This is a genomic window from Xanthobacter nonsaccharivorans, from assembly GCF_043194755.2.
Lineage (GTDB): Bacteria > Pseudomonadota > Alphaproteobacteria > Rhizobiales > Xanthobacteraceae > Xanthobacter > Xanthobacter autotrophicus_G.
On sequence record NZ_CM195526.1, the window covers coordinates 5274293 to 5385705 of the forward strand.

A 111413-nucleotide genomic window follows, 5' to 3' on the forward strand; every position below is an offset into this window, starting at 1 on the left:
CGCCGGCCGGGATCGGGCGTTTCTTCCGCGACGTCGCCGCAGGCCTCGAAGCCGTAGCAGGAGAACAGGCCCACCAGCGCCGCCGTGAGGAACGCCGGGAGATAGGAGCCGGCCCCTTCCACGCCGAAGGTGTCGAACACCACGCCCCAGGGCTGCTCGCGGTGGAACAGCAGCAGATAGATGCCCACCACGAGCGCCCCCAGGAGCTCGCAGACGAAGCCGAACATGGCGACCTTGGCGAGCAGCTTGGTGCCCATGAGGTTCAGCGCCGTGGATACCGCGACGAGCACCAGGGCGATGGCGGTGCTGACCGCCGGCGTGACCTCGAAGCCCAGCAGGAGCGCCAGGAAGGGACCCGCGCCCACGGCGACGCCGGCGATGGTGGCGAACAGGGCCCAGGCGTAGATCCAGCCGGCCATCCATGCCCAGCGCCGGCCGACGAGCCGGCGCGCCCACGGATAGAGGCCGCCGGAAATGGGAAATTCGGACACCACCTCGCCGAAGATGAGGGCGACCAGGAACTGGCCGAAGCCGGCAATGAAATAGGCCCACAGCATCGGCGGGCCGCCGGCGGCAAGGCCGAACGCGAACACGGAATACACGCCCACGACGGGCGAGAGATAGGTGAAGCCGAGCGCGAAATTCTCCCACAACGACATGGTCCGGTCGAAGTTGGAGGTGTAGCCCAGGGCGCGAAGCTGTCGCTCGTCCTCGGACAAGCTGGATTTGGTGGCGGTGCTGTCGTGACTCACGGTTTTTCCCCTCTTTGCTTTTGACCGTATCGTCGGATGATGCCCGGACCTCGGCGGGCTTGCGGGCGCGAAGGTGCAGGCTCTTCCCGGCGGGCCGATGCGGAACTTCTCAGCCTCGGTCCACCGGATGCTTGGAAGCGCAAGGCCTATGCCATGCTGGACATCTCCTTTGTTTCAGTATTTTGACTTGGATTTTGGGTTTGCGTGATGCGCAGATGCAGCGCGGATACTGCATCTGCGCATCGCGTTTATGTGAATTACCTCAGGAAAGGTTCATCCAGACCGATTTGGTCTGGGTATATTGGCTGAAAGCCTCGAGGCACTTGTCGCGGCCGTTCCCGGAGCGCTTGAACCCGCCCCAGGGCGTGGCGGCGTCGTAGTCGAAATAGGTGTTGATCCAGACCATGCCGGCGGCGACCGCGCGGGCGAAGCGATGGGCCGTCCTGACGTCCCGCGTCCAGATGGAGGCGGCCAGCCCGTAGTCCGTGTCGTTGGCCACGGCGATGGCATGTTCCACGTTCCTGACCGCGATCACCGTGGTCACGGGTCCGAAGATCTCCTCCCGGGCGATGGTCATGGCGTTGTCCACCTGGGTGAACAGGGTGGGCTCCACATAGCAGCCCGCTCCGAGATGGCCGGGCACCTCGCCGCCGAAGGCCAGCGCCGCGCCCTCACGGCGTCCCGTCTCGATGAAGTCGAGCACCCGGCGCTGGTGGCCGCCATCCACCAGCGGCCCCATGCTGGTCGCCGGGTCGAGCGGGTCTCCGGGGGCGTACATGGCCTGCGTCTGCGCGGTGAATTTCTCCACGAACGCGTCGTGGATGGCCTCTTCCACCAGCAGGCGCGAGCCGGCGGCGCACACCTCGCCCTGGTTGGCATAGCTGCCGATCACGGCGTTGCGGACCGCGGCGTCGAGGTCGCAGTCGGCGAGGATCACCTGCGGGGACTTGCCGCCGCACTCGAGGGTCACATGCTTCAGGTTGGAGCGGCCCGCATATTCCATGATGAGCCCGCCCACCGCGCCCGAGCCGGTGAAGCCGATCTTGTCCACGTCCGCGTGCAGGGCGAGGGCCTTGCCGACCTCCTCGCCGAAGCCGGTGACCACGTTGAGCACGCCGTCCGGTCCGCCGGCATCGCAGAACAGGCGCGCGAGCCGCAGGGCCGAGAGGGAGCTCTGCTCGGCGGGCTTCAGGACCACGCTGTTGCCGGAGGCGAGGGCGGGCCCCAGCTTCCAGCAGGCCATCATCAGCGGGTAGTTCCACGGCACGATGAGGCCGACCACCCCGAGGGGCTCGTGCACCACGAAATGGAAGGCGTCCTGCGCCGTGCTGGTCACCGCGCCCTCGATCTTGTCGATGGCCTCGGCGGAAAAGCGCAGGTTGGCGACGGCGCAGGGAATGTCGAAGCCGATGAGGCCGCCCACCGGCTTGCCCATCTCCAGGCAATCGAGCAGCGCGAGTTCGCCGGCATGGGCCTCGACGAGGCCGGCGAAGCGCTGCATCACCTCCATCCGCTTGCGCGGCGCCATGCGCGACCAGGCGCCGGAGCGGAACGCGCGCCGGGCGGCCGCCACGGCCTGGTCCACATCGGCCCGGGAGCCGCGCGCCACCTCGGCCAGGGGGGTGCCGGTGGCGGGATTGATGGTGGGGAAGACGGCGCCGTCGGCGGCGGCGCGATAGGCGCCGTCGATGAACATGCGGGTCTCGGGGGAGAGGCGCGCGGCGCGGGCGCGCCAGTCCGCGGCGGACCAGGCCTCGACGGGTTCGGGTTGCGGTTGGCTCACGGCGTGGCGTCCTGTCGGCGGGGGCGGGCGGGAGACGGAACGGGAGGGGCGTCCCCGGCGGGGACGCCCCGTCGCGGCCTACGGAAAGTGGTCCATGTAGCGGTTCAGATCCCAGTCGGTGACTTCCTTGAGGAAGCGCTGCCAGTCGTCCCGCTTCAGCTTGTCGTAAAGCTCGTGCAGGCGCCCGGGCATGGCCGCGAGGATGAGGTCGTCGGCCTTCAGGGCCTCCAGCGCGTCGAACAGGTTCAGGGGGATGGAGGGGATCTTCTCCGTTCCGGCCTTCATGACCTCCACCACGTTCCGGCCCTCGGGCGCGCCGGGGTCGATCCTGTTCTCGATGCCGTCGTCCATGGCCTTCAGCAGCGCCCCGCAGAACAGGTGCTGGTTGACCATGGCGTCCACCGCGCGGAACTCGAACCGGTCCGGCGCCGAGATGCGGATGGCGCAGGAGCGGTTCTGCAGGCCCCAATTGGCGCCGACGGGGGCCCACAGGCCGATGTCGGCGAACCGCCGGTAGGAGTTGACGGTGGTGGCGCCGAGCGCGGTGAGGGCGCCGATGTGCTTCAGCGCGCCGCCGAGGACATGGTGGCCGAGCTCGGTGGGCAGCCAGCCGCCCCCGGTGTTCTCGAAGGCGTTCACGCCGCCCCTGGTGTAGGTGAACACCTCGTCCATGCCGGGCAGCTCGCCCTTGACCAGGTGCAGCACCTGCTTCTCGCCGCCGGTCCAGACCGAGCAATTGTGGTGGCAGCCGTTGGCGGGCACGCCCATCATGGGCTTCGCCATGAAGCAGGCGACGAGGCCGTTCTGGCGCGCCACCTCGGCGCAGATCTGGCGGTAGGTGGTGAGCCGGTCGCAGGTGGCGAGGGCGTCGTCGAAGGCGAAGTTGAGCTCGAGCAGGCCGGGGGCGTCCTCCACGTCGCCCTGGATCATGTCGAGGCCCATGGCCTGGCCGTATTCGTAGACCTTCTGCCAGATGTGGCGGACGGACTCGAACTGGTCGATGTGATAGGCGCTGGCCTTGGTGACGCCCTCGTAGGGGCGCTTGGCGTCGCCGGTGGGGCGCAGCCAGAGCATCTCCGGCTCCATGCCCACCCGCAGGTGCAGGCCGTCATGCTTCAGGCGGAATTCGCGGTCGAAGCGCTTGAGGTTGCCGCGGGTATCGCATTCGTAATAGGCGCCGGGGGACCTGGGGTCCTCGATCCCGTAGAAGAGGGTGCAGAACACCCGCGCCACCTTCTTGTCCCAGGGCAGCTGGCAGAAGGTCTCCGGATCGGGGAGGGCGACGCACTCGCCGTCATTGGCGGAGAAGCCGATGAGGGAGCCGGTGATGTCCACCGTGAGGTTGGCGACGCCGCCGATCCAGGTCTGGATGCCCTTCCTGGCATTCTGCTCCCAGTGGCGCGCCGGCACGGCCTTGCCCAGGACGCGGCCGGTGATGGTCACGTACTGGTAGTAGATGTATTCGACGCCGAGGCTGTCGATCTTCTGGCGAACGCGGGCGACGCGTTCCTGTCGAAAGGGATCGGCCAGCTCCCGGCCGAGGTCGGAGTCCTGGAAATGCTTCACGTCTTTCCCCTCTGATTGTGCTGTTGTTGGAGGTGAATTCAGCCTTCGAGATAGCGCGCCACCTCCTGGGCGCTGACGGCCCGCGCGAGGCTCTGGTCCTCCACCTCGCAGATCCTGGCGAAGTGGCTGACGAAGCGGTCGCCGAACAGGCGCCGGGCATGGGCGCTGCCCGTGAGGCGGGCGGCGGCCTCGGCGAGGGTGCGCGGCAGGCGGATCGCGCCTTCGGGAATGTCGTCGGGGCCGTTGTCGGGGGTGGGCTCCGGCGCCTCGAGCCTCTCCTCGATGCCGTCCAGACCCGCGCCCAGCATGAGCGCGAGGGCGAGATAGGGGTTGCAGTCGGTGCCCGGCAGGCGGAATTCGAGGCGCGCCGCGTCGGATGCCGAGGGCACGGAGCGCACGGCGGTGGTGAAGGTGAATTCCGCCCAGCTCACCGATTTCGGCGCCCACGAGCCGGGGGCAAAGCGGCGATAGGCGTTCACCGTGTGGGCGCACAGGGCGAAGGCCTCCGGCACGGTGCGCGTCATGCCGGCGATGAAGGCGCGCGCCGCGGGGCTGGTGATGCCGGAGGGGTCGCAGAACAGGTTGCGCCCGCTCGCCTTGTCCCACAGCGACAGATGGATGTGCCCGCCGATGCCGGGGAAGCCGGCGCCGAGGAACGGCATGAAGCTCGCGGTCTTGCCGTTCTGCCGCGCATAGGCGCGGGTGGCGAGGCGGAAGAAGGCGGCGTCGTCCGCCGCCCGCATCGGGGGAACGGCGCCGAGCGTCGCCTCGAAGCAGCCGGGGCCCAGCTCGCCTGCCACCGCGAACACGGCGATGTCGCTGGCGCGCAGGATCGCCTCCAGCCCGTCCACGAAATCCGCATGGCTGGCGGCGGTCTGGCCCGACCAGCATTTGTTGTCCGGCGCAAAGGAACGCAGGGTGGAGAAGCCGGAGCCGCGCAGGCTCTCCGCGGTCTCCTCCAGCATCACGACCTCGAACTCGAAGGCGGCCTTCACTTCGAGGCCGAGCGCGGCGGCGCGCTCCACCTGCCCGCGCAGCACGGCGCGGGGCATCAGCTCCCGGGAGGGGCCGTTCAGCTCCATGAGCAGGGCCGCCGCCCCCGCCTCGAACGGGTAGCGACGCAGCGAGGAGGCGTCGATGGCCACCTCCTCGGTGAGATAGGGACCGCTGCCGAACAGGGTGTCGGCGGAATCCCAAAGGGCGATCACATTGGCGAAGCGCGGCTCGCGGGCCCAGGCGAGGAAAGAATCGCGCGGCAGCCGCCGTTCGCGGAAGGCGCCGGAATGATCGAACTGGCCCACGTGGACCACCTCGATGTCTTCCTCGTCCAGCACGCGGGCAAGATGCTCCGTTCCCATGAGGTGCTCCCACTGGGTTGAAAGGGGTTGCGATCAGGTGCGGCGGCGCCCGGCCGCCGGATCAGGCGTCGAGGTAGGCGCGATGCCGGAGCGCGCGGCCCGGCGGCAGGGCGATGGTGAGCACGGCCACCGGCCGCCCGGCCCGCCGATAGCCCACGGCGACCCCGCGCGTGACCGCATCCGGCGTGTCGAGAGCGCCTTCGAGCATCTCCATCTCGTCGGCGATGGCCGGCAGCCCGAAGGACTGCAGGCGGATGGCGTGCTGGTCGCTCCAGAAGGACGGCAGGGGGCGGAACGGCGCCTCGGGCGGGGCCTCGCCGTTCAGCGTCGCGACCACCGTCTCCGCCGCGCGCCGCGCGGTCTGGCCCGGCACGCACCAGTGCTCGATGCGGCGCGGTTCCGCGTCGTAGAGCGGGTTGGGAAACCGCGCCACGTCACCGATGCCGAAGAGATCGCCGCGGCCTTGCACGCGCATGTGGTTGTCGCACAGAAGCCCATTGGAGAGGTCGAGGCCCTGGCCTGCCAGCCAGTCCACATTGGCCACGGAGCCGATGGCCTCCACCAGCAGGTCGGCGGCGAGCTCCCTGCCGTCGGTGAGGGCGACGCCCGTGAGCGTTCCCTCGGCATCGCACAGGAGGCCGGACACGCCGACGCCGGTGCGGAAGCTCACGCCGCGGGCCGTATGCACGCGCTGCAGGGCGGCACCCACGGCCGCGCCCACGGCCCGCGCCATGGGCGCGCCCAGCGGCTCAACCACGGTGACCTTGCAGCCGAGCCGTGCGGCGGTGGCGGCCGCCTCGCAGCCGATGAAGCCACCGCCGACCACCACCACGGCGCGGTCGGGCGTCAGCGCCCGCCGCAGGGCGGCGGCGTCCTCCAGCGTGCGCAGGACGAAGCGCTGGCCATCGCCGCCCGGGAACGGAAGGCGGCGCGGCGTCAGGCCGGTCGCCACCATCAGCGCGTCGTAGGCCAGGTCGCTGCCGTCGGCGAGCCGCACGGTGCGCGCGGCGAGGTCCGCCGCGACGGCGGGAATGCCCAGCCGCCAGTCGGCCGCCGCCACCTCCGGCTTCAGGCGGAAGGCGGTCTTGGCGAGGGCGTCGGGGATGCCGCCGAGTTCCTCCAGCACCTCCTTGGAGAGGGGCGGGCGGTTGTAGGGCGGATGCGGCTCCGCGCCGACGATGGTGATGACCCCGGGGGCGACGCCGAGGCCCGTGAGCGCCTCGGCCGCGCGCAATCCGCCGAGCGACGCCCCGATGATGACGATCCGGGCAGACATCGTCATCCCTCGAGGGTGATGGCTTGCTCGGGACAGACGTCGGCGGCGTCCTCGGCCTGACGGCGCAGGCCTTCGTCGATGCTCTCCACCCACCGGAGGGTGCCGTCCGCATCGAAGGAGAAGACGTCCGGGGCCGCGATCACGCACTGGCCGTGGTACTGGCACTTCTTCATGTCCACGCACACGCGCATGGTTATTCCCCTGTCTGCTGGAAGGAATGTTGTTTTTGCTTCAGGCTTCAGGGTCGAAGGCGATCGGCAGGACGATCGCGCCCGTGTTGCCGCTGTCGGGCAGCCACCGCGCCTCACCCCCGAGGCGCGGATTGCGGATCCGCCGGGCGAGGATGGCCAGCGCCTCGGTCATGTCGCCGCGGGCGATGAAGTGGCCGAGGCAGTGATGCGCGCCGCCGCCGAAGCCGAAATGCGGCTTGCGCTCGGCGGTGATGTCGAAGCCCGCATCCGGGAAGGCGCGCGGATCGGAGCAGGCGGACTGGCTGAAGAGATGCAGCGTCGTGCCCGTCGCGATGTCCAGTCCCTGGTAGGTGAAGTCGGTCACCGCCTCGCGCGTCACCCAGGTGATGGTGGGGCGCACGCGCATGACTTCCTCGACGGCGGCGCGGCCGAGATCGGGGCGCTCGGCCAGCAGGGCCCATTGGTCGGGGTGCTGGAGGAACATGTCCATGGCGAGGCTGAGCTGGTTCCGGGTGGTGTCGATGCCGCCGAAGATGGCGAGCACCACCATGTCGGTCAGCTCCTGGTCGCTGAGGGCCTCCTGGCTCTCGCGGTTGGTCTTCACCAGCAGGCTCAGGAAGTCGGTGCCGCCCTCCCGGGCGCGGCGCTCGGCGATCAGCTGCTCGGCATAGTCGAACAGTCTCTGGGTGGCGGCGTCGATGCTCGGAATGTCCTGCTTGAAGGTGACGCCGAGGGCGAGGCCCATGTCCGCGGCGATGTCGGCGAGCTCGCGCCATTTCTCATGGGGCAGGCCGAGCAGCGTGCAGATGACGCGGGTGGCGTAGGGCTCGGCGAAATCCGCCATGAACTCGCAGCGGCCGGTCTTGGCGAAGGCGTCGATGAGTTCGTTGGCGAGCGCCGCGAAGGCCGGCTGCAGGCTGGTGACGAGCTTGGGCGAGAAGGCCGGGTTGGCGAGGCGGCGCAGGCGGGCGTGGTCCGCGCCTTCCTGGCTCAGCAGCATGCGGCTCCACCAGTCCGCGAACTTGCCGGTGGCATCGTTCAGCGCCGGCCACGCGTAGCTGCCCTGGCGCAGGCGCGGGTCGCGCATGAGCTTCTGCACGTCGTCATAGCGCAGCACGGCAAGGCCGTAGGGCGTGCGCGCGCACCAGCTCTGCTCGCGCGCGTCGGTCACGCTTTTGGAGCGGATGGAGAAGGCCGGGTCCTTCAGATCGAGATAGGGAAGCGTATCGGCCCGCATGGCCAGAGTCACAGTCATGTCCCGCTCCGTGCTTTTTGTTGAACACAGAACGGCAACAAGCGTGCCAAACCTATGGTCCGTACTCAGGTATTTGAAAGTATTGGAATTTTTTAATCCGGCCCGGACGCGCAGATGGCCGTCTGCTGCGTGATGTCATCGGAAGGCGATGCGTCGCCGCAGCAATGGCGATGCGCGTGCATTGCAGCATTCGCGCGCAGGTGCTTCCGTATTTATTTGCCCGCGCGCATGTCGAGCCGGTCGCTGAACAGATGAAGCGGAGCGGCAGGCAGGATTGATCCCGTGCTCCACGTTGGCGGAACGGACGGGGAAGGATGCGCCTGGCGCCTGGCAAGTGCGCTGCGCCCGGCAGCGCGGCGGACGGAGGACCTTCCGGGACCGGTCAGTCGCAGAGCGCCTCGGTGAAGACGGGGGACTTCGAGGCGATCTCGAACACCCGCTCGATATGGCGGTCGAGCAAGGCGCAAGCCCGCTCGGCATCGCGATCGAGGGTCGCGTCGAGAATTTCCTGGTGGTCCGTCGCCACCTGTGGCGGCAGGCGGGCGCTACGGAAATAAAGCCGGCGATAGCGATCCGCCTGATCGTAGAGGACGCTCTGGAACTTGGAGAGCCAGCGCGACCCCGCGCCCTCGATGAGGGCCCGGTGGAAAGCCCGATGGCGCTCCTCCCACCGCGCGAGAGCCTCGTCGTCGGAGGTCGCCAGGGTTTCATCGAGGCGCTTCAGCTTGTGATAGGCGCCCACGACCCGCGCCTCGTAGTCGTCGTCCATCCGCTCGATGGCGCGCCGCAGCGCCGTGCACTCCACCAGCTTGCGCTGGTCGGTGACGTCCCGCAGCTCGCTCAGGCTCAGGCGGGGGATGCTGAAGCCCTTGTTCTCCTCGCTCTCCACGAAGCCGTCCGCCGCAAGGCGCGACAGGGCCTCGCGCAAGGGGGTCGGGCCGATGCCGTAGCGCGACTTGAGCGCATCGATCCGCAGCTTGCTGCCCGCAGCCAGGGTGCCGACGAGAATGTCGTGGTGAAGCAGGCTGTAGGCCTGCTGCGACAGCGTGGGGGTGTCGGGACTGCTGGTTTCGGGTCTTGCCATCAACGGGGTCCTGGAATGCCGCAAATTCGGGCGAATATGCACCTGAGCCGATAAAAATCAATAACTAATATAAAACTGAAAATCATCGATAAAACATCTTTACATCGATCAAGGAGTGGCTCTAGCTTCAGCCGTGCCTGGAGCGCACCAGCGCCCCCAACAACCGGCCCGAGGCAAGAGCCCTGTCATGTCTGGAAACGTCCCCCCCGCCTACGAAGACATCTATGTGGACCTGATCGGCTTCGTCCCGCCCCGCATTCAGCATCGGCTGCGGGTGGAGCGGGAGTGCGATCCCGAGCTCCTGGATCTGGTGGAGACCCTGCGCACGCGCGCCATGTACCCCGAGTCCATGGAGACCAAGGTGTCCCAGCTGATCCTGTTCGGCATCCTGCTGTCGCACGTCGCCCCGGCGGCCGAATACCATGCCCGGGGCGCCATCAGGGCCGGCGCCACCAAGCGCGAGCTCCACGACGTGGCCGCGCTCGCCTTCCTGTTCCGCGGCCTGCCCGCCTTCAACCTCGCGGGTGAACTGATCAACAAGATCTACGACGCGCCCGTCGCCGCCGAATAGGCGCGCCGCGCGCCGGCCGCCCCGTCGGCGGAGCGGCATTCGGGCGAACGGATGAGCCGCGCCCGCCCGGTCGGGCGCTGGCGTGCCCCGGCGCGCGCCCGTACCAATCAAAACGAGGCGAAAGCCCGCCAAGGAGGAACGCCAATGAGAGTCTGGAGCCGTCTGGCTGCCCTGTTCGCCGCATTTTGCCTGCTCGCCGCTCCCGCGTGCGCCCAGACGGTGAAGGTCGGCCTGCTGATGATCGGCAACCCGCTGGTGGTGGGTATCGAAAAGGGCTTCTTCAAGGAATACGGGGTGGATGTGGAGCCGGTCTACTTCCGCTCGGGGGCCGAGCAGATCCCGGCCCTTTCCACCGGCACCGTCGACGTCATCCTGAGCTCCGCCACCGCGTCCCTGTTCAACGCGATCGCCTCGGGCGTCGATATGAAGATCGTCGCCGACTACATCTCCCTGGTGCCGGGCACCGCGCCGCACGGGCTGCTGGTGCGCAAGGAGCTGATGGACAGTGGCAAGGTGAAGAGCGTGGCGGACCTCAAGGGACGCTCCATCGGCGTCACCGCGGTGGGTGTCTACACGCACCAGGCGGCCGTGCGCATCCTGAAGTCCGCAGGGCTCACCGAGAAGGACGTCCGGCTGGTCAACATGCCGTATCCCGACATGGTGGCGGCGCTCGCCAACGGCGCCATCGACGCCGCCAATATGACCGAGCCCTTCGTCACCCAGGCCCAGGAGATGGGCGTTGCCCGCCTGCTCCTCAACCATACGGAGGCGTTCCCGAACCTCCAGCTCGGCGTGACCATCTACGGGCCTCGCCTGGCCACCCGGGACCGCGACCTCGGCGAGCGCTTCATGCGCGGCCTGGTGAAGTCCATGCAGTACATGCGGGGCATCCTCACCGATCCGGCGCGCATCGTCGAGGTTGCCGCGATCATGCAGAAGAGCCTGCCGATCAAGGACCCGAAGATGTACGAGCGCATGAGCTGGCAGCTCACCACGGACGGCCAGAAGGTGAATGTTCCAAGCCTCCAGGAACAGCTCGATTTCTACGCCGCGCAGAAGCTGATCCCCAAGATGCCGAACCTTGCGGCTGTGACCGACACCAGCTTCCTGGAGCGCGCCTATGCCCGCTGAGGCCACCCGGGTGATCCCCATCGATGCCGCCGCGCGGACGGCCGCGCCGGCGACGGCCCCCAAGGTCTCCCTCCGCGATGTCTGCCGGACATTCTCCGTCAACCGGCAGGTCTTCCATGCGCTGGCGGACATCAATCTGGAGATCCGCGCCGGCGAGTTCCTCTGCCTCGTGGGTCCGAGCGGATGCGGCAAGTCCACCCTGCTGCGCATGCTGGGAGGGCTGGACGAGCCCTCCTCCGGAACCGTGGAGGTGCGGGTCGAGGATCCGAAGCGTCCCACCAGCGCCATCGTGTTCCAGCAGGAATCGGTCTTTCCCTGGCTCACCGTGGAGCGCAACGCCACCTATGCCCTGCGCATGCTGGGCCTGTGGAACGGCGCCGAGAGCCAGCGGCGCGTGGATTATTTCCTCGACCGCTGCGGGCTGTCGAAATTCCGCGGCTTCTACCCGCACCAGCTTTCCGGCGGCATGAAGCAGAGGCTCTCGATCGTGCGCGCCTTCTCCGCCCACCCCGAGCTGCTGCTCATGGACGAGCCGTTCGCCGCCCTGGACGAGCAGAACAAGCTGCTGCTCCAGCAGGAGGTCGAGCGCCTGTGGGAGGACAACAAGATCTCCGTCCTGTTCATCACCCACAGCCTCGACGAGGCCATCCTGCTGGGAGACCGGGTCGCGGTGATGTCGGCGGCCCCCGGCCGGATCAAGGAAACGATCGACATTCCCTTCGAGCGTCCGCGCAACCTTCTCACCCTCAAGAGCACCCCCGAGTTCGGCCAGCTCTACGGCCGGCTGTGGGACCTTCTGGGCGAAGAAGTCATGGCCGCGCGCAAAGACCGGTAGGGCACGCAGATGAAGTATCAATCCTGGATATCTCCCGTCATCGTGCTCGTGGTCTGGCAGGCGGTGGCCAGCCTCGGCCTCGTGGAGACACGCTTCTTCCCGGCGCCGTCCGCCATCTTCGCCAAGTTCGCAGAGATGGTGATGACCGAGCAGTTCTGGCTCGACCTGCGCGTCTCCGTCGTCCGCCTCATGGTCGGCTTCGTGATCGGCGCGGTGCCGGGCGCGGCGGTGGGCCTGCTCATGGGCCTGTCGCCTCTGGCCGAGCGGGTCATCTCGCCGCTCATCAGCATGCTCTACCCGCTGCCAAAGATCGCGCTTCTGCCGCTGATCATGCTGATCTTCGGCCTCAGCGAGGCCTCGAAATACGCCATCGTCGCCATCGGCGTCTTCTTCATCATGGCGATCAACACCTATGGCGGCGTCCAGAACATCAACAAGATCTACTTCGAGGTGGCCAAGAACCTGAAGGTTCCCGGCTGGAAGGTCTATCTCACCGTGGCGCTGCCCGGCGCCCTGCCGGGCATCTTCACCGGGCTGCGGCTCGCCACCGGCGTGGCGCTGATCCTGCTCGTGTCCGCAGAGTTCGTCGGCGCGACGGAAGGGCTCGGCTTCCGCATCTGGTGGTCCTGGACCGTGTTCTGGGTGGAGCAGATGTACGTGGGGCTGGTCATCATCGCCCTGCTCGGCTTCACCTTCGCCAGCCTGGTGGGGCTGTGCGAGCGCACCTTCCTGCCCTGGCGGCGCGGCGGGGGCAACTAGCCATGGCGCTCGTCTTCACCGGCTCCTACCTGATCCCGGCCCCGCGCGAGCGGGTCTGGGAGGGCCTGAATGATCCCGACGTGCTGGCGCGCAGCATTCCGGGCTGCACCGCCCTGACGGCGACGGGGCCCGACACCTTCGCGGCCACGGTGGTCGCCCGCATCGGCGTGATCTCCGCCACCTTCAGGGGGGACCTGCACCGGGCCGAGGCCGAGCCGCCCTCCCGCTATGTGCTCAACGGGCGCGCCAATGGCGGCCTCGCCGGCTTTGCCCGCGGCGGCGCGGAAATCCTGCTCGCCGTCGGTGAGGAGCCGGACAGCACGGTCCTCACCTATCGGGCTGAGGCGGATATCGGCGGCAAGGTCGCCATGGTCGGCGGGCGGCTGATCCAGTCGGTGGCGAAGTCGCTCGCCGACGATTTCTTCGGCGCCTTCGCGCGGGAGCTGGGCGGCAACGCCCATCCCCTCGCCCCGCCGCCCCGGCCCGCCCCGGTCGCCCCGGCGGAGACCCGCGCGCCGTCGCCCGTGGCCGCGCCCGCCGCCGCATCCGCGCATCACGGGGAAACGCTCGTTCCCGTCCGGGTGGTGACGGCGTTTCTCACCGGCATCGCCGTGGGCATCGCTGCCACGGGCGCCGCGACCGTGGCCCTGGGCCTGGTGCGCTGAGATGGCCCGCGCCACCGCCTGCGGACCCGGCCGGCCATGAAGCCCGCGCCGTTCGTCCTTCACCGCCCGGCCGACCTCGCCGAGGCCCTTGAGCTTCTCGCGATGCTCGGGGTCGAGGCCAAGGTGCTGGCCGGTGGGCAGAGCCTGCTGCCCACCATGAACATGCGCCTCGCCGCACCGGGCGCGCTGGTGGACCTTGGCCGCATCGCCGCCCTCAAGGGGATCGATGTGCTGCCGGATCATGTGCGCATCGGCGCGGCCACGACCTATGCCGCCTTCCTCGCCGATCCGGCGTCCATCCATCTGCCGCTGCTGCGACTGGCCCTGCCGAATGTCGCCAATGCCGCGGTTCGCAACCGCGGCACGCTGGGCGGGAGCCTGTGCCACGCCGATCCTTCTGCGGAGACGGCCGGGGCCCTGCTGGCCCTCGACGCGCGCCTGGAACTCGCGTCGCGGGATACGGTCCGGCAGGTTCCGGTGGCGGAGTTCCTGCGCGGGGTGTTCCAGACCGCGCTGCGTCCCGGCGAGATTCTGCAGGCCATCCTCGTGCCCCGGCCGGCGCCCGCCTGGTCGTGGTTCGACGAGCACGTGCGGCGGCGCGGAGATTTCGCCATCGCCGGCCTCGCCGCGGCCGGCACCTCCGCGGGCGGCGGTGTGGCCGGGCTCCGGCTGGCGTTCATCGGCCTCGGCGATCGCGCGCTCCTGGCCGAGGACACCATGGCGTGCCTCGCGGACGTCCCGCTCGACGCGGCGGGCATCGCCCGCGCCTTGGCAGGCCTGCCGGCGGAGCTTGCGGCCCGCGGCGCCGGCGCCGACGCGTATCGCCTGGCCCTGGCCCAGGATCTGCTGGCGCGCGCCCTCGTGGCGGCGGGAGAGGCTGTTCGGGAGGATCACCCATGAATGCCCACGGCCGTGCCTTGGACCCCCACCCGGTAGACGCGGACGGCGCCACCGAGGTCGACATCACCGTCAAGGTCAATGGCGAATGGGTGCGCCAGCGGGTGGAGGCGCGGCTGTCCCTCGCCGACTTCCTGCGCCAGGGCTGCGGCGCCACCGATGTCCACGTGGGCTGCGAGCAGGGCAAATGCGGCGCCTGCACGGTGCTGCTGGATGGGCTGGCCGTGCGCGGCTGCCTCACCCTCGCCGCCCAGGCGGACGGCGCGGCGGTGGAGACGGTGGCGGGACTGACCCAGGTCGGTCGGCTGGCCGCCTTGCAGGATGCCTTCCTCGCCCGCAATGCCCTGCAATGCGGCTTCTGCACGCCCGGCATGCTGGTGGCCGCTATGACCCTGCTGGAGGCGGGGCCCTGTCCTGATCGGGCCGGGATCCGTGAGGCCATTTCCGGCCATTACTGCCGCTGCACGGGCTATGAGGCGATCGTCGACGCCATTGCCGCCGCCGGGGAGGGCAACCCATGACCGCCCATCCGTCCCACGGCCCGGCCGTGATCGGTCGTTCCCTGCCGCGGCGCGAGGCCCGGCGCCTCCTGGAGGGGCGCGGCCGCTACCTCGACGACGTCGCCCGTCCCGGCCTGCTTCATGCCGCCTTCGTGCGCAGCCCCCACGCCCATGCCCGCATCCTCGGCATCGACGGGCTCTCCGCCCGCCTGATCCCCGGAGTGGTGGCGGTGCTGACCGCGGAGGAGGTGGACCGGGTGTGCGCTCCCTGGTCCGGTGTCCTGGAGCGCCCTCCGGGCATGCGCTCGCCCCTCCAGCGCCCCCTGGCGAGGGATCGGGTGACCTACCAGGGCGAGCCGGTTGTGGTGGTGGTGGCCACCAGCCGGGCCCTTGCGGAGGACGGCTGCGACGCCGTCGAGATCGCCTACGAGCCGCTTCCGGCCGTGACCGATCTCGCCGCAGCCTGCGAGACGGGAGCGCCGTGCGTCCATCCCGAGCATCCGGACAACATCGCGTTCCGCGGCGTGACGGCAGCCGGCGACGCCATCGCGGCGTTTGCCGCCGAGGGCCTCATCGTCGTGGAGGAGACCCTCCATTTTCCCGGCGTCACCGCCGTGTCCATGGAGACCCGGGGCGTTCTCGCCGACTACGACGCCGCCATGAAGCGGCTCGACGTCACCTGGTCGGTCCAGGCCCCGTTCCAGATGCGGGACGTGGTGGCGAGGTGCTTCGGCCTTGCCGAATGCGACGTCAACGTGGTCGTGCCCGACGTGGGCGGCGCCTTCGGCCTCAAGCTGCATGTCTTCCCCGACGAGATGGCGGTGGTTGCCGCGTCGGTGCTTCTCGCCCGGCCGGTGAAGTTCGTGGCCGACCGGCTGGAATCGTTCATGAGCGACACGCAGGCCCGGCGGCAGATCGTGCACGGGCGCCTGGCCGTCGATGCCCAGGGGCGGATCCGGGCGATGGCGGTGGATATCCACGCCGGGATCGGTGCCTACTCGGTCTATCCGCGAACCAGCTTCCTGGAGCCCAACCAGGTCAGCCGCCTGTGCGGCGGGCCCTATCTCGTGCCGAATTACCGCGCCGTCGCCACCTGCATGTTCCTCAACACGCCCCCGAGCGGGCAGCTGCGTGGGGTCGGCCATCCGATCGCCTGCGCCCTCACCGAAGCGCTCATGGACAAGGCAGCCCTGGTCCTCGGCCTCGATCCCTTCGAGATCCGCGCCCTGAACCTGGTGCCCGCAGATGCCTTTCCCCACCAGTCGCACGGGGGCTTCCGCTTTGAACGCCTGGGCCAGCAGGCGGCGCTGGAGACGATCCGGCAGGTCACGGCCGAAGCGCGCGCGCAGGTGGTGGCGCATCGCGGCTCCGGCGGACGCAAGCGGCTCGGCCTCGGCATCGCGCTGTTTGTCGAGCTCACTTCCCCCGGCGTCGGCTATTACGGCCTTGGCGGCGCCCATATCTCGTCCCGCGAGACCGCAACGCTGCGCCTCGAGCCCGATGGGGGTGTCACGGTTCAGGTGGGCATCACCGACCAGGGGCAGGGTCTCGAGACCGTGATCGCCCAGGTGGTGGCCGACGGGGTCGGCGTGGACGTGGAGCGCGTGCGGGTGCTGCACGGCGGCACGTCGGGCGCGCCCTTTGGCGGCGGCGCCTGGGCCTCGCGCGGCGCCTCGCTCGGCGGGGAGGCGGCTTGGCGTGCCGCGCGCGCCCTGCGGCAGCGCATCCTGGCCGTGGCCGCGGCGGCGCTGGATCGGCCGGACGGGACCCATGCCCTCTCCATCGTCCATGGCCTCGTCGTCGACGGGGATGGCGAGGCGCTCGCGAGCCTCGCCGATCTCGCCCGCCGGGTTCACTACCGCCCCGACACCCTGCCCGGCCACGCGCTGGAAAGCCTGACCGCCACCGAGACCTATCTGCACGAGGACTTTCCCTACACCTTCACCAATGGCGCCCACGCCGCCCTCGTGGAGGTGGACGAGGTCACGGGGGAAGTCCGCCTTGCCGGTTTCTGGGTGGTGGCCGATTGCGGCACCGTGCTCAATCCGCTGCTGGCCGACGAGCAGGTGCGCGGCGCGGCGGTGATGGGCATCGGCGGCGCCCTGTGGGAGGAGTGCCTCTACAGCCCCTCGGGCGATCTCGCGACCGCCACCATGGCGGACTACTTCACGCCCATGGCCGTGGAGCTGCCGGACATCGTGGTGGTGCACATGTCCACCCCCACCGCGCAGAGCCAGCTCGGCGCCAAGGGCGCGGGGGAATCCGGCATCGCCGGCGCCCAGGCGGCCATCCTCAACGGCGTGAACGCGGCCCTCGCGGAGAGCGGCGCGCGCCTCGACACCTTTCCGCTCACCGCCGAACGCATCTGGCGCGCCCTGCACGGGCGCCCGGCGCAGGCCCGACCCGTACCGGGCACCGAACCCGTCTGAGACGTCACGTGAGGAACCAGAGCATGACCAGTGCCGCTTCGAGCGTCGCGGCCGCCCGCGCAGGCGCAACGCCGCGACGCCACCCGCATTTCATCGCCGGCCGTTTCGTGCCGGAGGGACGGACCGAATTCGAGAACATCAATCCCGCCACCGGTGCCGTGGTGGGCCTCGTGCCCGAAGCGGACAGCGCGCTGGTGGACGCGGCGGTCCGCGCCGCGCGCGCGGCCCTCGACGGGCCGTGGGGCCGCACCAGCGAACAGGAGCGCGCCGCGATCCTGCGCAAGGTGGCGGACGGCATCCTCGCTCGCTTCGACGCGTTCCTCGAGGCGGAGATTCTCGACACCGGCAAGCCGCGCAGCCTCGCCTCGCACATCGACATTCCGCGCGGGGCCGCGAACTTCAACGTGTTCGCGGACCAGGTGCTCACCTTGTCCACGGAAGCCTTCCGCACCGCCACGCCGGACGGCGCCGGGGCGCTCAACTACGCCATTCGCGTGCCGCGCGGGGTCATCGCCGTGGTGTGCCCGTGGAATCTGCCGCTGCTGCTGATGACGTGGAAGGTCGCTCCCGCCCTCGCCTGCGGCAACACCGTGGTGGTGAAGCCCTCGGAGGAGACCCCCGCCACCGCGACCCTGCTCGGGGAGGTGATGAACGCGGCGGGCGTGCCGCCGGGCGTCTACAACGTGGTCCACGGCCGCGGCGAGGACAGCGCCGGGGAGTACCTCACCCGCCATCCCCTGGTGAACGGCATCACCTTCACCGGGGAAACGCGGACCGGCGAGGCGATCATGCGCGCCGCCGCCACCGGCGTGCGGCCGGTCTCCCTGGAGCTGGGCGGCAAGAACGCGGCGATCGTGTTCGCCGACTGCGACATGGACAAGGCCGTGGAGGGGGTGACCCGCGCGGTGTTCGCCAATTGCGGTCAGGTGTGCCTCGGAACCGAGCGGGTCTATGTGGAGCGGCCGATCTTCGCCGCCTTCACGGAGCGGCTGCGGCTGGCGGCGCAGGCGCTGCGCCCCGGCAACCCGTTTGAGGCCACCACCACCCTCGGCCCGCTGATCAGCCTGGCCCACCGGGACAAGGTGCTGCGTTACTACGCCCAGGCCCGCGCGGAGGGCGCCGAGGTGGTTGCCGGCGGCGGCATTCCGGACCTTCCCGCGCCCTATGACGGCGGCGCCTTCATCCAGCCGACCATCTGGACCGGCCTGAGCGAGCATTCGCCGGTGATGCGCGAGGAAATCTTCGGGCCGTGCTGCACCCTCGTGCCCTTCGACGACGAGGATGCGGTGCTCGCCGCGGCCAACGACAATCCATATGGCCTCGCCGCCTCCATCTGGACGCGCGACCTTGCGCGCGCCCACCGGGTCGCCGCGCGGATCGAGGTCGGGCTCTGCTGGGTCAATTCGTGGTTCCTGCGCGACCTGCGCACGCCGTTCGGCGGGTCGAAGCAATCGGGAATCGGCCGGGAAGGCGGCGTCCATTCCATGGAATTCTACACCGACCTGCGCAACGTCTGCATCAAGCTGTAAGGGGCCTGCCGCCATGTTGACCGAAGAAGAACGCACGCGCGCCGTCGCGGGCCTGCTGGAGAGCCACCGGACCAAGGTCCAGGGCCTGCGCCCTTCCGAAATGTTTCCGCACATCGAGATCGCCGACAGCTACGCCATTTCCTCGGCGGTGGCGCAGGCCCGCATCGCCGCCGGCGCGCGGATCATCGGCCACAAGATCGGCCTCACCTCCAAGGCCATGCAGGCCTCCTCGAAGATCGACGAGCCAGACTACGGCTACATGTTCGACGACCAGGTGCTCTCGGATGGGGCCAAGGTGCGCTTCGAGGACTTCTGCGTGCCGCGGGTCGAGCCCGAGCTGACCTTCGTGCTCAAGGAGCCGCTCAAGGGTCCGAACGTCGGCCTCGTCGACGTGCTGCGCGCCACCGAGTGGGTGGTGCCTTCCATCGAGATCATCGATGCCCGCGTGCGGGAGCCGCGCCAGATCTTCGATACCGTGGCCGACAACGGTGCGGCGGCGGGCCTCGTCCTCGGCGGCCGGCCGGTGCGGCCGGCGGATGTCGACCTTCGCTGGGTGGGGGCCATCTTCTATCGCAACAGCGAGATCGAGGAGACCGGCCTTGCCGCCGGCGTGCTGGGCCATCCGGCCATGGCGGTGGCGTGGCTCGCCAACAAGCTCGCCCCCTTCGGCGTGACGCTGGAGCCCGGCCACATGCTGCTGTCCGGCAGCTTCACGCGCCCGGTGTGGGCCAGGAAGGGCGACACGCTGCACGCCGATTTCGGCCCGCTCGGCTCCGTCGCCGTCCAGTTCGTATGAGGCGCGCATGAACGCTCCCGAAAACCGCTTCAAGTCCCGGCTCCTGGCCCGCGAGGTTCTGCACGGGCTGTGGATGACGCTGGCAAGCCCCGTGGCGGCCGAGGCCCTGTCCCTGCTCGGGCACGACTGGCTGATGTTCGACACCGAGCATACGCCGCTGGACCTCGCCGGGGTGCAGCCGCTGCTCCAGGCTGCGGCCGCAGGCGGCGCCGCCACGGTGGTCCGGCCGGCATGGAACGATCCGGTCCTGATCAAGCGCCTCCTCGACATGGGGGCGCAGACGCTGCTGGTGCCGTTCGTGCAGACCCCGGAGGAGGCGCGCGCGGCCGTGGCCGCCACGCGCTATCCCCCCGAGGGCGTGCGCGGGGTCGCCGGCCTCACCCGGGCCAGCCGCTTCGGCCTCGCCACGGATTATTTCCGCGTGGCGAACCGCGAGATGTGCGTCCTGGTGCAGATCGAGACGGGCGCGGCCCTCGCGCGGCTGGAGGAGATCGCCGCGGTGGAGGGGGTTGACGGGGTCTTCCTCGGTCCCTCGGATCTCGCTGCTTCGCTCGGGCATCTGGGGCAGCCGGGGCACCCCGAGGTCCAGGCCGCGCTCGAGGACGCCGCCCGCCGCATCCTCGCCACCGGCAAGGCGCCGGGGATCCTCGCCACCACCGCCGTCGATGCCCGCCGCTATCTGGGGTGGGGCTATCGGTTCGTCGCCACCGGCGTCGACCTCAGCCTTCTGCTCAAGAGCGCCCAGCGCCTGCTTGAGGAGGTGGCGGCGGAGACCTGAGGCCGGTGGGCCGCGGTGACAGCCGCGGCCCGTCGCTCCCCGAGCATCGGGCCGACAGGCACGCCTCGGCAAAGCCCGCGTGGGCCCGACGGTCCCCAATTCCGGAGATGGCGGCCCGCACGGCTTGGAACCTGACGCCCCCGCACGCTTGCGGGTCGGCCCGGTGCCGCGCTCCATACGCGCGAGAAGCCGCGCATCCCCATTCGCGCCCGCGCGCGGAAGGCGCTGAACGCCGCACCTCTCAGGCATTTCCCTGGCACGGTTGCGGGGGGAGGTCGCGTGCGCAGGCCAGGGATGGGGCCCGCCACGTGTCGACGGCCCCTTTCCAAAGCCGTGCTGGAGTTGTATCTGTTGATTTCACAGCTTGTTAGCCGGACGCGCCCGGCGCTCCTACCGAGGTCGACCCGTTCGTGAAACGTCCGCCCAGGTGGATCGGCCGGCTCACCAAGCCGGTGCTCATCGCTTGCGTCATCGGCGTCTTCTCAGCTTTCGGCCTCGCCGACCGGATCGCCGGCTTCAGCGCCAATCTCGGCGAGAAGGACCGCATGGTGCGCTGGTCCGCGGTCTTGTCCGGCGCGACGCACGACGCCATTCCGGTGACGCTGATCGACATCGACCCGTCCACCATGGCCGCGCTCGGCCATCCCCAGACCACGCCGCGGGAGGTTCTGGCCGGGCTGCTCGCCCTCGCCGCCGCCAAGCATGCGGGCGGCATCTTCCTCGACATGGATACCTCCCGGCCCGGATCCCCCGCGGGTGACGCGGCGCTGGCCGGCTTCCTCGCCGCCTATCCGCCGGATGCGCCACCCCTCGCCCTCGCCCGCCGCCTGGGCGCCTTAGACCAGGCCGGCGCCAGCGTCGACGCGCTGGCCGAGCAGCCCTCCCTCCTCGATGCGACCGTGCGCGGCAAGCCGAACGTGATCTGGGCGGCGAGCGTGAGCCGCATCGACGAGGACCGGGTGGTGCGGCGCTGGCAGCTGAGCCACACCTCCTGCTCGCCCGGCGCGGGCGCGACCCTGCCCTCGCCCCAGCTCTTTGCCGCCGCGGTGGCGGGCGCGCACCCCCGGCCGCTCTCCGACATCCAGGCCTTCGCGGACAGCCGGACGCAGGCGGTGTGCACGCCCGGCACGGCCGCCGCGGCACCGGCCTGGCCGCGCAATCCCGACCAGAGCGCCGCCATCGCCTTCCTGATCCCGGACGGGCCGGACCTCGCCGCCCCGCAATTCATCGCGCGCGATGGCCGGCAGGTGCCGCTGTTCCGCCGGGTGCCGGCGCGCGCGCTGATGACGGCATCCGGCGCCGTGGTATCGCCCCAAGCGGTGGCGGACGACCTGCTGCGCGGCCGCTTCGTCATCATCGGCGCCAGCCATGCCGAGAGCATGGACGGGCACCTGACGCCCATCGGCTTCCTGCCGGGCGCGCTCATCGTCGCCAATGCGGTGGCCACCGCCCCCGCGGTGCTGTCTGGCCAGCCCGTCGGGCCAATCGGCGCCACCCTGATCGCGCTGACGCTTCTCGGGGCGCTGGTGGCGATCACCTCCCGGCTGCGCCCGCTGGCGGCAGGTCTCGTCGTCGCCGTCGCGGTGCTGGGCGCGCTGATGGTGCTCGGCCGCATCTTCGCTCCCTCCACCGCCAGTGACATCGTGCTGGCAGCGTTCGGCATGGTCGCCTTCCTCTCGACCGCCGAGGGCATCCATGCCATCGGCAAGGACTGGCGCGCGCGGGGCTGGCGGGCGCTGCTGAAGCCGGAGAAGCCGCCGGCCGTGAAACCAACGGAGACCATCACGTGATGCGTGCTGCCCCGCTGCTCACCGGATTGCGCCTCGCGCCGCTGGCCCTGCTCCTCCTCGCGGGCGGCCTGCCGGCCATGGCGCGCGATGCCGACACGCGGACCCCGGCGGGCTATATCGTCGGCATGGAGCTGCCGGCCACCAACCCCGATGTGGCGGCCCATGTGCAGCGCGAGGGGCAGGAGATGCCCGTGCAGATCGGCGGCGCGCTGTTCGATGGCGACAAGGTGGTGGTGCGCGATGCCGGCGCCGTGGTCACCATCGAGACGGTGAACGACCGTCACCTGCGGGTCGATGCGGCGCGCTCCCCGCATCTCGTCACCGGCGCGCTCCCCTCCGGTGGACGCTTCAGCGCCCTTGCCGCCATGATCGGAGAGCTGTTCGAAAGCAAGCCCGCAGCCCGCACGGTCAATCTCATTGGCCGCAACGACGAGACCCTGCGGCTGCAGATGGGCCGCAGCGTGCCCCAGCGTGTGGTGCCGGGAACCCGCCTTTGGCTGGGCTGGCAGGGCGGCGAGGCGCCCTTCACCGTCGAGATCCGCACGCCCGGCAAGGGTGGTGTCCTGCTCTCCGCCGTGCCGGCGACCGGACGTTCCGCCACCCTGGCGCTGCCGCCCGAGGCCTCGGGCCCGCTGGTGCTGGCGGTCCGCGACGGCGCGGGCGAGGAGGTGCAGGTGGAGTTGCTGGTGAACGCCGAGGCGCCGCCCGTCCCCGCCTGGGTCAGCGAGGGCGCGCCGACGCCCGCCTTCGGACAGGTGGCGGGCGCGCTCTGGCTTCTGGAGCGCAATCCGGCGGAGTGGGACCTGCAGGCCGCGGCGCTTGCGGCTGAAGCCGGGCATTACGCGGCCGCCGAGGAACTGCTCCGTCGCCTCGCCGAAGGCCGGAAGCCGAGGCGATGAAACGGGCGCCCCGCGCCACGCTGGCGCTGCTCGTCGCCCTCGGCTGCAGCGTTGCGGCCGAGGCCGCCGCGGCGAAGACCCTGGCGCTCCTCGTCGGCGTCTCCGGCTATCCGGCCCTGCCGGCCGACAAGCAGTTGAAGGCCCCGGCCAACGACGTGCGCCGCATGCTGCTTGCGCTGAAGGCGCGCGGCGTCGCGCCGGAGGAAATCACGGTGCTGGCCGATGGCGTCGAAGGCACCGCCGGCTCGCCTACCCGTGCGGCCATCCTTGCCGGTCTCGAGCGCCTGGCCGACACCGCGCAGAAAGGCGACCTCGTCATCTTCTATGCCTCGGGCCACGGCACCCGCCAACCCTCGCGCACCACCTTGAAGGTGGATGGGCTCGACCAGGTGTTCCTGCCCCGTGACGCCACGCCACCCAAGCCCGGCGCGAACTCCGGGGAGGCGCGCAACCGGTTCGAGAACGTCATTGCCGGGCCGGATTTCGGCGCGCGGCTCGACGCCATCCGCAGCCGCGGCGTGGACGTGTGGTTCATTCTGGACAGCTGCTTCTCCGGCTCCGCCTCGCGCGCCGTGGGCGACGGCGTCCATGACAAGAAGATCGAACTGGAAGACATCGGCCTATCCACCTCCGGCGCCATGACGCCGGAGAAGACCACGGTGCTCGCCGACCTCACGCCGGCGCTGCCGCCGGGCTCCGGGCGGCTCACCGCCTTCTACGCGTCCCAGCCCAACGAGACGGCCCGGGAGGTGGCACTGCCGCCCGGCGCGCCTCTGGAACGGCGGGTCTGGGGCTCCATCTTCACCACCGCCCTCGCCGACGTGCTGCAGCGCGCCCCCACGCTCAGCTATCGCCAGCTGATGGTGGAGACCGGCCGGGTGCTGCGCGCCGATGCCGCCTTCCAGGCGCGGCAGACGCCGAGCTTCGAGGGCGACGGCATGGATGGCCCGGGGCCCGGCGGCACGGCGGCTGCCACGACCGGCGCGACGTGGCGGGTCGGCTCTGGCATTCTCCATGCCGGGCAGATCGAGGGCATCGAGGCAGGCGCCCTCGTCGCGCTCTATGACAGCGCCGTCCAGCCGGCCGGCAAGCCCTCCGGCCATGCCGTGGTGGAGGAGGTGGAGGCGACCCGCGCCCGCCTCGTGGCGCTCAAGCCGGGCTGCGCGCCGGTCAGCGCCCGCTGCCCCACGGCGCCGGGCGCGGCGGCGCTGGACAAGGCCGCTTATGCGCGGCTGGCGCGACCGGCGCCACAGGCTGCCTTCACCCTCTCGCGCCCACGTCCATGGCCCGGCCCCGGCGCGCCCGACGCGGCGCAGGAGGCGCGGCTGCGCCAGGCGTTCGAGGCGGCCCTCGCGGGACCGCTGAAGGACAGCGCGCAGCTGGACGATGCCGCCCCCGCGCTGGTGGCGTGGATGACCGGGGACGGCCTGCGCTTCATGCCCGACGGCCTCGATCCGGCGGCGGTGGAGGCCGGCCCGCTCGCCGCGATCGCGCCCGGCACGGACACCGACATCGCCGCCACGGCCATCGCCCGCGCGGTGCTGCGCGCGCGCCAGCTGTCACGGCTTCAGGCGCTCGCCGCCGCCAGTGCCGGCCGCGACCTGGACGTCTCCACGGAAATCCGGCGCTTCGGCCTCGACCCGGCGGCGCGGCAATGCGGGTTCAAGGGCCCGGCCACCGCGGTGGCGGAGGATGGGCCGGTCGCGGTGTGCGACAAGGTGCAGGTGGCGGTGGAAAACCGCAGCACCCGCCCGATGTTGGCCGCCATCTTCTTCCTCGACGATGCCTGGAACCTGATGGCGCGCCGCCCCACCTGCCCGGTGGGCCTCACCGTCTCCGACCGGCTGGAGCCGGGGCGGCGGCTGGTCTTCGAGGTGCCCTACCATCCCCGCGCCATCGTGCCGGGGCGGGCGCCCAGCACCACCAACGGGGTGTTCGTTGTCGGCGTTCCGTTCATCGAGGGCGAGACGGACCTGCCGTCGCTCTGCGCCCTCACGGGCTTCAACGACCTCGCCGGGCCGGCGACGCGCGGCGAGGAGGGCGCCGGCCTCGACGACCTCATGGACGGCACGGCGCGCGGCGGGCGGCTGCCGCTGGAAAGCGCCAGCCTGTCCTTCGCATTCTGGCCCGTCAGCCAGCCGGTCAAGCCGTAAGACCGCCTGGCGCCGGCCAGGGGTCGGGGCCGATGGCACACGGGAGAACCGGCGCGAGCCGGTTCAGCGGCCTTGCCGGTGGCTCAGGGCCGGCTTTGTGGGTTAGCCGGCGACGCCGGGCTCGGCTGTGCGATGGACGCCTTGATCCAGTCGATATAGAGCGCGAGGCGGGTGTAGACGCCGGGAAACTCGGCATGGCCGCAGCCGATGCCGAAGCTGACGATGCCCACCTGCACGAGAGGCCCATCGCCCTTCCGGCTCAGGATGGGACCGCCGGAATCACCCTGGCAGGTATCCACCCCGTCCACCGCGGCGCCGGCGCAGAACATCTGCGGCGTCACCACGCCGCCGATCTGCGGGAGCTGCTGCTCCAGCGCCCTGCGCGCCGCCGGCGTCAGGTTGAACACGTAGCTCAGGTCCTCCAGCGCCCGGCGCGCATCGGGCGAGCCCACCAGTGCGGAGGTGAGGACGCGGTTGCACCGGTTGCGGTCCACCGCGGTCAGGCGGGTTTCCATGAGATCGGGCGAGGGGCGCCCGCCCTCGGAGGTGGTGCCCCAGCCGATGATGCGAAGCTCCGCCTGCTCCGGCAGATCCGTGGGCTCGGTCTCCCGCGTCACCACCGTCACCTGCTGCACCTTCGCGCCGCGCTTGGGCGCGCGCTCCAGCTCCACCAGCGCAATGTCGTTGACGTTGGTGCCCGTCACGTATTTCGGATGGGCGATGATGCGCTTGATGGGGATCCAGTCGCGCGCGTCGTCCTCGGCGAGAAGGCTGGTGTTGCCCACGTGGACGAGCAGGTTCTTGGTGCTGCGCAGCCCCTCCACCTTGCCGCCCGCGCCCTCCACGAAGCAATGGGCGGCGGAGAGGATCCAGCGCGAGGTGAGCACGGTGCCCCCGCACACGGGCGAAACGCCCGTGACCTTGCCGTTGGTGGTGGCGACGCGGATGATCGCGGCCTGGAACGGATAGGCGCCGGGCGCCGCCTTCGTGCCGCCGACGATCTTCTCGTTGGTGCCACGCTTCAGCAGCCCGCCCGTCTTCACGGCGATGCCGGCGGCAGTGTAGGGCAGCGCGCGCGGATCGCCGCCCGTGCGGGGCCTGCGGTCCGCTGCCAGCTCGGCCGGGCCGACGCTGTCCGACGCCGGCAGGGTGGCCGGGCGCGCCCCGGCTGCGCCGGTGGCCTGCTGGAGCAGCAGATCGTCGCCCGGCGCGGACGCCTGGACCTGGGGCCCTGTTTGGACCTGGGGCCCTTCTGCCTGCGCGGCGAGGGTGCCGCCCGCGAGGCATGCGGCGAGCGCAAGGAGCCGGAGGCTCGTCCTGGAAGCGAGGGGCCGCAGGCCCTCCCCGGCGGCAAAGGATCGAAACGACTGGAGCTTCATGGGAGCCACTCTGTGAGGAGGGGGGAGGGGAGACTGCAAGGCGAGGGCGCCGGTGCCGGTGCCGGCGCCGAGGGATGCGGGGAAGGAGGATCGGGGCAGATGATGGCAGCCCGGGCGCCCCGCAGGATCCGGCCAGCACCCGGCCGGCCGGGCGGGAGCGGGCCGCCCCATGCTTTGCCACGAAGGCCGCGGAACGGGCGCGCCGCCCCGGAGCATATTCTGCGCGCTCATGGCTTCACCGCCGCGCGGCTGCCTTGCCAGTCCGCGCCCACCAGCGCCTCCAGCAGCTTGCGGTCCTCGCGCGCATTTTCCGTCTCGCTGGCGGGTGGCCGCGGCGCGTTCAGGGCGTCGCGCGCCGCCAGCCGCGCCCGCTCCCCGTCGCCCAGGCCGTGATAGGCGAAGGCCTGCGCGCGCAGGATGCGCGGCACCAGGTCCCGATCGGCTCTCACCCGCAGGCGGGCGCGCTCCAGCAGGGTCGAAAGGGTACGCACCGTGCCGTCGTCCGGCGCGTAATAGGCTTCCAGATTGGCGAGTCCCAGCCGGTCGGAGAGGACCTTCTCCTCGCCGTCCACCATGGCGTTGCTGCGCGCGAGCACGTGGGTCTCATAGGTCTTGCGGGCATCGTCCATGCGGCCGAGGGCGGCATAGAGGCCGGCAAGGTCACGGGCCGGCGCGGCCATCACCCAGCTGTCGCCCTTGCCGGCCGCCACGAGGTGCGCGATGGCGCCCTCGCCGAGACGCAGCGCCAGATCGGTCTCGCCGTCGTCGAAGGCGATGAAGGCGCGCTTCAGGTCGAGCCGCACCTGCGCGGAAAGGCCGATGGCTCCTCCCGCCTCGCGCAGCTTCTGCGCCTCGGCCACCAGCGCGCGGACGAGGCTGCTGTCGGTCTGGTCCAGGGCCATGTCCAGGAGTAGCTCGATACGCCGCGTCTCCTCGCCTGGCCGGGCGGCGACGATCTCATAGGCTTCCCGCGTGAGCCGTGCCGAAAGCGCAGGGTTCGTGGGCGCGACGATGCTGGAGCGCGCGGACAGCAGGTTCACCAGCGCTTCATCGCGCCCCTGCGGCGCGGCGCGGATCTCCCGGATCGCCTCGTCCGCCAGCGCATCGGCGCGGGCGCTGTCGCCCCACCAGACCTCCACGGCATTGACCCAGGCGCCACGCGCCACATCGTGCCGCGGGTCGCTCGCGGGCAGGCGCCGCGCCAGCCGCCCCATGAATTCCAGCGCCGCGGCGTAGCTCGGAAAGACGAAGTCCTCCACTCCGGCATATTCGACGGAAGTGAAGCGCTCGACGGTGTCGAACGCGGCGAGGTCGATGGTCGCGATCTGGCGCTCCACCTCCGCCCACTGGGCCGCGGCGAGGCGCGGCAGATGGCTCCCGGTGGCGATGCGGGCGCTCTCGATCCGCAGCAGCGCGGCGGAAAGGCGCCGCTGCAGCACCTTCGGATCGGCGGCGGACAGCGGCGCGCCAGCCTCGGCGAGGCCCGCCAGCAGCACCTTGCGCTGAAGCGCCATCATGCGGCGGGCAAGGTCCGGCGCACCCGCGCGGAGGGCACGCAGGGCGATATGGCCGCAGGTCTGCGCCAGTTCCGGGTCGTAGCTGGAGCCGTCGATGGCGATCCGGGCGGCGCGGGCGCCCAGCAGGGCCGCGGGCGTCACCTCGCCCATATAGGCGAGATAGTTGGCGATGAGCTCGGCGCTGGCGCGCAGCTGTGGGTCGCCGGCCTGCCGGTGCAGCAGGCGCACCACCAGCAGGTCGCGCGCCGCATCGTAGCGATCGGCGCGCAGCGAGGCGCGGGGCACGTCGGCGAGGAGACGGGCGAGGATCGCGTCTGCTAGAGCGCTGTCACCGCGCGCGACGGCAAGGTCTGCGTTCCGCCGGCAGGCCACCATCTGCTCTGCGGCCAGCCCGGCATGTCCCGTGCAGTCCTCTGGCCGCGCTGGCGGGAGGTCGCGCCGTGCCGCCGCGCCGCGCTCGGCCTCGGCGATGAGCAGGTCGAGCTTGCGCACGTCGTCGGCATCGATATGGCCCTTGCCCGCCAGATCCCCGGCCCGGCGCAGGAACATGAGGGCGAGCTCGGGCCGCTCGTCGCGCAGCAGGCGCTGGCCCATGAGCGCGGCGGCCTTCGCCTCCAATTCCTCCATGTCGGGGGACACAGACCCGGCCCGGCGCGCGCCCCTTGCGGCCGCCAGCACATGCGCCAGCGCATAGATCTGCTCGTCGCGGCCGCGATAGGCGTCAGCCAGGGTGAATTCCGCCAGCACCGTGTCCGGCGCATCCAGCGGCGCGACCAGATAGTTCAGGATCGCCGAATGGGCGTTGCCGTCGATCTCGATGGCGCGATCCTTCACCTCCTGGCCCGCGTATCCCATGAGGTCGTAGAACCGGATCAGCAGGGCCGGGTCGCCGGACTCCTCCAGAGGACTGCGCAGCGCCTCCAGCTGCGCCATGGCTTCGCCGGGCCTGTCCGCGCCCAGCAGCCGGTAGGCGGCGTCCAGCCGGCCGGCGAGATCGGCCCCCTCCGCCGCCTGCGGCGCCGGCTGTGGCGCGCCGGCGGGCGCCGCCGTCTGCGCCATGGCGGGCATGGCGAGGAGGAGGCCCGCGACCAGCGCCGGGGCGAGGCGCAGACGGTGGCTCATCGCCCCTCCCCCACCATGACGAAGGGCGCCCAGATGGCCGGATGCGCGAGGGTCGGGTCCGAGGCATCGGTGATCAGCGCCAGGGTGGCCCGGCGGAACGCTTCCGCCTTGGAAAGCGCGGGATCGGCCCTGAGGGCGGCGAGGGTGCCCGTGGTCAGCCGCGCTGCGGCGTCGTCCCGCACCGGCCAGTGGGACACCAGCAGCGTGCGCGCGCCGGCGTAGAAGAAGGCCCGCGCGAGGCCCGAGAGGCCGTCCGAGCCCGGGGTGCCGTCGCTGCCGGCGGTGTTGCAGGCGGACAGGATCACCCAGTCGGCGGCGAGATGGAGCCGCGCCGCCTCGGAGGCGGTGAGAAGGCCATCGTCGGCCCCCTCCGTCGTCGGCGGCGTGAAGACCAGCGCCGGCTCGGACAGGCCGGGAATATCTCCGGCCAGCAGGCCGTGGGTGGCGAAGGCGAGAACGCGATAACGGGAGAGGTCCGCTGCCAGCACCGCGCTCTTGGTGGCTGCGGGGCCCACCTGCACCGCGTCCGCCGGCGCGCCCAGCGCCTCGGCCAGCCGGCGGAGCTCGCCCTCGGTCTGCGGCAACGGCGAGAGGCCGCGCATCGTCTCCAGATCGATGCGCCCGCCGCGCAGCAGGGTGCCCGCCACGTCTGGTGCGGCGGAGGCGACCTTGGCCGGCGGGCCGCGCCCGCCCAGCAGCGGGGCGCCATAGCCGCGGAACGGCAGCGGCGCCGAGGCGGCCGGCGCGGCCCGCAGCGACCTGAGGCTCGACACGGACGGCAGGGTGACGATGCCCTGCCGCCGGATCAGCCACGCCGTGTCCCTGAGCGCGGCGGGGTCGGTATCCTCGCCCTGCGGCGCCTCGGTCACCAATAGCGCGAACGGCAGGGCATCGAACGGCCGCTCGGCGACGATGAAGACGCGGCGGCGCTGCGCCAGCAGAGGGTCGAGCGGCGCGAGGATCCGGCGGAACAGGTCATGGGCGCCGGCCCGGCTGAAGCCCGCTGGCCCGCTGGTGGCGATGTCGTCTCCCGTCACATCGCTGCCGCCGAAGTCGCGCAAAGCGGAGCGCATCACGGCGACGGCTGCGGGATCAAGGCCGGCGCGCAGCGCCTTCACCTGCGCCACCAGAGCATCCCGCGACACCGCCACGCGGTGCCAGTCGGCCTCCACGCGGGTCACCGCCCAGACGAAGGTCTCGCGGGTCCCGACGAACACCAGCACCAGCGCCTCGTCTTCCTCCAGCAGGGCCTGGGTCGCGGCAATTGAGACCGGCTGCGGCTGGGAAAGCTCGGCATAAGCGGGAAAGCGCGCGGCCATCTCGCGGTCGCTGTCGGCGATACGCGCCTGAAGCGCGTCAACCTCGGCGCGGCGCGCCTCCACATCCCTGTTCGCCCCGGCGCCGCCGCCCGCCATGCCCAGGGCCTTGACGAGCGCGCGGTCCGCCCCCTTCCAGGCGGCGACGAGGTCCTGCCGCTGGCGCACCAGCCGGGCAAGCTCGTCGGAGCCGGCCGAAAAGCGCACGCCGAGCTGCGCAAGGGCCATGCTGGCGGAGGTGAGCATGGCCTTCTGCGCTGCCTGGAAGGCTTCATCCCGCAGCTGCGCGGGTGACAGTTCCTGCGCCGCGAGCGGGCGGAGCAAGCCGAGCGCGCAGGCCCACAGCAGGATGAGGCGGAGCACGAGGCGCATCAGCGGCGCGCCTCCGGGGGCAGCAGGTCGAGGCTGAACTGGCGCACCACGACGGAGCCCGCCGCGCTGTCCTCCGCCTCGAAGGGATTGGCGGCACGCAGGCCGGGCGCGACCAGCGCGGCGCGGCCCAGCAGATCGAGAAAGCCCCGCTGGCCGGAGCCGCCGCGCAGGGCGCCCGCCGCCGCCACGTCCCGCTGGATCAGATGGCACAGGGACGGCGGGATGCCGCCCGCCCGCGGCAGCGCGAAGACGAGGATGCGATGCAGCCCGGTCTGCGATGGGCCGTCCTTGCCCCACGTCGTCAGCGTGGTGCGCACCACCAGGGGCCCGGAGGCGCGGGCCGGCAGGGTGACGATGCAGCCGTTCTGACGCCAGCCGCGCACCGGCACGTCGATGCCCGCCAAAGGATCGAGGAGGAAGATGCCGAGGTCCATGTCGCGCTCGGACCGGTTGGCGATGGTCAGGCGCGCCGTGTCGCAATGGGCGAGGGGCGCCGCCACCCCGCTGTCCACCGAGACGGGGGCCGAGGGGCGCGCGGCCGGCACGCAGCTGCGCCGCGGATCGGCAAGCTGGGCCGGGTCGGTCTCGCGGATCAGCTCGAGGCTGATCTCCACATCGCCCGATGCAGCGCCCGGGCCCATGTCCGCCACGCTGGCGAGACGCACCAGGTTGGCCGCGCGCGCGAACCCCCACACCGCGTTGCGCAGCCGGGCCGGCTCCGCGTCGGCGGGGATGGAGAAGCTGCGGCCATAGGCCTGCGGGTCCTGCACGAGGCGCCCGCCTGCCGGCACCAGCCAGAGCCGCCCGTCCACGAGATGGAGGTTAAGGTCCGCCGGCTGGCCCGACGCCACCAGCTCGACATTGATGGCCGGCGTCCCCTCTCTCGGCTCCAGGGCGCGGGCAACGGCCTGCGCCGCCTCGGGAGGTGCCACATTGGCCACCCGGAAGCGGAAGGCGACGCCGGGGCGCTCCATCTGCGCCCAAAGGCTTCCCCCGGGACCTGCGGCGCTGCCGGGCGGCAGATCGACCAGCGGCACCCGGCTTTCACCGGTGCCCGCGCCGGGCAGGCGGACCCTTCCAAGGGGTCGCGCATCGATGAGCGGACCATCGAACAGGGCGATTTCAGCGCCTTCGTCGAACCCCTGGAGCGCGCCCGCCTCGATCACCAGATCCTCGCCCTCGCGGCGGGTGGCGAAGCGCCGGATTCCGTTCGTCGTGGCGCCGGGCAGGCCGCGGTCGAGGTCGCCCTCGAACACCGGGAGGGGCGCATGGGCGAGCTGGGCCGCCGCCGCCATGTCGAGGGAGATCATGCGGGCGAGGTCGCGGAAGCTCGCCGCCCGCCCACTGTCCAAAGCGCGCAGCAGGTGCCAGCTGAACACGCCGAAGGTCGCCTGCGCCGCCCCGTCCGCGCCGGGCTTTGCGACGAGGCCCGCCGCCGGCGCCGGATAGGCGCGCTCGATGGCCGGGGTCCAGGAATCCACCGCGTAGAAGGCGACCAGCGCCCCCGTCTCTGCCGGCGCCTGCGCACCGGCACCCCGCAAAGTGCCACCGCGCTGCGGAGCGCGGGCGGGCAGGCGCGGCGGGCCGGGAATGGCGGCGCCCGCCGCCATCTGCGGCGTCCCCAGCGCAGCGGCATCGACCCCGCGCGTCACGTCCGCCGAGCGGGTCACTGTCCCGGCGTGGCAGGCATCCACCACGACGAAGACGGTGGTACCCTTCGCCCGGATGCGGTCGAGGGCGGCGCCCAGTTCGTTGTCGATGATGGCGTTGCGGATGGTGCGCGCGGCGGCATCGTAGAGGCCGGCATCCTTCGGCAGCAGCACCTGATCGCGCCCGCCGGCCTCGGGCAGGGCGCCGTCGGCGGGGGCGGCCTCCGGCTGGGTGGTGCCGTGGCCGGAAAAGTGAAACAGCACCATATCGCCAGGGCCAGCCCGCTCCGCGAGGCGGGCGAGCCCGTCCATGATGGCGGCGCGCGTCGGCGCGGCCTCCGGGCGCGGCACGTCCGACGCCTGCGGCAGCCCTTCCGCCAGCACGGTGATGTCGGCGGCGTCGAAGCCGTGGCGGGAGAGGTGGCGCCACAGCTGGATCACGTCATTGCGCGGCCCGGACAGGGCACGGATCTTCGGCTCGTCGTAATCGGCGACGCCCACCAGTAGCGCCAGATTGCGCGCCGCCGCCAACTGCGGAACAAGCAGCCCGAGCGCGAGCATGATCCCGGCCAACAGGCCGCCCGCGCGCCGGCGCGCCATCGGCCGCCGCTGCGAAGCGCAGCGAACCCTGCGCCGTCTCACTGGGCGCCTCGACGATGTGTCCGCCAACCCCCCATGCCCCGGCAGGGCCTCCCCCTGATCGTTGCTACTATAGGCTGTTGAAATATGGCCCGAAAATGACCCCCTCGCCCGGCGGCGGCGCGTCAGGCCCGGCAGGCGGTCAGTTTCCACAGGCCATCCGGCGGCACGAAGCGCCGCCCGTCGCGCTTCCAGGTCCAGAAGGCCTTGGACAGGCCGGGCAGCTGCATCAGCGGCGGCGCCTTGGGCGGTGCCTCGCCCCGCGGGTCCACCCGCTTCAGGTCATCGCCGAAATAATAAACCAGCGACGCGGGGGCCTTGTCCGCATCGCGCCCCTTGCCCTTGCCGCCCGGCGGCACCAGCATGAAGACATGGGCCGCGCTGAAGCCGGGCGGGTCGGCGATGCCGAACTCGGCGGAAAGGCCCTGGCGGTTTTCGGCGAGGCGCACCACCCAGGGCCGGTCGGCGGAGGTATCCGGCTTCAATGGATGGGTGATCTCCCACGAATTGATGACGCCTTCCGATGCGCTCCAGTCGTCGTCGGCGTCGAGCGGCGTGTAGACTGCCTTGTCGAGCGGGCAGTCCAGCGCCGCCGCCGCCGGCGTTGCGGCAAGCACGAGGATGGCGGCACAGGCGGTTCGGATCATGGTTCGACCTCGTTGACATCATGCGCGAGGTTAGCCGAGCCCGCAGGGGCGGCAAGGCGAGACACATACGGATGAGCGGAAACGTCATCGACGGCACGGGAGATCTGGCGGCGCTCCGAGTGGATCGCTACGCCGTGGACCGCCTGGCTTCGCGCGGACTGATCACGGCGGAGGCGCGCGATGACGCCCTCGCCCTGATCGAGCCGCCGCGGCGATGGGGCCTGTGGGCCGGGCGGCTGCTCGGCACGGCGGGCGCCGCGCTCGTGCTCTCCGGCATCATCTATTTCTTCGCCTTCAACTGGAACCGCATCCCGCCGTTGACCCGGCTGGGGGTCATCGCCGCGCTGATCGCCGCCGCCTGCCTCACGGTGGTGGTTCTCGGCTTCGGCCGGCGCGCGTCGGAAACGGCTGCCGCCGCCGCCGTGACGCTGGTGGGCGTGTTCCTGGCGGTGGCGGGCCAGATCTACCAAACCGGCGCGGACGCCTGGACCCTGTTCGCCGCCTGGGCCGGCCTCACCCTGGCCTGGGCCCTGCTGGCAGGATCGGCCGCCACATGGGCGGTCTGGATCGCCGTCGCCGCCGTCACCATCACCACCTGGTGGGACCAGACCCAGCCTGCGGATGCCGCCTTCCACAGCGGCCGCAACCTCAGCCTGATGGCTCTGTTCGGCATCGCGCTGCTCATCCGCGAGATGCTGGCGGCGCGCGGCGTCGCCTGGCCGGCGGCACGCTGGACGCGGTTCATCCTCGGCCTCCCGCTGCTGGCCGCAACGGTCCAGCTGGCGATCATCCTGCTGGAGGAGTTCGGCGGCTTCGGCCCGGCGGAGGGGATGGCGCTCGCCGTCATTCCCCTCTGCCTCGCGGCGATGGCGGTGGTCTACCGCCGCCCGATTCCCGACCTTGCCATGCTGGCGGCCGTGGTCCTCTCCGTCTGCGTCATCGCCGATTTCGCCCTGTTCCGGCTGCTGACCAACGGCAGCAGGAGGGCCGACATCGGCACTTATTTCCTCATGGGCGTCGCCACGCTCGCCCTGTTCGCCGCCGCCGTCGCCTGGCTCCGCGCCACGTCACGGAAGCTGGAGGCGCAGCCATGACGCGCCCCACCATCGACGCCGGAACGCTCCTCGCCGCCTGGACGGCCTCCGGCGCGCTGCCCCGGGGGGCGGAAGCGGCGGTGATCGCGGCCATCCGCGCCGACGCCGCCGAGGAGCGGCCGCCACTGCACCTGAAGATCCTCGCCGCCGTCGGCACCTTCCTCGCGACGGCGTTCTTCCTCGCCTTTCTCGTGGTCGCGAAGCTGATCTCCTTCGACAGCGGCAGTGGCCTCCTTTCCTGGGGGACCGCCTTCATCGCCGCCGGCATCGGCCTGTCGCTGGCGCGGCCGCGCGCCCCGGCGGGCATGGGCCGCGACGTCCTCGCGCAGACCGCCTTCACCGCCCTGGCGCTGGGCAAGGTGATGACCGTCGTCGGCATCATCATCCTGATGGGCGAGAACAAGCCGTGGGTGCCCACCATGGCCATCCTCGCCGTCACCATCCTCACCTATCCGGTGTCCGCCACCTCGCTGGACCGGGTGCTCTCGCCATATGCGGCAGGGGTGGCCGCGGTCATCGAGATCCTTGCGCGCCGCGGCTTTGCCGCCGACCCCAGCCTCGCCATCACGGTGCTCTTCGCCCTTGCGACGGGGATTGCCGGGCTTCTGCTCCTGTCCCATCGCGTGCCGCTGGCGCTGCGGCCCATCGGTACCGCCGCCCTCGCCCTCATGGGCACCATCGTCTGCATCATTGCCGCCGGCCTGGATGCCGGTGCGTGGGCGAACGACCGGTCGATGGACCCGCGCCCGATCGAGGCGGTGCTCACCGTGGCCCTCATCGGCGTGATCGGCTGGGCGGCGGGCGGGCTTGTGCAGCTGGCCCGGCCGCCGCTTCTCGCCGCGGCGGCGGGGGCCGTCCTCCTCGGCTTCGCCGGGGCGCCGGGCATCAGCTTCGCTTTGCTCGTGCTGATCGTCGGCCATGCGCTCCATGACGTGCCGCTGCGCGTGGCGGGCATCTTGGCCCTGCCCGTGTTCCTGGTGCTCTGGTACTACGGGCGGGACATGACCTTCCTGGAGAAGTCGGCCACGCTGGTGGGCAGCGGCCTGCTCCTGCTGGCCGGACAGGCGGTCATCGCCCGGGCTGGCTGGGACCGGGAGGAGACACCGTGAGCAACATGATGCGACGCGTGCTCTTCCTTGTGGCGGGCCTCGCCGTGCTGGCCGTGCTGGGCTGGAGCGTGCGCGACTTCGAGACCCTCCTGGCCTCGGGCGAGGTGGTGCTCCTGCAACTCGCCCCGGCGGACCCGCGCTCGCTGATGCAGGGCGACTACATGCGCCTCGCCTATGCGCTGGAGCGCGAGCGCATCGATCTTGATGCACCGGCTGGGGCCATCATCCTCGCTCTCGACGCCCGCCGCATCGGCAGCTTCCGGCGCAGTGTCGGCGCCCCGGGCCCGGGCGAGGTGGCCTTCAAGGTGGGTCGCAGCACGGCCGGCGACGGCGTCGTCATCGAGCCGCATTCCTTCCTGTTTCAGGAAGGCCACGCGGAGCTTTATGCGCGGGCCCGCTACGGCATCTTCCACGTGGACCGCAACGGTCGCCACCTGCTCATCGGCCTCGCCGACGCGGACGCCCGGAAGATCGAGCCGCGCTGAGGAGCGTGGCGGGAGCCCTGCCGTGACCTGTTGGCCGGGAGCGGCCTATTCCGCCTTCCCGAGAGACCCGCGCACACCGAGCGCCCGCACCGTCCAGACGATGCCGGCGAGGACCACGATGCCGGCCGCGCCCAGCAGCCACACAGGCGCGTCGAGCCAGGGCCGCAGCACGCCGCCCAGCGCCGCCGCCACCACGAGGGTCGTCGCCATCAGATAGACGATGGCCGCATTCCAGGTCTTCGCCCGCCCGGTCGCATCCGGCTCATCGTGGGGATCGAAATAGCGCGGGGCGACAAAGCCGAGATAGGCCAGTTGCTGGATCGCCGCGAGAATGAACAGGGCTGCGGCCACGTCCAGCAGCAGCACCAGCGTCAGCCCGCCCGCTCCGATCAGTACCGAACTTGCAGCGAGCCAGATCTCGCGGGCCCGCTCTGCCGGGTGCGGCGGGGTGCCCACGATGGCCGTATAGGTGGCATCGACCACCGTCGACATGGCCAGCGAGCGCACCACCAGCACGCCACTCAGCACATAGAACAGGCCGAGGGCGCGCAGGAGGCCTTCAAAAACGATGTTCACGGGTGTCCCCCCTCCCAAACGATCACAGGAGCACGGCGGAAAAGGCGGAGACCAGCCAGCCGCCTCCGGCCTTGGGCCGGAAGCACAGGCCCCATGCGGCGGGATCGCGCACGTCCGCCTCGCGCACCGCGCCGACGCGGCCCGAAGGCAGGCGCACGGCCCGCCATCCCTCCGGCAGGTCGTCCATCTCGCCCTGCAAATAGATCAGGCCCGGCTTCAGCGTGCCGATCACCGGCGCGGCCGGCGCCGCCGAGGCATGGACCGGGGTGGCGGCAGGCACATGGAGGCCGCGTGAGCCGTCGTCGATCCGCGCGCCCGCCCTGGCATCCCAGCGCAGGCCCCGATAGGTGCAGAAGGCCCCCTTCAGCAGCGGGTCCCGGCCCCATTCGGGCCGTTCCGTCGCCGCAGCGATGACCTCGAAGGCCTGCGCGGCCGCCCGTGACGTGGGCGCGGTTGCGGCAGCCGGCGGCACGTCACCCTCCAGGACGGCGCCGCCGATGGCCTCCAGCGCCGCGTCCGCATCGGGCCAGGGCCCTTTCGTTTCCACGTCGCGCCGCGCCGCGGGCGTGATGCCGGAGGTGATGACTGCTACCCGCTCGGAAAGCATGGCGGATACCGCCTGCGCATCCCGCCCACGGGCCGCCGCATGCAGCTGCTGGGCCGCGGCGACGAGGTCCGGCGGCGGGGTCACGCCCGCGCCCACCTCCGCCGCAACCGGCCGATTGGCCTGTCCGCCCTCCTGCGCCGCCGCACCGCCGGGGACACAGGCCGCGGCAGCCCAGACAACGCCCGAGGCAACGGCAAGGCCGAGCAGGTGCGGGCGGATCGGGAAGCAGCGCATGGGCTTGGGCTCGGAATGATGGGAGAACGAACCAGATCGCAACCGCCATGCCCAGGAAACTACCGTTCCGTCAAGTCGACGAACGCTCCTGACTTCGTCGGCCCGTCCGAGGCCGATGCGCGCGATCTCATCGACGCGATGACGGTTGAGCCCACCGATGTCCTGGTGGCGAGCGACCTGCTGTCCGGCAGCGTGCTGGCGGGAGAGGCGGCGGGGCTTCCGACCGCGATCCTCGCGACCAACGTCTCCATCTGCCCGCTGCCGGGGCAGCGCGCCTCAAAATTCTAGTAAGTGCTTGAAAAGAATGGCGCTCCCAAGGGGACTCGAACCCCTGTTTTCGCCGTGAGAGGGCGACGTCCTAGACCGCTAGACGATGGGAGCATCTCGCGAGAGGCGGCCTCTATAGCGGTGAACGCGGGGGACTTCAAGCCTCCTTCGTCTTGCTTCTGTGCCCGAAGATGGCGCTGCCCACACGAATGTGCGTCGCCCCCTGGCGGATGGCGGCGGCGAAGTCGGCGCTCATGCCCATGGAAAGGCCCTTGAGGTCGTTGCGCGCGGCGATCTTGGCGAGCAGGGCGAAATGCGGATCCGGCACGTCGGCGGCGGGGGGGATGCACATGAGGCCCGCCACCGCGAGGCCGTAGCGGTCCCGGCATTCGGCGATGAAGGCATCGGCCGCCTCGGGCAGGACGCCGGCCTTCTGCGGCTCGGCCCCCGTGTTCACCTGCACGAACAGCTGCAGCGTGCGCCCGGCGCGGGCCATTTCCTCCGCCAAGGCGGCGGCGATCCTGGGCCGGTCCACCGTGTGGATGGCGTCGAAGAGGGCCACCGCCTCGCGCGCCTTGTTGGACTGCAGCGGGCCGATGAGATGCAGCTCCACTTCCGGATGGGCGGCGCGCAGGGCGGGCCACTTGTCGCGGCTCTCCTGCACCCGGTTCTCGCCGAATACCCGCTGCCCGGCCTCGATCACCGGCGCGATGTCGTCGGCGGGAAAGGTCTTGGAGACCGCGACGAGGGTGACCTCGCCCGGCGCCCGGCCGCAGTCGCGGCAGGCGGTGGCGATGGCGGAGCGGACCTCGTGAAGCCCTTCGACGCTGCTCATGGGTGGGTGCTGCTCCCTTGCGGAACCCGTCGCGGGCCCGGACGACAATATGGCGCGAGGAGATGAACCCATCTCCCCAAGTGATCAAGAAGCGTTTACTAAGGTGAAGCGTAAGCGTGTGGCGTACAGGACGGCGACGTCCCGGGGGAGCGGGCCGAGCGATGGTCGAAGGGAGTAGCCTCGAAGCGCCATCCGTGGAGGTGCCGCGGCGCTCCAGTCTTCGCCTGCGCATCCTGTTCCTGATCTTCATCGTCGCCCTGCCCCTGTCTGCCGAGCGGATGCTGGCGCTGCTCTCCGACCGGCGCGAGCTGATCGTCGGCGTCGAGGACGACGTGCGCGACCTGACGCGCAGGGCGACCCTCGCGCAATCGGAAGGGGTGACGCGGGCGCGCACCGTGCTCGACGTGGTCTCGCGCAATGCGGCCCATCTGCTTCAGGAGCCCGCCGCCTGCGTGCGCTTCGTGACGCGTCTCGTGAACGAGGTGGCGGGCATCCAGGGCATCTTCATCGCGTCGCCGGAAGGCGATGTGCGCTGCGCCCACGTGGCCCTGGCCATGGGCGTCGACCTGTCGGACCGGCCCTATTTCCAGGAGGCGATGCGGTCCGAGGATATCTACATGACGGACATGCTCGTTTCCCGCGTGAGCGGGCGGAATTCCGTCTTTCTCCTGCGGGCGGAGCGGGGCGCGGGCGGGGAGCCGGTTGCGCTGGTGGGGGTGGTGCTGGACCTCCAGTGGCTCTCGCGCATCGCCGCCGGCAGCGCGGTGGAATCCGGCGTGGTGGTGGAGGTGGTGGGCGAGGGCGGCACGGTGCTGGTGCGCTATCCGGCCCTCTCCGAGGTGGTGGAGCACCGTTTCCCGGATCATCCGCTCACCCGTGCCGTGCTGGCCGCCGACGAGGGGGTGGTCACTTTGCCGGGGTTTGACGGGAAATCGCGCGTCCATGCCTTCAGCCGCTTCCCCGGCCTCGGCCTGAGGGTGGTGGTGGGCTCCGACACGGATCGGGTGCTCGCTCCCATCGACCGGAAGATATTGACCACGGCGGCGGCGCATTTCGTGGCCCTCGCCTGCTTCCTGCTCCTGTCCTGGGTCGCGGCCGAGCAGATGGTGATCGCGCCCATCGCGCGGCTCACCCGCGCGGTCTCCGCCGTGGGGCGGGGCGAGACGCAGCGGGTGAAGGATATCGGCGTGCGCGAGTTCACCCCGCTGGTCCGCGCGGTGGACGACATGGCGCAGCGCCTCTCGCAGCGTAATTCAGAGCTGCGGACCATCAACGGGCGCCTCGCATCGTTGGCGCGCACGGATGGGCTTACCGGCCTTGCCAACCGTCGCACGTTCGACGTGCAATTCTCCCAGGACTGGGTGCGCGCCCGCACCGAGGGCATCCCGCTGACGCTGGTGATGCTGGACGTGGACCACTTCAAGGCGTTCAACGACACCTTCGGCCACATGGCCGGGGACGAGGCGCTGCGATCGGTGGCGCGGATCCTTGCGGCGGCGACGGCGGGGACCTCCCATCTCGTCGCCCGCTACGGCGGCGAGGAGTTCATCGTGCTCATCATCGGCGGCGATGCCCGTGCGGGCATCGCCTTTGCGGAGGACGTGCGCCGGCTGCTGGTCGACCTCGCCATCTCCCATCCCGGCGCGCCGCGCCGCCGCCTCACCGCGAGCTTCGGCATCGCCTCGACGGTGCCCACGCCGGAAGGTAACCCGGACGCCCTGGTGGCCGCTTCCGACGCCGCTTTGTACGAGGCCAAGCGCACCGGCCGCGACCGGGTAGTCGTCCAGGTCAACGGCACACACGAGGAGCGAAGCCACCCGGGCTGAGCCCGGGCGGACGGGGAACATGGTCCTACGCAGGGCGCGCCCGGATTCCGGTGCCTCAGGGCGCGAGGCGCCGAATGCCGCGCAGGGCGAGCCCCGCGTCGGCGATGCGGGCGAGCGCGCCGGCGCGCGGCTCCCGTGCCACGGCCATGTGGAAGGCATTGGCGTGGAGGAGGGTCTCCGCATCCTCGGCGATGGCCACGTGGCCGGGCCAGAAGAGGAGGTCGCCGCGCTTCACCGGGGCGTCGACGGGCACCGCCTCGCCCAGCCCATGTTCCTGCATGTCGCTGTCGCGCGGAGCGGGAATGCCGGTCGCGGCAAGCGCCGACTGCACCAGGCCCGAGCAATCGATGCCGAGGCTGGAGCGCCCGCCCCAAAGGTAGGGCACGCCCAGGAAGCGGGCCGCCACCTCCACGAAATCCGCCTCCTGCGCCTCCAGCGCGGCGAGGTGCACCGCCGGCAGGAAGCCGTCCGAGGTCACGGCGAAAGCGCCGCGCAATTCCCGCACCGCCACCTGGCTGCCGATGACCAGCGCATCGCGCGGCGGCAGCTTGATGTCCGGGCCGGGGAACAGGAAGGTGCGCAGGGCCGCCACCTTGTGGCTCGGTGCCATGCCGGGGGAGCCGAGCGCCTCGGCGGGCATGTAGCCCACGTAGCCGTCCTTCCTCAGCTGCACCCAGCTCCAGCCTTCGGCATCGGTATCGAAGACCTCCACGGCCTCGCCGAACAGGGCCTCGGTCTCCAGGGGGGCGTCGCCGGCGGGGCGCCGCTTCAGCGGCGCGACGGGCACGACCACGCGCCGCTCCTCCCCCGCCACGAAGCGCTGGGCGGCGACGAGGCCTTCCAGGTGCTTGGCGGCAAGGTCCGGGCGGGCGGGGGTGAGGCGGGGATCGAGCTTCAAGGTGTCCTGCATAGGGCGCCTCAGCCGTAGCGCTCGGCGAGCAGGGCATCGAGGGCGCGGATGGTCTGGGCCTCCCCGCCTTCGGGCCGCCCCGGGCGCGCGCTCGGGTTCCAGGCGAAGATGTCGAGGTGCAGCCACGCCTTCGCCGCGCTCACGAACTTCTCCAGGAACAGGGCCGCCGTGATGGCCCCGGCGAAGGCGCCGGAGGAGACGTTGTTGGTGTCGGCGATCTTGGACTCAAGCATGCCCGCATAAGGCGCCCACAGGGGCAGGCGCCACAGGGGATCCGCCTCAGCCATGGCGTGGCGGGAGAGATCGGCGGCGAGCGCCTCGTCATGGGTGAAGGCGGGCGGCAGCTGCGGGCCAAGCGCGACGCGGGCGGCACCGGTGAGGGTGGCGAAATCCACGATCAGCTCGGGCGCTTCCTCGTCGGCAAGCGCCAGGGCGTCGGCGAGCACGAGGCGGCCCTCCGCGTCGGTGTTGCCGATCTCCACCGAGAGGCCCTTGCGGCTCTTCAGCACGTCGCCGGGCCGGAAGGCGGCGCCGGAGACGGAATTCTCCACCGCCGGGATCAGCACGCGCAGGTTCACCTTCGCGCCGCGGGCGAGCAGGAGGTGGGCAAGGCCAAGGGCGTTGGCCGACCCGCCCATGTCCTTCTTCATCAGCAGCATGGCGGCGGAGGGCTTGAGGTCGAGCCCGCCGGTGTCGAAGCACACGCCCTTGCCCACAAGCGTCACCTTGGGATGGGCGGGGTCGCCGGCGCGGATCTCGATGAGGCGCGGGGCATTGGGCGAGGCCCGGCCCACCGCATGGATCAGCGGGAAATTCTGCGCCAGCAAAGCGTCGCCCACGATGGAGCGGAACTGTGCCCCGTGCCGGGCCGCGAGGGCGCGGGCGGCGTCTTCCAGCTCGGCGGGGCCGAGGTCGTTGGTGGGGGTGTTCACGAGGTCGCGGGTGAGCGTCACCGCCTCCACCGCGCGGGTGACGTCGGCGGCGTCCACCCCCGCAGGCAGCACCAGCCGCACGACGCGGGCGGGCGACTTCTTGTAGCGGGCAAAGCGATAGGTGCCGAGGGCGAAGGCGAGGGTGGCGAGCCGCGGTTCGGCGATCTCGCCTTCCAGCGTCCAGTCGCCCGCCGGCAGGAGGCCCGGCAGGGCGCCGGCGGCGAAGGCGTCCGCCTTTGCCCCGGCCGCGACGCCGAACAGGGCACCGGCGATGCCGCCGTCGGCTGCGGGCACGAGCAGCAGCTTGCCGGCCTCGCCGGTAAAGCCGGCCGCGGTGGCGAAGCGGCGCGCGGCGTTGGGTAGAGCGGCCGTTGCGAAGCCGTCGCGGGAGACGCACCACACGGGCCAGGCGGACGAGGACGACGGGATGAGGCAATCGGGCAGGGAAATGGCGGACACGGGGACAACGGGCATGGGACAACTCCTCGGCGCCGGCCCCGGGGATGGCTCCCGTATGGGGGAGGGGCGGCACCGCAAGCATTCGCGACCCCGGCGGGACCGGAGCCGCTTGGAACAAAACTTTGCCGGATCCCTGTCTACAGCATCGGCGCGGTTTGATCACGTGGCGGCGGGCGCGGAGCCAGGGCCACTCACGCGAACGCGCTTCAGGGCGACGGTGTCAGCCGCCGTGGAGGAGGCTGGAGAAGGGCAGGAGCATCAGGCCCGCGCCGGCGAGCGCCACGCCATAGGGCAGGCTGTGCTTGCAGGCGAGGAGGCCGAGGCCGTCGTTCAATCCGCTGCGTTCCGCGCGGGCGGCGAGGGTGAGGAAGGCGCCGATGGCGCCGCTCGCGGCGATGAACAGGGGCACCTGCAGGGGATCGAGCCACAGCATGAGCACGCCGGCGAGCTTGGCGTCACCGGCCCCGATCACGTTTTCCGCGAACAGGGAGAAGCCGAGCCCGGTGACCGCCGCCGCCACCAGGAGGCGCAGGGAGAGGTCCGGCAACGGCATGAGGAAGGACAGGGCCACGAAGCCGACGAGGATGGAACCCACGACAAGGTTGGGAATCTTGCGGAAGGCGAGATCGGTGCCGATCGCGGCGCACAGGGCGGTCGGGTAGAGCCCGAGGAGGATGAGGTCCGAAGCCTGCATGTGCGCCATTTCCTTCGACCCGGCGTCAGTGGCCGGCCGCCGCGGTCGCCGACTGGAGGCGCGCGAAGGTCGAGGCGATCTGCACCAGCACCGTGACGATGGCGATGGACAGGCCTGCCGCGATGAGGCCGTACTCGAGGGCGGTCGAGCCGTCCTCTTCCTTGATGAAGCGCGAGAAGAGAAGCTTCATGAGCTTGGGTTCCGGTGGCGTTCGCTCCTCCGGCCTGCATGTGGGCCGGAATGGGCCGACGCTATGGGGCGCCCCTTGCGGGGAAGTAAAAAACGGCCGCATCGTGGCGCGCGGCATCGCCCTGGCTGCGTTGAAGGTTAATGCTCTCCTCCCGCGACCGTGACCGCACGGCCTTTGACCGGGAGCGGCGTTGCCGCCACATTCGGCCGCAGAGGCCTCAACCTGTCGAGGCTTGCCTGTCATGAGCCTTGCCCGATGAGCTTTTCCCCCACGCCCGATCCCGTCCCCGGAGATGCCGCGAGCTGCGATGCGGTGGAAACCGTGATCATTCCCCGTGCCCACGACATCGGCGGCATGGAGGTGGCCCGCGTGCTGCCCTCACTGGAGGGGCAGATGATCGGTCCCTTCATCTTCTTCGATCGCATGGGCCCCGTGCGCTTCACCGCGCACCAGGCGCAGGACGTGCGGCCGCATCCGCACATCGGCCTCGCCACCGTTACCTATCTGTTCGAAGGCAGCATGATCCATCGCGACAGCCTCGGCAGCCAGCGGGTGATCGAGCCGGGCGCGGTGAACCTGATGACCGCCGGCCGCGGCATCGTCCATTCGGAGCGCCACGACCTCACCGTGAAGGAGCGAGGGGGCGCCCTTTTCGGCATCCAGAGCTGGATCGCCTTGCCGAAGGCCAACGAGGAGGACGCGCCCGCCTTCCTCCACGCGGGTTCGGAAGAGTTGCCCCTCGTGGTCGATGGCGGGGTGACGGCGCGGGTGGTGCTGGGGGAAGCCTATGGCGCCTCTTCCCCCGTGAAGCTCGCCTCGCCCGCCACCTATGCGGAGATCCTCCTCGCCGCCGGCGCCTGGGTGCCGGTGGACCCCACCCATGAGGACCGGGCGCTGTTCACGCTGGAAGGCGAGGTTGAGGTGGATGGCACGATCTTCCCGCCTGGCCAGATGCTGGTGCTGCGCCGTGGCGTTGCCACCAGCGCCCGGGCGGTGACGCCGGCGCGCCTGATGCTGGTGGGCGGCGCGCCGCTGGAAGGTCCGCGCTATATCTGGTGGAATTTCGTCTCCTCCGACCTCGACCGGCTGGAGAGTGCCAAGCAGGCGTGGCGGGACGGGCGGTTCGACCTCATCCCCTCGGATCACGACGAATTCATTCCCTTGCCCGAGGACGGCCGGGGCCGTCCTCGCCCGCAGATGCCGCGGGCCTGACGCTCACGGCGTCACGGGATCGGGCAGTTGTCGGCCTCGTCGTCCTCCGGGTGGTGGGGCTGGGAGATGGCCGGCGGATCGCTGGCGGGAAAGCTCTCGTCGAGCGCCTCGTCGAGGGTGCGGGACGCCTGGATCTTGTGGTCGCAGGCGGCGGCGCGCGCCGTTTCGTCCTTCTTTTCCTTCGGCGTGTGCAGCGGGGCATCCTCCCCGAGGATGGCGGGCGGATCGCTGGCGGGAAAGCTCTCCTCCAGCGCCTCGTCCAGCCGGGCATCGGCTTTGCGGTTCTCGGCCTCCGCTGCCGGGTTCGGTCGGCCCATCGAAGCCTCCTTCAACTTGCCGGGACGGCATACGCTCCGGCATCGTGGGTCTTAATCGTGATTCAACGCGCGGCGTGGCCGTTGCGTTCCGGCGAGGGGATTTCTTCAGGTGGTTTCAACCGCATCGGCCGGTGCGGGAGGCGCCGGTTCGTCCGCGGTCTTCAGCAGGCGCGCGGCGTGGCGGCGGAAGGACGCTGCCGCGGCCGTCCGGGCGGAGGGCGCTGCATCCGCATCGCCCATGCGCCGGGCGAGCTCCTCCAGCAGGAAGGCATCCAGCAGGGCGCGGCCCGCCGGCCCGGCCCGGTCGAGATAAGCCGAAAGCAGGGCCCGTTCCGCCCGGCTGCGGAATTCCCGCAGCAGCTCCCGCCGCAGCTCCGGCGCCTGCCGCGCCGCGGCCCCCGTCTCGCCCGCGGCGGTGCGGGCCAGCGTCGCGTCGAGGGAGGCGAGGAGGCTCGCCATGTCCCGCCAGGGGCTTTCCTTCGCGCCTGCGCCCGTTGGCGCGCCGTCTCGCCCGCCCTGCGCGCCCACGATCACCGCCTCGTTGCCCGCCACCAGCACATGGTCGAGGCCGAACCGGCCGTGAATGCGGATGACGGGCGCCTCGTCCGCGAAGATCGGGCCGAGCCGCTCCAGCAGCGCCGGGCGCAGGCTGGCGGAGGCGTCCGGCCCCTCCCGGTCCACGGGCAGGAGAAGGGGCAGGAGAAGGGGAAGGGCGTCGCAGGCGGCCGCGATGGCGTGCGCCGCCTCTTCCCGCCAGAGCGACCGTTGCGCCGCGTCGGCGAAACCGGGCGCGAAGGCGGGGTCCGCGCTCGGGCCCGAGAGGAGGGTGTGGAGTTCGCCGAGCCGCCGGCCCACGCTGCGCAGCAGCGGCAGCAGGCCGGCCACCTCCTCGTCGAAGCGCTGGCGGGCGCCATCGCTGAGGCTGGTGGCGGCATCGAGGGCGCGGGCGAGCTGCGCTGCGAGCCAGTCGGCGCCGTTGCCCTGGTTGCGCACGAAGGCATGGACCAGGATCACCGGCGCGTGCCGTCCCTGCGCATCCGCGCGGGTGATGGCGCCGAGGAGCGCCGGCGCGTGAGGGAAGTTCATGCGGGTGAGATGGCGTGCCATCTCCTCCTCGCCGGTGCGATCGAAGTCCACGTGGCGAAACAGCTTCACGGCGATGCGGTCGGTCAGCACGATGCTGCCCGCCGGCTCGTCCGAGTCCTCGAGGCGGGTCTCGGCCAGGCGCTCCACCTCGATCGCGGCGAGGGCGTTCATGGGCGCGAAATGGAGGGCGCCGCCATCCGGCAGCGGCACCGGCTCCTTCTGCTTCAGCGCCCGCACCACCGCATGGGGCAGGCCGCCGAGGGCCGCGGCATCGGTGAGATAGCCCACGCGCCGGCCTTGCCGCACCCGGGTGAGGGCGAGCTGCTCGGCGATGGCGGGGGGATGCTCGTCTTCCCAGGTGATGCAGAGGGGCATGAGGTAGCGGTCCATGCGGCCGGCGCTCCGGGCCTCGATCTCCACCAGCACCACCTCGCGCTGGGTGCCCGGGAGCCGCATGGTGAAGCCGAGGTGCGCGGCGAGATGTCCGTCGCCGCCCGCGAACCAGCGCCGGCGGGCGAGGTAGTGCGGCAGCGCCTCCCGCTCGATCACCGGGCGGTGGCGATCGGAAAGGGCGTCCATGAGCCCGTCGCGCACCACCAGGGTGGCGAATTCCGGCAGCGCCTCCGGCTCCGGTGCGCGCCAGGCGGGCTCCGGCGCCGTGGCCGACAGGTGGAAGGCGTAGAAGCCGTAGGGCGGCAGGGTCAGCACGAGGGGGCCGCGCGCCAGCGCCGGCAGGCTGGTGCCGCTGACGAGGTCCACCGGAACGCGGCGCTCGAACTCGGGCAGGTCCAGCTCCACGCCTTCCAGCGTGTGGGCGAGATTGGCGACGCACAGCACCGCCTCGCCCGCGTGCTCGCGCAGATAGGCGAGGACCTTGCGGTTGCGTGGGAAGACGAGGCGGAAGCTGCCCTGCCCGAAGGCGGCGTGCTCCTTGCGCATCGCCAGGAACCGGCGCGTCCAGTTGAGCAGGGAATGGGCGTCGCGCTGCTGCGCCTCCACGTTCACCGCGGTGAAGCCGTAGAGCGGGTCCTGGATCGCCGGCAGCACCAGCCGCTCGGGATCGGCGCGGGAGAAGCCGCCGTTGCGGTCCGGCGACCATTGCATGGGCGTGCGCACGCCGTCGCGGTCGCCGAGGTGGATGTTGTCGCCCATGCCGATCTCGTCGCCGTAATAGATCACCGGCGTGCCGGGCATGGTGAGGAGGATGGAGTTCATCAGCTCCACCCGCCGCCGGTCGCGTTCCAGCAGGGGGGCGAGGCGGCGGCGGATGCCGAGGTTGATGCGCGCCCTCCGGTCCGCCGCATAGACGTTCCACAGATAGTCGCGTTCGGCGTCGGTCACCGTCTCCAGCGTCAGCTCGTCGTGGTTGCGCAGGAAGATGGCCCATTGGCAGGTCGCGGGGATCTCCGGCGTCTGGCGCAGGATGTCGGTGATGGGGAAGCGGTCTTCCTTGGCGATGGCCATGTACATGCGCGGCATGAGCGGGAAGTGGAACGCCATGTGGCATTCGTCCGCCGCGCCGAAATACTGCTGGGTGTCCTCCGGCCAGAGGTTGGCCTCGGCGAGCAGCATGCGGCCGCTGTAGTGCGCGTCGAGATGGGCGCGGATCTGGCGCAGGATCTCGTGGGTCTCGGGCAGGTTGGCGCAGTCGGTGCCTTCGCGCTCCACGAGGTAGGGCACGGCGTCGAGCCGGAGGCCGTCCACCCCCATGTCGAGCCAGAAGCGCATGATGGAGACGACGCGCTCCAGCACCTGCGGATTGTCGAAATTGAGGTCCGGCTGGTGGGCGTAGAAGCGGTGCCAGTAATACTGGCCGGCCACCTCATCGAAGGTCCAGTTCGATTTCTCCACGTCGCAGAAGACGATGGGCACGCCGGGATAGCCCTTGTCGTCGTCGGCCCACACATAGAGGTCCCGCTCCGGCGCGCCCCTCGGCGCCCGCCGCGCGGCCTGGAACCAGGGATGCTGGTCGCTGGTGTGGTTGATGACGAGCTCGGTGATGACGCGCAGCCCGCGCGCGTGCGCCTCGGCGATGAAGCGGCGGGCGTCGTCCATGGTGCCGTAGTCCGGGGAGACGCCCTCGTAGAGCGCGATATCGTAGCCATCGTCCCGCCGCGGCGAGGGATAGAAGGGCAGCAGCCAGACGGCGGTGGCGCCGAGGTCGGCGATGTAGTCCAGCTTGGAGATGAGCCCCTTGAAGTCGCCGATGCCGTCGTCATTGGCATCGAAGAAGGACTTCACGTGGAGCTGGTAGATGATCGCATCCTTGTACCAGAGCGGATCATCGCCGGCGGTGACGGGCTCGGGCATGCGGGAAGACCCTTTCGTTGGCGCGGGCACAGGCGCGGACGGTGCGCGGCGCTGCGGGACGGGAGGGCGGGGCAGCGTCGCCGGCGCGGCGATCACGGGGAGCCTGGACCGCCGGGGCGCGGGGTATTGGGACCCATCGAAGCAACGCTGCTGGAGCGTGGCGGTTCCGACCCTCGCGGCGCGGTGACGGCGGCCCGAGGAGATGTCCGCGCATCCTGCCGGCGGATTGGGGCAGCCGGACGGCATGCGGGGGAACGCCGTCCGGCTGGCGCTCCCCGGGGATCCGAAAACGAGGATGCGCGCTCTCCTTGTCCGGTCTTTTGCGCCGCATCGCATCCCAAAAATGAAGGATGCCGGGGACCTGCGGAAAATTTTTCTGGAAGCCGGGAACACGGCGCCCACCTGCGCGTTTTACGGGTCAGGCGGGCTTCGGGAGCCTCCACGCCCGCCATCCGGTCATGTGCGTCGAAAACTGGCCTCCCCCCAAATGAGGGACGCGGCGGACGGTCATGGCCGGGCAGAAGAGAAGAACGCAGCCACGCCGCTGCCTTCCCACGGAGGATCGACCATGTTTGAAGCTACCCGCCGTCCGTTGAAGATCTGCGTCGATGGTTCCTGCATCGTGCTGCGCTCGCTCGACGACGCCATCGGCTTCGTGCGGTCGCACCCGGTCCGCGAGCATGCCGAAATGCTGCTGGACCAGATGGAGGCTGCCCGCCTGCCCGATCTGCAGCGCCGCGCCTGGGTCGCCTTCGAGACCTTCGCGGACGTCATGAAGCTCGTCCCCGAGACCAGCCGCCGCCTCATGTGACCGCCGCCCGGCGCGGCGTTCGCCTCCTTTCAAGATCAGCTTCGATCCGCGCCCTCGCCGCCTGCGTTCCGCAGGCGGCGAGGGCGCTGCGCGTTCGGCCTCCTGTCCATCGCCGGGGTGTCGCTCCCATGCGTTCCGTCAGGGGCGGGGTGGCCCCCTTTGCATTTGGCTTATGTTGCAGTGCGGCATAAACTTCGGGGCGAATCCCGGTCCTTGCGTGGCGCCCCGCGCCCGTGCCGGCTCCGACGCCTTAAGCCCCGAAGGCCGCCATGTCCGCACAGCCCGCCGCCGAGTCATTCGTGACCGGCCATCATCAGGAATCCGCCTCCCGTCCGCCCGCGACCGGCAACCCGCGCATGCCGCTCCTTGCCCTTGGCGCAGCCGCCTTCGGCATCGGCACCACGGAATTCGTCATCATGGGGCTTCTGCCCCAGGTGGCGGCGGACCTGAGGGTGAGCATTCCCCAGGCCGGCCTGCTCGTCACCGGCTATGCGCTCTCGGTGACGTTCGGCTCGCCCTTCCTCGCGATCGCCACCGCCCGCATGGACCGGCGCCGCGCGCTCCTGCTGCTCATGGGCGTGTTCATCCTGGGCAACCTCCTGTGCGCGCTCGCCCCCTCCTACTGGCTGCTGATGGGCGCGCGGGTGCTCACCGCGCTCTGCCATGGCGCCTTCTTCGGCCTCGGCGCGGTGGTGGCGGCCTCCATCGTGCTGCCGGGGCGCAAGGCGCAGGCCATCTCCATGATGTTCGCCGGGCTGACGCTCGCCAACGTGCTCGGGGTGCCGGCCGGCACGGCGCTGGGCGAGGCGATGGGCTGGCGCAGCACCTTCTTCGTGGTGGTGGTCATCGGCTTCGCCGCCGCGGCGGCCCTCGCCGCCTTCCTGCCCCGCCGGCTGCCCATCCCGGCGGTGAGCCTCGCCCAGGAGGCCCGCTCGCTCGGCAGCCGGCAGGTGATCCTCGCCATGCTCATCTCGATCCTGTCTTCGGCGAGCCTGTTCGGCGTGTTCACCTACATCGCGCCGCTGCTGACGCAGGTGACGGGCCTCACCACCCACGGGGTGACGCTGATGCTCCTGCTGTTCGGCGTGGGGCTCACCTGCGGCAATTTCCTCGGCGGGCGGCTCGCGGACTGGCGGCTGATGCCCTCCGTGATCGGCGTCATCGCCTTCATTATCCCGCTGCTGTTGCTGTTCACCTTCGCCAGCCGGGCGGTGGTGCCGGCGGCGGTCACCCTGTTCGTGTGGGGCGTGGCCGCCTTCACCCTCATCGCGCCGCTGCAGATGCGGGTGGTGAACGAGGCCGCGAAGGCGCCGAGCCTTGCCTCCACCCTGAACCAGGGGGCGTTCAACTTCGGCAACGCCATCGGCGCCTGGGCGGGCGGTCTCGCCCTCACCTTCGGTGTGCCCTACGGCGATCTTCCGCTCATGGGGGCGGCGATCGCGGTGGCCGCCCTCGTCCTCGCCGTCCTCTCCCATCTCATGGATGTGAGGGTGCGACGCGCGGCACCGGAGGCACGCCCCGCGCCCGCGCTCGGTCCATCGTGATCGCCGTCAGAGCCCGCCCCGGCCAGATGGCGCGGCGATCTGGCCGGACAATACGTTCCCATTCCTCCATGTGGAGGGCGTGTCCCCATCATGTGGCGCCGCACAACGGTTCCACATGACCAGGCCGCGCTCTAGAATCGCTCCGGCACGCGGTGGCGGGCATAGTCCGCCTCCACATAGTCGGGGTCCTTCTGGCGCTTGGGCAGCTTGATCTTTTCCCGCGGCACCTCCTCATAGGGGATGCGCGAGAGCAGATGGGAGATGATGTTGAGCCGCGCCCGCTTCTTGTCGTCGGAAAAGGCGACGAACCAGGGCGCCCACATGGTGTCGGTGGCCTCGAACATCTCGTCCCGGGCGCGGGAATAATCGTACCAGCGCGAATAGGATTCGAGGTCCATGGGCGAGAGCTTCCAGATCTTGCGCGGATCGTCGATACGGCTCTCCATGCGGCGGGTCTGCTCCTCCTCGGAAACCTCCAGCCAGTACTTCAGCAGGATCACGCCCGATTCGACGATGGCCTGCTCCACGTAGGGCACGCCCGCGAGGAACTTCTTCGCTTGCTCCTCGGGGCAGAAGCCCATCACGCGCTCGACGCCGGCGCGGTTGTACCAGGAGCGGTCGAAGATGATGATCTCGCCCGCCGCCGGCAGGTGCGGCACGTAGCGCTGGATGAACATCTGCGACTTCTCGCGCTCCGTGGGAGGCGGCAGGGCCACCACCCGGAAGATGCGCGGGCTCACCCGCTCCAGGATGGCCTTGATGACCCCACCCTTCCCGGCGCCGTCGCGGCCCTCGAAGATGATGCAGATCTTCGCGCCCGTGTGCTTGGCCCAGAGCTGAAGCTTCACCAGCTCGGCATGGAGATGCTTGAGCTCCCCCTCATAGGCCTTGCGCTTCAGCGGCTGGGGCTTGCCGATGTCCTTGTCCTCGGCGGTCTTGTTTTCAGTTTCGGCGTTCTTCTGGGCGCCCTTGTGCCTGTTCTTGTGTCCCATGGCGTTTCCCTCCTTCTCATGCCCGACCGCGCGAGGCTGGCGCGGGATCAGGCCCAGCTCAGGAAGAAGCCCACGTCGCCGGGCATGCCGTTCGGCCAGTCGATGATCATGGCCTTGAGCTTGTAGTGGCCGGCGCGCAGGTGGTCGCGCCACAGCTCGAAGGCTTGCCGCGGGCGGCCTGTCAGGGTGTCCGGCCAGCCGTCCTCGGCATTGTTGATGGCGCGGCCCTTGTCCGTGCACAAAGCGTTGGGGAAGCGCATCACCATGATCTCGGTCTCGCCCCGCTGGGCGGCGAGGCGCATCTTGGTCTGCAGGTTGGTGGCGATCTCGCGCAGCCGCTCGGGCGTGAGGTCCACCGGCTGGCTCAGGGTCTTCACCATCTCGTCGCGCGCCTTGTCGGCGCGGTCCATGGCCGAAATCTCCTTGGAGAGCTTGGCCTGCTCGATCTCCTGCATATAGGAGCGCAGATCATCCGCGCTCATGAAGCTTTCGTCCCCCAGCTTGGCGTGAGCGTCGGTTTCTGTTGCCGGCATGGCCATCTCCCTTTTCCCCTGATTCCCGAGGACGTGGCGTCCAGTCTCGACGGGTGCAGCACGGTGTCCTTGTTCGATATCAACACCTTTGCACGGGGAAGCGAAAGCGGGACGACGCGTTTGTGATCCGCGGAGGTAACAAGGACTGGCATGCACGGAAAGACCGGCGCGGCAGGGCCGGCGCCGGTCTTCAGAAGGACTGCGGATAAAGGAAGATCAGAGCGCCGCGAAGACCTCGGCGGGAATGCGGAAAAAGCCGCGGCCATTGGAGAAGGTGCGGTAATAGGGCGTGGCGTTCAGGTAGAGCTTCTCGTACCAGGCCTTGGGGCTGACGCCCTCGGGCAGGCGATCGATGGTGAAGATGTCGCCGTTGGGGCTGAAGCGGACGTGGACGATCACGTCGTCGACCTTCTGGGCCGGGGCTTCTTCGATCGGCAGCTCAACGCGCTTGGCAAGGGCACTCATCACATCGTCTCCTCTGGAAGAGATCATGAAAATCGCGCTGAGGAATCTGCGGGTGCGGCTCCGCTCCCCGAAAACACAAGGGAACGCGCACCTTTCGGCCTGATGCCGAGCCCCCGCACGCCGCTGTGGCGAAACCCCCTCGCCGGCAGGACGCGCCCGCAGGCCCCGTCAACGAAACGACGGTAGGAACGGAGGGAAGCCCATTCCTTGATCACGATCAAAGAATGGGCGGCGGCGCCGGAGGCGGCCTGCGGCAGGCCGTCGCAGGAGGTCGCGCGAGGCCTTGAGGCCTAAGGGATTCTACGGAGGTTCGCGGTATGCCCGCCCATGCTGCGGCGGGCATGGCCGCAGGCGCCCGGCCCCCATCGCTTGGGGGCCGCTCGGCGGATGAAGGGAAACCGTGTCAAGGCGAGCCCCGTCCGCAGGGCGCGGCGGGTGCGCGACGCGCCTCCCTCCCGGCTGCGTCAGGAAGGGATCATCCCCGCGCGCCAGCGGCTGCACGAGGCTGCCTCAGCTCCCGACACGGGTGCTGGCACGCAAATCTCGATGAGCAGAAAGGAGATTGGAGCGGGCGATGGGAATCGAACCCACGACATACAGCTTGGGAAAATCCAGCAGGCCGTTGATCTGACTTTCCGAGGTTCCTCGCCGCTTCCCGAAAGGGAAGACAATGGCGAAGACTTCCAAGTGTCCTCATCGGCCTGATCGCAACTCACGCGAAACAGTCGATCTTGCTCTATATGACGGTACCCGATGCCTCGGCAAGATTGGCGGCCGTAAGTCGGATGGCTTCATAGCAGGATCTCCCAAGGGCAAGCGGCTCGGCTCCTTTCCCTCCCTGCGTGAGGCCGCTGACCACCTCTCGGCGCATGCCGCGGCAGGTGGGCGATGAGCGCCGCGCCGGCCCTCGGCGGCGTCGCCGCATCATTCGTGCACCGAATCGATGCGGCCTCGTCGCGCGACGCGCTGGATGCCGTCATGCGGGACCTTTATGCCAGCTTCGGCCGGCTTTCCGGCGACGAGGTGGAGGCGCTGCAGGAGCGGATCAACGCCCGCCGTGGGGCGCCCCGTGCGCCGAAAGCCCCGCGTCCGCCACGCGTGCTCGGGCGGTTCGCGCCCCGGCGTCGGCAGTGCTCTCCTGACAGGGCACGCTCTCGGGCGCGCCGGCGCACCCTTGCAGGCGACCTGCCTAGCTCGGTACGCGAGTTGTTCACAGAGGCTGAGCGTGCCGCCTTGGTGGTGATCGCCGGGGAGGTGAAGCACCATGGCGTGTGTGACCTGACCATCGATCATCTGGCAGCCCTGGCGGGATGCTCGCGCACCACCGTGCAGAACGCGGTGCGCGAGGCACGGAGGCTCGGCTTGGTGCGTGTTACATTCCGCCCTCGGACTGGTCAGAAGAACCTATCGAACCTGATCGATATCGTCTCTCCCGAGTGGCGGACGTGGATCAAGCGCGGTCCTGCTGCGCACAAGCCGACAGGGTTCAAAACGTTTTCTGCAGACAGAAATGTGAACCCCACGAAGAACGTACAGGCAGAAGAAGTCCTTCAAGAAAGAGGGCTGAAGCCTGACTGGCGCGTCGACACCCAGCGACCGGCGCGAGCGGAGGGCGCAGCCGCCGCGGCTGGGCGGCCCCGAGGTGCGTACACCGCCCTCTAACACCTCCGCCTCGCCGTTGGTCCCTCAGCCCCGCGCTACGCCTCGAGCTGCGGTCCGCCCTGGCATGCCACCCCCGGGGTGGTCGCCGACTTGCCGCCGTGGCCTGGGGACCGGTGGGGGTCCATCGCGCGTGATGGGGGCCATATGGTGTTTTTTGTTGATAGATCAATGAGCTAAGCGTTGTGTCAGAGGCGTGACCGAGCCGGACGCGGGGCGCTCAGGTGTCCGAAGATGTCCGAAGCAGGGGGATAGTGACGGCGGGCGCGTGGGCGCATCAAATAGAGGATGAAGAACCCCTTCGCTCGCATCGCTTCCTTCCTGGCGCCTCAGCGCAAGTCGCTGGCGGCGCCTGACGCCGAGCTGCTGGCGCTCTTCGGTGCGTCGGCGCCCACGGCGGCGGGTGTGAGCGTCGGGCCGACGAGCGCGCTCACGGTGCCGGCGGTGGCCTGCGCAGTCCGGGCCATCTCCGAGGCGGTGGCGACCCTCGACGTGAAGGTGATGCGCCGCGACGGAGCGGCCGTATCGGAGGCGCCGGACCATCCCGTTGCGGGCCTCCTGCGCGACCGCGTGAACGATTGGACCAGCGGCTTCGAGTTCCTGCGGGACCTGGTGGCGCAGGCGTTGCTCTACGATGCCGGCGGGCTCGCCTGGGTGAACCGGGTGGATGGGCGGCCGGTGGAGATCATCCGCTACGATCCGGGGTTCATTTCCGCCGACCGGGATGGGCTGGGCACTGGTGCCTACACCTATCGCCTCGGCACCCGGGAGCTGGCCCCGGCAGACGTGATCCACCTGCGCAGCCCCTTCGGCCGCTCGCCGGTGTCGCTGGCGCGGGAGAGCATCGGCCTTGCCCTCACGCTTGACGCCCATGCTGGGCGGCTCTTCGGCAACGGGGCGCGTCCGAGCGGCCTCCTGTCCCTGAAGAACAAGGCCACGCCCGACACGATCAAGCGGATCCGCGAGGCGTGGCAGCTCGCCCACGGAGGCAACAAATCCGGCGGCACCGCAATCGTCGATGACGACGCCTCTTACGCACCGCTCACCATGACATCGGTGGACGGCCAGTTCATGGAGCTGACCGGCTTCCAGATCCTCCAGATCGCCCGCGCCTTCCGCGTGCCGCCGCAGATGCTCTTCGATCTGGCGCGCGCCACCTGGTCCAACAGTGAACAGATGGGCCGCGAGTTCCTGACGTACACGCTGGAGCCGTGGCTGCGCGCCCTTGAAGGCGCGCTCCGGCTCGCGTTGTTCAGCTCCGACGAGTACCCCACGCACCGGGTGCATTTCGAGCGCGACGACCTCACCCGGGCCGACCTCGGCGAGCGCGCCACGGCCTACAGCTCGCTCATCTCGGCCCGCGTCCTCAACCCCAATGAGGCCCGCGCCTGGGAAGGCCTGCCGCCCTATGACGGCGGCGACACCTTCGCGAACCCCAACACCGGCAGCAGCCAGCCCGGCGCCGCGGCGCCGCAGCCGAACGAGGGCGCCTGATGGAACGGCTCTTCCTCGAGACGAAGATCGTTGCGGATGATGGCGGCGCCATCGAGGGCCTCGCCTGGCCCTTCGGTACGCCCGACCGCGTGGGCGACGTGATCGAGAAGGGCGCCTTCGCCGGCATGCGCACGCCGCTGCCCATGCTCTTTGGTCACGACCCCAGCGACCCCGTGGGCGTGTGGACCGAGGCGGCGGAGGCGGCGGACGGCCTTCGCCTCAAAGGGCGGCTCCTGGTGGAGGAAGTCGCCCGTGCCCGCGAGGTGCGCGCCTTGGTGAAGTCCGGCGCGGCTGGAGGCCTCTCCATCGGCTTCGTCACGAAGAAGGCCGAACCGCGCAAGGGCGGAGGCCGGACCATCAAGGCGCTCGAGTTGGTCGAGTGCTCCATCGTCTCCATCCCCATGCATCCCGGCGCCCGGGTGACCAGCGCCAAATCCGCCGCGGCGGCGCTTGCCATCGCCGGGGCTCTCCATCGCGCCGCTTCGGCGATCAGGAAGAGGTGAACCATGCTTCAGGACACTGCGGCGCCGCTGGGCGTCATCGAGCGCAAGGGCGAGGAAGACGATTCCGTCGCCGTCGTCACGGCGGCCCTCGACACCTTCAAGGGCGAGGTGATCGGCCGCATCGAGAAGCTGGAGGCCGGCGGCAAGCCCGACAAGCAGGAGCCTGAAACCAAGGGCCTCGACAAGCTCGGCGAACGCCTGGACAAGATCGAGGCGAAGCTGAACCGCCCGGCCGGCACCGAGCGCAAGGGCGACGAGCCCACGCTCGAGCGCAAGGCCTTCGGCACCTATCTGCGCCTGGGCGCTGCTGCGCCGGCTGACGAGCTGAAGACCCTCGTCGTATCGAGCGATCCGCAGGGCGGCTATCTGGCGCCCACCGAGCTGAGCGCGGAATTCATCCGTGACCTCACCGAGTATTCGCCCATCCGCACCCTCGCCAGCGTGCGCACCACGGGCTCGCCCTCGGTGACCTATCCCAAGCGCACCGGCATCACCAACGCCAAGTGGAAGGGCGAGCTCCAGACCTCCGAGGCGTCCGAGCCCGGCTTCGGCCAGCTCGAAATCCCGATCCGCGAGGTGAACACCTTCGTCGACATCTCGAACCAGCTGCTCGCCGACAGCGCCGGCATGGCGGAATCCGAGGTGCGCCTCGCTCTCGCCGAGGACTTCGGTCAGAAGGAGGGTGCCGCCTTCGTGGAAGGCAACGGTGTGCTGGAGCCCACGGGCCTGCTCACGGATCCCAGCCTTGCCTACACGGCGAACGGCCATGCCACCGCGCTGGGCAGCGATGCGCTGATCACGCTCATGTATGCCTTGCCGGCGGCCTACCGCCAGCGCGGCACCTGGCTGATGAACGGCAGCACCCTCACCACCATCCGCAAGCTCAAGGATGGGCAGGGGAACTACCTGTGGCAACCCGCCTATGCCGCCGACACGCCGGAGACGATCCTCGGCCGCCCGGTGGTGGAGGCGGTGGACATGCCGGACGTGGCAGCCGACGCCTTCCCCATCGTGTTCGGGGACTTCGCCACCGGCTATCGCATCGTGGACCGCGTGGCCCTGTCCATCCTCGTGAACCCGTACATCCGGGCCACGGATGGCGTGACGCGCATCCACGCGACCCGCCGCGTCGGCGCGGGCGTGGTGCAGCCGAAGGCGCTGCGCAAGCTCAAGATGGCAGTGAGCTGAGGAGAGACGGCCGTGCGTGATCCAAAGACCGGCTTCGCAGTGGTGCAGGCGCTCGCGCCGGCCGTCTATTATTCCGGCGCCTCCCTGTCTCCTGGCAGCTACTATGTGAATAGTGAAACCAGGTGGGACAATAAAATTGATCAGTCCACCGGGGAGGATCTGTACGGGATTGTCACCCCCGGTCCCGAATTGGATCTGTATGGGTTCAGTAGCGCCTCTGTGATCGTGGATGTCGGGGCAAGCTTCCCTCCGCCCGCAGATCCTCAAGTCTATAAGTCGAGCGAGTTCGGGTTCGGAATTCGCCTTCAATATGAAGAGTTTTCCCCTGGATCAGGGATCTGGGCGGATTGCTACGACTTAAGAATTCCATTCCCTTTCCTGAGGGCTTGGAAAGGGTTCAGGTTTCTGGGTCCAAATGCAACGTATCAATTCAACATTGTGGTGACGCGGCGAAAGTACCGGCTCGTCACCATGGTGAAAACTCCCTTTTACGTCGCGGCCGGCGCCGTCCTGCTGAAGGGGCACCCGACACAGCGCCCGGCCGTCTAGCCGGCGACAAGACTTGGAGAGCAATCGACATGCGTGATCTTGGCAGCAACATCTCACCAGTGCAGCTTGTCGCTCCCGCGGTCCAGGCCGCGACCGTCGCCGGCGGCGCCGTCGATCTTCTGGGCTTCGACAGTGCCGTGATGGTGGTGAACACCGGCGCCATTGCCGGAGCCGGAAACTTCACCGCGAAGGTGCAGGAGAGCGACACCACGACGTCCGGCGATTTCGCGGACGTGGGGACGGCGGACCTGCGTGGGGCCTTCCCGGCGAGCCTTGCCGAGAACACGGTTACCCGGGTGGGGTACATCGGACGCAAGCGCTACGTGCGCCTGGTGATCACCAAGAACAGCGGCACCTCCATCGCGGCTGGGGCGGTCCTCATCCGGGGCACGGCAGCGGGGCGGCCGGTCTCCTGATCGAGGCGCCTCCTTGATGCGGGCCAGTAGCGGCCGGCCCAATAGCGGAAAGCCAGCCTCCCCGGCGCCCACCGGCCTGCCGGAGCAAAGAGGGGTCAAGGCAGGCAAGGTCGCGAGCACCGGTGCCCCCTTCGCGCGCCAAGGGCTCACCGGGAGGGGTCTCGTGTTGAGGCCCCTCCCATCATTCCGGAGTCGAGACATGCCCGTTCGTGCCCCTCGGATCTGCGGTTGCGGCCTGCGCGTCGCCTCTGGCGAGCGCTGCCCTTGTGAGCGGCGGCGCAAGGCGGAGGCCGACGCGCGGCGGCCCACGGCACGGGAGCGCGGATACGATTCCAAATGGGATACGGAGCGGGCGGCCTATCTGAAAACGCACCCCAGGTGTCAGCGCTGTCCTGCGCCGGCGACGGTGGTGGATCACGTGGTGCCGCACAAGGGCGACATGAAGCTCTTCTGGTCGCGCTCCAACTGGCAGCCGCTCTGCCGCATTTGCCACGACCGCTGGAAGCAGTCTCAGGAGAGGAGGGCCACGCCGTGACCGACACCCTGTCCATCGTCTCCCTCGCCGAGATGAGAGCCCACGTGCGCCTGACGAGCGACGAAACGGACTACGACGACGACCTGACCTCGATGCTCGAGGCGGCGCGCGGCTATGTGGAAGGCTGGTGCGGTCCTCTCGATGATTTCGCGGATAGCATTCCGCCGGCGATCACGCACGCGATGAAGATGTACGCCGCCCACCTCTTCGAGAACCGCGAGGCGGCACAGTCCGAAGGCCGCGTCAGTGAGGTGCCCATGGGGTTCTTTGACCTCATCGACCCGCACCGGCTGCGCGCGTTTTGAGGAGCCGGGCCATGCGTGGCACCAAGTCCGCAATCGAGCCCCCCGACGATCTGCCGCCCGACGAGATGCCGGCGCCGCCGGAATGGTTGGACGACGACGCGCGGGCCGAGTGGCTGCGCGTGCTGCCGATCCTCTTCAATGAGCGCCGTACCCTGTCCGTAGCCGACCTTGCAGTCTTCGCCAATTACTGCATCGCCATTGGTCAAGTGGCGGAGGCGAGCCGTATTCTCGCGAAGGAGGGCCTGACGTTTACCGGGCCGAGCGGCCCGAAGCGGCATCCGGCCGGAGCCATCCGATCTGACGGGATGAACCAGGCGCGCCAGATGGCGGCCGAGCTCGGCCTGACGCCCGCGAGCCGCGGCAGGCCGGGTATCAAGTCCGGCGGTGGCGGCGGTGACGAGTCCGGCCTGTTCGGCCTGTTCGGGGGGCAACCCCTGTGACGGTTCCCATCCCCACCACCTTCCCCGCGTGGATCTACGACGGATCGGAGATCCCCGACCCGTTCGGCCGGGGCGAGGCGGCGGTGAGCTGGCTGAAGGCCTTGCGTCATCCAAAGAGCCGGGCGGCACGCTCGGTGTTCCAGCTCGATCCCTGGCAGGAGCGAGTGGTGCGGCGCATCTATGGCCCCTGCCGTCCGGACGGCACGCGCATCGTGAAGACAGTCGTGCTGCTGCTGCCGCGCGGCAACCGCAAGACCTCGCTCTGCGCCGCCCTGGCGCTGCTGCATACCTATGGCCCCGAACGGGTGAATGGCGGCGAAGTCATCTCCGCCGCTTCGGATCGAAAGCAGGCCCGCATCGCCCTGGACGAAGCGCTGGGCATCATCGGCGTGGTGCCGCCCATCAAGCAGATCACCGCGGCGCAGGAATACAAGAACCGGATCGTCAACACCCGCCGCCGCAGCTTCTACGAGGCGATCAGCTGCGATGCAGGAACGCAGCACGGCCGCACCCCTGTGTTCGTCATTGCCGACGAACTGCACGCGTGGAAGAAGCGCGACCTGTGGGATGTGCTGAAGTCCGGCCTGGTGAAGACGCCCGGCTCGCTCCTCATCGTCGCCACCACGGCCGGCCGGGGGCAGGAGAACATTGCTCACGACATTGTCGAGGACGCCCGCAGGGTGGCCCGCGGCGCGGTCGATGATCCGTCCATTCTGCCGATCCTTTTCGAGACCGCGAAGGAAGAGGACTGGCGCGACGAAGCAGTCTGGCGCCGGGTCAACCCCGGCCTCGCCCATGGCTATCCGGATATCGAAGGCCTGCGCCAGCTGGCCCGCGAGGGCGAGCGCCGGCCCGGCGACCGCGAGGCCTTCCGCCAGCTCAACCTCAACGTCTGGCTGGACCATTCCGCCGACCCCTTCGTGGATATGGACGTGTACGACGAGGGCTCCGCCCCCGTGGACCTCGACGCCCTCGAGGGGGAACCCTGCTGGCTCGGTGTCGATCTGTCCTCGAATGGCGACCTCACCTGCATCGTCGCGGCCTGGCGGGACGGGGAAGATGGCTACATCGTCCATCCCTGGTTCTTCTGCCCCGAGGACAACCTGCGGACCCGGGCGGAGCGGGACGGCGTGCCCTATCCCCTGTGGGCGGAGCGCGGCTTCATCACCCCGACGCCCGGCAACGTGGTGGACTTCCGTTTCGTGGAAGACACCATCCGCGACCTGTGCGCCCGCTTCCGGGTGCAGGAGATCGCCTTCGATCCACACCTCGCCCGCAACACGCTGAACACCCTCCTCGAGGAGGGCTTCCCGGCGGTGGAGATGCGGCAGGGCTGGGTCACGATGGCGCCGGCGGTGAAGGAGTTGGAGCGCGCCGTCGTCGGACGGCGCTTCATCCATGGCGCGCATCCGGTGCTGCGCTGGAATTTCGAGAACATCGCGGTCCACACGGACCCGGCCGGCAACCGCATGTTCCATAAGGGCAAGAGCCGCGACCGCATCGATGGCGCCGTGGCCGGCGCCATGGCGGTGGCGCGGGCGGCGGCGGGCGACGGCGGCGGGTCGATCTATGAGAGCGACGAGTGGTCGCCGGAACTCATGGTGCTTTGATGCCAAGGGACCTGCGCTCAGCTCACCTTTGGAAAACAACGGCCGCGCTGCGGGCGTCGGTCCTGAAACAGCGGAGGTTTGACCTTGTCCGCAGGAGATGAACGCCTTGTCGTCGCCCTTGAGGCGCGCATCCGCGACTTTGAGAAGAATTTCGAGAAGGCACAGCGCACCGCGAACCAGCGCTTCAGCGCCATCGAAAAGCGCGCGCAGTCCAACGCCGCAGCGATGAAGGCCACCTTTGCCGCAGCGGGCCAGTCTGCCGAAGCTCTGTTCGCCAGCCTTGGCGGCGTTGGCATTCTCGGCGCTGGAGGCCTCGCGGGGATTGTCTCCACCGTCAGGGGTGTTGCGGGGTCGGTCGCGGACCTCGCCGGGGAAGCGCAGAAGGCGGGAGTCGCATTCGAGCCGTTTCAGGAACTGAAGTACGCCGCCCAGCAAAGCCGAGTGGGTGTTGACGCCCTCACCGACGGGCTCAAGGAGATGAACCTCCGGGCGGACGAGTTTATCCGCACGGGCGCAGGATCGGGCGAGGAGGCGTTCAAGCGCCTCGGATACTCAGTCGCCGACCTCAAGAAGAAGCTCACCGACCCTGCCGCCCTGTTTGAAGAGATCATCGATAAGATGAAGGGCTTCAACAAGGCCGCGCAAATCCGCATCGCGGATGAGATCTTCGGCGGTACTGGCGGTGAGCAGTTCGTGCGCTTCATGGAGCAGGGTGTGGGCTCCATCTCCCGGGCGCGCCAGCGGGCAAGGGAACTTGGGCTTGTGCTCTCTGATGACGTGGGAAAGCAGGCGGCGGCCATCACGAAGCACTTTGACGAGTTGGCTGCGCGGATCGAGATCGGGCTCAAGAGCGGGGTGCTGCAGGCCGCATCTGCAATGGAAACCTACAAGGGCGAAATCCTCGCAGTCGCTACGGCCTTGGGGGCTTTGGCCTTGGGTGCCCGCCTTGGTCCGCTCACTGCCAGCTTGGCGTCAGCCGCAGCCGGCGTCGTCGCTGCTGGCGTGCAGATGACGCGCCTCAATGCCACGATCCTCGCCGTGGCGGCCGCGCAACGCGTCGCCGCGCTGGCCGGCGCAGGATTGTCGGCGGCGCTGGGGCTGCTCGGTGGTCCCGCCGGCATCGCCATCGCGGCACTGGTGGGGGGCATTGCGCTCCTGGCCATGCGGCAGGATCAGGCGAAGGTGACGGCGGAAGGCCACAAGCAGGCCGTGGCCGACCTCGACAAGGCCATCGCGGATGTGAAGGGTAAGGTTCCCGGCGCCGAAGCGACACTGAAGGCGTTGGCTGACCAGCATGTCGAGAATGCCAAGAAGGCCCTTGCGGATGCGCAGGCGGAGTATGAGTATTCGAAGGCAGTGGCCGCACGTCAGAATCTTGGGGGGTGGGCCGGAAAGTACGGCGCCAAGGCGCCTGCCGACAACACCGGCGAGATGGCGGCCGCCGCCGAGGCCAACCTGAAGCGGGTAGAAGAGGCGCAGAAGCGCCTTGATGAGCTGGAGGCCAAGCGCCGCGAGGGCGAGAGCACGGCGCCCCCAAAGTCCGCAGACTTTGCCTTGCTGGGCAAGGGCGACGAGATCATGAAGTCCTCACAGGAGCGGGTGCGGTCCCTCGAGGTGGAACGTAACGCCTTGACGATGACTGTCCAGGCAGCGGCTGAATATACCTTCATGATGGAGGCCGAGGCGCAGGCGCGGCAGGCCAACATCAAGCTCACGCCGCAACAGAAGGCGCAGCTGGAAGATCTTGCCCGCAAGTACGGCGAGGTGACGGCGCAGATCGAGAAGACGAAGGATGCACAAGAGCAGCTGAACGAGATCAAGGGGATGGTCGGCAGCTTCTTCAGCGACCTTCGGTCCGGCTTGGAGAATGGAAAGAGCGCGGCAGACTCCTTCTCAGACGCCCTCAAAAACCTGATGAACCGCATCCTCGACATGGTGCAGCAGAAGCTCTTGGACCAGTTGTTCAAGATGATCTGGACGTCTGGGCTCTCGGAGGGCGGAACGGTAGGGAGCACGACCGGATCGAACTACGTCAAGGCAGCCAGTGGCGGCTTCATCGCTGGTGCCGGCACCAGCACCTCGGACAGCATTCCGGCGATGCTTTCGGATGGCGAGTTCGTGGTGAATGCCAAGCAGGCGAAGAAGTTTGCGCCGCTGCTGGCGGCCCTCAACTCCGGACGTATCCCGCACTTCGCCGAGGGCGGGGCGGTGGGCGGCGGCATGGCCGGAGCGCTGATGGGCGGGCTGGCGGTGAACGTCTTCAACGAGGTTGGGGCGGACGTGCAGGCCCAACCCCGGCGCACGGCCGGTGGCGGGGTGAGCCTCGATATCCTCGTGGGCCGGGCCGTGAACAAGCATCTTGCCGGCGGCGGTGCCGATGACCCCATGCGCCGTTACGGCGTGCGGCCGACGCTCAATCGAAAGGGGTGAGCATGACAGCGACCAAGGAAGAGGGAATCGGCGTAGACGTGGCAGGCTTCGCCAATTTTGCGCTTGCCATTGGCGTCGATCCACAGCGGCTTGCTGAGCACCTCATCTTAACCGGCATTATCGTGCTGGAGCGAGCCGAAGGCGCGGCGGCGCAGGAGACAGTCAACGCGATCATCGCCGGCTTCAGGGCCGGACAGAAGGAAGAGAAACGACGAAGGGGAATGATATGAGGTGGCGGCGTTCCACGTGGAACAGCCAGTGAAACACCCTGGTGCCCGGCCTCAGTCAGCTGGCCCGGCCAGCCACCTTTTCTCCTGCATCGTTGGGCCTTCCATGCGTCGGCGGTGGCCGCACATCCAGCATGAGCACACCGCGAGGTGGTCTGCCCATTTGGGCGCCTGGGGGATTTCGGGATAGACGTAGCGGGCCTTTGCCTTCATGCGGGCGAGGTCGCGTCGGCGCCGGGCGCGTTTGGATTCAGGGGGCATTAAGGACGACCTTCCATGAAAAATGATGGTTTCAGCCTCCCCGTTGCATGCATTTTTTACCTCCTTCTTGGCCTAAGCAAATGACCACCGAATCGGAACCGCGCACAGAAACCTTCAACAGAGCAATTAGTTGCAGCCTAAGGGCGCCGAAATGCCTCCCGATCAAATGTGGATCAAGAGCGAATCGTATGCCTGTCCATAGCTAACCCCTTGACATATCGCCTACTCGCGAGCCGCTTGCGCGCGCATCGTCCGTTTCGATCAAAACAGGATCAATTAGGCCCAAAAGGGCAGATATCCCGCTCTAGGGCTGCTTGGGTCCGCTAACTTGATCAGATTGAGGCGTGTCGCCTCGCGCAATATGCGAGAGACTTGCGCGGCATTCTGATCCTCGATGCCAAACCTAGATCGTAGGGAGGCGTTCGTAAGGCGCTCGCCCGTGATGAATCTCAATACCGCATGTTGGTATGCTGCCCGCGCGCGTTCTGCCGAAGTCATGTTTGCAAAGGCGCGCGGGGCGAACAGCACCACTTTGGTGTTATCGGCCTCGGCCCTAAAATCCGGGGCTGGCAACTGAAATAGCTCGACAGATGCGATGACCTTGTCAAGGCCGCTGCCCTGCTCTTCGCAAATCCTCATCCGTCGCATCAGTGATGCAAGCTTTTCGTTTCGTGAGCGCGGGGGCAGATCGATAAGACGGGCTGGGTCATTCAAAGGGACGCCGGGGTTTGTGATCTCAATGCGGTCGACAAATATTTCTATCATCGGCCCAGCGCCTGTTACCGTCATGTCTTGATGAATAAGTGCATTTGCCACGAGCTCTCTTATTGCTATCTCTGGATAAACACGCTGCTCTTCTCTGAATGCCTGACCTATGTGTTCATTCTCAGGTAGAAGGCCGTTTATAAACGTAATTAGGCCTTCAAACCCGCTCGCATATCCGCGCACGCCTTCATGCCTCCTGCGTGTCTTCGTGCGGTCGCTGCCCTCATATTCGATAACGCGAACTGCCTTCCGGGAAAGGCGTTCAAAACGATCCAGCCTCTTTGCAAAAAGAATGGCACCCAAGTTAAGAATATTCCAGCGGCCTCCCACGTCTTGCGCAATCAATCTGTCCGCATTCAGTTTCTCAAATATCCCTTTTCGATTGTCTGGCAGGGGTGTTTGCGTAAGTTCAAAATAACGAGGATAGTCAAAAATATTTAAGACTTCATTTTCGTCCAAAAACTGAAGGGCCACCGTCGCTTCCCAAGCGTAGGGCTGAAGTTTGGCCCATAACGCACGCTCCGTTTGGCGATGCCCGGACAGTGCCGTCGTCGCGCTTCCGATCCGAATATAGGCTGCTCGATCGAAGGTCACAGGCGACGACGTGGCTGCCGGGATTTCGACCAAAACGACTCGGCCATGCGGATGAGGTATGACTTGAAAGTCTAGATGGGGCGGAGGGTCCAGTTTTTGATTTAGCCAAAACGTCAAAAGTTGAGCACCCTTTTTTTCCTTTGATGGCTCAAATGTTGTGCCAACGATGGCGCGGTCGTCATCGCGAATGCCCCATACCAAATAGCCGAAATGGTGATCGGCCAGCCTAGCACCGTTCGCGATTGCAGATATCGTCTTTCCGATAGTCTCTGCATCAACATTATTTTCTTTGAACTCGACCCAGCTCGTTTCGCTACCGAGGGATCTTAGCTCATCAATTAGCGCAATCTGCCGTTCTGGGATTGTTTTCGCTTGGTCAGTCATTGTTCGCTATTGCCTGATTTTGATGTTCCCTTCCTCAGCCTCACCCCTGGCCCCTCCCCATTCTCCGCGACGAAAATCACGCCAGCGGCTTCGAGCGCTGCACGGATTGCGGCAATAGTTTCCGGCGCCCCGCTCGAATGTCCGTTCTCAAATCGAGTGACGGTCATGGCTGCAACACCGGCGAGTTTCGCTAGGTCACGCACCCCAATCTGCAGGGCGGCTCGCGCCATCCGACATTGCGCGGGCGTGATGGCTGTTGACACGGTAAACACCCTTTGGCATGTTCACAGGGTAAACACCCTACCGTGTTCATTGGAGCAACACAATGCCTCGTACCCCCGCGTCGGCAAACGCCATCGCTTTGCCTGACATCATCCCGTCGATGCCGGCCGATTGCATCACATCTCGCCGTGACGTGCTCACGGCCGGCTGCGCCGGCGCCGCCATCGCTGCCCTGGTAGTGCCCGTCGTTATCTTGCCGAAGGCAGAAGCTGCCCCGGTGGATCCGTTAATAGACCTGATCAAGGCGTACCGCACCGGGCTTGTCGCCTTCGATGCGGACCCGTCAGTTCGCCTGCATGACGATGAACGTACCGGGCAGCGGGCGATGGAAACTTGGGAAGGTCCGTTCCTCACGTTGGAGGAGAATGCCCCTCCCGCGCGCACTAGAAGTGCCGCCATCGAGGCGCTGCGCCTTGCGCAGGATGAATTACTACGTGAAGGCGCAATCGGCATCGTGTCGCCATTGGTGGCAGCTGCTCTGGCGTATTTTGAGGGGGAGAAGAGGGCCTAATCCCGCTCATGTGCACCGACGATGAGGGACGGTACGGGGCCGCGTGTGAGCGGACTTCCACAGGGTGTGGACAAGCGGCGGAGAAAATTCGTCGCGGAGGGTCATATCAGCGTCGGCGAGAAAAGCTCTTGCTACAAACCAGAGCGCATGATACCTATTGTTTATAACCTGAGGTTTTAGACATGAGCGCTTTACCGAAACTCACCACCAAGGCAGCTGCCCGCGTCGCCAGCATTGACCGGGATCGGCTCAACGAACACATCGCCGCCGGCCGCTTCAATTGCGCTCCGGAGACCGTTCCGGGGCGCGCACGCCTCTTCGACCCTGACGATATGATCGCCCTATGGCTCTTCCGCGAACTGATGGATGACGGCATGGATGCATCGCGTGCAGGTCGCATCGCGTGCAGCGTCGCCAATGCTGCCCGCCACGCCCCGGAGGCCCCGGCCATTTCGTACGTCGAAAGCTACACCGGCGTAGCTTCGGCCATCTCTGCAGACAGTGTGCCTTCACCTTCCGAATGGGACACCTTCGTCTTTAACGGCGTCGATATTCGTAAGGTCACAACCTTCCGAATCAGCAAGGTTCGCGAACTTATCGCGCACTACACTGAGGAAGAGCGCTCGATCATCGGCGAGAACGACTAAGCACTAGCAAGGAAAGCGCATGACTGAGTTTTCCAAGTTGTCGATGGCGTCATGCGCCGCCTTGTCGAGTTAGGGCCGGATGATGACGCGCGATTCTCAGCTCCTCCGCACATCGAAGCAGATCGCCCACGAGTTGAAAGTGTCCACGCGCACGGTCACGCGGTGGATACAGAAGGGCATCCTGCCCGCCACCAAGAGCGGCTGCAGCGGGCGCACCAGTCCGCTGCAGGTGGACCGCCGCGCACTGGAAAAGCTGAAAGGCAAGGGCTGACCATGCCGCCACGCTCTTCCCCACCGCCGCAGCTGCTGTTCACGCACGCCGACGTGAGCCGTGCCATCAAGGCCGCGACCGCCGCCGGCGTGAAGGTGCTGCGGATCGAGATCGAGCCCGCGAAGATCTCCATCGTGGCCGCAGATGCCCGAGTTCCTTTGCCCGAGCTCTGAAGAGGGGATTGATGTCGTGTCACGCCGCCCGTCTTCGACGTTTCGGAATGAAGGCGACTTCCCTTGTGAGGAGGAGATCGCGCGCCGGTTGAGCCAGGACCCACGGGACTGGCCAGCGAAGGCGCTGGTTCTCGAGCGTGATGGGCTCCCCCGTATCGATCCGGTCATGGGCGGCCGATATTGGCCCGCCGTCCGCATGTGGTTTCACCGGCGCTATGGCCTCTCTAATCTCCAGCCGTTCCACCCCGATGGCGAGGAGAACCTCAATGCCCTCTGTTAATGCCCCTGGATTGAAGCGCCGGAAAAACCGTGACGGAACAGAGCGACTCTATTGGGCTGCCCCGAAGTCCGCCTTGGCGGCCGGCTTCCCCAATCGCATCGTGCGCCTGCATTTCAGCGCACACGACCCCGCCCAGCACCCGCTCATAGAGGCAGCCTGCAAGCGGCTGGAGGCCGAAGCGCTGGAATGGACCGCAGGCCGCAGGGAGACGCGCTCCGCCTTCGACGGCACCATTGCGAGCCTCGTGCGCCAATATCAGACGGACATGGCGAGCCCGTACCGCGAGGTGAAGTGGAACACGCAGCGCACCTATGACCAGGTGCTAGGCGTGATTGAAAAGGCGTTCGGCAAGCGATCTCTGGCCGCGCTCGGCATCTCCGACTTTCGCCGGTGGTACGACGAGGCCAAGAAGCCGAAAGCGCCCGGCGGAAGCGAGCGCGTGCGCAAGGCGCATGGCATCATCTCCATGATGCGCCGCATGTTCGCCTATGGTGTCACGGCTGAGTTGCAGGAGTGTGGTCGGCTCCTGACTATTTTGGAAAAGGCTCGCTTCAAGCAGCCGGGCCGCCGGCGGCAGAAGCTCGAGTCCCATCACGTTGAGGCCTTCATCGCGAAGGCACTGGATGCAGGGCGCCAGTCGCTCGCGCTAGGGACGGCTCTTCAGTTCGAGACGACGATGCGTCAGCGCGACGTGATCGGAGAATGGGAGCCCATCCCAGTTGCCGAATCGGCAGGCGGCATCGTGCTGGGTGCGCGGCGCTGGGTCCGGGGGCTCACCTGGGCCGATATTTCCGATGCTTTCGTGGTGATGAAGGTCACGACGAAGACTGGTTCAGAGGTGGCGCACGACCTAACCCTGTGCCCTCTTGTCATGGATCTGCTGGCCCGCGTTCCCGCTGACCGGCGTATCGGTCCGCTGATTGTGGATGAGACGGCAGGGCGCCCTTACGCGGAGCATGCCTATGCCCGCGAATGGCGCCTGGTCGCACGGGCAGCAGGCATTCCTGATTCGGTTTGGAACATGGATGCTCGGGCGGGAGGGATCTCCGAAGCGGATGACGCCGGGGCTGATCTCGACGCCATCCGCTCTGCTGCGGGTCATTCGCAGGCTTCCACAACCGTTCGCTACGTGCGCGGAACCATCGGGAAAAGCCGTAAGGTCGCCGAACTGCGCAAGGCCCACCGGAACAAGTCGTAAACGAAACCGAGGAACGCGGCGAGGAACGCGAGGAACGTGTAGCTCAACGGTAGGCCGACAAGCTCTTGTCACTGTTCGCAAAACTGGAGCGGGCGATGGGAATCGAACCCACGACATACAGCTTGGGAAGCTGTCGTTCTACCACTGAACTACGCCCGCGCAGGCGCCGACCATAATCGGACGGCTTGCCGCGCTCAAGGGCGTTCGCGCGAATTCCCCACCGCGTTGCGGGGGCGGGCCGAGGCTCCTAAGGTCGGGGCGACTATACCTTTCATGCAGCATGCGCCCATGACCGTTCACGACACGACTCCCGTTCATCACAAGGCCATCGGCTCCTTCAAGGCGATCTTCCAGACCTTCGACGATCTCGCCGATGGTGCCGCCGGGCCCGGGCGGCTTGCCGCGCTCCGGGCGGAGCTCGCCCGGCACGGGTGCGACGCCTACGTGGTGCCGCGCGCCGACGCGCACCAGAACGAATATGTGCCGCCCTGCGAGGAGCGCCTCGCCTTCCTCACCGGCTTCACCGGCTCGGCCGGCACGCTGGTGGTCCTGCCCACGCAGGCCGCCCTGTTCGTGGACGGGCGCTACACCCTCCAGGCGCCGGCCCAGGTGGACACGGGCGCCTTCACCGTGGTGCCGCTCTCCCAGTTGCGGCCGGACAAGTGGATCGAGGCGCACCTGCCCCGTGGGGCGCGCCTGGGCTACGATCCCTGGCGCACGACGCTGGACGGCCGCGAGAAGCTGGCCCAGGCGGTGGCTACGGCGGGCGGCATCCTCGCGCCGCTGGAGGCCGACCCCGTCGCCGCCATCTGGCCGGACCGGCCGCCGCCGCCCAAGGCGCCCATCCGGCTGCTCGACCTCGCGGTGGCGGGGGAGGACACGGCGGCGAAGCTCCGGCAGGTGCAGGAGAAGCTGACCGCGGACAAGCTCGACGGCGCGCTCGTCTCCGATCCCCACGGCGCCGCCTGGCTGTTCAACATGCGCGGGGCGGACGTGGCCCATACGCCCCTGCCGCTCGCCTGGTGCATCGTGCCGGCGGAGGGGGTGCCCGACCTGTTCGTGGAGCACACCAAGCTGTCCCACGAGGTGCGCGCGGCCCTTGCCGGCCATGCGCGGCTGCACGGCGTCTCCGACCTGGACCGCATGCTCGGCGCCTTCGCCAAGGGCCGGAAGGTGCGGCTCGACCAGGCGACCGCGCCGGTGCGCCTCGCCGGGGTGATCGAGGCGGCCGGCGGCACGGTGGACAAGGGCGCGGACCCCATCGCCCTCCTCAAGGCCCACAAGAATCCGGCGGAGATCGCCGGCATGCGTGCCGCCCATGTGCGCGACGGCGTGGCCCTCGCCCGCTTCCTCGCCTGGTTCGACCGGGAGGCGCCTTCCGGCCGGCTCACCGAGATCGACGCGGTGGAGGCCCTGGAGACCTTCCGGCGCGGCACGGGACAGCTCACCGACGTGTCCTTCCCCACCATCGCCGGGGCGGGGGAGAACGGCGCCATCGTGCATTACCGCGTCACCCGCTCCACCAACCGGACCATACATCCCGGCGAGCTGTTCCTGCTCGATTCCGGCGCGCAATATCCGGACGGCACCACCGACATCACCCGCACGCTCGCCGTGGGCCGCCCGAGCGAGGAGATGCGCCGGCACTACACGCTGGTGCTGAAGGGGCATCTCGCCCTCACCCGCGCGGTGTTTCCGCAGGGCATCAACGGCGCCCAGCTCGATCCCCTGGCGCGGCAGCATCTGTGGGCGGCGGGGCTGGATTTCGACCACGGCACCGGCCACGGGGTGGGCGCGGGCCTTTCCGTGCACGAGGGGCCGGCGCGCATCTCCCAGCTGGGCCACGTGGCGCTGGGGGAGGGCATGATCCTCTCCAACGAGCCGGGCTTCTACCGCACGGGCGCCTACGGCATCCGCATCGAGAACCTGATCCTGGTGGAGCGGCGGGAGGTGGAAGGCGCGGAGAAGCCCTGCCTCGGCTTTGCGACGCTGACCCTCGTTCCCTACGACCGCCGGCTCATCGACCTGTCCCTTCTGGACGGTGCCGAGCGGGCGCAGGTGGATGCCTATCACGCCACGGTGGCAGCCGCGCTCGCCGGTGACCTCGATGCCGCTGAGCGCAACTGGCTGCTGGCGGCCACCGCCCCGCTCTGAGGGGCGCCGGCGGCTGGAAGGACGTCCGGTTGCGGTCGGGCCGCTTCCATCCCGGCCGGCTCCGAGCAGCGACAAGGGGACAGGGACGACGCGGCGGGGTTTGAGAGACAAGGCGGGCGCGGCCCGCTTCTCGTTCCCACGCAAGGCGATAGCGCTTGGAAGCCACCCGCACGGGGGCGGCCACGTCTGCGCGCGTCATCACGGGGAAGCTGCCCCGTGTCGACCATCCTCAGCGCGCCTCATCCCGCTGCTCGTCGGCGTCCCGCCGCGCCGGGGCTGCAGCTCGGGATGGGGCTACGGCGGCATCGTCGGCGGGCAGGTGATCGTGGTGATCGTGCTGGCGCTGACGGGGCGGTTGTCGCGACGTGAAACGGCGAGCTTGAAGCACGCATGGCCGGGACATGCCCGGCCATGGCAGAGGAAGGGGCGTCCGGGTCGGCCCGGATGCCCGTGATGTCAGGCGCGCAGCGTCGCGCCGGTCTTCTTGGTGACCTCGGCCACGATGCGGCCGGCCACCTCCTCGATCTCCTTGTCGGTGAGGGTGCGCTCGCGCGGCTGGAGGGTGACCTCCACCGCCACCGACTTCTTGTCGGGATCGATGCCCTTGCCCTCGTAGAGGTCGAAGATGCCGACGCCGGTGACGAGCTTCTTGTCCGCCCCCTGCGCCGCCTTGAGGATGTCGGCGGCGGCCACCTCGCGGCCCACCAGGAAGGCGAAGTCGCGCTTCACCGCCTGGAAGGGCGAGAGATCGAGGTTCGGCTTCACCCGCGTCGCCTTGGCCTTCGGCTCGGGGATCTTGTCGAGGACGATCTCGAAGGCCACCAGCGGGCCGGACACGTCCAGCGCCTCCAGCACGGCGGGGTGGACCTCGCCGAAATGCGCCATGGCATTGGAGCCGAGGCGCAGGGTGCCCGAGCGGCCGGGGTGGTACCAAGCCGGCGCATCGGCCGTGACCTGAAGGTTCGCCACCGGCGCGCCGCAGGCGGCGAGGGCCGCGAAGGCATCCGCCTTGGCGTCGAACACGTCCACGGCGGCGGCGTTGCCCGCCCAGTGGCGGCCGGCGCCGGAGGGCTTGGCCGTGCCGCGGCGGATGCCGGAGGCGGCCTGCCGCTGGCCGGTGGGCGTGTCGTCGAGGAACACCTGTCCCACCTCGAACAGGGCCACGTCGGCGAAGCCGCGCGCCGCGTTCGCGCCGGCCGCCTTGATGAGGCCGGGCAGCAGGCTCGGCCGCATGTCCGAGAGGTCGGCTGCGATGGGGTTGGAGAGCGCCAGCTGGGGCGCCCCGCCGCCGAACATCACCGCCGCCTCGCGCGGCAGGAATGACCAGGTGACCGCTTCCACCATGCCGCGGGCGGCCAGCGACCGGCGGGCCTTGCGGCTGCGCAGCTGGAGCGGCGTGAGGACGGCCTTGCGGGCGTCGCCGCCGCGCGGCAGCTCGGTGGAGGGCACGCGCTCGAGGCCGAGGATGCGCACCACCTCTTCCACGAGGTCCGCCTTGCCCTCGATGTCGCCACGCCAGGAGGGCGGCACCACGTCGAGCACCGGCGCCGTGCCGGAGACGGCGAAGCCCAGGTGCGAGAGGACCTCGCGGATCTCCGCCTCCGAGGCGTCGAGCCCGGTGAGGCGCTTCACCTCGGCGAGGGGGAAGGCGATGGTGCGCGTGGTGTCCGGGATGGCGCCGGCCAGCACCGCCTCGGACGGCTCGCCGCCGCACATCTCGACGATGAGATGGGTCGCAAGGTCGAGGCCCGGCAGGGTGAAGGCCGGGTCGATGCCGCGCTCGAAGCGGAAGCGGGCATCGGAATTGATGCCGAGCTTGCGGCCGGTCTGGGCGATGTTGATGGGGTCCCACAGGGCCGACTCGATCACCACGTCCGTGGTCGCCTCGTCGCAGCCCGATTCCTCGCCGCCCATGATGCCGGCGAGGCTCTCCACGCCCTTGTCGTCGGCGATGACGCACATGCCCTCGTCGAGGGTGTAGGTCTTGCCGTCGAGGGCCAGCAGCGTCTCGCCGCCCTTGGCCCGGCGCACCACCAGATGGCCGCTCACCTTCTTCAGGTCGAAGACGTGGAGCGGGCGGTTGCGGTCGAACGTCATGAAATTGGTGACGTCCACCAGCGCGTTGATGGGGCGCAGCCCGATGGCGCGCAGGCGGTCCTGCATCCACTGGGGGGAGGGGCCGTTCTTCACGCCCTTCACCACCCGGAGCGCGAAGGCGGGGCAGAGCGAGGCGGTCTCGCCGAATTCCAGCGTGACGGAGAGCGGGGCGGGGAAAGTGCCGTCCACCGGCTTCACCTTCGGCGCCATCAGCTCGCCGAGGCCGGCGGCGGCAAGGTCGCGGGCGACGCCGGAGACGCCGAGGCAGTCGGCGCGGTTGGGAGTGACGGCAATCTCGACGACGGGATCGTTGAGGCCCAGCACCTGCGCGAACGGCGCGCCCACGGGCGCGTCTTCCGGCAGCTCCAGAATGCCGTCATGCTCTTCGGAAAGCCCCATCTCGCGGGCCGAGCAGAGCATGCCGCGGCTTTCCACGTCGCGGATCTTGCCGATCTTCAGCTCGGTGCCGGTGGCCGGGATGACCGTGCCAGGCGCGGCGAAGACGGTCTTGAGGCCGGCGCGGGCGTTCGGCGCGCCACACACCACCTGGATGGGATCGCCTTTCCCAATGGAGACGGTGCAGACCCGCAGCTTGTCCGCGTTCGGGTGCTTCTCGGCGGTGAGCACCTCGCCCACCACGAAGGGGGCGAGCTGCTTCGCCTTGTCCTCCACCGCCTCGACCTCCAAGCCGATGAGGGAGAGGCGCTCGACGATCTGGTCGAAGGACGAGGTGGGCTCAAGGTGGTCCTGGAGCCAGGAGTAGGTGAATTTCATGGGTCCTGCTCCTTACGCGCTCAGGCCGCCCGCGAGGGTGGGGAAGTCGAGCGGGCGGAAGCCGTAGTGGGAGAGCCAGCGCACGTCCGCCTCGAAGAAGGCGCGCAGGTCGCTCATGCCGTACTTCAGCATGGCGATGCGATCGATGCCCATGCCCCAGGCGAAGCCCTGGTACTCGTCCGGGTCGAGCCCGCAATTGCGCAGCACGTTCGGGTGCACCATGCCGCAGCCGAGGATCTCCAGCCAGTCGTTGCCCTCGCCGAACCGGATCTCGCCGGGGCGGGAGCGGTCGCACTGGATGTCCACTTCCATGCTGGGCTCGGTGAAGGGGAAGAAGGAGGGGCGGAAGCGCATCTTCACGCCCTCCACCTCGAAGAAGGACTTGCAGAACTCCTCGAGGATCCACTTGAGGTGGCCGAGGTGCGCCCCCTTGTCGATCACCAGCCCCTCCACCTGGTGGAACATGGGCGTGTGGGTCTGGTCACTGTCGCAGCGATAGGTGCGACCCGGGCAGATGACGCGGATGGGCGGCTTCTTGGCCTGCATGGTGCGCACCTGCACCGGGGAGGTGTGGGTGCGCAGCACCTTGCGCTGCCCGTCCGCGCCGGGGGGCAGGAAGAAGGTGTCGTGCATCTCCCGCGCGGGATGGCCGGGGGGGAAGTTCAGCGCGGTGAAATTGTGGAAGTCGTCCTCGATATCGGGACCTTCGGCCACCGAGAAGCCCATGTCGGCGAAGATGGCGGTGAGTTCCTCCATCACCTGGGCGATGGGATGCACGCGCCCGGTCTCGGCGGCGGCCTCGCGCACGGGGAGGGTAACGTCCACGGTCTCGGTGGCGAGGCGGGCCTCCAAGGCCGCGGTCTTCAGCGCCGCCTTGCGGTGGGAGAGCAGACCCTGCACCCGGTCGCGCAGACCGTTGATGGCGGGGCCCATTACCTTGCGCTCGTCCGGGCTCATGGCGCCCAGCGACTTCAGCAGGTCGGAGACCGAGCCCTTCTTGCCGAGGGCCGAGATGCGGATCTCCTCGAGGCCGGCTTCATCCCCGGCGTTGAGGATGGCGCTCGCGATGTCTTGCTCCAGGCCCTCGATGGCGCTCTGGTCGGTGACGGCGATGTCGGACATGTCAAAGCCCTTGAAGTTCTCAAACGTGCCGGATGACCGCTTGAGGCGTGGCATCCGGACGGTCGCGCCGCTTATAGACGGGGCGCGCCCAACGGCAAAAGCCCCGGACGGATCACCGCACGGGGCTTTTGAAGGTCTCGGAAAGACGGGAGGAAGAGGCGAGGGCGCTCGGGCGAGCGCGGCCTCGCACCTGGGCCGAACTCAGGCGAGCGCGGCCTTGGCCTGCTCCACCAGGGCCTTGAACGTGTCGGGCTCGTGGATGGCGATATCCGAGAGCACCTTGCGATCGACCTCGATCCCGGCCTTGCCGAGACCATCGATAAATCGCGAATAGGTCAGGTCGAGATCGAGCGCGCGCACGCCGGCGTTGATACGCTGGATCCAGAGCGCACGGAAGTTGCGCTTCTTCACCTTGCGGTCGCGGTAGGCATACTGCATCGACCGTTCGACGGCCGACTTCGCAGCGCGGATGGTATTCTTGCGACGGCCGTAAAAGCCCTTGGCGGCTTTGAAGACCTTCTTGTGCTTGGCGTGGGAGGTAACGCCACGTTTCACGCGGGCCATGGGAAAGCTCCTTCAGATCCTGTGCGGTAGCGTCAGCCGTTCGGCAGGAACGACTTGCGGATGATCCGTCCGTCGCACTCGGCGAGGATGGTCGTGCCGCGCTGGTTGCGGATCTGGTTGTTGGTCCGCTTGATCATGCCATGGCGCTTGCCGGCCTGACCCGCGATCACTTTTCCCGTACCCGTCAGGCGGAAGCGCTTCTTGGCTCCCGACTTCGTCTTCATCTTGGGCATTTTGGCTCTCCGTGGCATGGCTTCGCCGGCCCTTGCGGGCCGGGAACGCTCAGCCTCTTGTTGCTGTTGAGCGATATGAGCCGGCGCGGCAGCCCTTTTTCGCCGGCCGGCTCGAAGGCGGCAGTCGTTACAGGAGGATGGCGGGAAAGGCAAGCGGCGGAAGGCAGCCCCCTTCTGGAGGTGGATGTTCCGGTGCTACCTCCGTCTGTGCGCTGCGGCAGGATTTGTGTGCCGCGGTGTCACGCAAGCTTGAATAAATGGCCGGAGTTTTTGAGCCACGGCAACACCTTCGCCGCGTTGTAGCCTTAAGTTACCAACGGTCCGGCGAAACAAACGACACAAATTCGGTCGATGCTGTCCAACATTAAGGGAGTGAGCATCATGTTCGCGAGGAAAGGAGTGGCCCTGCTCGCCGCGGTGGCGATGGCAGGGGGAATGCTCTCGTTTTCGGGAGCCCCTGCCGGCGCTCAGGCGTTGCGGCTCGGCCTCGTCAATCCGGACGCCCTGAAGAGCGAGGCTGCGGTGGATACCGTCGCCTACCGCGGTGGCTATCGCGGTCCGGCGCGGGTGGGGCGCGTGGGCGGCTATCGGGGGCCGATGCGTGTGGGCGGCGTCTACCGCGGTCCCATGCGGGTCGGTGGTGTTTATCGGGGTCCGGTCCGCGTCGGTCCGCGCTATGCGGCGGGCTACCGTCCCGGCTGGGGCCCGGGCCCGGTGCGCCCCGGCTGGGGGCCCGGCCGTCCGGGCTGGGGGCCGGGTGGTCCGGGGTGGGGCCATCCGGGCTGGCGTCCGCCGCCGGGCGCGTGGGGTCCCGGGCCGTGGCGTCCGGGCTGGGGCTGGTACCGTCCCGGCTGGGGCTGGGGCTACTATGACAATGGCGGGGCGTGGATCGCCCTGGGCGTGGCGAGCGCGGTGGCGGTCGGAGCGGCCGCGGCAGCTGCCAACACTCCGGTCTATGACGATGCGGTGGCCTACTGCATGCAGCGGTTCCGCTCGTACAACCCGGCCACGGGCACCTACACCGGCTACGATGGCCTTCAGCATCCCTGCCCGTGACGCCTGAAAGCTCAAGACGAAAGGCCCGGCGCGATGCGCCGGGCCTTTTGTTTTTCAGGAGGCGGGGCGAAAGGGCGCCGGGCCGGGCCTAGTGGCCCGGGCGCCCGGACATCGCTTCTTCGACACTTGGGGCGAACGATCCGGCGAAGGGGACGTCGCGCCAGCGGCGGCCGGTCGCGAGCCTGATGCGCAGGCTGCTCGCCGCCGCAAGGGTGCGTCTTTTCCAGCGGCGGATTTCCCGCAGGCCCTTCTCGAAGATCGACCGTTTGGGCTTTGGCGCGGGCGACGCCGAAGGAGCAAGGTCCGTCAGCCGGATGCTCCGTTCCCGCGCCAGATCCGAAACCGATACCACGCTCGCCGACAGCGGCGCATAAAACGAGGTCTGGATGCACAGGGCAGGGCGTAGCTGATAGGCGATGGACGGAAAATAATAAGGGCGATCGGGAGCGAACAGGACGTCATCCACGGGGGCCTGGAATTCGCCGATATCGCGCACCGCCCGTTCCGCGAAGCCGCGGGTGACAATGTAGGCGGCGCATCCGAAGTGCACCGAGAGCAGGCGGTGGAAGCGCCGCCCGCCCTGCCCGCATCGGTGGCCGGGGCCGAGCAGGGACTTCTGGAGGCGCGTTTCCAGCCGGAGGATATCCGCGTCCTCCGGCCGCTTCAGGGCTTCGAGCCAGGCCTTGGTTTCCCGGGAGAGCAGAACGTCGTCCTCAAGGATGAGGCATTGCTCCTCGCTGCTCTCAAGGAGCCGCATCCAGGCCTTCCTGTGGCTGAGGGCGCAGGCCCGCTCCACCGGCGTGATGAAACCCGGACCGGGGTCAAAGCCGGGATCGCGCCCGTCAATGGCGTCGACACGCTCAAAAGGAAGGCCAAGCGCATCCAGCTGAGCCTGCATGAAGGTCAGGCGATCGGGGCGGCGCGCAAGGTTGATAAGCAGGACTAGCATATCGCAGAGGTAGCGAAGTGGCTCATCCAAGGTCCAGACACATTTTGTGACATTTAGAAATGCTAAAATGTACTCAGAAACGCTGCGCTCATTATCACCCTTGCGGAATCGCCCGTCGCGGACGGTAAGGGCCGGAAGAATGCGCCTCATGGCCACGGCCGGCGGCGCTCATGGCAGGCGCCGGGGGCAAACGAAAACGCCCGCCGCTCGATGGTGCTTCCACCGGGACGACGGGCGTTCCAAATAAGTGTCCATCTACGCTCCGCAGGTCAGGCTACGCTCAAGGCGCGCCCGGCAGGGGCACTCAGCGCGGGGCGAGGATCATGATCATCTGCCGGCCCTCGAGCATGGGCTCGGCTTCGACCTTGGCGATGGTGGCCACATCTTCCTTCAGCTTCTGCAGCAGCTTGAAGCCGATGTCCTGATGCGCCATCTCGCGGCCGCGAAAGCGCAGGGTGACCTTCACCTTGTCGCCTTCCTCGAAGAAGCGCTGCATGGACTTCATCTTGACGTCGTAGTCGTGGGTGTCGATGCCGGGGCGGAGCTTGATCTCCTTGACCTCGACGACCTTCTGCTTCTTGCGCGCCTCGCTGGCCTTCTTCTGGTTCTGGTATTTGAACCGGCCGTAGTCGAGAATCTTGCAGACGGGAGGCGCGGAGTTCGGCGAGATCTCGACGAGGTCGAGGCCGGCCTCCTGCGCAAGGGCGAGAGCATCGCGAATGGCCACCACGCCGCGGTTCTGCCCATCCTGGTCGATCAGCTGGACTTCGCGGATGCGGATTTCCTCATTGACGCGCGGTCCATCCTTCTCCGGCGCGACGGGTCTCATGGGGCGGCGAATGGCTTCAGTCTCCTCAGCGATTAAAACTCTACCCCGAGCGAAAGAGGCGCGGCGCCGGTGAAAACCGTCGTCCTCGCGACCCATCGCTCAGGGCAGGCTGGAAAGATCGTGACAAACGGTCGTAAAGTCAATGACCCTTCAGGATTCGCAAGCGGTCATCGATGCGTTTCGCCAACATCCGCGCCCACATCCCCGGAGCGGGGCCGAGCCACAGTTCAGCCGCCTTCCTTGCGCATGTGACACGGATACCGTGGCGCCCCGTGATCCGGAGCGCCACCACCCTTTCAGGCCCCGGACGCAACGAATGATCGAGCCTCATTCCGCCGCCCTGTTCGCGCGCCTCGCCCTCGCCGGCGCCACCCTCGGCGCTTGTGTGCCTCCGGCATTTGCCGATGGCCGGCTCAATGCCAAATACACCCTCACCGTCGGTGGGGTGGAGCTCGGGCGGGGTTCCATCGTCGTGGAGGCGGGGGACGCGGCCTACGAGATTTCCGGCTCCGCCCGCGTTACCGGCGTGTTGCGCGCCGTCTCTTCCGGCAAGGGGGTGGCGGCCGCCCGCGGTGCGCTTTCCGGCAGCAAGATGGTGCCGCGGGTGTATGCCCTCAATGCCGAGGCGGACGGCAAGGAGGAGACCGCGCGCCTCGCCATGAGCGGCGGCGCGGTGAAGGAAATGGACGTGGAGCCGCCGCTCAAGCCCTATCCCGACCGCGTGCCGATAACACCCGATGCGTTGCAGAACGTGCTCGACCCCATGAGCGGCGCCTTCGTCTACGTGCCGGGCTCGGCGGACCTCCTGTCGTCCGCGGCGTGCGATCGGTCCGTCCCCGTGTTCGATGGCCGCCAGCGCTACGATATCGCGCTCTCCTACCTGCGGACGGAAAAGGTGAAGGCGGAGGGCTACAATGGACAGGCCGTGGTCTGCAGCGTGCGCTACAACCCGGTCTCCGGCCACCGGCCGACCCGCTACACCGTCAAATACATGATGGAAAACAAGGATATATTCGTCTGGCTGGTGCCCGTCGCCGGCACGCGCCTGCTGGCCCCGTTCAAGATTTCCGTGGCCACCATGATCGGCACGGCCCTGCTGCAGGCCGAGAGCTTCGAGACCCAGGCGAAGAACGGGCCTGTCCCGGTGAGCGCGCCGCGCTGACGAATCTGCGAGTCGGAACAGGCACCTACCACATTTCGTAGGGGGCGAAGCGGGAACATCGGTGGGCCATCGATTCGGTCGCGATTCGTTCGGGACATGTTCCGGATGCCCCGGCGGTCCGTCCCGGAACGGGACGCAAGACCGAGCTCCGGCGCAGAGGAGCGTCGGCCGGGAGCGACGCCGCGTTGACACTCCCCCTGACGCAGGTGTTCCCTGAGGAGGCGTGAGCGGTTCACGCGCGAGGACATCATGTCGAAACGCAGTAAGGGTGCGCAGAAAGACCGTGTCGAGGCGCCGCGGGGCGTCAACTCCCTGACCGAGGCGAAGGCCTGGATGGCGGCGCGGGGGATCACCGAGATCGAATGCACGGTGCCGGACCTCGCGGGCGTGGCGCGCGGCAAGATCATGCCCGCTTCCAAGTTCTTTTCCTCCCCGGTGATGAACCTGCCGCTCTCGGTCTTCTTCCAGACCATCTCGGGCGAGTACCCCGCCTATGAGGGGCTGGTGGATTCCGTGGTGGCCGACAGCGACCTGGTGATGGAGCCGGACCTGTCCACGCTCTGCACGGTGCCGTGGGCGCAGGACCCGACCGCGCAGGTGATCCACGATGCCTTCCATCGCGACGGCCGCCCGGTGGAGGTTTCCCCCCGGCAGGTGCTGAAGCACGTCATCTCGCTCTATGCGAACAAGGGCTGGAAGCCGGTGGTGGCGCCGGAGATCGAGTTCTATCTCGTGGAGCCGAACACCGATCCGGACTATCCGCTGAAGCCGCCCGTGGGGCGCTCCGGCCGGCCGGAGATCGGCCGCCAGTCCTATTCGATCCAGGCGGTGAACGAGTTCGATGCCCTGTTCGAGGACATCTACGACTATTCCGAGGCCCAGGGGCTGGAGATCGACACGCTGATCCACGAGGACGGCGCAGCGCAGATGGAGATCAACCTGCGCCACGGCGATCCGCTGGTGCTGGCGGACCAGGTGTTCCTGTTCAAGCGCACCATCCGCGAGGCAGCGCTCGCCCACAAGATCTACGCCACCTTCATGGCCAAGCCCATCGCCAACGAGCCGGGCAGCGCCATGCACATCCACCAGTCGGTGGTGTCCTCCGAGACGGGGCGCAACATCTTCTCCGACGAGGACGGGGACCCGACGCCGGAGTTCTTCTCCTTCATCGCCGGGCACCAGAAGTACATGCCCTCGGTGATGTGCATCATGGCGCCCTATGTGAACTCCTACCGGCGGCTGACGCGCGATTCCATGGCACCCATCAATCTCCAGTGGGGCTATGACAACCGCACCGCGGGCCTGCGCGTGCCGCCCTCCACCCCCGAGGCGCGGCGGGTGGAGAACCGGGTGCCGTCGTCCGACGCCAATCCCTATCTCGTCATCGCCGCCTCGCTCGCCTGCGGCTATCTCGGCATGGTGGAGAACCTGCGCGCCACCGAGCCGCTGGAGGGTGATGCCAAGGACCTCGACTTCGACCTGCCGCGCGGCCTCCTGGAGGCGGTGGCGGCGTTCGAGGACAACGAGCCCCTCGCCGAGGTGCTGGGCAAGCGCTTCGTCGCCACCTATGCGGCGGTGAAGCAGGCGGAGTTCGAGACCTTCATGCGGGTGATCTCGCCCTGGGAGCGGGAATACCTGCTGCTCAACGTCTAGAGTCGGATCTCCCCCCTGTTGGATCGCCTAGGCGATCCAACAGGGGGCGTTAATCCGCCTCCATTCAACAGGTTTGAGCACGGCCGACCAGATCGCACCGCGGTCAGATCGGATCGGATCCAGAGCCGGTTGCGTCCAGCCTGTCCTCAGGGTGTGCCATCGCACGCCCGGGCGCTGGCCCGAAGAAGAAGGGGGAACCCCATGCAGCGCACTCCGGCGCCTCTGAGCCCGGCTGGCCACGCCAGGTCCTGGTACACCGCGACGGCCAACCCGTGCCCCGCCTTTGCCCCGCTGGCGGGCGAGGCGCGGGCGGATGTGTGCGTGCTCGGCGGCGGCTACACGGGCCTGTCCGCCGCGCTTCATCTCGCCGAGGCAGGCTTCAAGGTGGTGCTGCTGGAGGCGGTGCGCGTCGGCTCCGGCGCCTCGGGGCGCAACGGCGGGCAGATCCACACAGGGCAGAGGCGCGACCAGGAGTTCCTCGAAAAGGCGGTCGGTCCGGACGACGCGAGAAAGCTCTGGGACCTCGCCGAGGAAGCCAAGACGCTGGTGCGCGACCTTATCGCCCGGCACGCCATCTCCTGCGACCCGCGGGCCGGGCTGATCCATGCTGACCACAAGCCGCAATTCGTGGCGCACAGCCATGCCTACGCGCGCCACCTCGCCGAGGTCTATGGCTATCAGCAGATGGAGCCCCTTTCCCGCGAGCAGATGCACGCGCTGGTGGGCAGCCCTGCCTATTACGGGGGCGTGCTGGATCGGGGGGGCGGGCATCTGCACCCCTTGAACTTCGCTTTGGGCCTGGCCACCGCAGCCAGCGCGGCCGGCGTCGAGATCCACGAGGACACACGGGTGGTGAGGGCGGAGGACAGCCCATCGGGCGTGACGGTGACGACCGCTTCCGGTGGAACCGTCCATGCCGACTTCCTGCTGGAATGCGGCAATGGCCTGATGGACGGGCTGGACCGGCGTGTGGATTCCCACGTCATGCCCATCTGCAACTACATCGCCGCCACCGAGCCCCTCGGGGAGCGGGCCAAGGAGATCATCGCCAACGATGCGGCGGTGGCGGACAGCAAGTTCGTCATCAATTACTTCCGCTTCAGCGCCGACGGGCGGCTGCTGTTCGGCGGGGGGGAGAGCTACCGGCGGAGCCTGCGCCCGGACGTGCCCGCCTTCGTGCGCCCCTTCATGCTGAAGATCTTTCCGCAGCTCGCGGACGTGCGGATCGACTACGGCTGGGGCGGCGTGCTGGCCATCACCCTGCCACGCCTGCCGTTCGTGCGCCGGTTGTCGGACCATGTGCTGGTCTCCGCCGGCTACAGCGGGCAGGGGGTGACGCTGGCACCCCTGTTCGGCAAGATCCTGGCCGAGGCGGTGCGCGGCCAGCTGGAGCGGTTCGACCTGCTGCAACGCCTGCCCGTGCCACCCTTCCCCGGCGGCACGATGCTGCGCTACCCGTTGCTGGTGGCGGGCCTCACCTATTTCGCGCTGCGCGACCGGCTTTGAGCCCGGAGCGTTTCCCGCGAAGCGGGTTTCGCCGAGAACGCTCCGCCTCTTTGCTTGCTCACGCTTCCGGGTACAGACCGCCGCACATTCTTGCGGGAATGGCTTCGGCTCAGTTCAGGCCGCCCAGCTTCCGGGCCTCGGCGAGCGCCTTGAGGCAGCCTGCCTCGTCGCCCGTCGCCTGCAGGTTCATGGCCTGGTTCAGGGCGCCGAAGGCGCCGGTCTCGGGCTCCGAAAGGCCCGCGGCCGCAAGGGAGCCGGGCGTCGGCTGCTGGTCCGTCTGCGCGCCGATGGACTGTTGCTCCGGCGGCGGCTTCTTGGGGTGGGGCAGCTTCGCCTTCAGCTCTGCTTGGACGGTGACGATCTGCTCGAGGCAGGCCTGCGCCGAGGCGGGGCCCGACAGGGCAAGGCTGGCGAGGAGCGGGGCCGCGGCGCAAGCGACCGCGCGAAGCAGGAGACGGTGGGCCATCGGCGAACCTTCGGCGTGAGCGCGGGACGGGAACAGATGGAGCGCGCCGGCCAGATGGCCGACGCCATGCGGAGCATAATGCAGATTCGGGCGGGCGCCATGCGCGGTGCACCGGAGGCGGCGCGCCGCGCATGGCTGGTGGCGCCTCAGCGGTGCGGCTCGGGCGAGCGGCGCTTGCGCGCCAGCATGTTGAGCGCCTCGATCGCTGTGGAGAAGGCCATGGCGGCATAGACATAGCCCTTCGGCACATGGGCGCCGAAACCTTCCGCGATCAGCGTCATGCCGATCATGATGAGGAAGCCGAGGGCCAGCATCACGACAGTGGGGTTGGCCTCGATGAACCGCGCCAGCGGGTCGGCGGCGAGCAGCATGCAGGTCACCGCCGCGATCACCGCGATGATCATGATGGGGATATGCTCCGTCATGCCCACGGCGGTGATGATGCTGTCGATGGAGAAGACGATGTCCAGCATCAGGATCTGCGCGATGGCCGCGGCGAAGCCGATGGTCACCTTTGACTCGCGCACGTCCTCCGCATGGGTTCGCGGATCCACGTTGTGATGGATCTCGGTGGTGGCCTTCCACACCAGGAACAGGCCGCCGGCGATCAGGATCATGTCGCGCCAGGAGAAGGGCTGTCCGAACACCTCGAAGACGGGGGTCGTGAGCTTCACGATGACGGCGATGGTGCCGAGCAGGGCGAGGCGCATGATGAGCGCGAGGCCGATGCCGATGCGCCGTGCCTTGGTGCGGTACTGCGCCGGCAGCTTGTTGGTCAGGATCGAGATGAAGATGAGGTTGTCGATCCCGAGCACGACTTCCATGGCGATCAGCGTCACAAGGGCCACCCAGGCGCCGGGATCGGCGGCGAGCTGAAGGAGGTAGTCCATCACGAAGCACCTTCGGGGGAGGAGGTTGAGGGGAGGGGAAGGAGGGCGGCCGGGGCGGCCGGCGCATAGACGCGGATCGCCCCGGGGCGGATCGAGAAATAGGCGGGGGTGAAGGTGACGAGCTCGCCGTCCGTGTTCACCGGCCGCGGGCGCTTGGTGCGGACCACCACCTTCGTGGTGCGGAACGCCCGCACGTCGTCCCACTGGCCCTGGGTGCCGCGCCGGAGCGAGGGCAGGAGCGCCAGCAGGCGCCACCAGTGGTCGACCTCCAGGCTGTAGAAGTCGAGCGCCCCGTCGTCCGCGCGGGCGCTCTGCTCCACCGTCATGCCGCCGCCATAGTAGCGGCCGTTGCCCACGGAGACCTGCAGCGTGCGCACGGTCTCCACCTGTCCGTCATGCTCGATGAAGGCGGTGAACAGGCGCGACTGCAGGAGAAGGCGGGCCGCGACGATGCCGTAGCCGACCACGCCGAAGCGCCGCTTGGCCTCCTGCGTCAGGTCGCGGGCGAGATCGGCGGAAAAGCCGATGCTCGCCACATTGAGGAAGGGATGGCCGTTGACCTCGCCGAGGTCGATCGGCACGGGGTGGCCGTCCAGGATGAGCCGCGCGGCTGCGGCGAGGTCGGCGGGAACGCCCAGCGTGCGCGCGAAATCGTTGGCGGTGCCCAGTGGCAGCACGCCGAGGGGAAGCTGGGTATCGAAGAGGGCCGAGGCGGCGCTGTTGAGGGTGCCGTCGCCGCCGCCGAGGATCACGAGATCCACCTCGCGGGCGCGGGTCCGGATGACGTGGGGCAGGGTCCGGCCGTCCGGCCAGGTCAGGTCGACCAGGTCCATCCCCGCGCCAAGCAGGGCACGCACTGCATCGATCGACGCGCCGCCGTTGCGGGCGTGGGGATTGACGAGGAAGAGCGCACGGCGGCGCGGTCTGGCGGTCCGGTCAGGGGGCGCGTGTGCCGTCATGACGGCAGACGGGTGTGCATTCGGGGCCTCGGGTCACGGTGGGTGCAGAGCACGCTGTGATCCGACATCACGCAGGAGACCTGCGCCAGAGGGGCCCGGACCGGTTTGCGGTAGGTAGGGCGGCGTTTGAGGGCTGCCAAGCGACATGCGGCGGAATGACGCATGGATGGCAGGCGCATATGGCCGCGGAAGATTGGTCGCCGGGGGAAGCCAAAACGAAACGAGGGAGGAGAGCGGGGGCGTTGCTCTCCTCCCTCAGTCCGATCAGCGAGCAGGTTGCGGATCTGCTCGGTTGACCGAACGGTTCAGTTCGATGAAGAAAACATAACCGAGGTCCGCCGGGTGCGCAAGAGCGAACTAAACCGTTCGGTCAATTTTTTCCTTCCCTCTGCTCCCGTCAGCGTGCACCTTCCTTGTGCCAATGGCCCCGCGGTGGGGGCCGGGGCAGCGGCGGGGCGCGATACAACGGGGCAGCTATGGCGGGGAGAGGCGTCTGGGCATGAGCGGGAACATGGGCGGGGCAGGCACGAAGGCTCACCCCTGCGACGTTAGGGAAGGCGGGCACGGGGCGGGGCTGGACCCCGAGAAGCGCAGCCAGATCCTTGCGGGCGCGCGGCAGGTGTTCTTCGATCGCGGCTTCGATGCCGCGAGCATGGGCGACATTGCCCGCGCCGCCGGCGTCTCCAAGGGCACGCTGTACGTCTATTTCGAGAACAAGGAAGACCTCTTCGCCGACCTGGTCTCGGTGGAGTGCGAGGAAACGGCTGAGCGCATGTTCGTGCTCGATCTCGGCGAGGAGGATGTGGAGACCGCCCTTGTCGAGCTTGGCTATTCTTTCATCCACGCCATTCTGCGGCCCAGCAGCATCGCCCTGCTGCGAACGGTCATCGCCATCTCGGCCAAGTTCCCGGAGATCGGCCGGCGCTTCTTCGAGGCGGGGCCGTGCGAGGGCGTCAGCCGCCTGTCCGCATTCCTCGCCGCCAAGGTTGAGAAGGGCGTTCTCGAGATCGAGGATGTGGAGCAGGCCGCGAGCCAGTTTCTCACCTTGTGCAAGGACGGGGTGACCATTCCCGTGCTGGTGGGCTCTCCAACGGCTCTTGATCCGGCGGCCGTGGAAAAATCGGTGCGCGGCGCGGTGCGGGTCTTCCTGCGGGCTTATGCGCCTCGGACAGGCTCCTAGCTCGGGATCCGCTCTTGTTGAAGCGCCCAAGCGATCCAAAAAGGGTGGTTCAGTCGTCTTTATTCAAAAAGTTGGAGCGTGCCCGGATCAGGTGCCCGATCGCTCCGGCACCACCAGCCGACCTTCGTCGTCGAACGGGAAGAAGGGGTTGTGCGCCACTTCCCACAGATGCCCGTCGAGGTCAGCGAAATAGCCGCTGGTGCCGCCCCAGAACGCCTTCTGCGCCGGCTTGACCAGCGTTCCGCCGGCGGCAACGGCACGGCCGATGACTTGTCCGACGTCCTCCTCGCTCGCCACGTTGCAGGCGAGCGTGAGGCCGCAGAACCGCTCCGGCGACGTATCGGGGAGCGTGGCATCCTGCGCCAGCGTGGCACGCGGATAGAGGCTGAGCACCACATTCCCGGCGCGGAAGAAGGCGACGCCGCCGCCGTCCAGGTCGCGCCGCTCCAGCCCCATGGTTGCATAGAAGGCGCAGGCCCGGTCCAGGTCGGCAACGCCCAGCGTGACGAGATGCAGGGCGAAGCGGGGCAACGGCGTTGCGGTTGGGGTGTCTTCGGCCACGGCGTCCTCAGTCGAACAGGGAGAGCTGCTCCCCCGCCGGGCGGGGGCGGCGGAAGTGTGCGGTGGTGAGCTTCATTCCCCGCCCGGCAAGGCCGAGCCGGCGCGCCGCGATCTCGAAGCGCCGGCCGATGGTCCAGGCATAGGGGCCATCGCCGCGCATGCGCTTGCCGAAGGCGGATTCATAATCCTTCCCGCCGTGCATCTGGCGGATGAGGTTCAGCACGTGGCGCGCCTTGTCCGGAAAATGCGCCACCAGCCACTCGCGGAAGAGATCGGCAATCTCCAGCGGCAGCCGCAGCGTCACATAGCCCGCTTCGCTCGCCCCCGCGGCCTTGGCCGAATCGAGGATGCGCTCCACCTCATTGTCATTGAGGGCGGGGATGAGCGGAGCGACCAGCACGGCGGTTGGAATGCCGGCATCGGCGAGCCGGCGAATGGTGCCAAGCCGCACATGGGGACTTGCCGCCCGCGGTTCCATGGTGCGGGCGAGGTGCGGGTCGAGGGTGGTGACGGAAATGGCCACCTTCACCAGCCCTTTCTCCGCCATGGGGCCGAGGATGTCGATGTCCCGCGCCACCAAAGCGGACTTGGTGACGATGCCCACCGGATGCCCGAAGTCGGCCAGCACTTCCAGGAGGCGCCGCGTCACCTCGTAACGCCGCTCTATGGGCTGGTAGGGATCCGTATTGGTGCCCATGGCGATGACGCGGGGCTGGTAGCTGGGGTGGGAGAGTTCCCGCGCCAGCAGCTCGGGCGCGTCGGGCTTCACGAACAGCCTGGTTTCGAAATCGAGCCCGGCGGACAGGCCGTGATAGGCGTGGGTCGGACGCGCGAAACAATAGATGCAGCCATGCTCGCACCCCCGATAGGGATTGATGGAGCGGTCGAAGGCGATGTCCGGCGACTGGTTGCGGGTGATGACCGTGCGCGCCCGTTCTTCCGTCACCTCCGTCTTGAAGGGCGGAAGGTCGTCGAGGCTCTGCCATCCGTCATCGAACAGCACGCGGGCCGCCGGCTCGAACCGGCCGGGGACGTTGGACAGAGCCCCCCGGCCGCGCCGGCGTGCATCCTCCACCGTGGTGCCGCTCTCCCCGTGGAGCTCCGGGGGGACGGCGGGCGCCGCCCGCTCCTCCGCGAGGCGTCCGAGCACCCGGTTCGCGCGGGGCTCCCCGGCGGTGAAGGGGGCGGCCTTCTTCACCTTCGGCGCCGCCTTGCGTGTCCGCGCGGGAGCTTCCTTGGCCGCGGGCGTGGCGCCGGGTGGCAAAATGCGAGTTTCGAGGTTCGCGCTCATGAGAAAAAAGGTAGCACCCCAAATGGAACATAACAAGAACATGTGGGGCTTGTGAGAACCTTTTTCATGCGTCACAAACGGTTGCGCCGCCTTGCCCTCCTCCTTGGAGCGCGCAACTGGCATATTGTACACCACAATGCGGTTGCCAGAAATTCGCAAGTCCGCTAAAGGCCAATGGAAACGCTGAGAGCAGGGGGAAAAGATGGCTGAACACGCCACGACCGAGTATGCCATCGCAGACGGCAACGACTACGCTGAACACGAGAGCACTTACGCATTGTTCACCGCCCTTACCAAATGGGGGGCGGTAAGCGTGGTCGCGATCCTTGTCCTGATGTGGATCTTCCTCCTCTGAGCCGCTGACCGGCCGGACCCCGGAGACATTCCTTATGAAAATCGCTGTCCCCGCCGAGATTGATCTCGGCGAGCCGAGGGTTGCTGCGACCCCGGATACGGTGAAGCGTCTCGTGGGCCTTGGCGCCAGCGTGGCGGTGGAAACGGGCGCGGGCGTGAAGTCTGGCATTCTGGATGCCGACTATGTCACTGCCGGCGCCACCATCGCCGCCTCGGCTGCCGATGCGCTCAACGGCGCCGACGTGGTACTGAAGGTGCGCCGTCCGACGGAAGCCGAACTTTCGTCTTATAAGCCGGGCGCCCTGCTGCTGGCCATTCTCGATCCCTATGGCAACGACCAGGCGCTCGCCGCGCTGGCTCGCGCCGGGGTCGCCTCCTTCGCCATGGAGCTGATGCCCCGCATCACCCGCGCGCAGGTGATGGATGTGCTCTCCTCCCAGGCGAACCTTGCCGGCTATCGCGCCGTCATCGATGCCGCCGCCGAGTTCAATCGCGCCCTGCCGCAGATGATGACCGCCGCCGGCACCGTGCCCGCCGCGCGCGTCTTCATCATGGGAGCGGGCGTCGCGGGCCTGCAGGCCATCGCCACCGCCCGCCGCCTCGGCGCCATCGTGACCGCCACCGACGTGCGCCCCGCCGCCAAGGAGCAGGTCGCCTCGCTCGGCGCCAAGTTCGTCGCGGTGGAGGACGAGGAGTTCAAGCAGGCGGAAACCGCCGCCGGCTACGCCAAGCCCATGTCGGCCGAGTACCAGGCCAAGCAGGCCGCCCTCGTCGCCGAGCATGTCAAGAAGCAGGACATCGTCATCACCACCGCCTTGATCCCGGGCCGGCCCGCGCCGCGCCTCATCACGGCGCAGATGGTGGCCTCCATGAAGCCGGGCTCCGTGCTCGTCGACCTCGCGGTCGAGCGCGGCGGCAACGTGGAGGGCGCGGTGCCCGGTGCGGTGGTCGAGGTGAACGGGGTGAAGATCGTCGGCCACCTCAACGTGCCCGGCCGCATCGCCGCCTCGTCCTCGCCGCTCTATGCCAAGAACCTCTTCAACTTCTTCGAGACCATGGTGGACAAGGCCTCCAAGGCCCTGGCCGTGAAGTGGGACGACGAGTTGGTGAAGGCCACGCTCATCACTCGCGACGGCGCCGTCGTGCACCCGAACTTCGCACCCAAGCCAGAGGGAGCGGCCTGATGAATCCCGTCTCAGCCCAGACCGCGGCCGACGCCGCCCAACAGGCCCGCGCCGCCGCAGAGATTGCCCGGGAGGCGGCCATGGCCGCCCAGGCCTATGCCGACCAGGCGGCCACCGCCCTCGGTGCGGCGGCCCATGCCGCCACCGGCGGGGCCATCGACCCGTTCGTGTTCCGCCTGTCCATCTTCGTGCTCGCGGTGTTCGTGGGCTACTACGTGGTGTGGTCGGTGACCCCGGCGCTGCACACCCCGCTCATGAGCGTCACCAACGCCATCTCCTCGGTGATCGTGGTGGGCGCGCTGCTCGCGGTGGGCGTGACCACCGTGGGCGATTCGAGCCATGCCTGGGGGGCGCGCATCTTCGGCTTCGTCGCCCTCGTCTTTGCCTCGGTGAACATCTTCGGCGGGTTCCTCGTGACCAGCCGCATGCTCGCCATGTACTCCAAGAAGAAGTGAGGCGGGGCACATGAACGCGAACCTCGCCGCCCTGCTCTATCTGGTCGCAGGCATTCTCTTCATCCTGGCCCTGCGTGGCCTCTCCCACCCCACCACCTCGCGGCAGGGCAACCTGTTCGGCATGGTGGGCATGGGCATCGCCATCCTCACCACGCTCGCCCTCTCCCCGCCGTCCGACGGGATCGGCTGGGTGCTGGTGATCGCCGGCATCGCCATCGGTGGCGGCGTCGGCGCGGTGGTGGCCAAGCGCATCGCCATGACCCAGATGCCGCAGCTGGTCGCGGCCTTCCACTCGCTGGTGGGCCTCGCGGCGGTGCTGGTGGCGGCGGCTGCGCTCTATGCGCCGCGCGCCTTCGGCATCGGCGACCCCGGCCACCTGCACGGGGCGAGCCTCGTGGAGATGTCGCTGGGCGTGGCCATCGGCGCCATCACCTTCACCGGCTCCATCATCGCCTTCGCCAAGCTCAACGGCAACATGAGCGGCAAGCCGATCATGCTGCCGGCGCGCCACCTCATCAATGCCGGCCTCGCCTTGCTGCTGCTGATCCTCATCGTGGCGTTCGTGCTCACCGGCTCGATCACCCTGTTCTGGATCATCACGCTCTTGTCGCTGGTGCTCGGCGGCCTGCTCATCATCCCCATCGGCGGCGCGGACATGCCCGTCGTGGTGTCGATGCTGAACTCCTACTCGGGCTGGGCGGCGGCGGGCATCGGCTTCACGCTGGGCAACACCGCGCTGATCATCACCGGCGCGCTGGTGGGCTCCTCGGGTGCCATCCTCAGCTACATCATGTGCAAGGGCATGAACCGCTCCTTCATCTCCGTCATCCTCGGCGGCTTCGGCGGCGACGCCGCGGCGGCCGGCGGCGGCGGCCAGACGGAAGCCCGCCCGGTGAAGCAGGGTTCGGCGGACGACGCGGCCTACATCATGAAGAACGCCGAGAAGGTCATCATCGTGCCCGGCTACGGCATGGCGGTGGCCCAGGCCCAGCACGCCCTGCGCGAGATGGCGGACCTGCTCAAGGAGGAGGGCGTCGAGGTCAAGTACGCCATCCACCCGGTGGCGGGCCGCATGCCGGGCCACATGAACGTGCTGCTCGCCGAGGCCCAGGTGCCCTACGACGAGGTGTTCGAGCTCGAGGACATCAACTCCGAGTTCGCCCAGGCGGACGTGGCCTTCGTCATCGGCGCCAACGACGTGACCAACCCGGCGGCCAAGACCGACCCGCAGTCGCCCATCTATGGCATGCCCATCCTTGATGTGGAGAAGGCGAAGACCGTGCTCTTCATCAAGCGCGGCATGTCGGCCGGCTATGCGGGCGTCGAGAACGAGCTGTTCTTCAAGGACAACACCATGATGCTCTTCGGCGACGCCAAGAAGGTCACCGAGGACGTGGTGAAGGCCTTCGGGCACTGAGCATCGGGTGGCGGCCCACCCGGGCCGTTGCCATCCACGCGAGGGCCGTTCCGCAGCCGCGGGGCGGCCCTTTGCGTTGCCCGGTCGGTTGCAGTGCGGCATCTGCCGGACCCGGCGATGGCGCAATGCCGTTCTTCCATTCCAGTTTGACTTCGGTACGCCTTGACGGGGCACGTCTTCTTAAGCAGAAGCAAGTACCGTGACGTGTGATGTTCGGGCGTTCGCTTCGTGGGGATCTGGGGACGATGACACGTTGGACCCATGGCTTGGTCAACAGGCTCGTCCTTCTCTGTGACCTCGCCATGGCGGCGCTTGCCGCGGCCTTTGTTCACTGGCGGTGGGAATTCCTCTCCTGGAGCCAGATGGCGATCCTGTGGGTGCTCGGGGCCGTCACCTTCGTCCAGATCCTGCAGATCGGCCGCGGCTATCGGGTGGAGCACTATGTGCGGCCACTGCGACAAATCGGCCATCTGGTGGTGGCGGGCGTGCCCGCCGGGGCGGTGGTGGCCATCTGCTATTTTGCGCTGATCCCCATCGGCAGCACCAACCTCATGGCCCTGCTCAACTGGGGCATCGCCACGGCCGTCGCGCTCATCCTCGGCCGCCTTGTCCTGGTGCGGATCGGCATGATGCTGGTGCAGAGCCATGCCGTGCTCCGGCGCAACGTGGTGCTCATCGGGGATTTGGGCCGGGCCCGTGACCTCATCCGCCGCTACCGCGAGGAGGAGGGCGAGGACGGCCTTTTGAGCTTCACCGCCTTGTTCGATGATACCCATGAGCCGGGCGCCACCGCGCCGTCGGCGGAGGCAGACGGGCTGCCCGTGCTGGGCGGGCTCAAGGACCTCCTGGAATATGTGAAGCACAATCCGGTCGACATGGTGGTCGTCACCAAGAGCTGGAACGATCCCCGGGCGATCAGCTCCATCGCCAACCAGATGTACCAGATCGCCGCCGACGTGATGGTGGAGCTCGATCCCGACCGCTTCAGCCTCAATTACGCGAACCTCACGCGGATCGCCGGCGAGCCGGCCCTTCAGGTGCAGCAGCAGCCGCTCAAGGGCTCGCTCGGGCTGCTCAAGGGCGTGGAGGATTATGTGGTGGCCACCATCGGCCTCATCCTCACCGCGCCGATCCTTCTTCTGGCGGCCCTCGCCATCAAGATCGATTCTCCGGGACCCATTCTGTTCCGCCAGCCGCGGGTCGGCCTGAACAACCGGGTGTTCCAGTGCTACAAGCTGCGCACCATGCGGGTGGACCCGGGGGACGACGGCTCCCAGGGCACGCGCAAGAACGATCCCCGCATCACCAAGGTCGGCTCGTTCCTGCGCTCGACCTCCATCGACGAGCTGCCGCAGCTCATCAATGTCCTCAAGGGCGAGATGTCCGTGGTGGGGCCGCGCCCCCACGTTCCCAACATGCAGGTGGCCACCAACGTGCGCTACGAGGCGATCCGCCAGTATGTGGCGCGCTACCGCATGAAGCCGGGCATCACCGGCTGGGCGCAGATCAACGGCATGCGCGGCGGCATCAACACCCTGGAGAAGGCCGAGCGCGGCGTGGAGCTCGACCTCTTCTACATCGAGCACTGGTCCATATGGTTCGACATCAGAATCATGCTGCTCACCATCACCAAGGGCATGGCCGGGCCGTCCGTCTTCTGAGCCTTGTCCTCGCGGTCGTGGGCCTGGTGGCGGGGCGGTCCGCGGCATGGGCCGAGGATGGCGGGCGGCCGTTTCTTGCCTATCTCACCTCGTGGACCGAGGTGAGGACGGATAGCCCGACCGCAACGCGCCTCGCGCGGCTTCCCGGCTACATCACCCACGTGGCCCTCGGCTTCGCCCGGCCCGACATGACCTATGCCGGCAACCTCGATCTTGCGGGCACCGGGCTCCAGTTCCCCTTTTCCGGGCAGGTGCTGAAGGCTGCGATCGCCGAGCTGCGCCGGCACCAGCCCTCCGTGCGGGTTCTGGTGTCGGTGGGCGGCTGGGGGCATTTCGGCTGGGACGCCCGCAATTTCGATGCCCTCGCCCGGCTGGTGAAGGACCTCGGGGCGGACGGCGTCGACCTGGACTATGAGACGGCCGATTCCGGCTGCGTCCGTACCCCCGAAGCGCGCATCGCCTGCGCCGACGATGCGCGCTCCATCGCGGTGCTCGAGGACCTGCGCCGCGCCCTGCCGCGCCCGTTCGTGCTCACGGTGGCGGGCTGGAGCGTCGGGGCCTATGGCGAAGGCCGCTTCGCCGCCTCCGAACCGCGCTACGGACCCTATGTGGGGATGATGCTCGCGCTGCTGCGCTCGCCCGCCGCCGCCGGCATCGATCTCGTGTCCGTCATGGCCTATGACGCAGGGCCGAAATTCAGTCCGGGAGAGGCCTTCCACGCCTACCGCAACTATTGGCGCGGGCCGCTGGCTCTGGGCATCCAGGTGCTGCCGCCCCAGTCCGGCGGCCCACGCGACACAGTGGAGCGCACCGCCCGCATGTTGTCCGAGGTGCTGCGCGATCCGAAGGGGGGCGCGATGCTCTACGGGATCGGCCTCAAGCCGCCCGGAGCGACAGGGCCCGACAATCCCGACGACGTCACACTTGCCCTCACCATCTGCGTGGCGCTGGGCCTTGAAGGCTGCGTGGCGCCCGTGCCCTGACCCGTCAGCCGCAGGGGGGACGTCAGAGGCGGCCTTCCGCCGTGTCCACCAGTTCTGCCATGGCGCAGGTGATGTGGTAGAGCGAACTGCCCGGCGCGGGCATGGGCACGAAGCTGCCGTCCGGATTCATCACATCCTGCCAGGTGCCCGGCACCGGCATGGCGAGATAGCGCTTCAAGCCCAGGTAGGCGCGCCGTGCCTCGTCGACCTCCGCAGCATCGCCGGTGCGGCGCAGGCGGGCAAGCGCGACCTTCAGGCGCTCGGTCTGCGGCCATAGCCGCGCGGTCGCCCTGCGCACCGAGCCATTGGTGCGCAGCTCATTGATGGCCACGTCGCGCACGGGATCGATGCCCCACCGTCGGCCGAAGGACACGAGACGGTCGGCGATGGGCGTGCCCGGCCAGCCCCACAGGCTCATCCGTTCCAGCAGCCACGCCCATTCGAAGCAATGGCCCGGCTCCACGATCATGCCGTCGTCCCCCGGGGCGGGGGAGAGGTCCTCGCCGAAATATTCCAGGAGAGCGCCGCTCTGGGCGTGGATGAAACGGTCGCGCCCGAGCCGCGCCACCTCCTCGGCGAGGGCTTTCCAGCGCGGCAGGCCGGTGACGGCGTGGAGGGTGACGAAGGCCTCGCAGAAGTGCATGTGCGGGTTCTGCTGCCGATGGGCGCGTGGCAGGTCGCGCTCGGTGAAGCCGCCGGCCGGATGCCGCCAGCCCGCCTCCAGGGCGTCAGCCAATCCCTCCGCCTCGCGCAACAGCGCCGGCCGGCCGAGGGCGCGGCCGGCGCTGGCGAGGCAGAACAGCATGAAGGCCTGGTCATAGAGGTCGGCGCGGCTATCCAGCACGGCGCCGTCGCTCGTGAAGCGATGGATGAACAGCCCGTCCGGCCGCCGGCCCCGGGCGAGCAGGAAATCCATCGTCCGGCCGGCGAGGTCCTGCCACGGGCCTTGCCAGCCCAGCCGGCCTATCTCGCAGAAGGCGTAGACATGCCGCGCCTGCACGAAGAGCCGGCGCGGGGCATCGTCCGGCTGGGCGGCGCTGTCGAGCCGCTCCGCGAACAGGCCGTCCGGATGCCGGCCCGCCTGCGCCCACAGGGGGGCGGCCGCACCGAACATCCAGGCGCGGGCGTCCTCCGCAAGATCTGCGAGGAGGTGGGTGGACCCTGCGTCAGGCCTCATCGAGGTCGGCATGCTCAAGGCCTGATGGCCTTGGCGAAGGCGAGGAGGTCGCCGCCGGGGAAAAGGTGGCCGGCGATGCCCGCGGCCTTCGCCGCGGCCATGTCCGAGGGCTTGTCGCCGATGAGGAAGGAGCGCGCCGGGTCCACGGGCCAATGCGCCATCAGGTCGAGAAGCATCCCCGGCTCCGGCTTGCGCCAGGGGTGGGCCTCCCGGTAGCGGTCGATGGTCGCCTCCGGGTGGAACGGGCAGTAGCGCCAGTCGTCCAGCGCCGCGCCGACCGCACGAAGATCCTCTTCAATGAAGGCGTGGAGCGCGTGCACCGCGCCCTCGTCATAATATCCGCGGCCGATCCCGGACTGGTTGGTGACCACGAAGACGAGATGGCCGAGGTCGTTGAAATGCTTCACCGTTTCCCGCGCGCCCTCGACCCATTCGAAGTCCTCGACCCGGGACACGTAGCCCCGGTCGATGTTTAGGACCCCATCCCGGTCGAGGAAGACCGCGGGCCGGAGCGTGGTCGGATCCTTCACGAGCATTCTCCCGAAACACCGCGCCGGGCGGGTCGGCGGCCGGCGCGGTCTTGATAGCGCAAAGGCGCGCATTGGAACAACTTGGGCCGCGAAATGCCGCGGCTGCGGTGGTGTGACGCGGCTTCAGCTTGACCATACCGTTAATCGCCTGCTCACAAGACTAGGCTATGATTTCGGAAGAACCTTGACCGAAGGGTCCCCGGCGCGGCGGGGATGGAGATTCACATGCACTTGAAAGCGCTCGTCGAGAACCGGATGCCATGGGCGTTCGCGAAGATCTGTCCCATCGTCGACGAGTTCCTCGGGCGCGATCCCATGAGCGAGGTGAACCTCATCCCCTATCTGGTCAGGAAGGGGGACACGGTCTGCGACATCGGGGCGAACCGGGGCGCCTTCATCTACTGGTTCCTGAAGGTGGGGGCGAAGGTCAACGCGTTCGAGCCGAATCCGGCGCAGGCCCGCATCCTGCGGCTGCGCTTTCCTGGCCCCCTCTCGGATGGCCGGCTGCGCCTGTTCGAGATGGCGCTCAGCGACGGCAGCGGCGAGGCGGTGCTGCATATTCCCAAGGGATTCTCGCCACTTGCGACCATCGACGGCAATGTGGTCGGCGGCCTGGGCCAGGAGGTCCAGGAGGTGCGGGTGCCCATCGCCCGGCTCGACGATTGCGTGGGCGACCAGGACATCAGCTTCATCAAGCTCGACGTGGAAGGTCACGAAGCCAAGGTGCTGGAAGGGGCGCAGGGGATTCTCTCGTCCAGGAAGCCCACCCTCATCATCGAGGCGGAGGAGCGCCATCGCCCCGGCGCGGTGGCGACCGTGCAGTCCATCCTCGCGCCCTTCGGCTACCAGGGTTTCTTCCGCGAGGACGGCAGGGTGAAGCCGCTGTCCGAGTTCGACCCGGCCATCCACCAGGCGGTGGCGGAGCTGAACGCGGAAGGCACGCATCGCACCAAGGGCAGCCGATATGTCGTGAACTTCATCTTCGCGGCGCGCCCCGAGGTCATCGAGCGGGTGAAGGCCTGGAAGGCCTGAGGCGCCTCGGGTCCAGGGCCCGAAATCCCCTTCAGCTTGACGGAAGCGCCGGCGAACCTTTGACAGGTTCGCCGGCGCCTTCGTTTAGGGGTCTCAGGAGATCACGGCCTGCGCTATTCAGATACCTCTTGAGCCACCTTCGTCCGGGCGGCGGAAGTCGCGCCGGCGGGCTTGTCGCGCATCAGCTTCAGGAGCCGCCGCTCCACCACCTTGTGGAACACGATGGAGCCGGCGATGGCTGCGGCCACGCCGGTCACGCCGTAGGTGATGCCGGCCACCGCGGGCGATGTCAGGGGAAGCCGCGCGAACACCTGGCCTACCGCGGACAGGATGATGGAGTGGGTGAGGTAGGTGGAATAGGAGGCGTCGCCCAGCAAGGCGAAGACGCCGATGCGGCGCACCGGCCGCGCCCGCTCCAGGGTGATCGCCCCGGCGAGCAGCATCATCGCCGGGAGGCCACGCTGGAACACCCGCACCCAGGGCGTGGTATGCGCCGCCGAGAGCAGGGCGAGAAGGCCGAGGCCGATGAGCACCCAGCCCAACGGCCGGGGCAGGGGGGCGCCTTCCTTGTACCAGATGCCGAGAAGCAGCCCGAAGACGAACTCCAGCATGAGGGGCGAGGTGTAGAAGACGAGGAGGGGATTGCCGCTCTTCACCAGCGTGCCGAGGGTGACGAGGCCGACGATGAGGGCGCCGAACGCGGGCGCCCGTGCCTTCTGCGGCAGGAACAGGATGAGGCCCCAGGTGACGAAGTAGAACACCTCGTAATTCATGGTCCAGCCCGGCACGAACAGCGGCTCCAGGCTGCCCAGCACGGGGTGGGGCGAGGGCAGGAAGAGGTAGGACGAAATGACGTGCCAGGTGTCGAGCGAGCCACTCTTCACCAGCTGCGGCGTCGCCAGCAGGAGGATGAGCACCACGGTGGTGATCATCCAGTAGAGCGGCACGATGCGCAGCCAGCGCTTGCGGTAGAACTCCGCCGTGTAGTCGGTCTTCCGGTAGGTGGTGACCAGGATCAGGAAGCCGCTGAGCACGAAGAAGATGTCGACGCCAAAGGCGCCCGCGTAGAGCCAGGGGGCCTCCAGGCCGAGCCGCTGGAGCGGCGGCTCAAGGTGCACGCCCACCACCAGCAGGCTGCCGATGGCGCGCAGATATTGCAGGGACTCAAGCATGGATCACCTGCGCTCCCGTGCGAGAGTCTTTTTGAGGGAAGTGGGCACCGGCTCGTGTAAAGAAATTACGCTAAATCAACACTCTAAAGCGCTTTTCCGCTTCCGGGAAACGGGGAAGCGCACTGGCCGACGCCCGCGCCTTGCCCGCCCCGGCGGCGCGGGCGGCAAGCGGCTCATCCATTGCGGCGCGGCGCGATGAAGCGACCCAGCGTGACATGCCTTGCTCCTGGCGCGGGGCGGCTGACGAACGGGGCAGGCCCCGCCGGCGCCTCCGCGTTGCGGCGCCGGTCCATGTAGACTGCCAGCGCCATGGCGCTGGCCATCTCCCCGGGGGTGAACACCACCGAATAGACCGCGGACGACATGAGCACGTAAAGCACCAGGTCACCCATGGCGTAGGTCATCAGGTCGCCGGACCTGCGGGCGATGCGGTGGATGTAGACGAGGCAGGAGATGTAAAGCGCGGCGAGCAGCCCGGCGCCTACCAGCCCGTATTCAAACACCACTCCCACCCAGCCGAGATCGGCGATGAAGAACTGATGGTTGCCGAAGATGTCGTTGAGGGTCACGGTGCTGAAGCGCGTGGTGGCGCCCACGCCGAAGGCCCAGCGCATGGGGTTGTCGCCGAGGTAGGCGAAGGCGAGCCGCAGGGAGTTCTGCCGCACCGTCAGCGAGCCGCCGAGGGATTCTTCCAGGGCATTGGAATTGTCTCCGACCAGCCCCAGCTTGCGCGCCATCACGAACAGGCCGGCGATGGCGACGATGAGCCCGACCCCGTAGGCGAGCCGGCGCAATTGCCGGGGCAGGGACGAGACCACCGCGAAGGCGGTGACGATGAAGGCCGCCGCGATGGCCGTGCGCTGCTTGTAGACGAAGATCTGCGGCAGGAAGAGCGATGCCGCGGCGATGCCATGGAAGATGCTGCGCTTCACGACGGCCGTGCGCGCCAGGAAGAACAGCAGGATCATGCCGAAGAACATGGGCATGTAGACCCGGTAGCCGCGCTCGATCTCGTACATCAGCAGCTTGCCGCCGGCCGCGGAATCCGAATACCAGGACTTCGGGGCGATCAGGAACAGCAGGATCATGATGCTGTAAGTGGCGATGCCGCAGCCGATGATGATCCGCCGCACCTGCGGCACCGGCACGGCGAGGAAGGCGAGCACCACCGAGAAGCTGAAATAATAGGAGATCGGCCAGGCTTTGATGGTGGTGGTCAACGCGTCGAAAAAGCCGTTGCCGAGCTGGAGGATGGAGATGAAGGGCGTGAAGCCGAGGGCGTAGGCGAGCACGAGCAGGAAGACGCCCCGGACCGGCAGGCCGAGCCGTGCCATGCCGTAGAGGGCGAGCGGCATGGTCAGGAACGGCCACGCCTTCGACATGAAGTAAGGCGCCGGATACTCGTTCATGTAATGGAAGGTCTGCGCGAACATGGGCAGCACGCACACCAGCACCACCTTGCCGAACAGCACCCGTGCCGGATCGATGCCGGCGGCGGGCCGCGGCGCCCCCGTGGCCGCGCGGCGCAGGGGCATGAAGACGCGGCGCGGCGGCGTGGCGGAGGCGGTCATGGCGCCCGCGCCCTGTCCATGCCGTAGGCGGCGGGATTGAGCCGCGCCTTCGCCGCGACGAGGAAGATGGGCAGCGAATCCACGAACACCCGGCGCAGGTGGGTCTGCGGCGTCTGGAACAGGCGGTAGAGCCATTCGAGGCCGAGACGCCGGAACGCCGGGTGCGCCCGCTGGGTGAGGCCGGTGAGGAAGTGCAGGGAGCTGCCCACGCACAGGCCGGTGCCCACCGCCGTGCCCCGCTGGTGGATCATGTGGGCGAGATATTCCGAGCGCGGCGCCCCGGTGATGATGAAGACGTAGCGCGCCGGATGGGCGACCACATAGTCGATCACCGCCTCCACCGCCGCGGGATCATCGATGAAGCCCATGGGCGGCACGTGCATGTTCAGCGTGCGCAGGCCGAAGCGCGCGACGAGCCGGCTCCTCATCTCCTCGCTGCCGCCGATCACGGTCACGGGGTCATCGGGGCCGATGACATGCTCGAACAGCTCGACGGTCAGGTCGCTGCCGGGGCAGACGGGAATGTCGAGGCCGAACAGCCGCTCCGCCAGGAAATGGGGCACGGACCCGTCCAGGGTGTGGAGGCCGGCGTCGGCGAGCGCGGCGGCGAAGCGCTCGTCCTTCAGCTCGTTGAGGCGGACGAGATGGGAGGCGTTGGACGTCACCACATAGGAGAACGGAGCGCCCGGCGGGCGCGCGGCGATGACGCGGGCGGTGCCTGGAACGTCGAGGCACGCGAACGGCACCTTCAGGAAGGTCTCGATGCGGATGGGCGTGCCTCGGTCGATCTCCGCAAGCATTGATGGTGTGCCCCCGGGTCTTCGCTCCCCGTGCGGTACGGGGGTATACGTGTCACGGTATGACCGTCGACGTTCCGCCGGACGTCGAGTAGCTGCCGATCGTATAGCTGAACTGGCGCTGGAACGGCACGACCTTGTTGATGAACTGGTCGATCCAGAGGTTGACCTCGGCAATGGAGCTGCGCGGGACGTAGATGACATCGCCGGTGGCCAGCGGAACATCGGCCATGTCGAAGCCGGTCTGGATCACGTCGCGCACGTTGACGATGCGCAGCATGGGCTCGTTGTTGGGGCCGCGGCGGATGAGCGCCACCTGGCCGGTGCGCGCGTCGTCGTTGAAGCCGCCGGCCAGGAGGATGGCCTGCAGAACGCTGGTGCCGAGGTCGGTGAGGCGGAACGCCCCCGGATTCTTCACCATGCCGCCCACATAGACGCGGGCGGAAACCGCCTCCTCCAGCGAGACCACCACCTTCTGGTCCGCCAGCTCCTTGAGCGATTCGCGGCGGATGTATTCCTGCAGGCCGGACAGCGTGCTGCCATCCACCTTGATCTGGCCGATGGCGCGCGGGGCGATGGAGCCGTCGGGGGTCACCGTCAGCTCCTCGTCCATCTCGCGGGTGATGAAGTACTTGATCTTCACCTTGTCGCCGGGGCCGAGCCGATAGGCCGGCAGCTGGTCGTTCCACGGCTTGAAGCGGTCCGCATTCACCTCGGTGAAGCGCAGCTCGTGGCCGGTGGTGAACGGCTCGGTTCCGGTCTTCTGCGAGGTCGCGATGGCCGCGCAGCCGTTGAGGGCGACGCACAGCGCCGCGACGGCCACGCTCCGGACGGTCCACGAGGCAGAGAATGGGATGGCGGTGACCATCTTTCTCTCGGGCAAGACCATCAGAACCCCCGGTCAGAAACAAAGAAAGGGTCCCCCGGCCGCTTGGCGTCGCGCCGGGTGTCCCGCATGGTTTTGAAAAGAGAAACGGCCGTTGAGGCTTTCTATTGTGGTAAAGCGACACTAAATCCGCGTGGTTAATGTTCCATTACCTGTCGAAGCGGGAGGTTAAGCCTGTGGACCCTCCGCGGGGGCAGCCCTGTGCGAAGGACGGGCGCCATGGCCGGCCCGCAGGTGCGGCCCTGCGGCTTTCGCGGCGGGCCGGCGACAGGTTTTCCGGGTTTTCCGCGGGATCGTCCCGGCCACCGGGCCGCAGATGTGCCAACGCCCGCCGGAGGGGCGGGCGCTGGGGGGGACGGAGTGGGGGGCGGATCAGGCCCGGTGATAGAGCCAGTTCGGCAGATAATAGCGCCGGCCGAGGAAGATGAAGCCGAACAGCAGGCCCCGGCTTTCCACCACCGAATCACGCAGGTGCAGGGCGGCGGGCTTGCGGGTCTTTTCCGACTGGACGGAGAGGATGTTGCCATCCACCAGCTGGCAGAACCTCTGGGTCACCAGCGAGGCCCCCTGCAGGTTCGAGCAGATGAGAATGAAGTCGAACGCCAGCTTCAGGTCCGCCATCATCATCTCCGCCTCGGCGATGGGCAGGCGGATGTCCAGCAGAGGCGAGTTCTCCGGTTCCGCGGCCGTCCACAGGAGGGGAACCGGCGTGCCGGTGACCGCGATGCCGCCCTTCACCTCCGACGAGCCGAAGGACAGCAGCGACGGGGACGAGGTGCACAGGTCGATGAACAGCGTGCGCTTCTGCCGCTGCCGCGCGAATTCCTCGGCGAGGCGCTGGGTGAACAAGGGCAGGGTGTCGTCGGTCTCCGCGGACAGGAAGTGCACGGCGCGGATCGGCACGTCGTCAATGCGCGTGTCGAGCAGCATGGTGGCGAAGCTGCCGATGGCGTTGTCGGTGGTGAAGCCGGTGTCGTGGTCGCTTACGTCGTCGGTGGTGGCGACCGCGGGAAGGCTCAGGGCGCGCTCGGCCTCGCCGGGGGTGATGAAGGTGGTGCGCAGGGCCGAGGCGATGGCCCCCGCGGCCCCGCCGAACAGCAAGGCGGCGAACACGCCGCCGGCCACCAGCGGCAGCGCGAGGGACCGGTTCGTCACCGCCGCGCCCGCTTCCTGCACCACGCGCACCGCCGACTGGCGCGAGGCGGAGGCCGCCTCCTCGATGGTCGCGGCCACGGCGCGGCGCTGGTATTCCCGGAAGCCCTCGCTCAGGGCATCCCGCTTGCGGTTCATCTCGATGAGCGGCGTCTCGGCGCTGCGCAGCAGGGAGAGGCGCTCTTCCGCCACGCGCTGCTGCTGCGCCAGCTCGCCCTTCTGCCGGGTCAGGGAATCCTGCTCCACCTTCAGGGAGAGCAGCATGTTCTGGAGGTAGTTGACCTGCGGGTTGCGGACCGCGCGGTCCGTGAAGTAGCGGCGCTCGGCGCGGCTCTTGATGCGCGTCCGGACGGTGGCGATCTGCTTGTCCACCTCGCGCAGGAGCGGGCTGTTGGGGGCGTACTGCGCCACCACGCGGTCGCGCTCCAGCAGCAGCTTGGTGAGGGTGTTGGCATCCTCGTCGCCGGGCAGGGCGTCGGTCTTCTCGGAGAAGTCGAAGACCGAGTCCGGCAGCGCGGCGAGCTGGCGTTCCGCCTCGGCGATCTGGCCGGCCACCGCCACCTCGCGCTCGGCCACCTGGCGCCGGCGCTGGAGGATGGAATCCACCTGGTTGGAGGCAAGGACCGCGTCCTGGTTGAAATCGATGACGCCGGCCTTGGCCTTGAGCTTCTCGATCTCCTGGTCCACCGAGGAGAGGTCCCGGCGGAACCGCTCCACCTCCAGCTGGAGGATCTTCGCGGTGGGGTTCTCCAGCGCCTTGCGGCGGTTGGCGAGATAGTTGCGCACCAGCGTGTCGGTCACCTCGATGGCGAGCGCGCGGTCGGGATTGGTGAAGCTCACCTCGATCACGTTGGAATCGTTCAGCACCGAGGCGTGCAGGTTCTTCTGGAAACGCGTGATGGCGGCATCCAGGCGGTCGTCGCCGGAGCTGCCGAAGATCCGGGTGAGGAAGGACAGGCGGCCGTGCGGATACAGCCGGTCGATGCCCATCTGCTCGATGGTGGAGCGCACCACGTCGGCGCTGGTGATGATCTGCACCTCCGACTGGACCTGCTTCAGGCCCTCGATGGTGAGCACGGGCGGCCCGCTGTCGGTGACGTTCTGCGCGTTGGACACCTCGCGGCTGACGATGACCAGGAGCAGGCTGCTCGCCGTGTATTCCGTGTGCGTCGTGAAGGCGGCGGCCAGGGCGATGACGAGGGGCAGCACCGCGGCCAGGAGCACGGCGCGGATATGGAAGAAGGTCGCGATCAGGAGATCGCGCAGGGTGAAGCCGGACACCATCCCCTGCAGCGGCATCAATTCCGATGCGTCCTGCTCGTCCGCCTGCACGGCCTGCGGCACCAACATGCTTCCCCCTTGCGCAGCAGCGCCCCTTGCGGCCGTCTCTCCCCCATGAAGAGCCGCGCCGCGTCGCTCGGCAATGCCCGCCCGCGCAGCCCTTCGCCGATACGACCCGGGCGGGCGGCGATCCTCCTGCGGGGCAAGCCGGGACGAAAATGGAAGATCAGCATTAACCTGCGGTTACTCCCGCAGGCTCCGGCGGCTGGATACCTTCAAAACGCCTTCGGCAGGTAATGCCGCACGGCGAGCGTGGTGCCGATGGCCCCCTGCGCGGCGAACACCGCGGTGGCGATGGCCGCGCCCATCATGCCGAGGGGCGGGATCAGCAGCACGCAGATGGTGCAGCAGACCACGAACTGGGCGGTGTTGAGCCAGCGCAGCATGGAGCCGTAGCCGGTCATGGACAGCACGATGTCCTGGCAGGGCAGCATGCAGTTGATGAGCTGGCCGATGCCCATCACCATCAGGGCCGGCGCGGCGATCTCGAATCCGGGGCCGATGAGGTGCAGCAGCATCTCCGGCGCCAGCAGCATCGCCGCCACGATGGGCGCGCCGAACACCGCCACCGCCAGGCGGACCCTGCGGTTGAGGCGGCGCAGCTCGTCCCATTCCTCCCGCCGGTGGCTGGCGGCGAAGGAGGGGGCGGCGACCACGCCGATGGAGGTGGACACCACCCAGATCAGCATGGAGATGCGGTTCGCCACGGAGAAGGCGCCCACGGCGGCGGGCAGCCCGAAGGCGGCGAGCAACAGCACCGGCAGCGATGCCAGCGTGATCTGGACCACCTCGACCACGCTGAGGGGAATGGCCGTGCGCCACAGGGCCGGCATCGCCTCCACCGTGGAGCCCGGGGCCGGCTCCGCCTGGAACCGGTGGCGCTCGCGCAGCAGCAGCACGAGGCCCAGAAGGGCGGCGGTGAGGTTTGCTCCGGCCAGGGCATAGAGCAGCCCCTCCAGGCTGTGCACGCCAGCCAGCAGCGCCGCGAGGGTGAGGGCCGGCCACAGGCCGTTCTGCACCAATTGTCCGGTGGCGCCGCGATCGAAGCCCACCAGCGCATGGCCCATGTAGATGCACAGGGCCTGCGGCAGGATCGCGAAGGCCGAGATGGTCAGCGGCGCCGCAAGGGCGGCGTCGCCGAACGCATGCTTGGCGAGCGGATAGGCCAGGAGGATGGTGGCGAGCGTCGCGAGCGTCCCACCCAGGGTCACGAAGCCCGCGCTCATGAAGAAGGCCTTGCGCGCATCGCGCCCCCGGCCCACGGCAAGCTCGGCCGCCAGGTGGCGGATGACCGCCTTCTCGAAGCCGGCGCGGGAGACGGTGGCGATGAGGCCCACCCAGGTGAGGCACAGGAAGAAATTGCCGGATTCGTGCACGCCCAGCGCGCGGGCGCCGAGCATGTAGAGTCCGAGCTTGCCGACCACCTCGAGCCCGCGGGCCATCATGGCGCCGACGAAGTTGCTGTAGGTCTTCAGCAGGGCGAGGAGAAGGTCCAGCGGGGGAACTGCGCGCATGTCAGGGGCCCCGATGCGAGGGTGAGGAAAGGGCCCCGCAGTCCAGAACGCGCCGCAACGCCGCTTCGCCCTTCTGCACGCCTGTCCCCCTCCGTAATTCCGGACGTCCTGGCACGACGTGTTCCTCTCGCAGCAAAGTCCATGTGCCGCAAGGGCAATCGGGTCCGGGCCAGGCCGCCGTCCGCCGCATTGCCGGCCTTAAGGGGTCATGCCACAAGAACACGTTAAGCGGCCATGGGCGCTTCGGCGGATCGCGTGGTGCCAGGGGCCGGGAAAGGGACGAGGATGGCGCAGCGCGGCGACGGCGGGGCGCGGGCTGGAGCGGGCGCCTGCGGGATGTCTCCCCCGTCCGCACGGGCGCCGGCCCGCGCGGAAAGGCCGCGCAGGCTGCATCTCTGGCGCTGGTTGCGGATTATGCTTTTCGTGCCGGCGTCGCTGCTGGGGCTGGCACGGGAAGCCTTCGCCCAGTCGCCGCCCCAGATGCTTTGGGACACGCCGGGGCTGCCGAAGGTCGATCCGAACACCGACCCCTACCCGTTCGATCCCTATTTCGCGCTGGTGAATCATTTCCAGCATGCCCTGCCGGGGGGCTGGCGGGTGGGCCAGCCGGTGTTCCAGGGCGGGGCCTTCTCCATCGAGATCTTCGTGCCGACCCATTGGAACGGCAATCCCACCTCGGCGCTGAGCAATGCCTGCCCGGGGGCGAACAGCAGCATCTGGCGAGAGGGCGTCACGCGGATCGAGCTGAAGCCGCTCTATCGTCGGGCGCCCTGGCCGGGCGCCACCTGCCGCCCTCCCACCGGCTGAGCCGGGCGCCGGGCAAGGGCCTGAGCGGAACAGGTCCGAGAGGAGACTTGGCGAAAGTCTCGGCCGCCGTGCGATGTCGCGGGAAACCGCCCCGCTGGAAAGCGGGGCTGAGCCGCGCGCTCCGCGACGGAGATCAGGCGTCGACGTCGTCGCGCAGGGAGCGATGCACATGCACCGCCGCGGCGGGCGCCAGATGACGGCCGGAGGTGCGCTCCAGGCCAAAGATCGCGGCGACCAGCACGAACGCGAAGAAGATGATGCTGCTGGCGGTGGACAGGGTGAGCACCGCGCTCGCCACCACCTGGAACGTCTCGACCGGATGGGTCACGGCGGAGAAGAGCAGGGCGACGGCGATCAGAGCCGGAACGAGAACGCGAACGATGGGCATGTCGCCGCCTCCGGCAGCCGATTAACGTTAAATCCTGTCTAGCACGGAAAACCTGGCGTTGAAAGAACAGGGGCGGCAACGAAAACGACCGCCCGGCCGGGAGGCGGGGCGGTCGCGGAAACGAAGCGATTCGGAAGAGCGTCGGCGGTCAGATCTGCCGCTCGACCATCATCTTCTTGATCTCGGCGATGGCCTTGGCCGGGTTCAGGCTCTTCGGGCACGCCTGGGCGCAGTTCATGATGGTGTGGCAGCGATACAGCCGGAAGGGGTCTTCCAGGTAGTCGAGCCGCTTGCCGGTGCGCTCGTCGCGGCTGTCCTTCAGCCAGCGGGTGGCTTGCAGCAGGGCCGCCGGGCCGAGGTAGCGGTCGCCGTTCCACCAGTAGCTCGGGCAGGAGGTGGAGCAGCAGGCGCACAGGATGCACTCGTAGAGGCCGTCCAGCTTCTCGCGGTCGTCCTTGGACTGGCGCCACTCCTTCTCGGGGGCGGCGGTGTCCGTCTGCAGCCAGGGCTCGATGGAGGCGTGCTGGGCGTAGAAATTGGTGAGGTCGGGCACCAGGTCCTTCACCACCGGCATGTGCGGCAGGGGATAGACGTTGACCACGCCCTTCACCAGCACCTCGTCCATGCCCTTGGTGCAGGCGAGCGTGTTGGTGCCGCCGATGTTCATGGCGCAGGAGCCGCACACGCCCTCGCGGCAGGAGCGGCGGAAGGTGAGGGTCGGGTCGACCTTGTTCTTGATGTAGATGAGGCCGTCCAGAACCATCGGCCCGCAGTCCTCGCGGTCGACATAATAGGTGTCGATGCGCGGGTTGCGACCGTCGTCCGGGTTCCAGCGGTAGATGCGGAACTCGGTCAGCTTCTTGGCGCCCTGGGGCTTCGGCCAGACCTTGCCGGGCGTGATCTGGGAGTTCTTCGGAAGGGTGAATTCAGCCATGGGACGTCCTGGGTCGCTGGAGCGGTGACCGCCCGCAGGAATTCTGGCCATGGCCGCGCGCGGTGGGCGGTATCGCCCCCGCCGCGCGCGGTCGAGTGAGGCTCAGTACACGCGCTTCTTGGGCTCGATGTACTGGATGTCGTTGGACAGGGTGTAGGTGTGCACCGGACGGTCGTCGAGGCGCACGCCGCCGGTCTTCGAGTCGAAGTAGGCCAGCGTGTGCTTCATCCAGTTCACGTCGTCGCGATCCGGGAAGTCCTCGCGGGCATGGGCGCCGCGGCTTTCCTGGCGGTTGGCCGCGCTTTCCATGGTGACGACGGCCTGGGCGATGAGGTTGTCGAACTCCAGCGTCTCCACCAGGTCCGAGTTCCACACCAGCGAGCGGTCGGTGACGCCGACGTCGGTCGCCCCGTTGAACACGTCGTGGATGAGCTTCTTGCCTTCCTCCAGCACCTCGCCGGTGCGGAAGACGGCGCAGTTGTTCTGCATCACCTTCTGCATGGAGAGGCGCAGCTCGGCGGTGGGGGTGCCGCCGGAGGCATAGCGGTTCGCGTCGAGGCGCGAGAGGGCGAGGTCGGCGCTGCCGGCCGGCAGCGGACGGTGCTTCTCGCCGGGCTTCACCAGCTCGGCGGCGCGCAGGCCGGCCGCGCGGCCGAACACCACGAGGTCGATGAGCGAGTTGGAGCCGAGGCGGTTGGCGCCGTGCACGGAGACGCAGGCGGCCTCGCCGATGGCCATCAGGCCGGGCACCACCGTGTCCGGATCACCGGAGCGCTTGTCCAGCACCTCGCCGAAGTAGTTCGTGGGGATGCCGCCCATGTTGTAGTGCACGGTGGGCAGGATCGGGATCGGCTCCCGCGTCACGTCCACACCGGCGAAGATCTTCGCGCTCTCCGAGATGCCGGGCAGGCGCTCGTGCAGGATCGCGGGATCGAGGTGGTCGAGGTGGAGGTAGGCGTGGTCCTTGTTCTTGCCGACGCCGCGGCCCTCGCGGATCTCCATGGTGATGGAGCGCGAGACCACGTCGCGGGAGGCAAGGTCCTTCGCCGAGGGGGCATAGCGCTCCATGAAGCGCTCGCCCTCGGAGTTCGTCAGGTAGCCGCCCTCGCCGCGGGCGCCCTCGGTGATGAGGCAGCCCGAGCCGTAGATGCCGGTGGGGTGGAACTGCACGAACTCCATGTCCTGCAGGGGCAGGCCGGCGCGCAGCACCATGCCGCCGCCGTCGCCGGTGCAGGTATGGGCCGAGGTGGCGGAGAAATAGGCGCGGCCATAGCCGCCGGTCGCCAGCACGGTGAGGTGGGCGCGGAAGCGGTGGATCGTGCCGTCGTCGAGCTTGATGGCGACGACGCCGCGGCAGCGGCCATCCTCGTCCATGATCAGGTCGATGGCGAAATATTCGACGAAGAATTCCGCCTGGTGCTTCAGCGCCGCGCCGTAGAGCGTGTGCAGCATGGCATGGCCGGTGCGGTCCGCCGCGGCGCAGGTGCGCTGGGCGGTGCCCTTGCCGAAATGGGTGGTCATGCCGCCGAACGGGCGCTGGTAGATCTTGCCGTCCTCGGTGCGGGAGAACGGCACGCCCCAGTGCTCGAGCTCGTACACCGCCGCCGGGGCGTTGCGCACGAGGTATTCGATGGCGTCCTGGTCGCCCAGCCAGTCTGACCCCTTCACGGTGTCGTACATGTGCCATTCCCACTTGTCCTCGCCCATGTTGGCAAGGGAGGCGGCGACGCCGCCCTGGGCGGCCACCGTGTGGGAGCGGGTGGGGAACACCTTGGTGATGCAGGCGGTGCGCAGGCCCGCCTCGGAGCAGCCCACCACGGCCCGCAGGCCCGCGCCGCCGGCGCCGACCACGAGCACGTCGTAGGTATGGTCCTCAATGGGGTAGGCGGCGCCGTTGATGCCGGGCGCTGCGGCCCCGTTCGATGCGGTATCGGCCATGTGTCAGCCTCCCAGGCTGATCTTGAGCACGGCGAAGGCGCCGGCCAGGGCAACGGCGATGGAGAAGAAGGTGTTGGCCACGATGAGCAGCACCTTGAGGCCTTCCGTGTGCACGTAGTCCTCGATCACCACCTGCATGCCGATGCGCATATGCGTGGTTACGGAAAGCAGCGTCAGCAGGATGATGACTGCGACGAAGGGGTTGCCGAGGGTCGCGCGGGTCGCGGCATAGCCCTGTCCGGCAAGCGAGATGACGATCGCGATGAAGGCGATCATCAGGATCAGGTTGGCAAGGCCGGTCACGCGCTGCTGGAAGAAGTGCTCGGTGCCGGACTTCGCGGCGCCGAGGCCGCGGACGCGGCCGAGGGGCGTGCGCATGGGGGCGTGGCCGTGGGAAGGGGTGCTGCTCATGACGCTCTCCTCACTTCACCACGAGGCCGATGATCCAGAGGATCACGGTCAGTCCCACCGAGCCGGCGAGGGTTGCCTTGGCGAGGAGGATGCGCTCCGTCGGGCCGAAGCCGTGGATGAAGTCCCAGATGAAGTGGCGGACGCCGCCCAGCGCGTGGTGCAGGAGGGCCCAGGTGAAGCCGAAGAGCACCAGGAGGCCGATGGGCGAGCCCGCGATCGCCCTGAAGGTCTCGAACGCGGACGGCGAGGTGGCGGCGGCGAGGAGCCACCAGACCAGGATGACCGTGCCGAAATACAGGCCCACGCCGGTGATGCGATGCACAATGGACATCACCATCGTGAATAGCGGGCGGTAGATCTGTAGGTGGGGCGAAAGGGGGCGATCAATGCGCTGAGGGCTGTCGGCCATGGGGCC

General features: G+C 68.8%; 104 protein-coding genes and 2 tRNA genes (1 of these 106 cut by a window edge). 53 read left to right on the plus strand and 53 right to left on the minus strand.

All coding sequences use genetic code 11. The features are described 5' to 3' along the window. The 8 genes from V5F59_RS24100 to V5F59_RS24135 all read right to left on the minus strand — a co-directional run. A protein-coding gene (locus V5F59_RS24100) for an APC family permease (RefSeq protein ID WP_393978889.1) crosses the window boundary here: on the minus strand, positions 1-752 show its 5' end (the start). 772 nt of this gene lie to the left of the window's left edge; the window shows 752 of its 1524 coding nt (coding positions 1-752); it begins with the start codon at positions 750-752; its stop codon lies off the left edge, out of view. Positions 753-1014: 262 nt separating this feature from the next. Then, positions 1015-2535 (minus strand): aldehyde dehydrogenase family protein, encoded by a 1521-nt coding sequence (locus V5F59_RS24105; protein WP_393978891.1) that lies wholly within the window; start codon positions 2533-2535, stop codon positions 1015-1017. Between the two features lie 78 nt (positions 2536-2613). After that, the gene (locus tag V5F59_RS24110) at positions 2614-4101 is read right to left on the minus strand and encodes a glutamine synthetase family protein (protein ID WP_393978893.1); all 1488 of its coding nucleotides are present in this window, start codon (positions 4099-4101) and stop codon (positions 2614-2616) included. 38 nt (positions 4102-4139) lie between these two features. After that, positions 4140-5459: a glutamine synthetase family protein gene (locus V5F59_RS24115; RefSeq protein WP_393978895.1), complete on the minus strand. Its 1320-nt coding sequence runs from the start codon at positions 5457-5459 to the stop codon at positions 4140-4142. A gap of 61 nt (positions 5460-5520) precedes the next feature. Next, entirely contained in the window at positions 5521-6735 is a 1215-nt protein-coding gene (locus V5F59_RS24120) for an NAD(P)/FAD-dependent oxidoreductase (protein WP_393978897.1), read from the minus strand. A gap of 2 nt (positions 6736-6737) precedes the next feature. Then, positions 6738-6926, minus strand: a complete 189-nt coding sequence (locus V5F59_RS24125; protein WP_393978899.1) for a ferredoxin — start codon at positions 6924-6926, stop codon at positions 6738-6740. 40 nt (positions 6927-6966) lie between these two features. Continuing rightward, on the minus strand, positions 6967-8181 hold the full coding sequence (locus V5F59_RS24130) for a cytochrome P450 (protein ID WP_393978901.1): 1215 nt from the start codon (positions 8179-8181) through the stop codon (positions 6967-6969). Positions 8182-8563: 382 nt separating this feature from the next. Continuing rightward, the gene (locus V5F59_RS24135; protein WP_393978903.1) at positions 8564-9265 is read right to left on the minus strand and encodes a GntR family transcriptional regulator; all 702 of its coding nucleotides are present in this window, start codon (positions 9263-9265) and stop codon (positions 8564-8566) included. A gap of 187 nt (positions 9266-9452) precedes the next feature. On the opposite strand from V5F59_RS24135, the gene V5F59_RS24140 reads away from it, so the two are divergent. The 14 genes from V5F59_RS24140 (at position 9453) to V5F59_RS24205 (ending at position 24997) form a co-directional block, all read left to right on the plus strand. Then, entirely contained in the window at positions 9453-9836 is a 384-nt protein-coding gene (locus V5F59_RS24140) for a carboxymuconolactone decarboxylase family protein (RefSeq protein WP_393978905.1), read from the plus strand. Positions 9837-9980: 144 nt separating this feature from the next. Beyond that, entirely contained in the window at positions 9981-10967 is a 987-nt protein-coding gene (locus tag V5F59_RS24145; RefSeq protein ID WP_393978906.1) for an ABC transporter substrate-binding protein, read from the plus strand. Next, entirely contained in the window at positions 10957-11802 is an 846-nt protein-coding gene (locus tag V5F59_RS24150; RefSeq protein WP_393978908.1) for an ABC transporter ATP-binding protein, read from the plus strand. The genes V5F59_RS24145 and V5F59_RS24150 overlap by 11 nt, the downstream gene beginning before the upstream one ends. A 9-nt stretch (positions 11803-11811) precedes the next feature. Continuing rightward, complete coding sequence (locus V5F59_RS24155; protein ID WP_393978910.1) at positions 11812-12561, plus strand: ABC transporter permease; 750 nt, start codon at positions 11812-11814, stop codon at positions 12559-12561. 2 nt (positions 12562-12563) lie between these two features. Continuing rightward, positions 12564-13226: an SRPBCC family protein gene (locus V5F59_RS24160; protein WP_393978912.1), complete on the plus strand. Its 663-nt coding sequence runs from the start codon at positions 12564-12566 to the stop codon at positions 13224-13226. Between the two features lie 36 nt (positions 13227-13262). Beyond that, positions 13263-14126: an FAD binding domain-containing protein gene (locus tag V5F59_RS24165; protein WP_393978914.1), complete on the plus strand. Its 864-nt coding sequence runs from the start codon at positions 13263-13265 to the stop codon at positions 14124-14126. After that, complete coding sequence (locus V5F59_RS24170) at positions 14123-14644, plus strand: (2Fe-2S)-binding protein (RefSeq protein ID WP_393978916.1); 522 nt, start codon at positions 14123-14125, stop codon at positions 14642-14644. The genes V5F59_RS24165 and V5F59_RS24170 overlap by 4 nt, the downstream gene beginning before the upstream one ends. After that, positions 14641-17052 (plus strand): xanthine dehydrogenase family protein molybdopterin-binding subunit, encoded by a 2412-nt coding sequence (locus V5F59_RS24175; RefSeq protein WP_393978918.1) that lies wholly within the window; start codon positions 14641-14643, stop codon positions 17050-17052. The genes V5F59_RS24170 and V5F59_RS24175 overlap by 4 nt, the downstream gene beginning before the upstream one ends. 23 nt (positions 17053-17075) lie before the next feature. Continuing rightward, a complete protein-coding gene (locus tag V5F59_RS24180; protein WP_393978920.1) occupies positions 17076-18581 on the plus strand; it encodes a 2-hydroxymuconic semialdehyde dehydrogenase in 1506 nt (501 codons plus the stop codon). Between the two features lie 13 nt (positions 18582-18594). Beyond that, on the plus strand, positions 18595-19377 hold the full coding sequence (locus V5F59_RS24185) for a fumarylacetoacetate hydrolase family protein (RefSeq protein ID WP_393978922.1): 783 nt from the start codon (positions 18595-18597) through the stop codon (positions 19375-19377). A gap of 7 nt (positions 19378-19384) precedes the next feature. Continuing rightward, a complete protein-coding gene (locus V5F59_RS24190; protein ID WP_393978924.1) occupies positions 19385-20155 on the plus strand; it encodes an HpcH/HpaI aldolase family protein in 771 nt (256 codons plus the stop codon). Positions 20156-20565: 410 nt separating this feature from the next. Continuing rightward, a complete protein-coding gene (locus V5F59_RS24195; RefSeq protein WP_393978926.1) occupies positions 20566-21945 on the plus strand; it encodes a CHASE2 domain-containing protein in 1380 nt (459 codons plus the stop codon). Then, positions 21942-22844 carry a hypothetical protein gene (locus V5F59_RS24200; protein ID WP_393978928.1) on the plus strand — a complete coding sequence of 301 codons (903 nt, stop codon included), beginning with the start codon at positions 21942-21944 and terminating at the stop codon, positions 22842-22844. The genes V5F59_RS24195 and V5F59_RS24200 overlap by 4 nt, the downstream gene beginning before the upstream one ends. Beyond that, on the plus strand, positions 22841-24997 hold the full coding sequence (locus V5F59_RS24205) for a caspase family protein (RefSeq protein WP_393978930.1): 2157 nt from the start codon (positions 22841-22843) through the stop codon (positions 24995-24997). Before V5F59_RS24200 ends, V5F59_RS24205 begins: the two co-directional genes overlap by 4 nt. An 83-nt stretch (positions 24998-25080) precedes the next feature. Here the strand turns inward: V5F59_RS24205 and V5F59_RS24210 are convergent, their stop codons facing one another. The 5 genes from V5F59_RS24210 to V5F59_RS24230 all read right to left on the minus strand — a co-directional run bounded on the left by V5F59_RS24210 (position 25081) and on the right by V5F59_RS24230 (position 33638). After that, a complete protein-coding gene (locus V5F59_RS24210) occupies positions 25081-26376 on the minus strand; it encodes a trypsin-like serine protease (protein ID WP_393978932.1) in 1296 nt (431 codons plus the stop codon). A 227-nt stretch (positions 26377-26603) separates the two neighbouring features. Beyond that, a complete protein-coding gene (locus V5F59_RS24215; RefSeq protein WP_393978934.1) occupies positions 26604-29015 on the minus strand; it encodes a hypothetical protein in 2412 nt (803 codons plus the stop codon). Further along, entirely contained in the window at positions 29012-30703 is a 1692-nt protein-coding gene (locus V5F59_RS24220) for a CHAT domain-containing protein (RefSeq protein WP_393978936.1), read from the minus strand. Before V5F59_RS24220 ends, V5F59_RS24215 begins: the two co-directional genes overlap by 4 nt. Continuing rightward, complete coding sequence (locus V5F59_RS24225) at positions 30703-32913, minus strand: caspase family protein (RefSeq protein WP_393978938.1); 2211 nt, start codon at positions 32911-32913, stop codon at positions 30703-30705. Before V5F59_RS24225 ends, V5F59_RS24220 begins: the two co-directional genes overlap by 1 nt. Before the next feature lie 203 nt (positions 32914-33116). Further along, complete coding sequence (locus V5F59_RS24230) at positions 33117-33638, minus strand: hypothetical protein (protein ID WP_393978940.1); 522 nt, start codon at positions 33636-33638, stop codon at positions 33117-33119. A gap of 71 nt (positions 33639-33709) precedes the next feature. On the opposite strand from V5F59_RS24230, the gene V5F59_RS24235 reads away from it, so the two are divergent. From V5F59_RS24235 to V5F59_RS24245, 3 genes are read left to right on the plus strand one after another with little or no spacing between them, the layout of a single operon-like run. Continuing rightward, the gene (locus V5F59_RS24235) at positions 33710-34732 is read left to right on the plus strand and encodes a DUF2157 domain-containing protein (RefSeq protein ID WP_393978942.1); all 1023 of its coding nucleotides are present in this window, start codon (positions 33710-33712) and stop codon (positions 34730-34732) included. After that, positions 34729-35841: a DUF4401 domain-containing protein gene (locus V5F59_RS24240; protein WP_393978944.1), complete on the plus strand. Its 1113-nt coding sequence runs from the start codon at positions 34729-34731 to the stop codon at positions 35839-35841. Before V5F59_RS24235 ends, V5F59_RS24240 begins: the two co-directional genes overlap by 4 nt. Positions 35842-35846: 5 nt before the next feature. Continuing rightward, complete coding sequence (locus V5F59_RS24245) at positions 35847-36326, plus strand: GDYXXLXY domain-containing protein (RefSeq protein ID WP_393979749.1); 480 nt, start codon at positions 35847-35849, stop codon at positions 36324-36326. 45 nt (positions 36327-36371) lie between these two features. Here the strand turns inward: V5F59_RS24245 and V5F59_RS24250 are convergent, their stop codons facing one another. Together V5F59_RS24250 and V5F59_RS24255 are read right to left on the minus strand one after the other, a co-directional pair. After that, complete coding sequence (locus tag V5F59_RS24250) at positions 36372-36902, minus strand: hypothetical protein (RefSeq protein WP_393978946.1); 531 nt, start codon at positions 36900-36902, stop codon at positions 36372-36374. Between the two features lie 22 nt (positions 36903-36924). Beyond that, the gene (locus V5F59_RS24255) at positions 36925-37743 is read right to left on the minus strand and encodes a hypothetical protein (protein ID WP_393978948.1); all 819 of its coding nucleotides are present in this window, start codon (positions 37741-37743) and stop codon (positions 36925-36927) included. Positions 37744-37881: 138 nt separating this feature from the next. Between V5F59_RS24255 and V5F59_RS24260 the strand changes: the two genes are divergently transcribed. Then, the gene (locus tag V5F59_RS24260; RefSeq protein WP_393978950.1) at positions 37882-38031 is read left to right on the plus strand and encodes a hypothetical protein; all 150 of its coding nucleotides are present in this window, start codon (positions 37882-37884) and stop codon (positions 38029-38031) included. A gap of 17 nt (positions 38032-38048) precedes the next feature. On the opposite strand, the gene V5F59_RS24265 is transcribed toward V5F59_RS24260, so the two are convergent. Together V5F59_RS24265 and V5F59_RS24270 are read right to left on the minus strand one after the other, a co-directional pair. Beyond that, a tRNA-Glu gene (locus tag V5F59_RS24265) sits at positions 38049-38124 on the minus strand. A gap of 43 nt (positions 38125-38167) precedes the next feature. Further along, positions 38168-38845 (minus strand): YggS family pyridoxal phosphate-dependent enzyme, encoded by a 678-nt coding sequence (locus tag V5F59_RS24270; protein WP_393978952.1) that lies wholly within the window; start codon positions 38843-38845, stop codon positions 38168-38170. Positions 38846-39006: 161 nt separating this feature from the next. Here V5F59_RS24270 and V5F59_RS24275 point away from each other — a divergent pair, with 161 nt between their 5' ends. Continuing rightward, complete coding sequence (locus V5F59_RS24275; protein WP_393978954.1) at positions 39007-40671, plus strand: sensor domain-containing diguanylate cyclase; 1665 nt, start codon at positions 39007-39009, stop codon at positions 40669-40671. Positions 40672-40726: 55 nt separating this feature from the next. Here the strand turns inward: V5F59_RS24275 and V5F59_RS24280 are convergent, their stop codons facing one another. The 4 genes from V5F59_RS24280 to V5F59_RS24295 form a co-directional block, all read right to left on the minus strand. Beyond that, positions 40727-41581, minus strand: coding sequence for a C40 family peptidase (locus tag V5F59_RS24280; protein WP_393978956.1), 855 nt, complete (start codon positions 41579-41581; stop codon positions 40727-40729). A gap of 8 nt (positions 41582-41589) precedes the next feature. Further along, positions 41590-42987 (minus strand): leucyl aminopeptidase family protein, encoded by a 1398-nt coding sequence (locus tag V5F59_RS24285; RefSeq protein ID WP_393978958.1) that lies wholly within the window; start codon positions 42985-42987, stop codon positions 41590-41592. A gap of 205 nt (positions 42988-43192) precedes the next feature. Beyond that, positions 43193-43666, minus strand: coding sequence for an A24 family peptidase (locus tag V5F59_RS24290; protein WP_393978960.1), 474 nt, complete (start codon positions 43664-43666; stop codon positions 43193-43195). A 25-nt stretch (positions 43667-43691) separates the two neighbouring features. Beyond that, positions 43692-43856 (minus strand): Flp family type IVb pilin, encoded by a 165-nt coding sequence (locus tag V5F59_RS24295; protein ID WP_393978962.1) that lies wholly within the window; start codon positions 43854-43856, stop codon positions 43692-43694. 255 nt (positions 43857-44111) lie between these two features. Between V5F59_RS24295 and V5F59_RS24300 the strand changes: the two genes are divergently transcribed. After that, on the plus strand, positions 44112-45068 hold the full coding sequence (locus V5F59_RS24300; RefSeq protein ID WP_393978964.1) for a pirin family protein: 957 nt from the start codon (positions 44112-44114) through the stop codon (positions 45066-45068). Positions 45069-45079: 11 nt separating this feature from the next. On the opposite strand, the gene V5F59_RS24305 is transcribed toward V5F59_RS24300, so the two are convergent. Further along, positions 45080-45385 (minus strand): hypothetical protein, encoded by a 306-nt coding sequence (locus V5F59_RS24305; protein ID WP_393978966.1) that lies wholly within the window; start codon positions 45383-45385, stop codon positions 45080-45082. 105 nt (positions 45386-45490) lie between these two features. Next, entirely contained in the window at positions 45491-48781 is a 3291-nt protein-coding gene (treS, locus tag V5F59_RS24310; protein ID WP_393978968.1) for a maltose alpha-D-glucosyltransferase, read from the minus strand. 568 nt (positions 48782-49349) lie between these two features. Here treS and V5F59_RS24315 point away from each other — a divergent pair. Both V5F59_RS24315 and V5F59_RS24320 read left to right on the plus strand, forming a co-directional pair. Next, a complete protein-coding gene (locus V5F59_RS24315) occupies positions 49350-49592 on the plus strand; it encodes a hypothetical protein (RefSeq protein ID WP_393978970.1) in 243 nt (80 codons plus the stop codon). A 356-nt stretch (positions 49593-49948) separates the two neighbouring features. Then, positions 49949-51136, plus strand: coding sequence for an MFS transporter (locus V5F59_RS24320; RefSeq protein ID WP_393979751.1), 1188 nt, complete (start codon positions 49949-49951; stop codon positions 51134-51136). Between the two features lie 131 nt (positions 51137-51267). Here the strand turns inward: V5F59_RS24320 and ppk2 are convergent, their stop codons facing one another. From ppk2 to V5F59_RS24340, 4 genes are all read right to left on the minus strand, one after another. Beyond that, a complete protein-coding gene (gene ppk2 / locus V5F59_RS24325; RefSeq protein WP_393978972.1) occupies positions 51268-52128 on the minus strand; it encodes a polyphosphate kinase 2 in 861 nt (286 codons plus the stop codon). A 47-nt stretch (positions 52129-52175) separates the two neighbouring features. Beyond that, on the minus strand, positions 52176-52661 hold the full coding sequence (locus V5F59_RS24330) for a hypothetical protein (RefSeq protein WP_393978974.1): 486 nt from the start codon (positions 52659-52661) through the stop codon (positions 52176-52178). A gap of 216 nt (positions 52662-52877) precedes the next feature. After that, complete coding sequence (locus tag V5F59_RS24335) at positions 52878-53126, minus strand: hypothetical protein (protein ID WP_393978976.1); 249 nt, start codon at positions 53124-53126, stop codon at positions 52878-52880. 510 nt (positions 53127-53636) lie between these two features. Next, positions 53637-53813, minus strand: coding sequence for a hypothetical protein (locus V5F59_RS24340; RefSeq protein ID WP_393978978.1), 177 nt, complete (start codon positions 53811-53813; stop codon positions 53637-53639). A 201-nt stretch (positions 53814-54014) separates the two neighbouring features. Between V5F59_RS24340 and V5F59_RS24345 the strand changes: the two genes are divergently transcribed. From V5F59_RS24345 to V5F59_RS24400, 12 genes are all read left to right on the plus strand, one after another. After that, positions 54015-54788 (plus strand): helix-turn-helix domain-containing protein, encoded by a 774-nt coding sequence (locus tag V5F59_RS24345; RefSeq protein WP_393978980.1) that lies wholly within the window; start codon positions 54015-54017, stop codon positions 54786-54788. Between the two features lie 285 nt (positions 54789-55073). Then, positions 55074-56279, plus strand: a complete 1206-nt coding sequence (locus tag V5F59_RS24350) for a phage portal protein (RefSeq protein ID WP_393978982.1) — start codon at positions 55074-55076, stop codon at positions 56277-56279. Continuing rightward, on the plus strand, positions 56279-56782 hold the full coding sequence (locus V5F59_RS24355; RefSeq protein WP_393978984.1) for an HK97 family phage prohead protease: 504 nt from the start codon (positions 56279-56281) through the stop codon (positions 56780-56782). The genes V5F59_RS24350 and V5F59_RS24355 overlap by 1 nt, the downstream gene beginning before the upstream one ends. Before the next feature lie 3 nt (positions 56783-56785). Then, positions 56786-57970 (plus strand): phage major capsid protein, encoded by a 1185-nt coding sequence (locus V5F59_RS24360; RefSeq protein ID WP_393978986.1) that lies wholly within the window; start codon positions 56786-56788, stop codon positions 57968-57970. Positions 57971-57982: 12 nt separating this feature from the next. Further along, a complete protein-coding gene (locus tag V5F59_RS24365) occupies positions 57983-58519 on the plus strand; it encodes a hypothetical protein (RefSeq protein ID WP_393978988.1) in 537 nt (178 codons plus the stop codon). Positions 58520-58548: 29 nt separating this feature from the next. Then, the gene (locus V5F59_RS24370) at positions 58549-58935 is read left to right on the plus strand and encodes a hypothetical protein (RefSeq protein WP_393978990.1); all 387 of its coding nucleotides are present in this window, start codon (positions 58549-58551) and stop codon (positions 58933-58935) included. A gap of 199 nt (positions 58936-59134) precedes the next feature. Next, entirely contained in the window at positions 59135-59470 is a 336-nt protein-coding gene (locus tag V5F59_RS24375) for an HNH endonuclease signature motif containing protein (RefSeq protein ID WP_393978992.1), read from the plus strand. Beyond that, entirely contained in the window at positions 59467-59775 is a 309-nt protein-coding gene (locus V5F59_RS24380) for a head-tail connector protein (protein ID WP_393978994.1), read from the plus strand. The genes V5F59_RS24375 and V5F59_RS24380 overlap by 4 nt, the downstream gene beginning before the upstream one ends. An 11-nt stretch (positions 59776-59786) precedes the next feature. Beyond that, on the plus strand, positions 59787-60215 hold the full coding sequence (locus V5F59_RS24385; protein WP_393978996.1) for a phage terminase small subunit P27 family: 429 nt from the start codon (positions 59787-59789) through the stop codon (positions 60213-60215). After that, entirely contained in the window at positions 60212-61825 is a 1614-nt protein-coding gene (locus V5F59_RS24390; RefSeq protein ID WP_393978998.1) for a terminase large subunit, read from the plus strand. The genes V5F59_RS24385 and V5F59_RS24390 overlap by 4 nt, the downstream gene beginning before the upstream one ends. Before the next feature lie 84 nt (positions 61826-61909). Beyond that, positions 61910-64255 carry a hypothetical protein gene (locus V5F59_RS24395; RefSeq protein ID WP_393979000.1) on the plus strand — a complete coding sequence of 782 codons (2346 nt, stop codon included), beginning with the start codon at positions 61910-61912 and terminating at the stop codon, positions 64253-64255. A 2-nt stretch (positions 64256-64257) separates the two neighbouring features. Further along, positions 64258-64485, plus strand: coding sequence for a hypothetical protein (locus tag V5F59_RS24400; protein ID WP_393979002.1), 228 nt, complete (start codon positions 64258-64260; stop codon positions 64483-64485). Between the two features lie 534 nt (positions 64486-65019). On the opposite strand, the gene V5F59_RS24405 is transcribed toward V5F59_RS24400, so the two are convergent. Next, a complete protein-coding gene (locus V5F59_RS24405) occupies positions 65020-66486 on the minus strand; it encodes an ATP-binding protein (RefSeq protein WP_393979004.1) in 1467 nt (488 codons plus the stop codon). A 325-nt stretch (positions 66487-66811) separates the two neighbouring features. Between V5F59_RS24405 and V5F59_RS24410 the strand changes: the two genes are divergently transcribed. The 5 genes from V5F59_RS24410 to V5F59_RS24430 all read left to right on the plus strand — a co-directional run bounded on the left by V5F59_RS24410 (position 66812) and on the right by V5F59_RS24430 (position 69848). After that, complete coding sequence (locus tag V5F59_RS24410; RefSeq protein WP_393979006.1) at positions 66812-67279, plus strand: hypothetical protein; 468 nt, start codon at positions 66812-66814, stop codon at positions 67277-67279. 182 nt (positions 67280-67461) lie between these two features. Continuing rightward, positions 67462-67926 (plus strand): hypothetical protein, encoded by a 465-nt coding sequence (locus tag V5F59_RS24415; protein WP_393979008.1) that lies wholly within the window; start codon positions 67462-67464, stop codon positions 67924-67926. A gap of 79 nt (positions 67927-68005) precedes the next feature. Further along, a complete protein-coding gene (locus V5F59_RS24420) occupies positions 68006-68197 on the plus strand; it encodes a helix-turn-helix domain-containing protein (protein WP_393979010.1) in 192 nt (63 codons plus the stop codon). Positions 68198-68199: 2 nt separating this feature from the next. Next, the gene (locus V5F59_RS24425; protein ID WP_393979012.1) at positions 68200-68370 is read left to right on the plus strand and encodes a hypothetical protein; all 171 of its coding nucleotides are present in this window, start codon (positions 68200-68202) and stop codon (positions 68368-68370) included. 266 nt (positions 68371-68636) lie between these two features. Further along, entirely contained in the window at positions 68637-69848 is a 1212-nt protein-coding gene (locus V5F59_RS24430) for a site-specific integrase (RefSeq protein ID WP_393979014.1), read from the plus strand. 84 nt (positions 69849-69932) lie between these two features. On the opposite strand, the gene V5F59_RS24435 is transcribed toward V5F59_RS24430, so the two are convergent. Beyond that, positions 69933-70007 (minus strand) — tRNA-Gly (locus tag V5F59_RS24435). A gap of 129 nt (positions 70008-70136) precedes the next feature. On the opposite strand from V5F59_RS24435, the gene V5F59_RS24440 reads away from it, so the two are divergent. Then, on the plus strand, positions 70137-72002 hold the full coding sequence (locus tag V5F59_RS24440; RefSeq protein WP_393979016.1) for an aminopeptidase P family protein: 1866 nt from the start codon (positions 70137-70139) through the stop codon (positions 72000-72002). Between the two features lie 456 nt (positions 72003-72458). Here V5F59_RS24440 and pheT read toward each other — a convergent pair whose 3' ends face one another. The 4 genes from pheT to rpmI form a co-directional block, all read right to left on the minus strand. After that, positions 72459-74873: a phenylalanine--tRNA ligase subunit beta gene (gene pheT, locus V5F59_RS24445; RefSeq protein ID WP_393979020.1), complete on the minus strand. Its 2415-nt coding sequence runs from the start codon at positions 74871-74873 to the stop codon at positions 72459-72461. 12 nt (positions 74874-74885) lie between these two features. After that, a complete protein-coding gene (pheS, locus tag V5F59_RS24450) occupies positions 74886-75995 on the minus strand; it encodes a phenylalanine--tRNA ligase subunit alpha (RefSeq protein WP_393979022.1) in 1110 nt (369 codons plus the stop codon). A 201-nt stretch (positions 75996-76196) separates the two neighbouring features. Next, positions 76197-76559, minus strand: coding sequence for a 50S ribosomal protein L20 (rplT, locus tag V5F59_RS24455; protein WP_393979024.1), 363 nt, complete (start codon positions 76557-76559; stop codon positions 76197-76199). A gap of 32 nt (positions 76560-76591) precedes the next feature. Next, entirely contained in the window at positions 76592-76792 is a 201-nt protein-coding gene (gene rpmI / locus V5F59_RS24460) for a 50S ribosomal protein L35 (RefSeq protein WP_169123990.1), read from the minus strand. A gap of 381 nt (positions 76793-77173) precedes the next feature. Between rpmI and V5F59_RS24465 the strand changes: the two genes are divergently transcribed. Then, positions 77174-77848, plus strand: coding sequence for a BA14K family protein (locus tag V5F59_RS24465; protein ID WP_393979026.1), 675 nt, complete (start codon positions 77174-77176; stop codon positions 77846-77848). An 88-nt stretch (positions 77849-77936) separates the two neighbouring features. Here V5F59_RS24465 and V5F59_RS24470 read toward each other — a convergent pair whose 3' ends face one another. Beyond that, a complete protein-coding gene (locus tag V5F59_RS24470) occupies positions 77937-78947 on the minus strand; it encodes a glycosyltransferase family 25 protein (protein WP_393979028.1) in 1011 nt (336 codons plus the stop codon). A 154-nt stretch (positions 78948-79101) separates the two neighbouring features. Next, on the minus strand, positions 79102-79626 hold the full coding sequence (infC, locus tag V5F59_RS24475) for a translation initiation factor IF-3 (RefSeq protein ID WP_393979030.1): 525 nt from the start codon (positions 79624-79626) through the stop codon (positions 79102-79104). Positions 79627-79942: 316 nt separating this feature from the next. Between infC and V5F59_RS24480 the strand changes: the two genes are divergently transcribed. The 3 genes from V5F59_RS24480 (at position 79943) to V5F59_RS24490 (ending at position 83947) form a co-directional block, all read left to right on the plus strand. After that, positions 79943-80788 (plus strand): DUF3108 domain-containing protein, encoded by an 846-nt coding sequence (locus tag V5F59_RS24480; RefSeq protein ID WP_393979032.1) that lies wholly within the window; start codon positions 79943-79945, stop codon positions 80786-80788. Positions 80789-81037: 249 nt separating this feature from the next. Then, the gene (locus V5F59_RS24485; RefSeq protein WP_393979034.1) at positions 81038-82441 is read left to right on the plus strand and encodes a glutamine synthetase family protein; all 1404 of its coding nucleotides are present in this window, start codon (positions 81038-81040) and stop codon (positions 82439-82441) included. Between the two features lie 201 nt (positions 82442-82642). Then, the gene (locus V5F59_RS24490) at positions 82643-83947 is read left to right on the plus strand and encodes an NAD(P)/FAD-dependent oxidoreductase (protein WP_393979036.1); all 1305 of its coding nucleotides are present in this window, start codon (positions 82643-82645) and stop codon (positions 83945-83947) included. Between the two features lie 109 nt (positions 83948-84056). Here V5F59_RS24490 and V5F59_RS24495 read toward each other — a convergent pair whose 3' ends face one another. From V5F59_RS24495 to V5F59_RS24505, 3 genes are all read right to left on the minus strand, one after another. Then, positions 84057-84413 (minus strand): hypothetical protein, encoded by a 357-nt coding sequence (locus V5F59_RS24495; RefSeq protein ID WP_393979038.1) that lies wholly within the window; start codon positions 84411-84413, stop codon positions 84057-84059. Positions 84414-84559: 146 nt separating this feature from the next. Then, positions 84560-85303 (minus strand): TerC family protein, encoded by a 744-nt coding sequence (locus V5F59_RS24500; protein ID WP_393979040.1) that lies wholly within the window; start codon positions 85301-85303, stop codon positions 84560-84562. Then, positions 85303-86262 (minus strand): lipid kinase, encoded by a 960-nt coding sequence (locus V5F59_RS24505; protein ID WP_393979042.1) that lies wholly within the window; start codon positions 86260-86262, stop codon positions 85303-85305. The genes V5F59_RS24500 and V5F59_RS24505 overlap by 1 nt, the downstream gene beginning before the upstream one ends. Positions 86263-86761: 499 nt before the next feature. Here V5F59_RS24505 and V5F59_RS24510 point away from each other — a divergent pair, with 499 nt between their 5' ends. Further along, positions 86762-87442, plus strand: a complete 681-nt coding sequence (locus V5F59_RS24510; RefSeq protein ID WP_393979044.1) for a TetR/AcrR family transcriptional regulator — start codon at positions 86762-86764, stop codon at positions 87440-87442. Between the two features lie 87 nt (positions 87443-87529). Here the strand turns inward: V5F59_RS24510 and V5F59_RS24515 are convergent, their stop codons facing one another. Then, on the minus strand, positions 87530-88003 hold the full coding sequence (locus V5F59_RS24515; protein ID WP_393979046.1) for a VOC family protein: 474 nt from the start codon (positions 88001-88003) through the stop codon (positions 87530-87532). Between the two features lie 7 nt (positions 88004-88010). Next, the gene (locus V5F59_RS24520) at positions 88011-89201 is read right to left on the minus strand and encodes a PA0069 family radical SAM protein (RefSeq protein WP_393979048.1); all 1191 of its coding nucleotides are present in this window, start codon (positions 89199-89201) and stop codon (positions 88011-88013) included. A gap of 295 nt (positions 89202-89496) precedes the next feature. Between V5F59_RS24520 and V5F59_RS24525 the strand changes: the two genes are divergently transcribed. From V5F59_RS24525 to V5F59_RS24550, 6 genes are all read left to right on the plus strand, one after another. After that, on the plus strand, positions 89497-89649 hold the full coding sequence (locus tag V5F59_RS24525; RefSeq protein ID WP_393979050.1) for an aa3-type cytochrome c oxidase subunit IV: 153 nt from the start codon (positions 89497-89499) through the stop codon (positions 89647-89649). A 34-nt stretch (positions 89650-89683) separates the two neighbouring features. Beyond that, the gene (locus tag V5F59_RS24530; RefSeq protein WP_393979052.1) at positions 89684-90832 is read left to right on the plus strand and encodes a Re/Si-specific NAD(P)(+) transhydrogenase subunit alpha; all 1149 of its coding nucleotides are present in this window, start codon (positions 89684-89686) and stop codon (positions 90830-90832) included. Then, positions 90832-91287, plus strand: a complete 456-nt coding sequence (locus V5F59_RS24535; RefSeq protein ID WP_393979054.1) for a proton-translocating transhydrogenase family protein — start codon at positions 90832-90834, stop codon at positions 91285-91287. The genes V5F59_RS24530 and V5F59_RS24535 overlap by 1 nt, the downstream gene beginning before the upstream one ends. A 10-nt stretch (positions 91288-91297) precedes the next feature. After that, the gene (locus V5F59_RS24540; protein WP_393979056.1) at positions 91298-92704 is read left to right on the plus strand and encodes an NAD(P)(+) transhydrogenase (Re/Si-specific) subunit beta; all 1407 of its coding nucleotides are present in this window, start codon (positions 91298-91300) and stop codon (positions 92702-92704) included. Positions 92705-92949: 245 nt separating this feature from the next. Further along, entirely contained in the window at positions 92950-94365 is a 1416-nt protein-coding gene (locus V5F59_RS24545; protein WP_393979058.1) for an exopolysaccharide biosynthesis polyprenyl glycosylphosphotransferase, read from the plus strand. 26 nt (positions 94366-94391) lie between these two features. Next, positions 94392-95348: a glycoside hydrolase family 18 protein gene (locus V5F59_RS24550; protein ID WP_393979060.1), complete on the plus strand. Its 957-nt coding sequence runs from the start codon at positions 94392-94394 to the stop codon at positions 95346-95348. 22 nt (positions 95349-95370) lie between these two features. Here the strand turns inward: V5F59_RS24550 and V5F59_RS24555 are convergent, their stop codons facing one another. Both V5F59_RS24555 and V5F59_RS24560 read right to left on the minus strand, forming a co-directional pair. Further along, positions 95371-96525: an AGE family epimerase/isomerase gene (locus tag V5F59_RS24555; RefSeq protein ID WP_393979062.1), complete on the minus strand. Its 1155-nt coding sequence runs from the start codon at positions 96523-96525 to the stop codon at positions 95371-95373. 14 nt (positions 96526-96539) lie between these two features. Further along, the gene (locus tag V5F59_RS24560) at positions 96540-97055 is read right to left on the minus strand and encodes a D-glycero-alpha-D-manno-heptose-1,7-bisphosphate 7-phosphatase (protein ID WP_393979064.1); all 516 of its coding nucleotides are present in this window, start codon (positions 97053-97055) and stop codon (positions 96540-96542) included. A gap of 225 nt (positions 97056-97280) precedes the next feature. On the opposite strand from V5F59_RS24560, the gene V5F59_RS24565 reads away from it, so the two are divergent. Further along, entirely contained in the window at positions 97281-98087 is an 807-nt protein-coding gene (locus tag V5F59_RS24565; RefSeq protein ID WP_393979066.1) for an FkbM family methyltransferase, read from the plus strand. A 113-nt stretch (positions 98088-98200) separates the two neighbouring features. Here the strand turns inward: V5F59_RS24565 and V5F59_RS24570 are convergent, their stop codons facing one another. From V5F59_RS24570 to V5F59_RS24595, 6 genes are all read right to left on the minus strand, one after another. Continuing rightward, entirely contained in the window at positions 98201-99259 is a 1059-nt protein-coding gene (locus tag V5F59_RS24570) for an acyltransferase family protein (RefSeq protein ID WP_393979068.1), read from the minus strand. A gap of 173 nt (positions 99260-99432) precedes the next feature. Further along, entirely contained in the window at positions 99433-100830 is a 1398-nt protein-coding gene (locus V5F59_RS24575; protein ID WP_393979070.1) for an O-antigen ligase family protein, read from the minus strand. Further along, complete coding sequence (locus V5F59_RS24580; RefSeq protein WP_393979072.1) at positions 100827-101630, minus strand: WecB/TagA/CpsF family glycosyltransferase; 804 nt, start codon at positions 101628-101630, stop codon at positions 100827-100829. Before V5F59_RS24580 ends, V5F59_RS24575 begins: the two co-directional genes overlap by 4 nt. 52 nt (positions 101631-101682) lie before the next feature. Continuing rightward, the gene (locus tag V5F59_RS24585; RefSeq protein WP_393979074.1) at positions 101683-102495 is read right to left on the minus strand and encodes a polysaccharide biosynthesis/export family protein; all 813 of its coding nucleotides are present in this window, start codon (positions 102493-102495) and stop codon (positions 101683-101685) included. A 390-nt stretch (positions 102496-102885) separates the two neighbouring features. Beyond that, entirely contained in the window at positions 102886-105015 is a 2130-nt protein-coding gene (locus V5F59_RS24590) for an exopolysaccharide transport family protein (RefSeq protein ID WP_393979076.1), read from the minus strand. A gap of 206 nt (positions 105016-105221) precedes the next feature. Beyond that, positions 105222-106520 carry a lipopolysaccharide biosynthesis protein gene (locus V5F59_RS24595; protein ID WP_393979078.1) on the minus strand — a complete coding sequence of 433 codons (1299 nt, stop codon included), beginning with the start codon at positions 106518-106520 and terminating at the stop codon, positions 105222-105224. 414 nt (positions 106521-106934) lie between these two features. Here V5F59_RS24595 and V5F59_RS24600 point away from each other — a divergent pair, with 414 nt between their 5' ends. Then, positions 106935-107327 carry a hypothetical protein gene (locus V5F59_RS24600; protein ID WP_393979080.1) on the plus strand — a complete coding sequence of 131 codons (393 nt, stop codon included), beginning with the start codon at positions 106935-106937 and terminating at the stop codon, positions 107325-107327. 133 nt (positions 107328-107460) lie between these two features. Here the strand turns inward: V5F59_RS24600 and V5F59_RS24605 are convergent, their stop codons facing one another. The 5 genes from V5F59_RS24605 to sdhC form a co-directional block, all read right to left on the minus strand. Next, the gene (locus tag V5F59_RS24605) at positions 107461-107715 is read right to left on the minus strand and encodes a hypothetical protein (RefSeq protein ID WP_393979082.1); all 255 of its coding nucleotides are present in this window, start codon (positions 107713-107715) and stop codon (positions 107461-107463) included. A 148-nt stretch (positions 107716-107863) separates the two neighbouring features. Continuing rightward, positions 107864-108649: a succinate dehydrogenase iron-sulfur subunit gene (locus V5F59_RS24610; protein WP_393979084.1), complete on the minus strand. Its 786-nt coding sequence runs from the start codon at positions 108647-108649 to the stop codon at positions 107864-107866. 102 nt (positions 108650-108751) lie between these two features. Then, the gene (gene sdhA / locus V5F59_RS24615) at positions 108752-110587 is read right to left on the minus strand and encodes a succinate dehydrogenase flavoprotein subunit (protein WP_393979086.1); all 1836 of its coding nucleotides are present in this window, start codon (positions 110585-110587) and stop codon (positions 108752-108754) included. 3 nt (positions 110588-110590) lie between these two features. Beyond that, positions 110591-110998 carry a succinate dehydrogenase, hydrophobic membrane anchor protein gene (sdhD, locus tag V5F59_RS24620; RefSeq protein WP_393979088.1) on the minus strand — a complete coding sequence of 136 codons (408 nt, stop codon included), beginning with the start codon at positions 110996-110998 and terminating at the stop codon, positions 110591-110593. Positions 110999-111008: 10 nt separating this feature from the next. Then, the gene (sdhC, locus tag V5F59_RS24625) at positions 111009-111407 is read right to left on the minus strand and encodes a succinate dehydrogenase, cytochrome b556 subunit (RefSeq protein ID WP_393979090.1); all 399 of its coding nucleotides are present in this window, start codon (positions 111405-111407) and stop codon (positions 111009-111011) included. Positions 111408-111413 lie beyond the last annotated feature (6 nt).

What these genes read in the sequence shown, in the direction of transcription:
- V5F59_RS24115 (WP_393978895.1), bottom strand. Translation starts at nt 5,459, where the DNA reads ATGGGAACGGAGCATCTTGCCCGCGTGCTGGACGAGGAAGACATCGAG.
- V5F59_RS24120 (WP_393978897.1), bottom strand. Translation starts at nt 6,735, where the DNA reads ATGTCTGCCCGGATCGTCATCATCGGGGCGTCGCTCGGCGGATTGCGC.
- V5F59_RS24125 (WP_393978899.1), bottom strand. Translation starts at nt 6,926, where the DNA reads ATGCGCGTGTGCGTGGACATGAAGAAGTGCCAGTACCACGGCCAGTGC.
- V5F59_RS24130 (WP_393978901.1), bottom strand. Translation starts at nt 8,181, where the DNA reads ATGACTGTGACTCTGGCCATGCGGGCCGATACGCTTCCCTATCTCGAT.
- V5F59_RS24135 (WP_393978903.1), bottom strand. Translation starts at nt 9,265, where the DNA reads ATGGCAAGACCCGAAACCAGCAGTCCCGACACCCCCACGCTGTCGCAG.
- V5F59_RS24140 (WP_393978905.1), top strand. Translation starts at nt 9,453, where the DNA reads ATGTCTGGAAACGTCCCCCCCGCCTACGAAGACATCTATGTGGACCTG.
- V5F59_RS24145 (WP_393978906.1), top strand. Translation starts at nt 9,981, where the DNA reads ATGAGAGTCTGGAGCCGTCTGGCTGCCCTGTTCGCCGCATTTTGCCTG.
- V5F59_RS24150 (WP_393978908.1), top strand. Translation starts at nt 10,957, where the DNA reads ATGCCCGCTGAGGCCACCCGGGTGATCCCCATCGATGCCGCCGCGCGG.
- V5F59_RS24155 (WP_393978910.1), top strand. Translation starts at nt 11,812, where the DNA reads ATGAAGTATCAATCCTGGATATCTCCCGTCATCGTGCTCGTGGTCTGG.
- V5F59_RS24160 (WP_393978912.1), top strand. Translation starts at nt 12,564, where the DNA reads ATGGCGCTCGTCTTCACCGGCTCCTACCTGATCCCGGCCCCGCGCGAG.
- V5F59_RS24165 (WP_393978914.1), top strand. Translation starts at nt 13,263, where the DNA reads ATGAAGCCCGCGCCGTTCGTCCTTCACCGCCCGGCCGACCTCGCCGAG.
- V5F59_RS24170 (WP_393978916.1), top strand. Translation starts at nt 14,123, where the DNA reads ATGAATGCCCACGGCCGTGCCTTGGACCCCCACCCGGTAGACGCGGAC.
- V5F59_RS24175 (WP_393978918.1), top strand. Translation starts at nt 14,641, where the DNA reads ATGACCGCCCATCCGTCCCACGGCCCGGCCGTGATCGGTCGTTCCCTG.
- V5F59_RS24180 (WP_393978920.1), top strand. Translation starts at nt 17,076, where the DNA reads ATGACCAGTGCCGCTTCGAGCGTCGCGGCCGCCCGCGCAGGCGCAACG.
- V5F59_RS24185 (WP_393978922.1), top strand. Translation starts at nt 18,595, where the DNA reads ATGTTGACCGAAGAAGAACGCACGCGCGCCGTCGCGGGCCTGCTGGAG.
- V5F59_RS24190 (WP_393978924.1), top strand. Translation starts at nt 19,385, where the DNA reads ATGAACGCTCCCGAAAACCGCTTCAAGTCCCGGCTCCTGGCCCGCGAG.
- V5F59_RS24205 (WP_393978930.1), top strand. Translation starts at nt 22,841, where the DNA reads ATGAAACGGGCGCCCCGCGCCACGCTGGCGCTGCTCGTCGCCCTCGGC.
- V5F59_RS24210 (WP_393978932.1), bottom strand. Translation starts at nt 26,376, where the DNA reads ATGAAGCTCCAGTCGTTTCGATCCTTTGCCGCCGGGGAGGGCCTGCGG.
- V5F59_RS24215 (WP_393978934.1), bottom strand. Translation starts at nt 29,015, where the DNA reads ATGAGCCACCGTCTGCGCCTCGCCCCGGCGCTGGTCGCGGGCCTCCTC.
- V5F59_RS24220 (WP_393978936.1), bottom strand. Translation starts at nt 30,703, where the DNA reads ATGCGCCTCGTGCTCCGCCTCATCCTGCTGTGGGCCTGCGCGCTCGGC.
- V5F59_RS24225 (WP_393978938.1), bottom strand. Translation starts at nt 32,913, where the DNA reads ATGCTCGCGCTCGGGCTGCTTGTTCCGCAGTTGGCGGCGGCGCGCAAT.
- V5F59_RS24230 (WP_393978940.1), bottom strand. Translation starts at nt 33,638, where the DNA reads ATGATCCGAACCGCCTGTGCCGCCATCCTCGTGCTTGCCGCAACGCCG.
- V5F59_RS24235 (WP_393978942.1), top strand. Translation starts at nt 33,710, where the DNA reads ATGAGCGGAAACGTCATCGACGGCACGGGAGATCTGGCGGCGCTCCGA.
- V5F59_RS24240 (WP_393978944.1), top strand. Translation starts at nt 34,729, where the DNA reads ATGACGCGCCCCACCATCGACGCCGGAACGCTCCTCGCCGCCTGGACG.
- V5F59_RS24245 (WP_393979749.1), top strand. Translation starts at nt 35,847, where the DNA reads ATGATGCGACGCGTGCTCTTCCTTGTGGCGGGCCTCGCCGTGCTGGCC.
- V5F59_RS24255 (WP_393978948.1), bottom strand. Translation starts at nt 37,743, where the DNA reads ATGCGCTGCTTCCCGATCCGCCCGCACCTGCTCGGCCTTGCCGTTGCC.
- V5F59_RS24260 (WP_393978950.1), top strand. Translation starts at nt 37,882, where the DNA reads ATGACGGTTGAGCCCACCGATGTCCTGGTGGCGAGCGACCTGCTGTCC.
- V5F59_RS24270 (WP_393978952.1), bottom strand. Translation starts at nt 38,845, where the DNA reads ATGAGCAGCGTCGAAGGGCTTCACGAGGTCCGCTCCGCCATCGCCACC.
- V5F59_RS24275 (WP_393978954.1), top strand. Translation starts at nt 39,007, where the DNA reads ATGGTCGAAGGGAGTAGCCTCGAAGCGCCATCCGTGGAGGTGCCGCGG.
- V5F59_RS24280 (WP_393978956.1), bottom strand. Translation starts at nt 41,581, where the DNA reads ATGCAGGACACCTTGAAGCTCGATCCCCGCCTCACCCCCGCCCGCCCG.
- V5F59_RS24285 (WP_393978958.1), bottom strand. Translation starts at nt 42,987, where the DNA reads ATGCCCGTTGTCCCCGTGTCCGCCATTTCCCTGCCCGATTGCCTCATC.
- V5F59_RS24290 (WP_393978960.1), bottom strand. Translation starts at nt 43,666, where the DNA reads ATGCAGGCTTCGGACCTCATCCTCCTCGGGCTCTACCCGACCGCCCTG.
- V5F59_RS24295 (WP_393978962.1), bottom strand. Translation starts at nt 43,856, where the DNA reads ATGAAGCTTCTCTTCTCGCGCTTCATCAAGGAAGAGGACGGCTCGACC.
- V5F59_RS24300 (WP_393978964.1), top strand. Translation starts at nt 44,112, where the DNA reads ATGAGCTTTTCCCCCACGCCCGATCCCGTCCCCGGAGATGCCGCGAGC.
- V5F59_RS24305 (WP_393978966.1), bottom strand. Translation starts at nt 45,385, where the DNA reads ATGGGCCGACCGAACCCGGCAGCGGAGGCCGAGAACCGCAAAGCCGAT.
- treS (WP_393978968.1), bottom strand. Translation starts at nt 48,781, where the DNA reads ATGCCCGAGCCCGTCACCGCCGGCGATGATCCGCTCTGGTACAAGGAT.
- V5F59_RS24315 (WP_393978970.1), top strand. Translation starts at nt 49,350, where the DNA reads ATGTTTGAAGCTACCCGCCGTCCGTTGAAGATCTGCGTCGATGGTTCC.
- V5F59_RS24320 (WP_393979751.1), top strand. Translation starts at nt 49,949, where the DNA reads ATGCCGCTCCTTGCCCTTGGCGCAGCCGCCTTCGGCATCGGCACCACG.
- ppk2 (WP_393978972.1), bottom strand. Translation starts at nt 52,128, where the DNA reads ATGGGACACAAGAACAGGCACAAGGGCGCCCAGAAGAACGCCGAAACT.
- V5F59_RS24330 (WP_393978974.1), bottom strand. Translation starts at nt 52,661, where the DNA reads ATGCCGGCAACAGAAACCGACGCTCACGCCAAGCTGGGGGACGAAAGC.
- V5F59_RS24335 (WP_393978976.1), bottom strand. Translation starts at nt 53,126, where the DNA reads ATGAGTGCCCTTGCCAAGCGCGTTGAGCTGCCGATCGAAGAAGCCCCG.
- V5F59_RS24345 (WP_393978980.1), top strand. Translation starts at nt 54,015, where the DNA reads ATGAGCGCCGCGCCGGCCCTCGGCGGCGTCGCCGCATCATTCGTGCAC.
- V5F59_RS24350 (WP_393978982.1), top strand. Translation starts at nt 55,074, where the DNA reads ATGAAGAACCCCTTCGCTCGCATCGCTTCCTTCCTGGCGCCTCAGCGC.
- V5F59_RS24355 (WP_393978984.1), top strand. Translation starts at nt 56,279, where the DNA reads ATGGAACGGCTCTTCCTCGAGACGAAGATCGTTGCGGATGATGGCGGC.
- V5F59_RS24360 (WP_393978986.1), top strand. Translation starts at nt 56,786, where the DNA reads ATGCTTCAGGACACTGCGGCGCCGCTGGGCGTCATCGAGCGCAAGGGC.
- V5F59_RS24370 (WP_393978990.1), top strand. Translation starts at nt 58,549, where the DNA reads ATGCGTGATCTTGGCAGCAACATCTCACCAGTGCAGCTTGTCGCTCCC.
- V5F59_RS24375 (WP_393978992.1), top strand. Translation starts at nt 59,135, where the DNA reads ATGCCCGTTCGTGCCCCTCGGATCTGCGGTTGCGGCCTGCGCGTCGCC.
- V5F59_RS24385 (WP_393978996.1), top strand. Translation starts at nt 59,787, where the DNA reads ATGCGTGGCACCAAGTCCGCAATCGAGCCCCCCGACGATCTGCCGCCC.
- V5F59_RS24400 (WP_393979002.1), top strand. Translation starts at nt 64,258, where the DNA reads ATGACAGCGACCAAGGAAGAGGGAATCGGCGTAGACGTGGCAGGCTTC.
- V5F59_RS24405 (WP_393979004.1), bottom strand. Translation starts at nt 66,486, where the DNA reads ATGACTGACCAAGCGAAAACAATCCCAGAACGGCAGATTGCGCTAATT.
- V5F59_RS24410 (WP_393979006.1), top strand. Translation starts at nt 66,812, where the DNA reads ATGCCTCGTACCCCCGCGTCGGCAAACGCCATCGCTTTGCCTGACATC.
- V5F59_RS24415 (WP_393979008.1), top strand. Translation starts at nt 67,462, where the DNA reads ATGAGCGCTTTACCGAAACTCACCACCAAGGCAGCTGCCCGCGTCGCC.
- V5F59_RS24420 (WP_393979010.1), top strand. Translation starts at nt 68,006, where the DNA reads ATGATGACGCGCGATTCTCAGCTCCTCCGCACATCGAAGCAGATCGCC.
- V5F59_RS24425 (WP_393979012.1), top strand. Translation starts at nt 68,200, where the DNA reads ATGCCGCCACGCTCTTCCCCACCGCCGCAGCTGCTGTTCACGCACGCC.
- V5F59_RS24430 (WP_393979014.1), top strand. Translation starts at nt 68,637, where the DNA reads ATGCCCTCTGTTAATGCCCCTGGATTGAAGCGCCGGAAAAACCGTGAC.
- V5F59_RS24440 (WP_393979016.1), top strand. Translation starts at nt 70,137, where the DNA reads ATGACCGTTCACGACACGACTCCCGTTCATCACAAGGCCATCGGCTCC.
- pheT (WP_393979020.1), bottom strand. Translation starts at nt 74,873, where the DNA reads ATGAAATTCACCTACTCCTGGCTCCAGGACCACCTTGAGCCCACCTCG.
- pheS (WP_393979022.1), bottom strand. Translation starts at nt 75,995, where the DNA reads ATGTCCGACATCGCCGTCACCGACCAGAGCGCCATCGAGGGCCTGGAG.
- rplT (WP_393979024.1), bottom strand. Translation starts at nt 76,559, where the DNA reads ATGGCCCGCGTGAAACGTGGCGTTACCTCCCACGCCAAGCACAAGAAG.
- rpmI (WP_169123990.1), bottom strand. Translation starts at nt 76,792, where the DNA reads ATGCCCAAGATGAAGACGAAGTCGGGAGCCAAGAAGCGCTTCCGCCTG.
- V5F59_RS24465 (WP_393979026.1), top strand. Translation starts at nt 77,174, where the DNA reads ATGTTCGCGAGGAAAGGAGTGGCCCTGCTCGCCGCGGTGGCGATGGCA.
- V5F59_RS24470 (WP_393979028.1), bottom strand. Translation starts at nt 78,947, where the DNA reads ATGAGGCGCATTCTTCCGGCCCTTACCGTCCGCGACGGGCGATTCCGC.
- infC (WP_393979030.1), bottom strand. Translation starts at nt 79,626, where the DNA reads ATGAGACCCGTCGCGCCGGAGAAGGATGGACCGCGCGTCAATGAGGAA.
- V5F59_RS24480 (WP_393979032.1), top strand. Translation starts at nt 79,943, where the DNA reads ATGATCGAGCCTCATTCCGCCGCCCTGTTCGCGCGCCTCGCCCTCGCC.
- V5F59_RS24485 (WP_393979034.1), top strand. Translation starts at nt 81,038, where the DNA reads ATGTCGAAACGCAGTAAGGGTGCGCAGAAAGACCGTGTCGAGGCGCCG.
- V5F59_RS24490 (WP_393979036.1), top strand. Translation starts at nt 82,643, where the DNA reads ATGCAGCGCACTCCGGCGCCTCTGAGCCCGGCTGGCCACGCCAGGTCC.
- V5F59_RS24495 (WP_393979038.1), bottom strand. Translation starts at nt 84,413, where the DNA reads ATGGCCCACCGTCTCCTGCTTCGCGCGGTCGCTTGCGCCGCGGCCCCG.
- V5F59_RS24500 (WP_393979040.1), bottom strand. Translation starts at nt 85,303, where the DNA reads ATGGACTACCTCCTTCAGCTCGCCGCCGATCCCGGCGCCTGGGTGGCC.
- V5F59_RS24505 (WP_393979042.1), bottom strand. Translation starts at nt 86,262, where the DNA reads ATGACGGCACACGCGCCCCCTGACCGGACCGCCAGACCGCGCCGCCGT.
- V5F59_RS24510 (WP_393979044.1), top strand. Translation starts at nt 86,762, where the DNA reads ATGAGCGGGAACATGGGCGGGGCAGGCACGAAGGCTCACCCCTGCGAC.
- V5F59_RS24525 (WP_393979050.1), top strand. Translation starts at nt 89,497, where the DNA reads ATGGCTGAACACGCCACGACCGAGTATGCCATCGCAGACGGCAACGAC.
- V5F59_RS24530 (WP_393979052.1), top strand. Translation starts at nt 89,684, where the DNA reads ATGAAAATCGCTGTCCCCGCCGAGATTGATCTCGGCGAGCCGAGGGTT.
- V5F59_RS24535 (WP_393979054.1), top strand. Translation starts at nt 90,832, where the DNA reads ATGAATCCCGTCTCAGCCCAGACCGCGGCCGACGCCGCCCAACAGGCC.
- V5F59_RS24540 (WP_393979056.1), top strand. Translation starts at nt 91,298, where the DNA reads ATGAACGCGAACCTCGCCGCCCTGCTCTATCTGGTCGCAGGCATTCTC.
- V5F59_RS24545 (WP_393979058.1), top strand. Translation starts at nt 92,950, where the DNA reads ATGACACGTTGGACCCATGGCTTGGTCAACAGGCTCGTCCTTCTCTGT.
- V5F59_RS24555 (WP_393979062.1), bottom strand. Translation starts at nt 96,525, where the DNA reads ATGAGGCCTGACGCAGGGTCCACCCACCTCCTCGCAGATCTTGCGGAG.
- V5F59_RS24565 (WP_393979066.1), top strand. Translation starts at nt 97,281, where the DNA reads ATGCACTTGAAAGCGCTCGTCGAGAACCGGATGCCATGGGCGTTCGCG.
- V5F59_RS24570 (WP_393979068.1), bottom strand. Translation starts at nt 99,259, where the DNA reads ATGCTTGAGTCCCTGCAATATCTGCGCGCCATCGGCAGCCTGCTGGTG.
- V5F59_RS24575 (WP_393979070.1), bottom strand. Translation starts at nt 100,830, where the DNA reads ATGACCGCCTCCGCCACGCCGCCGCGCCGCGTCTTCATGCCCCTGCGC.
- V5F59_RS24580 (WP_393979072.1), bottom strand. Translation starts at nt 101,630, where the DNA reads ATGCTTGCGGAGATCGACCGAGGCACGCCCATCCGCATCGAGACCTTC.
- V5F59_RS24585 (WP_393979074.1), bottom strand. Translation starts at nt 102,495, where the DNA reads ATGGTCACCGCCATCCCATTCTCTGCCTCGTGGACCGTCCGGAGCGTG.
- V5F59_RS24590 (WP_393979076.1), bottom strand. Translation starts at nt 105,015, where the DNA reads ATGTTGGTGCCGCAGGCCGTGCAGGCGGACGAGCAGGACGCATCGGAA.
- V5F59_RS24595 (WP_393979078.1), bottom strand. Translation starts at nt 106,520, where the DNA reads ATGCGCGCAGTTCCCCCGCTGGACCTTCTCCTCGCCCTGCTGAAGACC.
- V5F59_RS24600 (WP_393979080.1), top strand. Translation starts at nt 106,935, where the DNA reads ATGCTTTTCGTGCCGGCGTCGCTGCTGGGGCTGGCACGGGAAGCCTTC.
- V5F59_RS24605 (WP_393979082.1), bottom strand. Translation starts at nt 107,715, where the DNA reads ATGCCCATCGTTCGCGTTCTCGTTCCGGCTCTGATCGCCGTCGCCCTG.
- V5F59_RS24610 (WP_393979084.1), bottom strand. Translation starts at nt 108,649, where the DNA reads ATGGCTGAATTCACCCTTCCGAAGAACTCCCAGATCACGCCCGGCAAG.
- sdhA (WP_393979086.1), bottom strand. Translation starts at nt 110,587, where the DNA reads ATGGCCGATACCGCATCGAACGGGGCCGCAGCGCCCGGCATCAACGGC.
- sdhD (WP_393979088.1), bottom strand. Translation starts at nt 110,998, where the DNA reads ATGAGCAGCACCCCTTCCCACGGCCACGCCCCCATGCGCACGCCCCTC.
- sdhC (WP_393979090.1), bottom strand. Translation starts at nt 111,407, where the DNA reads ATGGCCGACAGCCCTCAGCGCATTGATCGCCCCCTTTCGCCCCACCTA.